We start from the raw sequence: 113032 nt of genomic DNA, 5'->3' as shown, positions 1-113032 counted from the left end.
GGTGGGGAGGGACTGTGAGACGGGCCGCCGTCCTGTGAGTGGCACCCGTCGGGGGCGCGGCCGGACCCTGGCTCAGGAGTCCTGGTCGAAGGGTCGTTCGAACCGCTCGTGCTGCTCCTGCCACTCGTGGCGTTCCCCGCGGGGGAGCGGCTCGGTGGACCCGGCCGACGGGCGCCGCGGGTCTGCCTTGGTGTCGGGCGCTCGGCGGTCGGACGGGACGGCGATGCCCACGCGTTCGCCCCACGCGTCGTAGCGGCGCTTGTAGCGACGGATGCGTCCGGCGAGCTTGTAGACGAGGAAGGCGCCGAGCACGAGGAAGACCAGGGCGATGGCCGCCGCCAGCCACGGGTGCGCGATGGCGAGGGCCGTGACGCCGGTGACCGTGACGTCCTCGGTGGTGCTCACGAGGACGTTGCTCGCGGGCTCGGGCGAGGTGTTGACGGCCGCGCGCAGGCCGGCCTTGATCCCGTGCGAGATGAGGGCCGTGACGCCGCCCGTCGCCGCGCCGACGGCGGCGTCGAGGCTGGCCGTGTCGTGGCCGATGAGGTAGCCGATCGTCGCGCCGACCGCCGGCCTGACGACGGTGTGCACGGAGTCCCAGACGGAGTCGACGTAGGGGATCTTGTCCGCGAGCATCTCGACGACGAAGAGGACTCCCGCCCCGATGAGCACGTCGGTGCGGGCCAGGGCGTTCGGGATCTGGCTCAGGTTGAAGATCTTGTCGGCCAGCCCGAGGACGAGCACGACGGCGTACGCGTTGATGCCGCTGCCCCACCCGGTGGTGAAGGCCATGGGGATGAGCTCGGCGCCCACGACACCCCTTCGGTCGTGCGCCGGTCACGATGGGCCGGTGCGGGTCTGGCCAGGCCGGTCGGCCGAGCCCAGGTCCAACGTCCCTGACGCTCCCGTATTCCCGTGGGCGACGCAACGGGGCGCGCTGGGCTGGCCGGTCGGGGGCAGCGGAACGGGCCCGATCCGTGAGCGGACAGGACCCCTGCGCCCCTCCGTTCGCGGACCGAGCCCGCGGCATCACTCTGCCGCTGGGGACGCGCACCGACCTGAGCCCGGGTACTCAGATCGGTCCGGACCGTGACGGAACGGGCACGTGCGCCGTGGCCGGCTGCAGCGGTTCCGGATCGCGTGGAGGTGACCCGCGGACCGCCTTGACAGGCTGTCGGCGGCAGGGGTTAGGCTTCGAGTATCGAACAGGTGTTCGAATCTCGTTCTTCCGGGTGAGTGCCGGGGAGAGGAGGTCCGGGCCGGTGTTCGAGCCAGTCAGTGGTCAGTCAGTGGTCAGTCAGTGGTCAGTCAGTGTCAGTCAGTTGTCAGTTCAAGTCGTCGGTTGGTGTCGGGCCGCTCGTGTGGGGCGCGGGTGGTCTGGGTCGTGATGTCCGGCCTCGACGTGTCCGAGGGAGACGTGTCGTGGTGCGCAGGTTCAGTGACGCCGTGCAGGTGAGAGTGCGCGAGCGGAAGCAGCAGGAGCAGTCCGTCGTGGGCCGGTCCGATGGCCGGGCCGATGGCCGGGTCGCGAGGTCGACCCGGCCGCCCGGGTCCTCGGGAGCCACCGGGTCCCCGGGGTCCCCGGGGTCCCCGGGGTCGGAGCCATCGGGATCGCCGGCGTCGCCGGGGGACGGGACCCCCGAGGCGCCACCCGAGGCGTTCATCTGGCGCGGTCGTCTCTACGTCGTGCGTGGCGTCCTCGCCCAGTGGCGCGAGCGGCGGGCCTGGTGGCACGACGCGCTCGAGGCCGACGAGGCGCAGGTGCGTCCCGGCGAGACGCTCGTCGCCGCGGCGAACGAGCAGCACGTCTGGCGCGTCGAGGCGAGTCCGGGGTGGTCGTTCACGCCCGGGGTCTACGACCTCGCCCACGACGAGTCCCCGCGCGGCGACCACTGGTCGCTCGTCCGGGTCGCCGACTGAGCCCATGAGACGAGAGAGGAGAGGAACCACCATGACCACCGCCCACGACCTGCGTCGCCCACCCATCTCCGTCGCCGTGCTCGACCTGCTCGAGCGGGGCCGGGCGACCCTCGAGAGCGCGTGCCGCACGAGCGACGCGTCCGAGCGCTACCGCGACGCCCACCTCGGGGCCCTGCGCGCCGCCGCGGCCCTCGTCGCCGCCCGCACCGTGCCGTCGCCCCGCTCGCGACCGCGCAGCGTCTGGCAGGTGCTGCCCGGGGTGGCCCCCGAGCTGGGGGAGTGGGCCGCCTTCTTCGCCGCCTGCTCGGCGCACCGGTCGGTCATCGACCGCGGGGGTCACATCAGCGCGCGCGAGTCCGACGACCTGCTGCGCCAGGCCGAGATGTTCCTCGAGATCGTCCAGGACCTCCTCGGCGTCCCCGCGACGATCCCGCTGCCGCAGTCGATCACCCCGGTCTCGAGGAGCCGGGCGAGCGGGGCGTGACGACCGGTATGACCACCATCACCAGGAGCCGCACCAGCAGCGGCACGGCCGACGGCACCGAGAGCTTCGTGCACCTGCACGTCGCGTCCGGCTACTCCATGCGCTACGGCACGGCCAAGCCGCACGAGCTCGTCGAGCGTGCCGCCGCGTTCGGGCAGCCCGCGCTCGCCCTGACCGACCGCGACGGGCTCTACGGCGCCGTGAAGTTCGTCCGTTCCTGCATGGAGCACGACGTCGCGCCGATCCTCGGCGTCGATCTCGCGCTCGGTCCCGACCAGCCCGAGCGGCGGGGCGGACGTCCGGTGCGCACCCCGGTCCGCGGCGGCGCCCTCGTCGACCCGCGGCTCCCGCGGGTCACGGTGCTGGCCCGGGGCAGCAGCACCGGTCTCGCCCCGGGCGCAGGGTGGGCGGCGCTGTGTCGCCTCGTCACCGCGACCCACCTGCGCGGCGAGCGCGGCAACCCCGTGACGACCACGGCCCTCGTCGCCGAGCACGCGCGCCGGCTGACCACCCCGCCCGTCCCGTCCGTCCCGCCCGTCCCGTCCGTGCCGTCCTCGGCGGAGGGCGACCGACCCGACCGACCCGACGGGCGACGCGGACCCGACGGACGAGGCGGACGGCATACGCCATCGGTGGCAGACGGCGGGCCCTCCCGCCTCGTCGTGCTCCTGGGGCCCGACTCCGACGTCGGTCGCGCGGTGCTCGCCAAGCGACGCGACCACGCCCGGGCGGCGCTCGAGCGCTGGGTCGCGCTGCTGCCGCGGGGCGCCGTCGTCGTCGAGGTCGTGTGCCACGGCGGACCCGAGCACCAGCCCGGCAGCCTCGGACAGGCCGGACGCATGCTCGCGCTCGCCCGCGAGGTCGGCGTGCCCAGCGTCATCACGGCCGCGGTGCGCCATGCCGACCCGCAGGACGCCGCCATCGTCGACGTCCTCGACGCCGCCCGCCGGCTCGTCGCGCTCGACGCGCGCCACCTCGACCGCGTCACGACCGCCGGGCACCTCTCGCCGACACCCCTCATGCACGCGCTCGCCCTCGATGTCGTCCAGGTCTCCGGCCCGGGGCTCGTCGGCGGCGGGTCCCTGGCCCGCGAGCAGGCACGTGAGCTGCTCGCCCGCACGACGGCGCTGGCCGCCGACTGCGTCCAGGACCCGCGGGCCGACCTCGGCATCGGCTCGGTCCACCTGCCCGAGCCCGGCGTCCTCGGCATCCGGCCCGGCACCAACCCGCACCGCGTCCTCGCGCGTCGGTGCCGCGAGTCCATCCCGACCCGCTACCCCGCCCGCACCGAGAGCGAGCTCGTCGCCGTCAGCGACCGGCTCGAGGACGAGCTCGGCGTCATCGAGACCCTCGGCTACGCGACGTACTTCCTCACCGTCGCCCAGGTCTGCGACCTCATCCGCGAGATGGGCGTGCGGGTCGCCGCCCGCGGGTCCGGGGCCGGGTCGCTCGTCAACTACCTCCTCGGCATCTCCGGCGTCGACCCGATGCGGCACGGGCTGCTCATGGAGCGCTTCTGCTCACCGCTGCGGGCCGAGCTGCCCGACATCGACATCGACGTCGAGTCGGCCCGGCGCACCGAGATCTACGAGCGCATCCTCGACCACTTCGGCGGCGAGCGGGTCACGTGCGTCTCGATGATGGACACCTACCGGGTGCGCCACGCGATCCGCGACGCCGGGGCCGCGCTCGGGCTCCCGCCGCCCGAGGTCGACGCCATGGCCAAGGCCTTCCCGCACATCGCCGCCCGCAACGTCCGCAACGCCCTGGCCGAGCTGCCCGAGCTGCGCGCGAGCGGCCTCGACGTGCCCCGCCTGCAGCTGATGTTCGACATCGTCGAGCGTCTCGACGGCCTGCCTCGGCACATCGCGCTGCACCCGTGCGGCGTCGTGCTCTCCGACTCGGTCCTGCTCGACCGCACACCCGTCGAGGCGAGCTGGCTCGGCTTCCCGATGAGCCAGTTCGACAAGGACGACGTCGAGGAGATGGGACTGCTCAAGCTCGACGTCCTCGGCATCCGGATGCAGTCCGCGATGGCCCATGCCGTCATGGAGGTCGAGCGCGTCGACGGCGACCACGTCGACCTCGACGACGAGTCGCAGGTGCCCTTCGACGACGAGCCGACCTTCGAGCTCGTCCGCTCGACGAAGACCCTCGGCTGCTTCCAGATCGAGAGCCCCGGACAGCGCGAGCTCATCGGCAAGTTCGGGCCACGCACCTTCGACGACCTCATCATCGACATCTCCCTCTTCCGCCCCGGCCCGGTCAAGAGCGACATGATCATCCCGTTCCTCAACGCGAGGCAGGGCTGGAAGGACCCGTCCTACCTCCACCCGTCGCTCGTCCCGGCGCTCGAGGAGACCGAGGGCGTCGTCGTCTTCCACGAGCAGGTGCTCATGATCGTCGCCGAGACCACCGGGGTGACCCTCGCCCAGGCCGACGAGGTGCGCCGCACGCTCGGCACGCCCGACGGGCAGAAGCGGATCGAGGCGTGGTGGCGACCCGCGGCCCGGGACCGCGGCTATGCGCCCGAGGTCGCCGACAAGATCTGGGAGGTCCTCAAGGCGTTCGCGTCGTTCGGCTTCTGCAAGGCGCACGCCGCGGCCTTCGCGCTGCCGACCTACCAGTCGGCCTGGCTCAAGACGCACCACCCCGCGGCCTTCCTCGCCGGGGTGCTCACCCACGACCCCGGCATGTACCCCAAGCGCCTCATCCTCGACGACGCCCGCACCTTCGGCATCGCGATCCTCGGGCTCGACGTCAACGTCTCGACCGGCGCCTACCGCTTCGAGCGCACCGACGACGGCGGCGAGGCCATCCGGCTCTCGCTCGCCGACGTCCACGGCATCAGCGAGGCCGAGGTGGCACAGATCGTCGCCGGTCAGCCCTACTCCAGCCTGTCCGACTTCTGGCAGCGCGCCCACGTGTCGCGGCCGGTCGCCGAGAAGCTCGTGCTCGCAGGAGGATTCGACTCGCTGCACGACATCGACCTCGGTGGTCCCTCCCGCCTCGACGAGAGCGGGTCCGGGGTCGTGGGCCGGGCGCGCGGCGGCCTCGGCCGTCGCGGTCGGGTCACCCGGCGCGACCTGCTGCTCCACGTCGCCGAGCTCGACCGCTGGTCCTCCTCGCAGCGGTCGTCGCGCCGGTCCTCCCGGCGGGTCTCGGCCGCGAGCCGGTCCTCGGGACCTGGCTCGTCACGGGGCCGGGTCACGTCCGTCTCCGCCACGGGAGACATCCGGGCGCTCGCGGCCGCCCAGTCGCAGGCCTCCGCCGGGGCGCCCGCGCAGATCGCGACCCAGCTGACGCTCGACCTCGGCGACACGCCACGGCTCTCCGCGACGAGCGGCCTTCCCGAGATGACCGGCCCGGAGCGCGTCCGGGCCGAGCTCGAGGTGCTCGGCCTCGACGCGAGCGGTCACGTCGTCGACTTCTACGGCCCGCTGCTCGACGCGCTCGGCGTGACCCGGGCGCGCGACCTGCTCTCCGGCCGCAGCGGCCGCGAGGTGCTCGTCGCCGGGGTCAAGGTCGCCACCCAGACCCCGCCGATCCGCACCGGACGCCGCGTCGTCTTCCTCACGCTCGACGACGGCACCGGCCCGGCCGACCTCACTTTCTTCGAGGACGTCCAGGGCCCGTATGCCGCCACCGTCTTCCACTCGTGGCTGCTGCTCTGCCGAGGGGTCGTGCGACGCACCGGCCCACGCGGCGTCTCCATCCGGGCCACCGGTGCGTGGGAGCTCTCGGCCCTGCAGGACGCGTGGACCTCCGGAGGCATCACCGCCGTCCGTGACGCGCTCGAGGCCGCAGACCGGTCGGCGTGGGAGCGCGCCACCGCGCTCGCCGGACCCGACGGGGCGAAGGCCGGAGTCGGTGAGGGGCCGGACGGCCGGCGGGTGCTCGTCCATGCCTCGGGCTTCAAGCAGTCGCCCTACGCCGACATCAAGCCGGCGGGTGACGACGTCCGGGGACCGCGCGGCACGAGCGGGCTCGTGCCCACCGAGACCGTGGGTGGCCCGCCACGCAAGCTGTGGCACGCGAGTCCGGGAAGCTCGGGGCACTAGGGTGATGACGCACACGAACCACACGCGGCACCACGCGTACCACGTTCCCAGACGGAGGATCCCGTGCCCGACGAGCAGCGCCCCCAGCGACGTGGAGGGGTCCGGCCGTCGGCCGTCGTCTCGGCCGTGGGTCGCATCGCCGACGAGTGCTCGCAGCGCCTCGGCCGTCCGCTCGAGGTCCTCGACCTCGGGGGCGGCACCGGCGGCGTCGCCGTCCCGCTCGCCGAGGCCGGTCACCGCGTCACCGTCGTCGACCCCAGTCCCGACGCGCTCGCATCGCTCGCCCGCCGGGCCCGCGAGGCCGGCATCGTCGACCGCATCACCGCGGTCCAGGGCGACGGCGACACCCTCGGCTCCGTCCTGGCCGGGCGTCACGTCGACCTCGCCTGCTGCCACGGCACGCTCGAGTTCGTCGACGACCCCGCGGCCACGCTCCACGCCATCGCGCAGGCGCTGGGCGAGGGCGGTGTCCTGTCACTGCTCGTCTCCGGCCGCCTGTCCGTCGTCTTCGCCAAGGCCATCGCCGGTGAGTTCGGTCAGGCCCGCGCCGCCCTCGTCGACCCGTCCGGTCGCTGGGGGAGCACCGATCCGCTGCCGCGCCGCTTCGACGTCGAGCAGCTCGAGACGCTCCTCGCCGACGCCGGCTTCACCGACGTCCGGGTGCGCGGCACCAACATCCTCGGCCACCTCGTCCCGGCCTCGCTCATCGACTCCGAGGCCGACCGTGTCGCCCTGGCCGAGCTCGACGAGCTGCTCGTCACCGGTCCGGGACGCGAGTTCCTCCGGACCCTCGGCAATGCCCTCCACGTCGTCGCGCGTCGCGACTGACCGCGCTGTCGTGAGCGCGTCGACCCGTCCGGCGGGCCGACGATGAGCCGCCGCCAGTTCACCGCGCCGACCCGAGCCGGCTCCGAGCCGCCCGACGACACCGGCTGCACCGTCCTGCACGTCGACATGGACGCCTTCTACGCGTCCGCCTCGCTCATCTCGCGTCCCGAGCTGCGGGGCCGACCCGTCATCATCGGCGGCGCGAGCGGGCGGTCCGTCGTGCTCTCGGCCACCTACGAGGCCCGAGCCTTCGGGGTCACCTCGGCCATGCCGATGGCCCGGGCCCAGCGGCTGTGCCCGCAGGCGGTCATCATCGAGCCCGACCACCGCCGCTACGCGGCCATCTCCGAGGCCGTCATGGCGACGTTCGCGACGATCACCGACAGCGTCGAGCCCCTCTCGCTCGACGAGGCCTTCCTCGACGTCTCCGGGGCCGTACGCCGCCTGGGCCGTCCGACGCAGATCGCCGAGCAGCTGCGTGACACGATCGCCGACGAGCAGGGCATCACCTGCTCGGTGGGGGTGGCCTCGACGAAGTTCGTCGCCAAGCTCGCCTCCAACCTCGCCAAGCCCGACGGGCTCATCGTCGTGCCGCGCGAGGAGGTCGTCTCGTTCCTGCACCAGCTGCCCGTCGGTGCGATCTGGGGTGTCGGCGACAAGACCGAGGAGCACCTGCACCGCCTCGGCCTGCGCACCGTCGCCGACCTCGCGCACACGCCCGTCGAGACCCTCCAGCGAGCCCTCGGCGACGTCGCCGGCCGCAGCCTGCACGACCTCGCGTGGGGTCGTGACCCCCGGTCCGTCGTGCCGGAGCGACGCGAGAAGTCGATCGGCGCCGACGAGACCTTCGCGCACGACATCGACGACCCCGTCCGCATCCACCGTGAGCTGCTGCGCCTCGCCGACCGCACCGCGGCCCGGGCCCGGTCCGCCGGGATGACGGGACGCACCGTGTCGATCAAGGTCCGCTTCGCCGACTTCACGACGATCACCCGCGCCAAGACCCTGCGCCACCACACCGACGTGTCCCGCGACATCTTCGCGACGGCACGCGAGCTCTACGACCGGCTCGGCCTCCAACGCGCCCGCATCCGGCTCGTCGGCGTCCGCCTCGAGGGACTCGTCCCGTCGGCCGTCGCCCCCATCCAGGCCACCCTCGACGAGCCCGAGCACGGGTGGCGCGAGGCCGACCGCGCGGTCGACCGGGCGAGCGCCAGATTCGGTGCCGGGTCGGTGCGTCCAGCATCACTGATGCCTGACCGACCCTCGGGTTCCCAACGCGGTCGGCGCGACCTATCCTGAGGGAAAGAAGTCCGCGTCGGCCGTTTCCGACATACGATTCGGGCACAGTCGATTTCGCACCAGGGAGGTGCCCGGTGGCACTCTCGGAACACGAGGAAGCACTCCTCCAGCAGATGGAGGAGGCCCTCTACGCCGAAGACCCTCGATTCGCGTCGCGGATCGAGAAGACGAAGTCACGCGGTCTCGGCCGTGGGCGCCTCGTCGCCGGCGTGGTCGCAGCTGTCGTCGGTCTCGCCCTCGTGGTCTTCTCGGCGATGAGCAGCAGCATCTGGCTCGGTGCGGTCGGGTTCGCCATCATGGTCGCGGGCATCGTCTACGCGATCACTCCGTCCAAGACCAAGCTCGCCGCCGTCGCCAGCGACGGCACCACCAAGCCGCGGGCCGGCAAGGCCAAGGCCGCCTCGGCCAAGCAGGCCAGCTTCATGGAACGCCTCGAGGAGCGGTGGGAGAAGCGGCGCCGCGACCAGTGGTGACGCGTCGCTGACCGGCTCCGGCCACCCGCACAGACAAGGACCCTGACGTATGCGTCCGGGTCCGTCGTCATGTCCGTGGCCCGTTCGGGCCCGTCACGGGGGCAGCGCGCCTGACCTCAGGGCGGCCTCAGGGCGGCCTCAGGGAGGTCCCAGCGAGAGGGCTCAGCGAGAGGGCTCAGGGGCGGGTGGCGTAGACCCCGAGAGCCCACGTCGCGATCATCGCGAACGCCGTCACGAGCTCGATGCCGATGTTGAGGGCCACCGCCCGCAGGGCCTGCGTCGTCGCGTGCCAGGCCGGGGCGTGGGCGCGGTGCTTGACCCGCTCGAGGACGTAGATCGTCAGGACGAAGCCCAGCGGCGCGCCCACGACGGGCACGACGAAGAACCCCACCACGGCGACGGCCAGCGCCACCGCGACGATGACCCCGTCGACGCCCGCGGTCTTCATCCGGCGCCCGGGGACGAGGTACTGCGCGACGAGGCCCACGGCATACAGCAGGGTCGAGATGCCGAGGACGAGCCAACCCGGCCCGTCCTGACGTTCGAACGCCCAGACGAGCGTCGCTCCCCACACCAGGAGCAGTCCAGGGAGCACCGGGACGACGATGCCGACGGTGCCCACGAGCATCGCGAGGAGAACGAGGACGTTCGTCGCAGTGATCACGGGGCAGCCGTCGGCGGCGTGCGGATCAGGATGGGGTCAGGAGGGGCCGGGTCGGAGATCGCCTCTGGACTCAGTGTTCGTCCACGGGAGAAGATCCCGGGACCTCGGTGAGTCGTTCCGTCTCGTCACGGATGTCGAGAGCCTTGTCCTTCAGCGCCGGGAGGTGCTCCCGTCCGTGGTGCGCGCAGAAGAGCAGCTCTCCGCCGGAAACGAGGCGGGCGCGGATGTAGGCCTGAGCCCCACATCGGTCGCAGCGGTCAGCAGCAGTCAGTTCGGGTGCCAGTGCTGTCGTCATCGTATTTCGCCTCTTTCCTCCCTCGGGGGTCCCCCGGAGGGAAACCCTGCCATGTACCTACGACGCCCGATCGGTCCATCGGGTGGACCTCTCGCGCCTCGTGGACGTTCCAACAGTGAATCACGTCGAAACCTTCCCGATGGTGAGGCTCGGTAACTGAGACGCCCGTCGGACCAACATCGTTACGTGTCAGTGATTCGCCGCGCCGCCCAGATACGGATTGGTGAGGTGCTCCCGGTGGGGCCCGCGGGGCTGTCGGGGAATCGTGTCCGGGTCGTCCGTGAGGTCGGTCGCCCGGGGCCCAGCGAGCCTCCCGGGAGCGGTCGGTGGCGGTGACTAGGCTTCCCCTGCCAGCCCTCCACAGCCCGACCGCTGGCCGCACACCGACGGAAAGAGAACGACACACCGTGGCCTCCGCCTCACGACCCGCTCCCTCCGGCAACGGCGACTACACCGCCCGCCACCTCCAGGTCCTCGAGGGCCTCGAGGCCGTGCGCAAGCGCCCCGGCATGTACATCGGCTCGACCGACCAGCGCGGCCTCATGCACTGCCTCTGGGAGATCATCGACAACGCGGTCGACGAGGCCCTGGCCGGCGTGTGCACCGACATCGAGGTCATCCTCAGCGGCGACGGGTCCATCGAGGTCCGCGACAACGGCCGAGGCATCCCCGTCGACATCGAGCCCCGCACGGGCCTGTCCGGCGTCGAGGTCGTCTTCACCAAGCTCCACGCGGGCGGCAAGTTCGGTGGCGCGTCGTATGCCGCAACCGGTGGCCTCCACGGCGTCGGCGCGTCCGTCGTCAACGCCCTGTCCGCGCGGCTCGACGTCGCGGTCGACCGTGGCGGCAAGACGTACGGCATGAGCTTCCGGCGCGGCGAGCCCGGCACCTTCGGTGACCGCACGGCGATCCACTCGCCCGACTCGGAGTTCACGCCCTACGAGAAGAAGAGCGCGCTGCCCGTCGTCGGCAAGGCCAAGCGGGGCGTCACCGGCTCGCGCGTGCGCTTCTGGCCCGACCGGCAGATCTTCCTCAAGGACGCCGAGCTCGACTACGACGCCATCCTCGGTCGTGCCCGCCAGACCTCCTTCCTCGTCCCCGGGCTGCGCCTCGTCATCCGCGACGAGCGGCGCCTCAAGGGCACGCCCGGCGAGGAGGGCCCCATCGAGGAGGTCTTCCAGCACGACGGCGGCATCGCGGACTTCGTCGAGTTCCTCGCGCCCGACACCCCGATCACCGACGTGTGGAAGCTCGAGGGCTCCGGCACCTTTACCGAGACCGTCCCGGTTCTCGACGTCAACGGGCACATGACGCCGACCGAGCTCGAGCGCGAGTGCGCCGTCGAGGTCGCCCTGCGTTGGGGCCAGGGCTACGACACGAGGGTCCAGTCCTTCGTCAACATCATCACGACGCCCAAGGGCGGCACGCACGTCACCGGCTTCGAGCAGTCCATCGTCAAGGTGTTCCGCAAGCAGCTCGAGGTCAACGCCCGGCGGCTCAAGGTCGGCAACGACAAGCCCGAGAAGGACGACATCCTCGCCGGCATGACGGCCGTCGTCACGGTGCGCCTCGCCGAGCCGCAGTTCGAGGGGCAGACCAAGGAGGTCCTCGGCACCAACGCCGTGCGCGCCATCGTGGCCAAGGTCGTCGAGAAGGAGCTGACCGACCGCCTCACGTCGACCAAGCGCGGCGACAAGGCGCAGGCCGCACTGCTGCTCGAGAAGGTCGTCTCCGAGATGAAGTCGCGCATCAGCGCGCGCCTGCACAAGGAGACCCAGCGTCGCAAGAACGCCCTCGAGAGCTCGACGCTGCCCTCGAAGCTGCGCGACTGCCGCACCACCGACGTCGAGCGCTCCGAGCTGTTCATCGTCGAGGGCGACTCGGCCATGGGCACCGCCAAGGAGGCCCGCAACTCCGAGTTCCAGGCGCTGCTGCCGATCCGCGGCAAGATCCTCAACGTCCAGAAGGCGTCGGTCTCCGACATGCTCAAGAACGCCGAGTGCGCCTCGATCATCCAGGTGATCGGTGCGGGCTCGGGCCGCAGCTTCGACCTCTCCGCCGCCCGCTACGGCAAGGTCATCATCATGACCGACGCCGACGTCGACGGGGCGCACATCCGCACGCTGCTGCTGACGCTCTTCTTCCGCTACATGCGTCCTCTCGTCGACGCCGGTCGCGTCTACGCCGCCATGCCGCCGCTGCACCGGCTCGAGGTCATCAACGCCGGCGCCAGGAAGAACGAGCTGATCTACACCTTCAACGAGCCGGAGATGCGCCGCACGCTCGCCCGCCTCGAGAAGTCGGGCAAGAGGATCAAGCAGCCGATGCAGCGCTACAAGGGCCTCGGTGAGATGGACGCCGACCAGCTCGCCGACACGACGATGGACCCACGTCACCGCACGCTGCGCAAGGTGACGATGCGCGACCTCGAGACCGCCGAGCGCGTCTTCGAGCTGCTCATGGGCAACGAGGTCGCCCCGCGCAAGGACTTCATCATCGAGTCCGCGGCCGAGGTCGACCGCGAGCGGATCGACGCCTGACGGGAGCGTTAAGGGCCCCCGGAGCGTCCGTGGGGTGACGGGACCACCGGCGCGGCACAGCCAGCCGTGCTTACGATGTGTCCCTGCCGGCGCGACTCCCTCCGCCGGTACGCGTCGAGAAGGGGAATCGATGGTGGGCAACGTCAACGCCGAGGAGTCGGTCGCCGACGGCCAGCAGGCCCAGGCCGACGGTGAGACCTTCACCGTCGCGCTCCCGGGCACGGCAGGCCACGCGCAGGACGGTCCGGTTGCACCCGCCCAGGACGGGCACGTGATGGGCGTCCCGAACGTCCCGGACGACGCGGCCGTCCCCGACGAGCCGGAGCAGCTCTCTGGCTCGCCCGCCGCCCCCGACGAGGACGTCGCCGTGGCCGGCATCGACACGGCTCCGGACCGCACCGCCCCGGCCCCGACGCGCTACCTCACCCCCGAGGAGCTGCACTGGGCCGGCGAGACCATCGAGGCCATCTCGACGGCGTTCGCCTCGAAGGTCGTCGGCCAGGCACGACTGCAGGAGACCCTCCTCATCGCGCTGCTGACCGGGGGCCACGTCCTCCTCGAGAGCGTCCCGGGACTGGCCAAGACGACGGCCGCACAGACGATCGCGCAGGCCGTCGGTGGCAAGTTCCATCGCATCCAGTGCACCCCGGACCTGCTGCCGAGCGACATCGTCGGCACGCAGGTCTACAACCAGCACTCCGGCACGTTCGAGACCCAGCTCGGCCCCGTCCACGCCAACTTCGTGCTCCTCGACGAGATCAACCGCAGCAGCGCCAAGACGCAGTCGGCGATGCTCGAGGCGATGCAGGAGCGCCAGACCTCGATCGGCGACAAGAGCTACGCCCTGCCCGACCCGTTCCTCGTCCTCGCGACCCAGAACCCCATCGAGCAGGAGGGCACCTACCCGCTGCCCGAGGCGCAGATGGACCGCTTCATGCTCAAGGACGTCCTCGACTACCCGTCACCGGCGGAGGAGGCCGAGGTGCTGCGGCGCATCGACTCCGGGATCTTCCTCACGGCGTCCGAGCCGGTCGTGTCCGTCGCCGACGTCAAGCGGCTGCAGGCGCTCGTCGGCCGGGTCTACATCGACCCGGCCATCGTCAACTACGTCGTCGGCATCGGCTACGTCACGCGGCACCCGCGCGACTACATCGAGCCGCGCCTCGCCGGCTACGTCGACTTCGGCGCGAGCCCGCGTGCGAGCATCGCCTTCACGAGCGCCGCGCGGGCCCGTGCCCTCGTCGACGGCCGCAACCACGTCGTCCCCGACGACGTCAAGGCACTGACGCACCGGGTGCTGCGGCACCGGGTGACGCTCGGCTTCGAGGCGGCGGCCGACGAGGTGGCCGTCGAGAGCATCATCGACGCGATGGTCAACGGGATCCGCACCCCCTGACCGGGGGAGCCGGACGAGAGACGCGACATGCCGACGACGCTGCTGACCAGGGTGAAGAGCAAGCTCTTCGTCCATGCGCGCCGCAAGTCCCGCAGCCTCCTCGAGGGCGAGTACGCCTCCGTCTTCCACGGCCGCAGCCTCGACTACGACGACCTGCGCGACTACGTCCCGGGTGACGAGGTGCGTGACATCGACTGGCGGGCCACCGCCCGCAGCCAGTCGCCGCTCGTCAAGCGCTACGTGGCGACGCGCAAGCAGAACGTCATGCTCGTCATCGACACCGGCCGCGGGATGGCGGCCTCGACCCGCAGCGGCGAACCGAAGAAGTCGGTCGCCATCGCGGCGGCGGGCCTCGTCGGCTACCTCGCGCAGCGCCACGGAGACCTCGTCGGGCTCGTCCGCGGCACCGCCGGCTCGACGGTGGCGCACGACCTGCGTGGCTCCGAGGCGCACCTCGAGCTGCTCCTGCGGGCCGTCGACGCCGCGACCGTCCTCGACGGCGACCAGAGCAACCTCGCGACGCAGCTGCGCTGGATCGTGCGCAACGTCCGGCGCCGGCTCGTGCTGCTCGTCGTCGCCGACGACAAGGAGCTCGACCCGGCCCTCGACGAGCTGCTGCGCCGGCTCCACGTGCAGCACGAGATCCTCTGGATCACCGTCGAGGACGCCGACCCCACGGCCATCGAGGGGGACCGGACGGCATACGACGTCGCCGACACGTACACCCTGCCGACGCTCGTGCGGCTCGACCCGCGGGTGCGCGCGGCGTATGCCGCGTCGGTCGCCGAGCGCGTGCTGCGCACCACCGAGCTGCTCGACCGCCGCGGGATCAACCACGCGCGTCTCGGCTCGTCCGACGAGGTCGTCGCCACGGTCTTCGCCCTGCTCGAGAGGCAGCGCCGTGCGCGCCGCTGACGCCCCGCCGCCGGGCTTCTACGCCCCCGACCCGTATGCCGCGACGTGGCTCTGGATCGGCATCGGCGCCCTCGCCCTCGTCGCCGCCTGGTACGCCTGGGTGTGGTGGTCGACCCGCGAGAAGAAGGTCGTCGTCCCGCCGCGCATCACGTCGGACCGGCTGACCCGCCTGCGTGCCGACTACACGCGGCAGATCGACCTCGTGCTCGACCGAGCGGCTGCCGGCGAGATCAGCCAGCGCCGGGCGCACCAGCAGCTCAGCGTGCTCGTGCGCCACTTCGTCCAGGAGGTGTCGGGGATCCACGCGCCGACGATGACGCTCACCGAGCTCAACGCGACGGGGTCCCGGCTGACGCCCGTCTCGGAGGTCGTCGGCTCGCTCTACCCGGGTGAGTTCGGGCCGCGTGAGACGGCGACCCTCGTCGGGGCCGGCAGCGTCGCCAAGCAGGTGGTGGCGCGATGGAGCTGAACGGGCTCGACCTCAAGTGGCCCGGGGTGCTCGGCCTCGGGACGCTGCTCGCGGCACTGCTCGCGTATGCCGTCTACCGCCTCATGTCCCGACGCCAGGCTCGCGCGTCGGCGGCGGTCGCCAACTCGACCGCGCTGACCGAGCTGCCGGAGTACCGCCGGGCGCTGCGCCTGCACCGGATCCGGATGGCGGTGCTCGCCTCGAGCGCCGTGCTCCTCGGTGGGGCAGCGCTCGTCGGCGCGGCCCGACCGCTCGACACCACCATCGACAAGCCGCAGACCCGCAGTCGCGACATCATGCTGTGCCTCGACATCTCCGGCTCGATGGCTGCCTACGACGCGACGCTCGTGTCGACGTTCAAGACGCTCGTGTCGAGCTTCCAGGGCGAGCGCATCGGCCTCGTCATCTTCAACTCCTCGGCCGCCACGGTCTTCCCGCTCACCGACGACTACGACTTCATCAACGGGGAGCTCGACTCGGCCGGCCGCGCGCTGACGGGCGACCCGGAGTACGACTCCTTCTTCGCCGGCACCTTCAACGGCCGCGGCACCTCCCTCATCGGTGACGGCCTCGCCACGTGCGTCTCGAGCTTCGACAAGGTCGACCTGCAGCGCGCCCGCTCGGTCGTCTTCGCCACCGACAACCACCTCGCCGGGCGGCCGATCATCGACGTCGACGAGGCGGGGGAGCTGGCCAAGGCCAAGGGCGTGCGCGTCTACGGGCTCAACCCGGAAGAGGACGGGGCCGACGATGAGGCGGTGGAGATGCGCGACATCGTCACCGGTACCGGCGGCCGCTACTTCGCGATGAGCGACCAGGCAGCCATCAAGGGCATCGTCGACGCGGTCCAGGCCCAGGAGGCGACGCTCATCGACGCGGCCTCCCGCGCCCTCTACTCCGACAACCCGACACTGCCGATCACGCTCGCCGGGATCGGGCTCATCGGCGTCATCGGTGCGAGCCGGAGGTGGGCGTCGTGACCCTCCTGCCCGTCGCCCCGTGGCCCGTGCTGCTCGTCCTCGTCGTCGGGGCGCTCGCCGCCGTGTGGTGGAACCCCTCGTCGCGGGCGGTGCCGGGGGAGTCGCGGGCGACGCACTGGCGCCTCACGGCTGCGGTCGTGCTCCTCGGGATCGCCGCGTTGCGCCCGGCGGTGCCGGGCGAGCAGGTCGACACCACGGCCGCCAACCTCAACGTCTACTTCGTCGTCGACACGACGAGCAGCATCATCGCCGAGGACTACGGCGACGGACGTCCGCGCATCGAGGGCGTCTCCTCGGACATCTCGGCCATCGCCGCGTCCCTGCCGGGCGCCCGCTACTCCGTCGTGACGTTCGACCAGGAGGCGCGGGTGCGCCTGCCCCTGACGACCGACACGACAGCCCTCGACGCCGCGGTCGAGACGTTGCTCCCCGAGTCCTACGAGGTCTCCAGGGGCACGTCGGTGAGCGAGGCCAACACCCGCCTCAAGACGCTGCTCCAGCAGGCCGACGCGCGCACCCCCGAACGCGGACGCGTCGTCTTCTACTTCGGCGACGGGGAGCAGACGGCGCAGGACCCTCCCGCGCCCTTCGACGTCGACAAGCGGCTCATCAACGGCGGAGCGGTCCTCGGGTACGGCACGACCGAGGGCGGCCGGATGAAGGCCACGCGGTCCCGCTTCGACACGACCCGCGACTACATCAAGGACCCCGCGACCGGTGAGGACGCCAGGTCGGTCGTCAGCGAGGACACCCTGCGCACGATCGGCGACCAGCTCGGCCTGACCTACCTGCACCGAGAGGCGGGCGACGCCATCGGCCCCGCCGTCGACGGCATCGACCTCGAGCGCTTCGGCACGAGCGAGCAGATCGAGAAGCAGAAGGTCATCGCCCGTCGCGAGCTCTACTGGCCGCTCCTGCTCGGAGTGGCCGGGATCGCCGCGTGGGAGGTCGGCGCCGGCATCACGGCGCTCGTCCAGACCCGCCGCCGGAGGGAGACCCGCCCATGACGCTCCTCGACGAGCGGCCCGCACGCGCGGACGACGTCCCCGACGAGGGCGTACGCCGCCGCTTCCGACTGCGCCGACGTGACCGTCGTCCCCTGCCGCCACACCTCCGCCGGCGCCGCAGGCGCCTGCTGCTCGCCTCCGCTCCCGTCGTCGTCCTGCTCGTCCTCGTGGCGATCAGGCTGGTCTCGCTCAACCTCGTGCACGCGCAGACGCTCGACGCCTACGAGGCCGGCGACAAGCCCCGCACGCAGACCTGGGGTGAGCGACAGGGATGGGTCAACGTCGTCGAGCAGTTCCGTTCGCCCTTCGCGATCGGTGACGCCCACGTCCTCTCGGGACACTTCGAGCTGGCCCGTCCGTGGTTCGAGCAGGCCTTCGAGCAGGTGCCCAAGGGCGGGATCGACGACTGCAAGGTGCGGGTCAACCTCGGCCTCACCTACGAGGCCCTCGGTGACGCGGCCAAGGCGCGCGAGCGCACCGACGAGTGGAAGCAGTACTACGACAAGGGCATCACCATCACGAAGGAGCGCCCACCGCTCTGCGAGGCTCCCGAAGGTGGCCAGACCGGGGAGCAGCTGCAGCAGGCGCAGCAGCGGATGGAGGAGAAGAACTCCGACGCGCCGCCCCAGGACCAGCAGCCGCCCGACAACCCCCAGCCGCAGCCCGGCCCGGGCCAGCAGCCCGCTCCCACGCCGGATCCCGGGAACACGCCGAGCCAGGAGGAGCAGGACTACCTCCAGGAGCAGCAGCGCCAGAACACCATCGAGCGCAACCAGCAACAGCAGCAGGGCAACGACGACACGGTGCCGGGCGACGGGTCGCAGACCGTGCCGAAGCCCTGGTGAGAGGGCCCGTCGAGGTGCCGGGCTAGAACCACGCCTCGAGGATCGTCGCCCGGTGCTCCATGACCTCGATCGCCTTCTTGCCGCACGACTCGGGTCGGGTGCGACCGACCGGCTCGCGCGTGACGCGCACGTGCCAGCGGCGCCCGTCGGCATGGGTGACGGTCACGTCCCAGCCGCCGTCGGCGGGCTCCGGGGCGTCGGCCCAGAGGGCGTCGAGGCGGGTCTCGCCGGTCTCGGCGCGGACGTGCGACTCGGCGCACTGCGAGGGACCGGTCACGCCGGAGCGGCCCCGGTCGTGGAGCGGGCCGAGCAGCTCGGCCGGCAGGTGCCCGGTCTCGCTCGCGCCGAGGAGCCACTCGCAGGCCCGCTCGTCGAGGCGCGCGAACGTCTGGCCCCAGGGCAGGAGGACGGCGGTCGGCGCGAACCGGTGACCGCCGGTGTGCGACACCTCCCACGCCCGACCGGGAGCGACCCGCGCGGCGTGCGCCGCGAGGGGACGTCCGCGGACGGCGCAGCAGACGTCACGGCGACCGTTGGTGCACACGAGCAGAGTCGGCTCAGCGTGTCGTGAGCCGAGGAGCGAGGCCTGCACCAGCGCGCGGCTGCCGCGGGCGAGGGCACCCCAGTCGAGGCCGAGCAGGTCGCCGAGCTCGTCGACCTCGGACGTGAGGAGCCAGGCGTCCTCGGGCCGCGCACCGGCGTGCGCGACGAACACGTGGCGTGGGCCGTCGTGCGCCGGGTGGCCTCCCGGGCGCCGAATGAGCATGAAACGCCCGCCTGCCCGGCTCGTGCGGCCCTCCAGCTCGGTCCCGAGCTCCCGGTCGAGGTGTGACTCGCGGGCCGCGTCGCGGCCCCACGGGCCGGACTGCTCGACGATGACGAAGAAGCGCGCCGTCGCCGCGGTGCCGTAGGCACTCGTGCCGTCGTGGTCCCACAGGACCGAGCACGCGTCGGACGCAGGAGTGCCGTAGCCCGTCGTCGCCGGGTGCTCGGCGTGCTCGGGCTCGACGGGCTCGACGGGCTCGGTGTGCTCGGGCCCTGTGGGCCCGGTGGGCTCGGTGTGCTCGGGCTTGGCGTGTTCCGGGTCGTCTCGTGGCGCGGGATCTCCTGAGACGGCGTCGACGACCGACGCCACCGTCGCGGATGCGGCAGCCGTGGCCGCCGCGGCGACGGCGGCAGCACGTCGGGCGGCCTTGCCACCTGGCGGCGTCACGCGTCGCCTCCGTCGGTCGGCGCGCTGTCACCGGTGCCGGCGTCCGGGGCGGCGTTGGCCCCCGGCTCCGGGTCCGTCGACTGGGTCGTGGCCGGTGGGGCCGCGACGTGCGCGATGACCGCGGTCGTCGGCACGCCGGAGCCGTCGCGGCGCCCGTCGGCGGTGGGCAGCTCGATCGCGACACCGTTCGCGGCGGCAGCGCGGGCCGGGGTGTTGCCGGCGAAGGCGAGCACGAGCGTGTCCTCGCCCTTGAGGAAGCGATGGCAGCGGACGCCGCCGGTCGCTCGCCCCTTCGCGGGGTACTCGGCGTACGGCGTCACCTTGAGCGACCCGCCCTCGGTGCCGGGCAGCGCACCCGACGAGCCGGACGACGTGACGACGACACCCTCGCGGGCCGGGTCGGCGACGCCGAAGAAGGCCACCCGGGCGCCGGCGGCGAGCTTGATGCCCGCCATGCCCCCGGCGCTGCGTCCCTGGGGCCGCACCGTCCGGGCCGGGAAGCGGAGCAGCTGGGCGTCGGTGGTGACGAAGACGAGGTCGAGGTCGTCACGGTCGGCGACACCGGCCCCGACGACGCGGTCGCCGTCCTTGAGGCTGATGACGTCCCAGTCGTTGCTCTTCGGGGCCTCGTTCGTCACACGCTTGACGACGCCGGCAGCGGTGCCGAGGGCGACGAAGGGAGCGTCGGCCCCGATGGGCACGATCGTCACGGGCTCCTCGCCCTTGCCGAGGTCGACGTAGGCGGCGAGCGGCGCACCCCCAGACAGCGTGGGGGCCCCGTTGGTCGGTGGGAGGGTCGGCAGGTCGAGCGCCGAGAGGCGCACCATGCGCCCGGCGCTCGTGACGAGACCGAACTCGCCTCGGGCGGTCGTGCGGACGGCGCCGACGACGACGTCGTGCTTGGCGCGCGAGCCCTCGGCGGTGACCGGTTCGGCCGTGCCGGTCCGTGCCAGCAGGCCGGTCGAGCTGAGGAGCACCCAGCACGGGTCGTCCGCGATCTCGAGCGGCGAGGCGGCCGTCGCCGTCGCGCTGGCGCCCGAGCTCTCGAGCAGCACCGTGCGGCGCGGGGTGCCGTGCGCCTTGGCGACGTCGGCGAGCTCGGTCGACACGAGCTTGAGGAGCAGCTTCTCGTTGTCGAGCAGGGCCCGCAGCTCCTCGATGGCGCGCTCGAGCTCGGTCTTCTCGTTCTCGAGCTCGATGCGCGAGAACTTCGTGAGGCGGCGCAGCTGGAGGTCGAGGATGTAGGTGGCCTGCAGGTCGGACAGGTCGAAGACGTCCATGAGCCGGGACTTGGCGGTGGCCGCGTCGTCGGAGCTGCGGATGACCTGGATGACCTCGTCGATGTCCATGATCGCGATGAGCAGGCCCTCGACGAGGTGCAGCCGCTCCTCGCGTTTGGCCAGGCGGTGGGCGGTGCGTCGGCGCACGACGTCGGTGCGGAAGTCGACGTAGACCTTGAGGAGGTCCTTCAGGCCCATGGTGCGCGGCTGGCCCTCGACGAGCGCCACGTTGTTGATGCCGAAGTTCTCCTCCATCGGCGTCAGCTTGTAGAGCTGCTCGAGGACGGCGTCGGGGTTGAAGCCGTTCTTGATCTCGATGACCAGACGCAGGCCGTTCTGGCGGTCGGAGAGGTCCTTGAGGTCGGCGATGCCCTGCAGCTTCTTGCCCTGGACGAGGTCCTTGACCTTGTCGATGACCTTCTCGGGCCCGACGAGGTAGGGCAGCTCGGTGACGACGATCCCCTTGCGCCGGGCCGTGATCGACTCGATGCGTGCCGTCGCCCGGGTGCGGAAGCTGCCACGCCCCGTGAGGTAGGCGTCGCGGATGCCCTCGAGCCCGACGATCTTGCCGCCGCACGGCAGGTCGGGCCCGGGGACGAACTTCATGAGGTCCTCGAGCGAGCACGTCGGGTTGGCGATGAGGTGCCGTGCGGCGCCGATCACCTCGACGAGGTTGTGCGGGGGCATGTTCGTGGCCATGCCGACCGCGATGCCGGCCGCGCCGTTGACGAGGAGGTTGGGGTAGGCCGCGGGCATGACCCCGGGCTGGAGCTGGGTGTCGTCGTAGTTCGGGACGAAGTCGACGGTGTCCTCGTCGAGCCCGGCCACCATGAGGAGCGCGGCGTTGGCCATGCGCGCCTCGGTGTAGCGGGCCGCCGCCGGCCCGTCGTCCAGCGAGCCGAAGTTGCCGTGCCCGTCGACGAGGGGGAGTCGCAGGGTGAAGGGCTGCGCCATGCGAACGAGGGCGTCGTAGATCGCCTGGTCGCCGTGCGGGTGGTACTTGCCCATCACCTCGCCGACGACGCGCTGGCTCTTGACGTGGCCGCGGTCGGGCCGCAGCCCGAGCTCGTTGGCGCCGTACAGGATCCGTCGCTGGACGGGCTTGAGCCCGTCCCGGGCGTCGGGCAGCGCCCGGCTGTAGATGACGCTGTAGGAGTACTCGAGGAAGGCGTTCTGCATCTCCTCCTCGACGTCGATGCCGACGATCTTCTCCTCGAAGTCCTCCGGTGGAGGCGGGGGGGTCTTTCCACGGGCCATGCCGGGTGGTGCTCCTTGCCGCTAGCGGGTGAACACCCCATCTTCGCGCAGGGTCATGACACGTCCTCACCTGCCACGCCGAAGCGGCCCCAGTGGGACACCTCGCGGCCGGTGCGCCGGTGCCGCCGCAGGCTCGGGCTCCGGGGGCCCGGGACGGCATACCCGATGGACACGACCCCGACGATGCTGCGGCTGGTGGGGATGCCGAACGCCTCGTGGACGGCGGCGTGGCGCTCCGGCGGCACCCCGAAGAAGAGGCTGCCGAGGCCCTCGTCGGTGGCGGTCAGCAGGATGAGGAGCGAGGCCATGCCCGTGTCGACGTCCCAGTAGGGCACCGGCCAGCGCGCCTCGTCACGGTCGGTCCAGCCCTTGTCGGGTGCCGCGTAGCGCTCGAGGTAGGCGTCCTTGTGCGAGAGGCACAGCACGAGCACCGGAGCGGCGCGTATGCCGTCCAGCCAGGGGTCGCTCGCAGCGCCGGGCTCCGTCGTGGCCGCCCAGAAGGCGTCGCGCTCGGGCGGGCTCGTCAGCACGACGAAGTCCCAGCCCTGGCTGAATCCGGCGCTGGGGGAGCGAACCGCGTTGTCGAGGCAGCGCTCCACGACCTCGCGCGGCACCTCCCGGTCGGGGTCGTAGCGGCGGACCATGCGTCGGGAGCGGACGACGTCGGTGAACTCCATGCGCCCACACTCCCATCTCCCGGGGTCGTGCAGCCCGACGTGACACGATGAGGGCATGGAGGGTGGCGAGCTCAGCGACGACACCGGCGCGATCGAGCGGGTCTCGGCGCAGGCCACGGGTGCCCCCGTCGAGTGGGAGGCGGACGTCGTGCTCCGGGACGGCACCGTGGCGCACATCCGGCCGATCACCCCAGACGACGCGGACGGCATACGCCACTTCCACAGCCTCCAGTCGGCGGAGTCGATCTACCTGCGCTTCTTCGCCCCGCTGCGCGAGCTGAGCGCCCGGGACCTCTACCGCTTCACGCACGTCGACCACCACGACCGGGTCGCCCTCGTCGCGACGCTCGACGGCGAGATCATCGGCATCGGCCGCTACGACCGCATCGACCCGACCTCGGCCGAGGTCGCCTTCAACATCTCGGACCACTTCCAGGGCAAGGGCATCGGCTCGGTCATGCTCGAGCACCTGGCCGCCATCGCGCAGGAGATGGGGATCAACCGGTTCGTGGCCGAGGTCCTGCCGCAGAACCGCAAGATGCTCACCGTCTTCAAGGAGGCGGGCTACGAGGTCACGCACCACATCGAGGACGGCGTCGTCGAGGTCTCCTTCGACATCTCGCCGACCGAGCAGAGCAAGGCCGTCCAGCTCTCGCGGGAGCACCGGGCCGAGTCCCGCAGCATGCACACGATCCTCTTCCCGGAGCGCGTCGCGATCATCGGCGCGAGCCGGCGGGAGGAGTCGATCGGCGCCCTCGTCATGCGCAACATCCTGGCCGCCGGCTACCAGGGCGAGCTCTACCCGATCCACCGGGTGGCCGACCGGATCCAGGGCCTCACCGCCTACCCGAGCATTTACGACGTGCCGGAGCCCGTGGACCTCGCCATCGTCGTCGTCCCGGCTGCGCAGGCCATCGAGGTCGTCAAGGACTGCGGCAAGGCCGGTGTCAAGGCGCTCCTGGTCCTCTCAGCCGGCTTCGCCGAGGCGGGCGAGGAGGGAGTTCGCCTGCAGGAGAAGCTGCGTCGTCGCGTGCGCCGCGCCGGGATGCGCATCGTCGGCCCGAACAGCTTCGGCCTCATCAACAACGACCCGTCGGTACGCCTCAACGCCACGCTCGCGTCCGTCATCCCCCAGTCCGGTCGCCTCGGTCTCTTCGCCCAGAGCGGTGCGCTCGGCGTCGCGGTGCTCGCCTCGGCGGCCCGGCGCGGCCTCGGCATCTCGGTGTTCGCGTCGGCCGGCAACCGCGTCGACGTCTCGGGCAACGACCTCATGCAGTACTGGATCGACGACCAGGAGACCGACACCGTCGGCCTCTACCTCGAGTCGATGGGGAACCCGCGCAAGTTCTCCCGCATCGCCCGGGCGCTCGCGGCGGTCAAGCCCGTCGTCGTCGTGAGCTCGGGGGTCTCGAGCTTCGCCGCCCCGCCCGGGCACCGCACCCGCGTCACCAACGTGCCCCCGCAGGCGTTCGACGCGCTGCTGCGCCAGGCCGGTGTCATCCGCGTGGAGAACGTCCACCAGCTCTTCGACGTCGCCCAGCTGACCCTGCACCAGCCGCTGCCGAAGGGTGACCGCGTCGCGATCGTCGGCAACTCCGACGCCCTGGGCGCCCTGAGTGCGAGTGCCTGCGTCAGCTGGGGCCTGCGGGTGACGCACGGCCCGGTCTCGCTGCCGCCGCAGGCGTCGGCCGAGGAGTTCGCCGCCGCGCTCGACGCCGCCTTTGCCGATCCCGAGGTCGACAGCGTCGTCGCCGCCTTCATCCCGCCGCTCGTGACGCAGGACGAAGAGGTGCACATGGCGGTCCGCACCATCGTTGCCGACCACGAGAAGCCGTGCGTCGCAACGTTCCTCGGCATGCGCGGAGTCGGTGACGGGCTCTCCTACGATCAGCACGGCATCCGGCGGTCGGTGCCGGCGTACTCCATGCCCGAGGACGGCATCCGGGCGCTCAACGCCGTGACGCGCTACGCCCTCTGGCGCCAGCGCGACCGCGGCACCCAGGTCGCGCCGGTCGGCATCGACCGGCTCCGCGCCGAGGCGCTCCTCGACGGCTACCTCGCGGACAGCCCCGACGGGCGCGCGCTGACGCGCGAGGAGGCGCGCGAGCTGCTCGGGGCCTACGGCATACGCGGCTGGCCCGCTGTGGAGGTCGCGGGCGTCGACGCCGCCGTGGCTGCCGCCGAGGAGCTGACCTACCCCGTCATCCTCAAGTCGACCTCGCCGGTCGTGCGCCACCAGCCCGGCCTCGTCGGGGTGCGCGGCGACCTCGTCGACGCCGAGGCCGTCCGCGACGCGTACACGTCCCTGACCCAGCGGCTCGGGCCCCTGGGAGCCGACCGGTTCGTCGTGCAGCGCATGGCCGTCCCCGGCGTCTCGTGCGTCATCCGCGCGAGCGAGGACCCGCTCTTCGGTCCGGTCGTCAGCTTCTCCGTCGCCGGGCCTCCCACCGAGCTGCTCGGCGACGTCGCGCACCGCATCCCGCCGCTGACCGACGTCGATGTCACCGACCTCATCGACAGCGTCAAGGCCGCGCCCCTGCTCAGCGGGCACCGGGGTGCGGCACCGGTGCACCGCGCGGCGCTCGCCGACCTCATCGCGCGGCTGTCGGTGCTCGCGGACGACCACCCCGAGCTGTCCTCGGTCGAGCTCAACCCCGTCAACGCCTGGACCGGCGGGGTCGACGTGCTCGGCGCCGAGGTCGTCGTGCGACCCGCCCTCGTGCGCAAGGACCCCGGGCGCCGACGCATGACCTGACGCCGCACGGTGTGGACCGCTGGGAGGGGTCATTCTCTCGCTGGTGCAAGGATGGGGGCATGCGACGCGTCACCACGGGCACCGGTCGGGCCCTTCCCGAAGACCTCACCGAGGCGATCACCCGAGCCGGCTACTACCCCTCGCTCGTCTGCGACGTCGTCGAGTCGGCGATCGCCGACGACGAGGTCGTCTCGCACCTCGTGCACCAGGAGACGACCTTCGACCACGAGACGGTGCGCCGTCACGTCACCGTGCTCGTCGTCACGCCGCAGCGGCTCGTCATCGCTCACGCCGACGACCACGCCGAGTCTGAGGACAAGCTGATGGCGACGGCCACGACCGAGACGGTGCCGCTCGCCGCCGTGCGCGGCGTCATGCTGACCCATGTCGTGGCGCAGCCCGACACGTTCACGCCGGGCACCCACGGCCGTGACCTGACCCTGACGCTCGGCTGGGGCGCCGTGAGCCGGCTCGACATGATCCCCGCCGCCTGCGGCGACCCCGACTGCACCGCCGACCACGGCTTCGAGGGGACCATCGCCTCCGACGACATCTCGCTGCGCATCAGCTCGGCGGCCGACGGCGAGGACGCCGTGGGCCGCGCGATGAGCTTCGCCCGGGTGCTCTCCGCGAGCATCGGCGGCGGCACGGCGCACTGACGCGCGCGCCGTGGCCGACGACGTGACCACCCACGCCGCCACGCCGACCGACTGGTCGGCGGGCACCCTGGCATCGGTGCTCCCGTCGGTCGCCGACCGTCTCGGGGTGCCGCGGTATGCCGGCCGCGACGTCTTCGACCTGCCCGCGGTGCCGCGCACCGTCGTCGTGCTCGTCGACGGGCTCGGTCACGACCTGCTGCGCCAGCGCAGCGGCCACGCGCCCTTCCTGCGCAGCCAGCTCGGCACCGCCCACCGGGTGCCGTGCGGCTTCCCGACCACGACGGCGACGTCGATGGGGACCTTCGGCACGGGCCTGCCGCCGGGCTCCCACGGTCTGGTGGGCATGCAGGTGCTCGACCCCGCCACCGACCGGCTGCTCAACGAGCTGTCCTGGGAGGACGGTCCCGACCCTCGGGCCTGGCAGCCGAACGAGACGGTCTTCGAGGCCGCCGAGAACGCCGGCGTCTCGGTGACCATGGTGGGTCCGCACTACTTCGACGGCTCGGGCCTGACCACCGCCGCCCTGCGCGGCGGTCGCTTCCGGGCCGGGCGCACGCTCGACGACCGCGTGTCCGCCACGGCCTCCGCGGTGCGGGCGACGCCGCGTGCCCTCGTCTACCTCTACTGGGGCGAGGTCGACAAGATCGGCCACGTGCACGGCTGTCAGTCGTGGCAGTGGGGCGACGAGGTCGAGTCGGTCGACGCCGCGCTCCGGCAGCTCGCCGCGCGCGTCCCGGACGACACGTCGATCGTCGTCACGGCCGACCACGGCATGGTCGACGTCCCCTTCCACGACCGCATCGACCTCGTGCACGAGCCGGAGCTCATGGCTGGCGTGCGCCATCTCGGCGGTGAGCCGCGCAACCTCCAACTCTACGCCGAGGCCGGCGCCACCGATGACGTCGCGGCTGCGTGGGCGGCCCGGCTCGGTGACCGGGCGCGCATCCTCACCCGTGAGCGCGCCGTCGACGAGGGCTGGTTCGGCCCCGTGCGCGCGGGTGTCGAGGGCCGGATCGGCGACCTCCTCGTCGTCACGGAGGGCTCCTTCGCCGTCGTGCACTCCGGCCTGATGCGGCGGGAGGTGGTCGCGCTGCTCGGTCTGCACGGCTCGACGAGCGACGCGGAACTCGCCGTGCCGGTGGTCGTGGTGCCACCCCGCCGGGGCGCCTAGGGTGGTGCCTCGTGGCTGAGCTCGTCTTCTTCTCCGGGACCATGGACTGCGGCAAGTCGACCCTCGCCCTCCAGATGGACCACAACCACGGCGCGCGGGGCCGTGTCGGGCTCATCTTCACCAAGATGGACCGCGCCGGCGCCAACGTCCTCAGCTCGCGGCTCGGCCTGTCGACGGGTGCCCTCGAGGTCCGCGACGACCTCGACTTCTGGGAGGCGATCGTCGACCGGGCCACGGCGGGCACCCGCATCGACTACCTCATCTGCGACGAGGCTCAGTTCTACACCAGTGACCAGGTCGAGCAGCTCGCGCGGATCGTCGACGAGATGGACGTCGACGTCTTCGCCTTCGGCATCACGGCCGACTTCCGCACCGAGCTCTTCCCCGGCAGCAAGCGGCTCATCGAGCTCGCCGACAAGGTGCAGGTGCTCCAGGTCGAGGCGCTGTGCTGGTGCGGCCGTCGCGCGACGACCAACGCCCGCGTCATGGACGGCGTCATGGTCGTCGAGGGAGAGCAGGTCGTCGTCGGCGACACGAAGCCCGGCACGACCGGGCTCGTCGAGTACGAGGTGCTCTGCCGCCGGCACTACATGCGCCGGATGACCTCGCACGCGGCCCGGGCCGCCGCGATCTCGCCCGAGGTGCTGCCCTTCGACCTCGACGTCTGCCCGCTGCCGCCGCTGCCCATCACGCAGGCCGACTGAGCGCCACGTCCCCAGCCGAGGGCGTATGCCGTCCGGCGAGCTCTCGGGCCCGCCCACCCGGGTGCCGCGGCCCCCGACTGGTCGGTGCCAGGGCCGGGTGGGGGACGGTGCGTGTCGTGGCCCCGAATGGTTGCGGGGGAGGCGCTGGGTGGCCGTCAGTCGTTCTTGCGGCCGAACATGATGTCGTCCCAGCTCGGCACGCTCGGCCGTCCGGACTTGCGCGCCGGTGGAGCCGGGCGGGGGACCGGCTTGGCCTCCGGCGCGGCTGCCCGCTGCTCGACGACGTCGTAGCCGTCGTCGTCGGGCTCACCGGACTCGTCGCGATCTTCGGCTGCGGGGGAGGACTCGCCCTTCCCGGCGGGGACGCGTGACAGTCGCCGGGAGTCCTCGCGGCGGTGCACGGCCGGCCGCAGCGGCTCCTCGACGGGCTCCGACGGCGACCGGTCCGTCGGGTCGTCGGCGACGTCAGGGGCGTCGTCGAGGTCTACACCCTGACGGCGGTGCTGATCGAGCTCGGCCGCCGACTCGCTGACGGCCTCGGCCGCCGGCTCGGGCTCGCCAGCAGACTCACGCTCGGGCTTGCGGATCAGGTCAGCGGGGTCGGAATCGGGTGCAGGCTCCGCCGGGTCCGGACCCGGGTCCGGGGCGGCGGTCGACTGCTGCTCCGGCGCCTGTCGCACGGGCTGGGTGGGCTCGGTGCGCCGTGCCTTGCGGCGGGCGGCGTCGACCCCGACGCGCTGCTCGACGGAGCCGGTCTTGACGACCTCGGGGTCGTCCTCGGGGTGCGTGTGCGCCGGCGGCGGCAGCTCGTCGCGTGGGTCGCCGGCGAGCTCCTGCAGCGGCAGGGCCTCCTCGGGCGCCTCGTCGAGACCGGGGACCTCGGTGGACTTGGGACGGCGGCGACGACCGCGCTGGGCGCTTCGTTCGCGCATGGCGGCCATGAGGTCGACGGTCTCGCCCTCGCGGCGGCGCATCGTGGCCGCGCCGACCCCACCCTCGGCCTCGACGTCGTAGACGCGGCTCGGACGGTTGGAGGCGCTGAGGTGCGGGGCCGGGATCGGGCCGGGAGCCTGCTGGTCCTCGTCCTCGCTGAGCCAGCGGGCCTCGTCGTCGACGGCCGAGATGGTGCGGGCGAGCGGGTCGTACTGCCAGGCGGCCTCGCGCTCGCGACCGCCGGCGGTGAAGAGCAGCAGGACGGTCCAGGCGCCCTTGTCGGTGCGACGGGAGTCCCAGCGCGCTGTCACGGAGTCGATCTCGCGGGTGCGCAGGCGCTCGGTGACCCGCGCGTCGAGGGTGGGAGCCGCGCCGTGGGATCCGCCGCGCGGGCGCAGCCGGACCTGGCGGGCGAGGCCGGCGACGTGCTCGCGCTCGGCGAGGATCGGACCCTCGTAGCGGTGGACCTTCTCGACGGTCCAGCCGGCGCGCTCGGCGACCTCCTCGGCCGTCATGCCCGCCCGGATCATCGCCTGGACGTCCTTGGGCCGCAGGCCGCCCGAGATCTCGATCTGGAGCTGGCCGAGCCGCGGCCGATCGCGCCGCACCGCAGCGCGGAGCGAGTCGTCGAGCGGGACGGAGAAGCGGTTGCCCTCGTCGTCGGCCAGCAGCAGGTGCAATCCGTCCTCGTGGACGCCGACGAGCCTGAGGTGCTGCATGGGTGGGTCTCCCGGTACCGAGTCTGCGTGGTCCTGCCGTGAAGGGTGCGCCGGTCGCTGGTGCCGGCCGGTGCGCCGTGCTGTCGAGCATGCCACCGGCCCGGGTGGCACCAAAGCGACCACGCCGCACGGGTACCGTTTGCTCTGGCATGCCTACCTCTTTCGCGTCCGCGCAGCTCGCCCTCGACCTCGTCGGCGTGTTCGTCTTCGCGCTCTCCGGTGGCCTCGTGGCCGTCAAGAAGCGCTTCGACCTCTTCGGGGTGCTCGTGCTGGCCTGCGCTGCGGCCCTCGGCGGCGGCATCGTGCGCGACCTGCTCATCGGCGACATCCCGCCGGTCGGCATCAGCGACTGGCGGCTGCTGACCGCCGCGGCGCTCGGCGGCCTCGTCACGTTCCTCTTCCACCCGGGCGTCGAGCGCATCACCCGCTTCGTCCGCGTGCTCGACGCCGCCGGCCTCGGCGCCTTCGCCGTCGCGGGCAGCCTCAAGGCCGTGACGACGCTCGGGGTCTCGCCCATCGCGGCCGTCCTCGTGGGCGTCATCACGGCGGTCGGGGGCGGGGTCGTGCGCGACCTGCTGGCGGGACAGGTGCCCGAGGTGCTGCGCCGCGAGCTGTATGCCGTCCCGGCCATGCTCGGCTCGATCCTCGTCGTCGTGGCCGCCCAGCTCGGGTCGCTCCAGGACTGGGTGCTCTGGACCGCCGCGGGTCTGGTCTTCGCCCTCCGGATGCTCGCCGTCCGCCTCGACCTCAACGCCCCGACCCCGTTGCGCTCCAACCCGACCTGACGACGGCGCACCACGGCCCTGGCCCCTCGAAACCCTGCTCACCCACCGATGGCGGAGACATGACACCAGACGCAGCACCGACGCCCGACCAGCCCCAGCCCTCGCCGCTCGAACCGTACGACGCCGTGATCCTGCTCGGCTTCGGCGGTCCCGAGGGCCCCGACGAGGTCATGCCCTTCCTGCGGCGCGTCACCGCCGGCCGGGGCATCCCGGACGAACGTCTCGAGGCCGTCGGCGAGCACTACCACCACTTCGGTGGCCGCAGCCCGATCAACGACCAGAACCGGGCGCTCATCGCGGCCCTGCGCGCCGAGCTCGACGGGCGCGGCATCAGCACACCGATCGTCTGGGGCAACCGCAACAGCGAGCCGTTCATCGACGACGCCCTGCGCGAGAGCCACGCGGCCGGGCACCGACGCGTCGTCGCCCTGACGACGAGCGCGTACTCGTGCTACTCCTCCTGTCGCCAGTACCGCGAGAACCTCGCCGACGCCGCCGCCACGGTGGCCGAGGACGGCATCGAGCTGCAGATCGACAAGGTGTCGCAGTACGCCCGGCGCCCCGGGTTCGCCGCGGCCAACGCCGGCGAGCTCGTCCGGTCCCTGCGGGCGCTCGACGGCGCGCCGGACGCGGAGATCGCGCTGCTCTTCGTCACGCACTCGATCCCCGACGCCATGGACGACACGTCCGGTCCCGGCGACGGGGAGGGCAACCTCTACCAGCGCCAGCACCTGGCGCTCGCGTCGCAGCTCACCGAGGAGGCCAACCGCGTCCTCGGCCGCGACCTCACGGGTGAGCTCGTCTTCTGCTCGCGCTCGGGCCCGCCCACCCAGCCGTGGCTCGAGCCCGACGTCAACGACCGGATGCGCGAGCTCGCGGCGGCCGGGATCCGCACCGTCGTCACCGCTCCGATCGGCTTCGTCAGCGACCACATGGAGGTCGTCTACGACCTCGACACCGAGGCGCAGGAGACGGCCGACGAGCTGGGCCTGACCCACGTGCGCGTCCCGACGGTCGGCACGGACGAGGTCTTCGTCCGAGACCTCGTCGACGCCCTGCTGGAGCGCGCGGCGGAGGCCCGCGGCGAGGACGTGCCGCAGTTCGAGGGTCGGATGCCCTCGGTGTGCGCACCCGGCTGCTGTCCCAACCTGCGCCAGGCCCGCCCGGCCCTCTGCGGCAGCGACTGAGGACGCCGCGATGACGACCGAACGCCCTGTTCCCGCTCTCCCCGACGGTGTCACGGTCCAGGAGCTCGAGCGGCTCTGCGTCGAGCTCGCGGTGGAGGCCGCCCGCTTCATCCGTGACGAGCGCCCGCCCCGGATGGGCGTCGCCGCGACGAAGTCGACCGAGACCGATGTCGTGACCGTCATGGACCGGCGGTCCGAAGAGCTGCTCCACCGGCTCATCCAGGCGGCCCGCCCCGACGACGGCATCCTCGGCGAGGAGGGGGCCGACGTCACCGGCACCTCCGGCCTGACGTGGGTCGTCGACCCCATCGACGGCACCGTCAACTACCTCTACGAGATCCCTGCGTATGCCGTGTCCGTGGCCGTCGTCGTCGGGGACGCGCACTCCCAGGGCGGGTGGACCCCCGTCGCGGGTGCGGTCGCCGACCCGTGCCGGCGCCTCGTGCACCACGCCGGCCGGGGCACCGGAGCCCGGACGAGCCCGGAGGACCCGACCGAGGACGTCGCGTCGAAGCAGCTGTCGGTCTCGGACGAGGACCGTCTCGCCCGCACCCTGCTCGCGACCGGCTTCGGCTACGCCCCCGAGGTGCGCGCCCGACAGGCGGAGGCGCTCCTGGGGGTCCTGCCCCTCGTCCGTGACATCCGACGCATCGGGAGTGCCGCCCTCGACCTCGTCCGCGTGGCCGAGGGCTCCGTCGACGCCTACGCCGAGACCGGCCTCAACGCCTGGGACCTCGCCGCGGGCTGGCTCGTCGTCGAGGAGGCGGGAGGCGTCGTCATCGGCGCGGGGGAGGAGCCCGGGTCGGCACCCGGCACGGCCCTCACCGTCGCCGCGGGACCCGCCCTCGTCGAGCAGGTGCGCGCGCTCTTCGTCGCGCCGCAGGGCGCAACCGGCTGACCGTCACGCCGCTCGCTCGAGGACGCAGGACGAACGCCCCACCGGCCGAGCCGGGTGGGGCGCCTGTCGTCGTGCGGGAGCGGACGGCATACGTCCGCGGTCGTGCGTCGGGTGACGCTGCTCAGGCCGCCTGGAACGGCTCGAGCTCGGGGACGCGGACGCCGTTCTCCGTGGCGAGGCGGGCGAAGGACTCCAGCTCGCCGGTGTGCACCTGCACGCGGTAGTCGTCACCCGCCTGTCGTGCCTCGGCGAGGTCGCCCAGCGCGTCGTTGACACGTTGCCTGATCTGGTCGACGAACTCGGTCATGGGTGCCACCTCCGGGCCTGGGTTGTCGATCGGTCGAGTCCGGAGACCCTACCGCGCCGTAGGACCCCCAATGTGCACCCGTGGAGGTCGGCGGATGGCAAAGCGCAGGTGAACTGTTCGTCCGAAAAGGGCAGGTGTGAGTGGTGCGGGCGGGGGCGCGTCTCAGGCCTTGGCTCGGGCAACGTGACAACGCGGTGGGGATCGGGCACCATACGCGCACGCGGACATGTTTCGTCGCTGTTGACAACGTCGTTGACCGCGCGGGTTCTCCGGGAACAAGCACGGGCCCACGAGCGTTCTCCGCGTCACAGACCGCAAGGCGCAGCACGAGTAGAAGTGAGACAACGAGATGGCAACCGATTACGACGCGCCACGCAAGACTGACGACGATCTGAGCGAAGACTCCATCGAGGAGCTGAAGTCCCGTCGGGTCGACAAGACGTCGTCCAGCGTGGACGTCGACGAGACCGAGCAGGCCGAGGGCTTCGAGCTCCCGGGTGCCGACCTCTCCGGTGAGGAGCTGTCGGTGCGCGTCCTGCCCAAGCAGGCCGACGAGTTCACCTGTGGACGGTGTTTCCTCGTCCACCACCGCAGCCAGCTCGCCAAGGAGAGCAACGGCATGATGATCTGCACGGAGTGCGCAGCCTGAGCGCATTCCCCACCGGGCAGCAGCATGGCCAGGAGCAAGTAGGGTCGGTCCTCGTGACCGACCCTTGTGCTGTCCCGGTCCGGAGGCTCGACCCCGACCTGGCCCTGCCCCGCTACGCGCACCCCGGGGACGCCGGCGCCGACCTCTGCTCGCGCGTCGACCTGACCATCGAGCCGGGGGAGCGTGTCCTCGTGCCGACGGGTGTGGCCCTCGCTCTGCCCGCTGGTCACGCGGGCTTCGTGCACCCGCGCTCCGGCCTCGCGGCACGTCACGGCATCTCCATCGTCAACGCCCCCGGGACCGTCGACGAGGGCTACCGGGGCGAGATCCTCGTCAACCTCGTCAACCTCGACCCACGCGAGCCGTTCACGGTCCGCAGGGGCGACCGGATTGCCCAGCTCGTGGTGCAGCGGGTCGAGCGCGTGCACTTCGTCGAGGTGGATTCGCTCGACGACACCAGTCGGGGGGACACTGGACACGGATCCACCGGTGGGTTCGCCACCGGCGGCGCCGCCCCGCCGACACCGGGGGAGACGCCCACCGGGGCGTGATCATCGGATACGGTTCGCCGGGCGCTGCGTCAGCGCCGCGACGACCACGGGCGGGCATCGTGCCCACCGTGCAGCAGGACTCAAAGGACGGAATGACGTGGGACTCTTCAGCCGGGGCAAGTCGAAGGACCGCCCGGACACCGATGCCGTGGACCTTCCCGACGACCTCGAGCAGGATGAGCTCGGTGACGGCGGCGTCGACGGCGACGTCGACGGTGACGGCGCCCCTGCGGCCACGTCCCGACCGCTCGACCGCAGCGAGGTCGAGGACGACTCCGACTACCTCAACCTCGGCGCCATCTGGCTGCGCGGGCAGCAGGGCATGGAGCTGCGCCTCGAGGTCAACGAGCAGGAGCAGCAGATCACGGGTGTGACCGCCGTCATCGGCGAGTCGGCCGTGCAGCTGCAGGCCTTCGCCGCTCCGCGCACCGAAGGTGTCTGGATCGACATCCGCAACGAGATCGCCGCGAGCATCGTCGACGCCGGCGGCACCGCCGAGGTCCTCACCGGCGAGTTCGGCGAGGAGCTGCTGACCCGGATGCCGCAGGCCGGCCCCGACGGCCGGACGGTCTTCATGCCGGCCCGCTTCGTCGGTGTCGACGGCCCGCGCTGGTTCCTCCGCGCCGTGGTCTCCGGCCGGGCCGCGATCGAGCCCGCCGCCGCCGAGGCGGTGCACGACGTCATCCGGACGACGGTCATCGACCGTGGCGAGGAGGCCATGCCTCCCCGCGAGCTGCTGCCGCTGCGCCTCCCCGACGCCGACGGCGCCGCCCAGGCCGGTGAGCCGGACGACGCCGCCGAGCAGGGCGGTCCCGACCTCAAGCCGTTCGAGCGTGGACCCGAGATCACCGAGGTCCGTTGATGTCCGGCCCGTGTCCCGCACCGCGTCCGAGCCGGACGCGCCCGTGAGCACGGGCCAGCCCGGCGCCCTGCGTCGCCTCACCGACCGCCTGACCCGCTCGTCGCACGAGATCGAGGCGGCCGAGCTGCGCCGTGAGTCCTCGGACCTCGACGGCGTCGTGCACATCGGCGACGCGCCCCAGCGCGTCAGGGTCACCGTGTGCGGCGAGGTGCGGTCCGTCACCCTGCGGCCGCGCGAGGAGACCCCGGCGCTCGACGTCGAGGTCTGGGACGGCACCGAGTCGCTCCACCTCGTGTGGCTCGGTCGTCGGCGCATCGCCGGCATCGTGCCCGGGGTCAAGATCCAGGCCACGGGCCGCATCACCACCCGCCGGAAGGTCAAGACGATGTTCAACCCGGCCTACGAGCTCATCGGCCGGGCGGGGCAGGCGCATGGCTGACGCCGAGGGCACGGCCGTGGGACCGGGCGGAGAGCGCACCGGGGAGGGCGACGGGGTCGTCCGCTCCGAGGCCGACCTGCGCCGCTACGACACCGTCGAGGAGCTGCTCCGCGACAAGCTGTCCGAGGCGCTGGGCGGCTGGCGCGGCGCCGTCGAGTCGGCTGTGCCGACCCTCGCCTTCGCCCTCGTGTGGGCGCGCACCGAGAACCTCCGCACGTCCCTCGTGGTCGCCGGCGTCCTCGTGGGCGTCCTCCTGCTCGTGCGCCTCGCCCAGCGCCAGGACCCTCGCTTCATCGCGTATGCCGCTGCGGGCGTGGGGATCTCGGCCTTCTTCGCGCTGCGGTCGGGTCGGGCGGAGGACGCGTTCCTGCCGGGCATGCTGCAGAACGCCGGGCTGCTCGTGCTGCTGCTCGTGACGAACCTGACGCGGTGGCCGCTCTTCGGCTTCGTCGTCGGGGTCGCCGAGCCCGAGGCGTTCGCCGAGAACCCCACGTGGTGGCGGCGGCACCCCGGCATCGTCACGGTCGCGGCGCGGCTCGCGTGGGTCCTCATCGCCCTCAACGTCGTCCGGCTCTCGATCATGGTGCCGCTCTACCTTGCCGAGCAGGTCGCCGCTCTGGGCGTGGCCAAGGTGGTGCTCGGCTGGCCGGCGTACCTGCTCGCCATCACGGCGATGGGCGCCATCCTGCTCCGCGGGCGCACGCCGATCGACCCCTCGCGGGTCCCCTGACGCCCGGCCCGGCGACGTCGAGGTCAGTCCTCGAGGTGGGTGTGGTGCCGCTCGCCCGGTGCGACGAGATCCTGGAGGCGGTCCTCCTGCTCCGTCGTCGTGATGAAGAGCAGCTCGTCGCCGGCCTCGATCGCGTCGTCGGGGGTGGGAGCGAGCGGACGCTCCTCGCGGATGATCGCGACGAGCACCGTGTCGGTCGGCCAGTCGACGTCGCCCACGCGGCGCCCGGCGAACGGGCTGCCCTCCGGGAGGGTGATCTCGACCATCGAGGCCCGGCCCTGCTGGAACTCGAAGATGCGCACGAGGTCGCCGATGCTCACGGCCTCCTCGATGAGCGCCGTCATGAGCCGTGGCGTCGACACCGCGACGTCGACGCCCCACGACTCGTCGAACATCCACTCGTTCTTCGGGTTGTTGACGCGGGCGACGGTGCGCGGGACCCCGAACTCGGTCTTGGCGAGGAGTGAGAGCACGAGGTTGGCCTTGTCGTCACCGGTGGCGGCGACGCACACGTCCGACTCCTCGAGCCGGGCCTCCTCGAGGGCGGCGAGCTCGCACGCGTCGGCGAGCAGCCACGACGCCTCGGGCACCCGTGAGGCCTGCACGTCGTCGGCGTCCTTGTCGATGAGCAGGACCTGGTGCCCGTTGCCGAGCAGCTCACGGGCGATGGAGCGGCCGACGCTTCCGGCTCCGGCGATGACGACGCGCATGGGGGTTTCTTCTCCTGTGCCGGGTCAGTGGGCGGCCGGGGCCTGGTCGCAGAGCCGCTCGACGCGAGCGAGGTCGTCGCGCGGGACGGTGAGGTGCACGAGGTCGCCCTGCTGGACGACCATGTCGGGCCGGGGGAGCGTGCCCTCGCCGAGCCGGGTGACGTAGGCGACGCGGGCGCCGGTCTGCTCCTCGAGATCGGTGAGGTGCCGGCCGACCCAGCCCTCGGCGAGGGGGACCTCGGCGATGACGATCTTGCCGCTCGGGTCGGTCAGCTCGGGCACGGCGCCCTGCGGCAGCAGCCGCTGGATCATCTGGTCGGCCGTCCAGCGCACCGTCGCGACGGTCGGGATGCCGAGGCGCTGGTAGACCATGGCGCGCTGCGGGTCGTAGATGCGGGCGGCGACGTGCTCGACCCCGAACGTCTCGCGCGCCACGCGGGCCGCGAGGATGTTGGAGTTGTCGCCGCTGCTGACGGCCGCGAAGGCGTAGGCGTCACGGATGCCGGCGGCGATGAGGGTGTCGCGGTCGAACCCGATGCCCGTGACGGTCTGGCCCTCGAAGGAGGTGCCCAGCCGGCGGAACGCGGAGGCGTCCGCGTCGATGATGGCGACGTCGTGGCCGTTGCGGCCCAGGGTGCGGGCGAGGGTCGACCCGACGCGGCCGCATCCCATGATGACGAAGTGCACGGACGCGACGCTACACCGTGGGGACGTCGCCCACCCCGCAGGCCGCGCAGGCCGGACGCCGAGCGAAACGGGCAGGACGGCATACGTTCTCGGGACGGTGTCCGCGCCGTCCGGAGTGGGTCAGTGCGAGGGGACGATCCGTCATACAGTTGCGTCGTGCCCGGTACCGGTTCGCTGTTCAAGCGCCTCCTCCTCGGTCGCGCGATGCGCAGCGACAAGCTCGGGGAGACCCTGCTGCCCAAGCGCCTCGCGCTGCCGATCTTCGCGAGCGACGCCCTGTCGTCCGTGGCCTACGCGCCCGACGAGATCCTGCTCATGCTCGGGCTCGCCGGCGGCACGTTCGTCGCGACGCACAGCTGGCAGGTCACCATCGCGGTCGTCCTCGTCATGGTCGTCGTGGTGGCGTCGTACCGCCAGAACGTCCACGCCTACCCCTCGGGCGGCGGCGACTACGAGGTCGCGACCGTCAACCTCGGTCCGCGGGCCGGCCTCACCGTCGCGAGCGCCCTGCTCGTCGACTACGTCCTGACCGTCGCGGTGTCGATCTCGTCCGGCGTGCAGAACGCTGCCACGGTGCTCGGTTTCGTCCGCGGCCACGAGGTCATCGTCGCGGTGGCCCTCATCGTCTTCCTCACCGCCATGAACCTGCGCGGCGTCCGGGAGTCGGGCAAGGCGTTCGCCGTGCCCGTCTACGCCTTCATGCTCGCCATCATCGGGATGGGCGTCTACGGCTTCATCCAGCACTTCACGGGCAACCTGACGCCGGCCGAGAGCGCAGGCCTGACGCTCAAGCCCGAGGAGGGCCAGGGCCTCACCGGACTCGCTGCCGCCTTCCTGCTCCTGCGGGCGTTCTCGTCCGGCTGCGCGGCCCTGACCGGCGTCGAGGCCATCAGCAACGGCGTCCCGGCCTTCAAGAAGCCCAAGAGCACGAACGCCGCGACGACCCTGCTCCTGATGGGCACCCTGTCGGTCGTCATGCTCGGCTCGATCATCGCCCTGAGCCAGTGGACCGGCGTCAAGATCGCCGACGACCCGGGCGCCCAGCTGCTGCGCGACGGACAGCCGGTCGGTGACTCGTACATCCAGCACACGGCCATCGGCCAGCTCGCCGAGTCGGTGTTCGCGGACTTCCCGATCGGCGTCGTCTTCGTCTCGATCGTCACCGGCCTGATCCTCGTCCTCGCCGCCAACACGGCGTTCAACGGCTTCCCGGTGCTCGGCTCGATCCTCGCCCGCGACGGCTACCTGCCCCGGCAGATGCACACCCGCGGTGACCGGCTCGCCTTCAGCAACGGCATCCTCATCCTCGCCGGGGCGGCCATCGTCCTCGTCATCGTGTTCAAGGCCGAGGTCACCGCGCTGATCCAGCTCTACATCGTCGGGGTGTTCGTCTCCTTCACCACCTCGCAGATCGGCATGGTGCGGCACTGGACGCGCCACCTGCGCCTCGAGCGCAACGCCAAGGAACGGTCGCGCATGCAGCGGTCGCGCATCATCAACGCGGTGGGTGCGGCGATGTCGGCGACGGTGCTCATCGTCGTCCTCCTGACGAAGTTCCAGGCCGGGGCGAAGTACGCCATCCTCGCGATGGTCGTCCTCTTCGCCCTCATGCTCGGGATCAAGAAGCACTACAACCGCGTGCGTGACGAGCTCGCCATCGACTGGGACGTCGAGCGGCCCATGCTGCCGAGCCACGTGCACGCCATCGTCTGCATCTCCAAGGTGCACAAGCCGACGATGCGGGCGCTGGCGTACGCCCGGGCGAGCCGGCCGTCCTACCTCGAGGCCGTGACGGTCGACGTCGATCCCGACGAGACGCAGGCACTGCTCGACGAGTGGGACAAGCGCGAGATCCCGGTACCGCTCAAGGTGCTGTCCTCGCCGTACCGCCAGATCACGAAGCCGATCCTCGACTACGTCCGGTCGATCCGCAGCGGCAACCCGCGCGACATCGTCACGGTCTACCTCCCCGAGTACGTCCTCGGGAAGTGGTGGGAGCAGGTGCTGCACAACCAGAGCGCGCTGCGTCTCAAGGCCCGGCTGCTCTTCACCCCCGGTGTCATGGTCGTCAGCGTCCCGTGGCAGCTCCAGTCGTCCGAGGGCGCCGAGCGCGACTGGATCGACGAGCCGCCGATCAGCGGGTCCGTGCGCGGTGGAGCGCTGTGAGCGGCCGCCAGAACCGCGAGCGCGCCGCAGGGGGTGAGTCGCTCGTGGGACGGGAGTGGACCGTCGAAGTCGGGCCCGTCGCCCACGGTGGTCACTGCGTGGCCCGGCACGAGGGACAGGTCATCTTCGTCCGCCACACGCTGCCCGGCGAGCGCGTCGTCGCACGCGTCACCGAGGGGCGCGTCGGTGACAGCTTCGTGCGTGCCGACGCCGTGGAGGTGCTCGAGGCCGCGCCCGGTCGCGTGCCCGCGCCGTGCCCGTATGCCGCCCCCGGGCTCTGCGGTGGATGCGACTTCCAGCACGCCTCCCTGGACACGCAGCGTGCGCTCAAGGGCGCCGTCGTGCGTGAGCAGTTCGCGCGGGTGGCAGGACTCGACGTCGACGTCGTCGTCCAGCCGGTGCCGGGCGACGAGGGAGGGCTGCGCTGGCGCACCCGGGTCGAGTTCGCCGTGGACGGTGCCGGGCGCGCGGGTCTGCGCGGTCACCGGTCGAGCCACATCGTGCCCGTCGAGGACTGCCTCATCGCCACCCGAGGGGTCATCGACTCCGGCGTGCTCGACACCGAGTGGCCCGACCTCGAGTCGGTCGACGTCATCGACGCCGTGCACCCCGACGAGCCGGTGCTCGTCCCGCTGCCCGCGCCGGAGGGTGGCGGCAGCGGCGGTGGGCTCGTCGGCGAGCTGGCCCGCGACGGCGACTGGGAGGGCGAGTACGTCGTCTCCGCGAGGGGCTTCTGGCAGGTGCACCCGGGCGCGGCCACGACGTTCCTGTCCCGTGTGTCGACGCTGCTCGGCGCCGAGCCGGGGGACCGCGTCCTCGACCTCTACGCCGGGTCGGGCCTCTTCACGATGCGCCTCGGCGAGCTCGTCGCGCCCGACGGTGTCGTCCTCGGTGTCGAGGGGAACCGTCGCGCGGTCGAGAACGGCGAGTCCAACACCGAGCACCTCGAGAACGTCGAGTGGCGGGCCACCCGCGTCGACCGTGAGCTGCGGTCGCTCGTGGACCAGGACGTGACTGCCGACCTCGTGGTGCTCGACCCGCCCCGCACGGGGGCCGGCAAGGACGTCATGGGGCTGCTCGCTCGGATGGGGCCGCGCCGCGTCGTCTACGTCGCGTGCGACCCCGCGGCCCTGGCCCGAGACGTCAAGGCCGCCGGGACGCACGGCTACGACCTCGTCGCCCTCGAGGCCTGGGACGCCTTCCCGATGACGCACCACGTCGAGTGCATCGCTGTGCTGGAGCCCCGTGACGGGTCCGCCAGCGCCTGAGCACACGTGGCCGAGAGCCCACTCGGCGCGCGGGGCATGGCGTGGGTGCGGGCGCATGGCCGGGGGCGGCGCGCTGTCGGTGGCTCGTACTAGTGTTCGATCATGGAGTCGAGGAGTGCCGTGGGGAGCAGCGAGGTCGCTGCCGGGGGCGTGCTCGCCTTCGTCACCCAGGTCCCCCCTGACGTCTTCGACGCGCTGCCGCCGGTCGCGCAGGCAGCCGTGGTGTGTCGCGTGGTGCCGGAGCGGTTGCGCAGTCTCGACACGGCCGGCGCCGAGGCGGTCCTCGCCGTCACACAGCGCGCGATGAACGTCCTCGGCGCCGTCCAGGATCTCGCGCTGGCCGCCTGCGTCCGCCGTCAGGAGCTCGACCTCGCCGACCTCGACGGGGACTGGTCCGACGGTTCCGAGTACCGCCCGTCGTCGGTGAAGATCGTGGCCTCGAGCGTCGCGCCCATCCTGCGCTCGACCCCACGTGGCGCCGAGTCGCGGGTCGCCGACGCGCTCTGCCTCGTCGAGGACCTCCCGCGCACCCTCGCCGCCGCGCTGGACGGGCACCTCAGCCAGCGGCAGACCGCCGTCGTGGTGGACCAGGCGGGCCTCGTCGCGGTCGATGCCCGTCCGATCTTCGAGGCCGTCGTCATGGAGGGAGGCGGGGCGGAGTCGCTGACACCGGCTCGGCTCCGTCGGCAGTGCGAGCGTGCCGCCATGGCGACCGATCCGTCCTCGGTTCAGTGCCGATCGGAGCACGCCCTCCGTGACCGCTTCGTGCGGGTGGAGCCGGGTCTCGATCCCGGCACGACATGGTGGAAGGCCTCGCTGCCGGCGCGGGACTCGATGCAGGCGTGGGGTGCCGTCGACGAGCTGGCGCACGAGTACGTGCGCGCCGACCCTGCCCGGTCGATCGACCAGGCTCGCGCTGACGCCTTCCTCGATCTCCTCCTCGGCAGCGCCCAGGTGTCCACCACCGTCGAGCTGGTCGTGCCCACCTTCGTCGGTCCCGCGTCGGACGACCGGCGTGGCGTCGCGCTCCGTGGCCCGGACGAGGCGGCGGCAGTGCCCTCCGCCATCCCGGGGGCCGACGTGCGACCCAGCGCCCCGTCCCGCCGACCACGTCCGGGAGATGGGCCGAGCCGGTCGTCATCCGTCGATGTCGGGGCGTTCGACCTGGCACACATCACCGGTCCGCGCCTCGCACCGGAGCATGCGATCGGGTCAGAGCTCTTCGGGCTCGGGTGTGCGCCGCGTGCCGGATGCGACGCCGACCCGGCAGCCGCCGGGGCGTGGCTCGCGCACCAGGCAGCAGTGCCCGTCAAGGTGACAGGAGCGGTCGAGGACGCGGCGAGCCCCCAGCGTCTCCCGGGCGAACGATGGCGACCACCGAAGCTCGGTGTCCGACATCCACGGTTCGGCTGGATGCTCGCACCCGTGCTGGCAAAGGTGCTGTCAGACCCCGATGTCGTGCTGCGCGTGAGCCGAGCCGACGCGCTGACCGGTGTCACTGCGGCGCGCGATCCCGCTACCTACCGGCCCAACGCCGCTCTGGCGCAACGTGTTCGGGACCGCGATCGGACGTGTCGCTTCCCGGGGTGCGGCGTCGCTGCGCGCCGGTGCGACCTCGACCACGTGGTGCGCTTCCCCGACGGCTCGACCACCGAGTGCAACCTCGTCTGCTTGTGCCGCACCCACCACGGCTTCAAGCACCACGCCGGATGGACGTTGACGATGGACGCCGACGGCACGTGCACGTGGACCGCACCCACGGGGCGCTGCTACGTGACCCGTCCGGCTGACGTGAGACTCGACGCTGCCTAGGTCGCGACCGTCAGCGATCGGCGAGCACGGAGATCACGACGCCAAGGGCCCGTGCACCTGTGGGCTTCCCTCGCGCCCGCCGGAGCACTCACGCGCCGGCAGTTTCGGCCAGCACGTGGCTGACGGAGCACCTGAGGGACCTGACGACCAGAGCAGGTGGCCGTCGCGAGAGCATGGGGCCATGTCGTTCAGCTACCCCGTGGCCGTGAAGTTCTCCGAGATCGATCTCGCCGGCGTCGTCTTCAACTCGCACTACCTGACGTGGTGCGAGGACGCGAAGATGGCCTTCCTCGACCACCTCGGCTACGGGCCCTACCGCTTCGCCGACGAGCACCGGCTCGCCCTCGTCCGGCACGCGGAGATCGACTGGACCGCGAGCCTCAAGCCTCTCGACCACGCCGACATCCGTGTCGTCGTCGACCGGATCGGCACGTCGTCGTTCACGCTGCGGCACGAGATCTGGCGACGGGGCGAGCAGCCCCTGCTCACGGCCACGTGCGTCATCACCTACGTCTGGTTCGACACCGAGGCCGGCGCCAAGGCCGAGCTCGACCCCCACTTCCGTGAGGCGCTGACGGGCGAGGGCGCCGGCGACGGTCCCGCCTGAAGGCCTTCTGGCGCGGGCCCTGCGGTGCTAGCGTCGAAAGACGTGCTCGGCATCGGGTGGAGGCGACATGGATGCGTTCATGAGGTTCGACGGCATCGAGGGCAGCAGCCAAAGCAAGGACCACAAGGGCGCGATCGACGTGGTCTCGTGGAACTGGGGCGTGACGACCCCGACGAACGGCTCGGGCAGCGGCGGCGCGGCCGGCCGGCCCCGTGCCCACGAGTTCCGGATCGTCCACCGCTACGACCTCGCCTCGCCCCATCTGGCGTCCTTCGCAGCGACGGGCAAGCACCTCAAGGACGCGACGCTCAACGTCGCCCATCCCGGCGCGCACAAGGACTTCCTCACGGTGACGATGAAGGACCTCGTCGTGACCGAGGTGCTCGTCTCCGGTGAGGAGGACGACGTCGACGAGGAGGTGGCCCTCCAGCCTGCGTGGATCCGCTTCGACTATGCCGAGCCCGGTCCCGGCGGCGGCGCGAGCGGCCGAACGTCCAGCGTCACGTGGGACATCCGATCCAACAAGATGGGCTGACCAGCGGCCCGGGTGGCGACGGGCACCGCGTCGGACCGGACGACGCGCTCGAACGGGCGCTGGCGCGGCTGCGCGCCGGTGACGGGCCGGGAGCCGAGGAGGCGCTCGCCGGTGTGACGGGGGCGCACGACGACGTCCGCGTCCTGCACCTGCGAGCCGTCGCGGCACACCTGTGTCGAGACGACTCCGCCGCTGAACGGCTCATGTCCGAGGCGCTCTCGGCGGTCACGGACCCGATGGTGCTCGCGAGCCTGCACAACGACCTCGGCAACATGCGCCTGGAGGTGGGGGACCCGGCGGGCGCGGTCACGTCGTACGAGGCCAGTCTCGCGGTCCACCCGACCGATGCCCCGACGTGGGCCAACCTCGCCACCGCACTGCGGCTCGCCGACGACCCGGCCGGTGCCGGGGACGCGGGCCTCCGGACCCTGGAGCTCGAGCCGCAGAGCTGGCGCGGGCGGGGCGCCGTGACCGCTGCCGTGCTGGCCCTGACGGCGCGTGACCGTGAGGCCGAGGCCCTCGACCTCGTGCGGCGGTGGGTGCGGCTCGACCCCGACGACCCGGGTGCCCGGCACCGTCTGGCCGCCCTGGGCGGGCTGCCTGCCCCGGACCGCGCGCCGGACGACTACGTCGAGTCGCTCTTCGACGCCACCGCCGACGCGTTCGACCCGCACCTCGCGGGTCTCGGCTACCGGGCGCCGGAGCTCGTCGTGGACCGGGTCGCCGAGCTCCTCGGCGAACCCGTGGCTGACCTCGACGTGGCCGACCTCGGCTGCGGCACGGGTCTCGTCGGCGCGCTCGTGCGTTCCTGGGCGCGCACCCTCGCCGGCTGCGACCTGTCGCTGAACATGCTCCGGCACGCGCAGGTGCGCGGCTGCTACGACGTCCTGCAGCGCAGCGAGCTCAGCGCGTTCCTCCGCGCCCAGCCCACGGCATACGACCTCCTCGTCTGCGCGGACACGCTCTGCTACCTCGGCGACCTCGGCGCGACGACGGCGGCGGCAGCGCGGGCGCTGCGGCCGGGCGGCACCCTCGTCGGGACCGTCGAGCGGCTCGTCGACCCGGTGGGGGACTGGCGGCTGACGCCGTCGGGACGCTACGCGCACGGCGAGGGGTACCTGCGGTCCGTCAGCGCCGCCGCGGGTTTGGCCGACGTGGAGGTGACCCGTGTCCACCTCCGCCTCGAGGGCGGCGTCCCGGTCGAGGGACTGCTCTGGTCGGCACGCCGACCCGGGCCCGGGCAGCGGTCCGACCAGCGGTCGGGCGGGTACGCGACAGGGGCGCGACAGGGGGCGACAACGACGCGAGCGGAGGGAAGGATGGACGGGTAGGGGTGGACTGACAAGGACGGACGCGTGTGGTTAGATATATCTTGACGTCAAGATAAATCGAGCACCGTGACATCAGAGTTGCTGGAAGGAGCCCGTCGTGGGCAGTGTTGACAGCTTCAAGGCCAAGGGGACCCTAGAGGTCGGTGGCCAGTCCTACGAGATCTACCGCCTCGCAGGGGTGAAGGGGCAGGAGACCCTGCCGTACAGCCTCAAGGTCCTCCTCGAGAACCTCCTGCGCACCGAGGACGGCGCGAACATCACCGCCGACCACATCAACGCGGTCGGCTCGTGGGACGAGAACGCCGAGCCCGACACCGAGATCCAGTTCACGCCCGCGCGCGTGATCATGCAGGACTTCACCGGTGTGCCCTGTGTCGTCGACCTCGCGACGATGCGTGAGGCTGTCGCCACCCTCGGCGGCGACGCGGCCAAGATCAACCCGCTCGCGCCGGCCGAGCTCGTCATCGACCACTCCGTCATCATCGACGTCTTCGGCCGCGCCGACGCCTTCGAGCGCAACGTCGAGATCGAGTACCAGCGCAACCGCGAGCGCTACCAGTTCCTGCGCTGGGGCCAGACCGCGTTCGACGACTTCAAGGTCGTCCCTCCGGGCACCGGCATCGTCCACCAGGTCAACATCGAGCACCTCGCCCGCACCGTCATGGTCCGCGAGATCGACGGTGAGCGCGTCGCCTACCCCGACACCTGCGTCGGCACCGACTCGCACACGACGATGGTCAACGGCCTCGGCGTGCTCGGCTGGGGCGTCGGCGGCATCGAGGCCGAGGCGGCCATGCTCGGCCAGCCCGTCTCGATGCTCATCCCGCGCGTCGTCGGCTTCAAGCTGAGCGGCTCGATCCCCGTCGCCGCCACCGCCACCGACGTCGTCCTCACGATCACCGAGATGCTCCGCAAGCACGGCGTCGTCGGCAAGTTCGTCGAGTTCTACGGCGAGGGCGTCTCGCAGGTCCCGCTCGCCAACCGCGCCACCATCGGCAACATGAGCCCCGAGTTCGGCTCGACCTGCGCGATCTTCCCGATCGACGAGGTCACCCTCGACTACCTGCGCCTCACCGGCCGCTCCGACGAGAGCGTCGCGCTCGTCGAGGCGTACGCCAAGGAGCAGGGCATGTGGCTCAAGGCCGGTCCCGACCAGCCGGAGGCCCGCTACAGCGAGTACCTCGAGCTCGACCTCTCGACCGTCGTCCCGTCGATCGCCGGCCCCAAGCGTCCCCAGGACCGCATCGCGCTGACCGACGCCAAGGACGCCTTCCGCAAGGTGCTCCCGACCTACGTCGCGCACGAGGAGGGTGACGCGGGTGCAGCCTCGTCCTTCCCGGCGAGCGACCCGACCCCGCAGGGCACCGTCGAGGGCACGAACGGCGGCGACCGCCCGGCCGACTCCGGTGGCGTGAGCGGCCGCCCCTCGAAGAAGGTGTCGGTCACCGACGCCGAGGGCCGCGAGTTCGAGATCGACCACGGCATCGTCTCGATCGCCTCGATCACGAGCTGCACCAACACGTCCAACCCGTCGGTGATGATGGCGGCCGCGATGCTCGCCAAGAACGCCGTCGAGAAGGGCCTCTCGGTCGCGCCGTGGGTCAAGACGTCGATGGCACCGGGCTCGAAGGTCGTCACGGGCTACTACGACAAGGCCGGCATGTGGCCCTACCTCGAGAAGCTCGGCTTCCACCTCGTCGGCTACGGCTGCACGACGTGCATCGGCAACTCGGGCCCGCTCAACGAGGAGATCTCCAAGGCGATCAACGACAACGACCTCGCCGTCACGTCGGTCCTCTCGGGCAACCGCAACTTCGAGGGGCGCATCAACCCCGACGTGAAGATGAACTACCTCGCGAGCCCGCCGCTCGTCATCGCCTACGCCCTCGCCGGCACGATGGACTTCGACTTCGCGTCGCAGCCGCTCGGCCAGGACGAGGACGGCAAGGACGTCTTCCTCGAGGAGATCTGGCCGGCTCCCGCCGACGTCGAGCGCACCATCGCGAGCTCGATCAGCCAGGAGATGTTCACCGAGGACTACGCCGACGTCTTCGCGGGCGACGAGCGCTGGCAGTCGCTGCCGACCCCCGAGGGCGACACGTTCGCCTGGGACGCCGAGTCGACCTACGTCCGCAAGCCCCCGTACTTCGACGGCATGTCGATGGAGACGACGCCCGTCAGCGACATCGAGGGCGCCCGCGTCCTCGCCAAGCTGGGCGACTCCGTCACGACCGACCACATCAGCCCCGCCGGCGCCATCAAGAACGACAGCCCTGCCGGCAGGTACCTCGCCGAGCACGGCATCGAGCGCAAGGACTTCAACTCCTACGGCTCGCGCCGCGGCAACCACGAGGTCATGATCCGTGGCACGTTCGCCAACATCCGCCTGAAGAACCTCCTCCTCGACGGCGTCGAGGGCGGCTTCACCCGTGACTTCACCAAGGGCGGCGAGCAGACGACGATCTACGACGCCGCGCAGAGCTACGCCGAGGCCGGCACGCCGCTCGTCATCCTGTCGGGCAAGGAGTACGGCTCGGGCAGCTCGCGTGACTGGGCGGCCAAGGGCACGAGCCTGCTCGGCGTCAAGGCCGTCATCGCCGAGAGCTACGAGCGCATCCACCGCTCCAACCTCATCGGCATGGGCGTCATCCCGCTGCAGTACCCGGCCGGCCAGAACGCCGACTCGCTCGGCCTCGACGGCACCGAGACCTTCTCGGTCACCGGCATCACGGCGCTCAACGAGGGCACGACGCCCAAGACGGTCAAGGTCGTCGCCACCAAGGAGTCGGGCGAGACGGTCGAGTTCGACGCCGTCGTGCGCATCGACACCCCCGGTGAGGCCGACTACTACCGCAACGGCGGCATCCTCCAGTACGTCCTGAGGTCGCTCGTCAACAGCTGACCCGCAGCACGGCCCAGCAAGACGGGCCCGTATGCCGTACGCCACGGCATACGGGCCCGTCGCCGTGTGCGCGGGGCTGGGGACCCGGCCGGACGGCATACGCCCTCGGATGGCATGCTCGTCGCGTGAGCGAGCGACACGCTGTCCTGACCGTGTGGGAGACCGGCCTCGACTGGTCCCCGGCGCCTGATGTCGACGACGTGGACGTCCACGTCGACGGCGCCGAGCCGGTGACCTACCGCACGCGGTTCTGGGAGTCGTCGGTCGTCGAGTCGCCCTTCGCCGCAACGGAGCTCATCCCTTCGTGGAACGCCCGCACGCCGGCGGGCACCTGGCTCCACGTCGAGGGTCGCGTGGGCGACGCCGCCGGCTGGACGCCGTGGTTCACCTTCGCGCGGTGGGCCGAGGACGACCCGGCGGGGGAGTCGCCGATCACGCGGACCACGGTGCCCGGGCAGACCTTCGAGGCCGGGAGCGTCTCGACGGACACGTGGCTGTCGGCGCCCGGGCGGGGCGTCGACCGGTGGCAGCTGCGCCTCACGGCCCATGCGATCCCCGATGGCGACGTCGGCTGGCCGACCGTGACGCTCGTCGCCGGCGCGGCCTCACGCTTCGACATCACGCCCGACGAGCCCACGAGCCGGCCCGGCGTGGGATGCGCGCACGAGGTGGCGGTCCCACCCCACTCGCAGCGGCTGCACGTCGGCTCGTTCCCCGAGTGGGACAACGGCGGCCAGTCGTGGTGCTCACCGACGTCGACGACGATGCTCCTCGAGCACTGGGGGCGTGCGCCGGGACGCGACGAGACGTCGTGGGTCGGCCACGACACCGACCCCGAGGTCGTGCACGGCGTGCGACGCGTCTACGACCGCGCCTACGGCGGGGCGGGCAACTGGGCCTTCAACACGGCCTACGCCGGGGCGCGGGGTCTGCGTGCCTACGTGACACGCCTGCGCGACCTGACCGAGGCCGAGGCGTTCGTGGCGGCCGGCATCCCGCTCGTCGTGTCGGTGACCTTCCGTGAGGACGAGCTCGACGGGGCCGGCTACGAGACGAACGGTCACCTGCTGATGGTCGTCGGCTTCACGGCCGAGGGCGACGTCGTGTCCAACGACCCCAACTCGCACCGCATCGCGAGCAACGAGCAGGTGCGCACCGTGTACCGGCGCGACCAGTTCGAGCGGGTCTGGCTCGGTCCCAACGGGGGTCTGGCCTACGTCATGCACCCGCGCGAGGTCGCGCTGCCGTCACCGCCTGCCGAGCCGAACTGGCGCTGACCCGTCAATTTCCTCCGCGACGCGTCCTCATCGCGAGAATTTACGACGGGAAGCCCCCACGGGGCGAGGACCGGGTGTTGACTGGCCGCGCGATCCCCCTCCGGAAGGTGTGCCCATGCCCAGTCGCTCCACCGTCTCAGCCGTTCCGTTCCAGCCCAGCCGCCGCTCGCTGCTCGCCAGCGCCGCCGCCGGTGCCGCCCTCGTCGGCGTCTCCGCCACGCCGCGGGCCCGCGCCGCCGAGGCGAAGAAGGGCGCTGCCGAGCGACACGTCCACTACGCCTCGTGGTCCGGTGCCGACCTCGTCTTCGGACCGTTCGACCGGACCCTCGACTACACCGACCCCCACGCCACGGACGGCACGCCCGTCACCTACGAGGTCGCGACGTGGACCTCTCCCGTCGTCGCGCCCGGCTTCGGCCTGACCGAGCTCGTCGCCTCGTGGAACGCCGCGACGCCCGGGGACTCGTGGGTCGAGGTGCTGGTCCGTGGCACGAGCGCCGGCACGACGACCAAGGACTACGTGCTCGGGCGCTGGGCGGCCAAGGACCCCGCTGACGGTGGCGGCATCCACCGGACCTCCGTCGCCGGCCAGGGTGACACCGTGGCGACCGTCTACACCGACACCCTCGCCACGCGCAGCGGCTTCACCCTGACGGACTGGCAGCTCGAGGTCCGCCTCATGCGTCCCCAGGGCACCACGGACACGCCGAGCGTGTCGGTCGTCGGGGCCATGGCGTCCGCGCTCCCCGACACGAAGAAGGTGCCGCGCAGCCCCAACGGGCCCGCCTGCGGCACGATCCTCGACGTCCCCACCTACTCGCAGGAGGTGCACATCGGGCACTACCCGCAGTGGGACAACGGTGGCGAGGCCTGGTGCTCGCCGACGTCGACGTCGATGGTCGTCGCCTACTGGGGAGCCGGTCCCTCGACTGCCGAGACCGCGTGGGTCGACCCGCCGGTCGACGCCCAGGTCGACTTCACGGCCCGCAACGTCTTCGACTACACCTACGACGGCGCCGGCAACTGGCCCTTCAACACCGCGTACGCCGCCACCCGGGGAGACCTCCACGGCTTCGTCACGCGCCTGCGCACCCTCACCGAGGCGGAGGCCTTCATCGCCGCCGGCATCCCGCTCGTCGTGTCGGTGTCGTTCAAGAAGGGCGAGCTCGAGGGCGCCGGCTACGGCACCAACGGCCACCTCATGGTCGTCGTGGGCTTCACCGAGTCCGGTGACGTCGTGTGCAACGACCCGGCCTCGCACCTCGTCGCGAGCAACGACCAGGTGCGCGTCGTCTACGACCGCGAGCAGTTCGAGAACGTCTGGGCGCCGCACAGCGGGGGCATCGTCTACGTCATCCGGCCCGCGGGCCGGCCGCTGCCACCGGCCCCGGCGCACGAGCCCAACTGGTGACCTGAGCCCGAACGGACGCCCCGCCGCACGCTCGTCACCGACCGAGGCCGGACCTCGGGTCGCGGTCGGTGATGCAGTAGTGGGCGCCGGTCGGGTCGCGCAGCGTGGTCCAGCCGCCGCCGTGGTCGGCGACGACCGTCGCGCCGAGTCCGACGTGTCGGGAGACCTCGGTGGGACGGTCGTCGCAGGCCAGGTCGAGGTGCCCGGTGACCGGCCCGTGGGCCGGCTCGACGAGGCGTTGCAGCAGCAGCCGCACGGGGATCCCGTCGGGGCGCACGAGGTGGTGGAACTCGGGGCGGCTCACCGACCTGCGCAGCGGCCAGCCGGTCAGCTCGGACCAGAACGTGCACTCGGCCTCGTAGGCCGCGGGCGGGATGTCGAGGCACACCTGGTCGACGACGCTCTCGTGCTCCTGGGGCCACCGGGTCGGCCAGGGACGCTGGGCGAGCGGCTCGTGGACGAAGCAGAAGACGAAGCCGCCGGGGGAGCGCAGCACGACGTAGCCGTGCTCCGAGCGGTGGACGACCTCGGCACCGTGGGCCTCGGCCCGCGCCGAGGACTGCTCCGGCGACGTGACGTGCAGGTCGAGGTGGACGCCGGGGGCGGTGTCACCGCCGTCGGCGTCCGTGCGCTGGATCTTGAGGTACGGGTCACCGACCGGAGGTAGCAGCGTCGTGAACTCCGCGTCGTCCCCGCGAGGCGGCGACACGGCATACCCCGTCACTGCAGACCAGAAGTGGGTGCCCGCCGCGTGGACGTCGGGCGGGAGGTCGAGGAAGGCCGTGACCCAGCTGACCGTCGTCATGGTCCGAGACTAGGCGAGGCAGACTGTGAGCATGCCGACTCCGACACCCTCCGAGTCTCGGGGGCACACCCCACCGGGGTGGCCGCCGGGCGTCCCGCCGGCGCACACCCCCGGCTGGGAGGACCGCGCCGTGCTGTGGCTGCTCGACCAGTGCCCACCGGACTACCGGGCGTATGCCGGGTGGCGGCGTCACCCGATCGCGCTCGCCTGGCTGGCCGGTCGGCACCTCGACGGGCAGGTGGTGGCCATGCGCGACGCGTGGCGCGAGGCTCGCGTCGCCATCGGGCCGCACGTGCCGGCCGACGCCCTCACCGAGATCCTCGGGCAGATCGAGGCCGAGGGGATCCGGCTGCTCGCCGCCTCGCGCTCGGCGCGGCTGCTGCACGAGGCTTTGCAGGGCAAGGTCTTCGCGCCCCGCCTCTGACGGGCGTCGGGGCGACCGTGTGGAGGTCGTGTGACGAGACCGACAGGGCCTCGTGCGCACGGTTGGGAGCCGCCGGACGTTGACCCGTAGACTCGATCGACCCACCCCAGGGGATCGAGACACCACCGAGAGGACGAGGCAGCGTGGCCCTGCTGGAGACGATCACGAGCCCCGCGGCGCTCAAGGCGCTGCCGGCGACCCAGCTGCCGGCGCTGGCGGAGGAGATCCGCACCTTCCTCGTCACCGAGGTCTCCAAGACCGGTGGACACCTCGGCCCCAACCTCGGGGTCGTCGAGCTGACGATCGCGCTGCACCGGGTCTTCGACTCCCCGCGCGACACCCTCGTCTTCGACACGGGCCACCAGTCCTACGTGCACAAGCTGCTGACGGGGCGTCACGACTTCAGCAAGCTGAAGAAGCAGGGCGGACTCTCGGGCTACCCGAGCCGCGCCGAGTCCGAGCACGACGTCGTCGAGAACTCGCACGCCTCGACCGCGCTCTCGTGGGCCGACGGCATCGCCAAGGGCCGCCGACTGTCGGGGGAGGCCGACCGGCACACCGTCGCCGTCATCGGTGACGGCGCGCTGACCGGCGGCATGGCGTGGGAGGCGATCAACAACATCGCCGTCGACAAGACGCTCCCGCTCGTCATCGTCGTCAACGACAACGAGCGCTCCTACGCCCCGACCATCGGCGGCCTCGCCGACCACCTCGCGACGCTGCGCACGACGCGCGGCTACGAGCGCTTCCTCGACTGGGGCAAGCGCTCGCTCGCCAAGACGCCCGTCGTCGGTGGCGCGATGTTCGAGACGCTGCACGGCGTCAAGAAGGGCATCAAGGACATCGTCGCGCCGCAGGGGATGTTCGAGGACCTCGGCCTCAAGTACATCGGTCCCGTCGACGGCCACGACGAGCAGGCGCTCGAGCGGGCGCTGGGCAAGGCCAAGGACTTCGGCGGCCCCGTCATCGTCCACGTCATCACCCAGAAGGGCCGCGGCTACCAGCCCGCCATCGACGACGAGGCCGACCAGTTCCACGGCGTCGGCAAGTTCAACCCCGAGACCGGGCTGCCGTTCGAGGTGTCCGGGCGCATCTGGACCGACGAGTTCAACGAGGAGATGGTGGCCATCGGGCGCGACCGTCCCGATGTCGTCGCCCTCACCGCCGCCATGCTCATCCCGGTCGGCCTCGACGGCTTCGCCGCCGCCTACCCCGACCGCGTCTTCGACGTCGGCATCGCCGAGCAGCACGCCGTCACGATGGCCTCCGGGCTCGCGTATGCCGGCCTGCACCCGGTCGTCGCCGTCTACGCGACCTTCCTCAACCGGGCCTTCGACCAGCTCCTCATGGACTGCGCGCTCCACCGGGCCGGCATCACCCTCATCCTCGACCGGGCCGGCGTCACGGGCAGCGACGGCGCCTCGCACAACGGCATGTGGGACATGACGCTCACCTCGATCGTGCCCGGCCTGCGCCTGGCCGCGCCCCGCGACGGCGAGCAGGTCAAGCTCCAACTGCGCGAGGCCGTCGACGTGTCCGACGGGCCGACCGTCATCCGCTTCCCCAAGGGCGACGTCGGTGACCCGCTGACCGCGGTGCGCTCGATCGGTGACGTCGACGTGCTCTTCGAGAACGCCGGCGACGAGGTCGACCTGCTCGTCGTCGGCGTCGGTGCCTTCGCCGGGATGGCCATCGAGGCGGGCGAGAAGATCGCCGCCCACGGACGCACCGTCCGCGTCGTCGACCCGAGGTGGGTGCTGCCCGTGAGCGACGACGTCGTCGCGCTCGCCCGCCGGGCGAATGCCGTGGCCGTCGTCGAGGACAACCTCGTCAGCGGCGGCGTCGGTGCGGCTGTCACGCTCGCGCTCCGCGAGGCGGACGTCGACGTGCCCGTGCACACCTACGGCATCCCCAAGCGTTTCCTCGACCACGCGTCGCGCGGGCAGATCCTCGAGGAGCTCGGCCTGACCGCCGACCAGGTCGTCGTCGACCTCGAGCCGAGGCTCTGACATGCAGCTCCGGGACGCAGCCGACGTGACCACCGCCCCCATCGCCGCCCTCGGACTCGTCGGTGGCTACGTCGTGGCCCGCGAGAGCGGCATCCGGCCCCTGGGTGGGGTCGTGCTCGGTGCGGCCGGCCTCTACGCCGGCCGCAGCTGGGTCGCCAAGGCCGGAGGAGCGGGCGCCGCGGGTCTCGCGGCGGTCTACCTTGGTGGTTTCGGCGCCTCGCACGTGCTCGCGAAGAAGATCGGCGCCTGGCCGTCGGTCCTCACCGTGGCCGCCGTCAGTGCTGCAGCGTCCTGGGTCGTCGCCGACCGCCGTCGCTGACGGCCCGACACCCGGGGCCGCCGACGAACGACCGTTGGTCGACTGCGCCGCGCGACACGCCGCACGACACGCCGCGACGTGGCTGCCACTGCGACCAACGGTCGTCGGTGTGCGCCGGTGTCGCGTCGCCGGGAGCTGCCTCAGAACTCGCTGCGCACTCGGCTGCGCTCGTCGACGACCCGGCGCTCGTCGTAGATGTGGCCCGCGCGCGCGGAGGCCCGCCACGGCCGAGCGAGGTCGAGGGCGCCGCGCAGCGCCGGGTCCCGGCGATCCAGCGCCGTGACGACCAGCCCCGGCTCGCTGCCCACGTCTCGGCGAACAGGTCGGAGAGGTTGATCTCGATGCAGATCGCCAGGCCGAAGCGGAAGCCGGTCAACGGGTGGGCAGAGCCGAGCACCACCCAGATCCCGAGCTCGCCGTCGAGTGCGGCGACGTCCTCGAGCTCTCGGCGGACCAGCGCCCAGTCGACGGTGTCCCACGAGGACACGTCCTCCACCGCGTACCCCGACAGGAAGCCCTCGGGGAAGTGGGCGAGCCGCGCACCCGCGGCCGCGGCCTCCCGGAGCATGCGGCGCACCTCGGCACCGTTCGCCCGGGGATCGGACGACGAGGTGGGCTGGCAGGTGGCGATGGCAAGACTCATTCGCGCATCCTGTCAGGTCCGGCTCTCGCCCCGGTGGGTGGCGGCGAGACACATGCCCGGACCGTGTTTGTGGTCTCCGGTCCCACCGCGGGCCGTTCGAGGCTGAACTACTTTCGCCGAAACGGTTGGGCGCAACGGATCTCGTTGCAGCAAAGGCGCGAGCGCCCGCCAGAGGTGGAGGACATCGGTGTCCAAGCGGTGGAGTCTCGCGCTCGCGAGCGCCATGATCACGCTGTCGGTCGCAGCCTGCGGCTCTCCCGGCCAGCCGGGTGCGCCGGCTGCCGACAACGGCACCGGGGCTGCCTCGGGCGGTGCCGGCGCCCCGTACAAGGTGGGACTCGTCTACTCGAAGTCGGGCCCGCTGGCCAGCTACGGCGAGCAGTACCGCCAGGGCCTCACGGCCGGCATCGACTACGCCACCAAGGGCACCGGTGCGGTCGCGGGCCACACGATCCAGATCACCGAGCAGGACGATGCCGGTGACCCGGCCAAGGCCGTGGCGTCGGCGACCGATCTCATCGGGCAGGGCAACACGATCATCGCGGGATCGACCTCGAGCGGCGTGGCCCTGCAGGTCGCACCGCTGGCCAAGGACAACAAGGTGCTCTTCATCTCGGGGCCGGCCGCCGCCGACGCCGTGACCGGCGCCAACCGCTACACCTTCCGGTCGGGTCGCCAGACCTACCAGGACGTCGCGACCGCGGGCACCATCCTCGGCGACGTCAAGGGCAAGAAGGTGACGGTGCTCGCCCAGGACAGCGCCTTCGGCAAGGCCAACATCGCCGCCGTCACGGCCATCCTCGGCGCCAAGGGCGCGACGGTGAGCGCCGTCGAGGTCCCCTCGGCCGCGACCGACCTGACCCCGTTCGCGACGAAGGTCAAGGGCGCCGCCCCCGACCTGCTCTTCGTGGCCTGGGCCGGTGCCAACGCGACAGCGATGTGGACCACCCTCGGCCAGCAGGGCGTCTTCGACTCCACGAAGGTCGTCACCGGGCTCGACATCAAGGCCACCCACGCGCTCTTCGGCGAGGTCGCGACGAAGATCAACTTCCTCTCGCACTTCTTCGAGGGCGCCGCGGACAACGCGGCCTACCAGGCACTCGACGCGGGCCTGAAGAAGCAGGGCGCGAGCGTCGACCTCTTCACCACCGACGGCTTCGTCGCGGGCCAGATGATCGTCCACGCGCTGGAGGCCGGTGGTGACGACGTCGAGAAGATGGTGACCTCCCTCGAGGGCTGGACGTTCGACGGGCCCAAGGGCTCGCTCGAGATCCGCGCGGAGGACCACGCGCTCCTGCAGCCGATGTTCACGGCGACCCTGAAGAAGGACGGCAGCAACGTCGTGCCGCAGCTCGTCGACACGCTCGACGCGGCCACCGTCGCACCACCCGTCACCCCCTTCAAGTGATCGGACACCCCCCGTCGTGATCAGCGCAGAGGCCGTCGGCTGGAAGGTCGGTGGCGCCCAGATCCTCGACGACGTCTCCCTGACCGTTGGGGCCGGTGAGCTGCTCGGCATCATCGGCCCCAACGGCGCGGGCAAGTCGTCGCTCGTCAACATCCTCAGCGGGGTGACCAAGCCGTCCGCCGGCCGGATCACGCTGCAGGACAAGGACGTCACCGGGGCGAGCGCCACGCGGCGCGCGCGCCTGGGGCTGGCGCGCTCCTTCCAGACGTCGGCGCTCTTCGACGGCCTGACGGCAGGGGAGAACGTCCGTCTCGCCATCCAGGCCTCTGGCTCGGCGGCGTTCTCACCCTTCCGCGCCGCCGGGTCGGCGTCGTCAGGAGCCATCGAGACCCTCCTCACCCGGGTGCGTATGCCGGGTCGCGCGCCCACGCTCGCCCGTGACCTCTCGCACGGCGACCGTCGCAAGCTCGAGCTCGCGATGGCGCTCGCCTCCGAGCCCGCGGTGCTCCTCCTCGACGAGCCGATGGCGGGGGTGTCCGCCGAGGACGTCGACGGCCTGAGCGAGATCATCGGCGAGGTCCGCGACTCGGGAGTCGCCGTCGCGATGGTCGAGCACCACATGCACGTCGTGCTCGGACTCGCCGACCGCGTCGCCGTCCTGCACCACGGGCAGCTGCTCGCCGTCGGCGCCCCGACCGCGGTGACCGCCGACGAGCGTGTCCAGCAGGCCTATCTGGGAGAAGCGCTGTGACCGAACGCAACCCGTCCGCACCCGAGTCGTCGCCGCCAGCTCCCGTGCTGACGCTCGAGGACGTCCACGTCCGCTACGGCGGGTCCCACATCCTCCAGGGCGTGTCGTTCGACGTGCCCGACACCGGTGTCACGGCGCTGCTCGGCCGCAACGGCGTGGGCAAGACGACGACCCTGAGGTCGATCATCGGACTCGCCCCGCGCAGCGGCCGGATCCTGCTCGAGGGCAGGGAGATCCAGGGCCAGACCACGGCCCGCATCGTCCGTGGCGGCATCGGCTACGTCCCCGAGGACCGGGAGGTCTTCGGCGGCCTCACCGTCGAGGAGAACCTGCGCCTCGTCGACCCCGACCGTGGCGTGGACGCGCCCGTCGTGGCCCGGCTCTTCCCGGACCTCGTGACCCGGCGTGGCCAGCGTGCCGGCACGCTCTCGGGTGGTCAGCAGCAGATGGTGTCCTTGGCACGGGTGCTGCTCCGCGAGAACGCCCTCCTGCTCGTCGACGAACCCACGAAGGGGCTCGCTCCCAAGCTCGTCACCGAGGTGGCGGACGTGCTCGCCGAGGTGGCCAGAACCACCCCGATCCTGCTCGTCGAGCAGAACCTCCCGCTCGTGCGCCGCATCGCAGACCGGGTCGTCGTCCTGGACGCCGGGTCAGTCGTGCACCGCGGTGCCGCCGCCGACCTCGTCGCGGACGCGGACCTGACGCGCGAGCTGCTCGGGGTCTCGATGCGACGGGAGGGCGCGGCATGAGCGACCTCGTCCTGCTCCTCGTCACGGGCCTCGGCCTCGGCGCGCTCTACTTCATCGCCGCGAGCGGGCTCAGCCTCATCTACGGGCTCATGGGCGTGCTCAACTTCGCCCACGGCGTCTTCATGACGGCCGGGGCGTACGCCGCGTGGCTGACCATGGGTGCCCTGCCGGCCGCGTGGCCCGTGGCCGCCCGCCTCGGGGTCGGCATCCTTGGGGCGGTGGCCGTCGGAGTCGTGGTCGGGCTCGTCGTCGAGGTCGTGCTCATCCGGCCCCTCTACCGCCACCACATCCAGCAGGTCCTCGTCACGGTCGGCCTCTCGCTGGCGGGCGTGGCTGCTGCACAGGGGATCTGGGGTGCCGACCCTCGTCCGGTCGACAAGCCGCTGTGGATGAGCGGGACGACCGACGTCCTCGGCGCGCGGCTGCCCAACGACCGCTTCGTCTACGTGCTCGTCGCCCTCGCGCTCTTCGCCGGGCTGCTCGCGCTGCTCCACCTGACCCGCCTCGGCCTCGTGATCCGGGCCGGCGTCGAGAACCGGACGATGGTCGAGGCGCTCGGCATCAACGTGCAGCGGACCTTCACCACCGTCTTCGCCCTCGGCGGCGCCGCGGCAGGTCTCGCCGGGGTGCTCTACTCGCAGTACGCCGGGGCCGTCTCACCCGCGCAGGGCGGCTCGCTGCTCATCTTCGCCTTCATCGTCGTCGTCATCGGCGGCATGGGGTCGCTCACGGGCACCGCGGTCGCAGCCGTCGTCGTCGGGCTCGTCCAGCAGCTCGCCAACTACTACGCGGCGAGCGGGGTCGGCGACCTGTCGGTCGTGCTGCTCCTCGCGCTCGTGCTCCTGCTGCGACCGACCTCCCTGAAGGGAGCGACGGCATGACGTCGCCCACGGACCACCTGACGCACCAGCACCCGCCCTCGGTGTCACCGGACGGCGAGGACGAGGCGACGGGGACGCCGCCCTCGGCGTCGCGAGAGGGGCGCCACGTCGCGCGCCGCCTGCTGCGGGCACTGCCCGTCGTCCTCGGCCTGGCCGTGCTCGGCTACCTGCCCTACCTCCCGGTCGAGCTGCCGGGCATCCTGCCGGGGCGGGTCAACGGGCCCGGCGCGATGCAGCTGCTCGCGACCTGCCTCGTCGTCGGGGGCATCGCCCTGAGCTATGACGTCCTCTTCGGCCGCACGGGGCTGCTCAGCTTCGGGCACGCCCTCTTCGTCGCGTCCGGCAGCTACCTGCTGACGGTCTCGCTCTCGACGTGGGCTCTGCCGCTGCCGGTCGCGGTGCTCGTCGCGCTGGCCCTGTCCACCCTGCTCGCCCTCGTCGTGGGTGGCATCGCCCTGCGCGTCGGCGGTATCGCGTTCGCCATGGTGACCCTGGCGTTCGCCCAGGCCGCCTCGATCATCGTCATGCGCAACCCGGGCGGTGTGACCGGCGGCGAGGAGGGACGTCCGCTCGACCGCGACGCCGTGCCGGACCTGCTCGTCGGCGTGGCCAACGCGCCCTACCGGTACTGGTTGGCGCTGGGCTTCGTCGTCGTGGCCTGGGTCGTCGTGACGCTCCTCGTGCGGTCGCGAGCCGGGCACGCGATGGCGGCCGTGCGCGAGAACGAGCAGCGTGCGTCCGTCATCGGCTTCGGGACCTACCGCGTCAAGCTCCTCGCCATCGTCGTCGGCTCGTTCCTCGGCGCCCTCGGTGGGGTCGTCCACGCCCTCGTGCTCGGCGGCTCGAACCCGTACCTGACCACGTCGGAGTTCACCCTCTCGCTCCTCGTCATGGTCGTCCTCGGCGGCGCCGGCAGCCGCTGGGGTGCCCTCCTCGGCGGCGTGCTCTACACCTACGCCGACGCCCGGCTCGTCGAGGTGAGCAACGCCGCGTTCCTGCAGGACCTGCCCGTCGTCGTCCGCCAGGTGCTGTCGCAGCCCCTCTTCATCCTCGGCGTCTTCTTCGTCGTCGTGGTCTACTTCGCTCCGTCGGGCCTCACCGGGCTCGGCGGCAGACTGATCAGGAGGTCAGGGTCCAGATGAGCACCACACCGTCCGCGTTCGTCATCGAGCTGCCCGAGGGCAGCCTCGCCATCCACGACCTCAGCCTCGGCACCCCTCCTCCCGAGGCGCCCGTCGTGCTCGCCGTCCACGGCATCACCGCCAACGGCCTGTCGTGGCGCCGGGTCGCCGACGAGGTCGGCCGGCGCCACGGGCCCGGCGGTGTCCGCTTCCTGGCGCCGGACCTGCGCGGACGCGGTGACAGCCGGTCGGCCCCCGGACCCTACGGTCTCGGCACGCACGTGGACGACCTCACCTCCATCGCCACCGTGTTCGGCTCGGCCCCGGTGCTCGTCGGCCACTCCATGGGCGCCTTCGTCGCGGCCCTCGCCGCAGCCCGGCACCCCGAGCGGTTCCCGGCGGCCGTGCTCGTCGACGGCGGCCTCGCCTTCCCGGTGCCCGACGACCTCGACGTCGACGCCGCCCTCCAGTCGGTGATCGGGCCGGCCATGGACCGGTTGACGATGCGCTTCGCCGACCCCACGGCATACCTCGACTTCTGGTCGGGGCACCCCGCCCTCGGGCCGGTGCTGCACGGGCCGGGTGGCGACGCCGCCCGGGCCTACATCGAGCACGACCTCGTGCAGGACCCCGCGGACGGGCAGTGGCGCAGCACGTGCGTGCTCGAGGCCGTGCGCGCCGACGGCGCCGACGTCATGGCCGACCGGGAGACGCACGCGGGTCTCGCGACCGCGGTCGGGCAGGGTGTCCGGGCCGAGCTCGTGTGGGCCGAGCGGGGGCTGCTCGACGAGCCCCAGGGGCTCTACGACGAGTCACGGCTGGCGGCCCTGCAGCTGCCGGACGGTGTGCGGACGACCCGTGTCGATGCCAACCACTACGACGTCATCCTCGGCGACCGCGGCGTCGCGGCGGTCGCCGACGCCGTCGACCGTCTCCTCGTCGGCTGACCGCGAGAGCCGGGAGTTTCACCGTCTGCGGGTGATGTCCCGACCCCGCGCGGCGGCTGATCCTGCCGTCATGACCGGGACCCACGTCAACGCAGACACCTTCGCCCGCGCGGAGACCGACCGGATGTTCACCGCGCTCGCGAGGGACGCCGGTGGCGTCAACCGCCTCAACCACTCACGGGTGCCCACGCCGCTCGGTCACCAGCCGGTGATCCGGATGAACCGGGACACGCTCTACAGCTCGGCCATCGTCGATATCACCGGCGGCGCCGTCCTGACGCTCCCCGACGCCGGCGACCGCTACCTCTCGGCGATGGTCGTCGACCGCGACCACTACGTCGATGCCGTGTTCCACGACCCGGGCCCGCACGAGCTCACGACGGACCGGTTCGACACCGACTTCGTGTGCGTCGCGATCCGGACGCTCGTCGACCCGGCCGACCCCGCCGACGTCGCCGCGGTCAACGCCGTCCAGGACGCCATCGACCTCTCCGCCCGCTCGGCGCGCCCGTTCACGGCGCCGGACCACGACCAGGACTCCCTGGACCGGACGCGGTCGGCGCTGCTGGAGCTGGCCAAGGGCTACCCGGGGTTCGACCGCGCGTTCGGCGCACGGCAGGACGTCGACCCGGTGCGCCACCTCATCGGCACCGCTGCCGGCTGGGGTGGTCTCCCGTCCGAGGAGGCGACCTACGTCAACGTCGACCCCGGACTGCCCGTGGGGGAGTACCGGCTGACGGTGCGCGACGTCCCCGTGGACGGCTTCTGGTCCGTCAGCGTCTACAACGGCGACGGCTACTTCGACGACGACGGAAGCCGCGTCAGCCTCAACAACCTGACGGCAGAGCGAGATCCGGACGGCTCCGTGACAGTGCACCTCGGCGGGTGTGGCGACGGCCGACCCAACTGCCTCGGCATCAAGGAGGGGTGGAACTACCTCGTGCGCCTCTACCGCCCGCGGGCCGAGGTCCTCGACGGCACGTGGACGTTCCCGGAGGTCTTACCGGTCCGGTGACCCGTCCCGTCGACCCTTCTGCCGACCGGACCGCTGACGGACCGCTGACGGACCGCTGACGGACGCTGACGGACGCTGACGGACCGCCGACGGGGACGGCGGCGGTCAGGCCGGGGCCTGCAACGACCGCAGGCGCAGCGCGATCTGCAGCTCGAGCGCGTGGTCGGGGTGCTGCCACGACTCCCCGAGCAGGGCCGCGATGCGTTCGAGCCGCTGCGAGACGGTGTTGACGTGCACGTGGAGCGTGCCCGCAGCGTGCCGTGGGCTGCCGCCCGCGGCGAAGTATGCCGCCAACGTCCCGACGAGGTCGGTGCCGCGCCGGTCGTCGTAGTCGAGGACGGGCCCGAGCAGCTTGCGGACGTACTCGTCGACGTCGGGTGCGGAGCCCACGATGAGCCCGGCGAAGCCGAGCTGCGTCGCTGCGGCGCCCTTGCCCCGGTGGCCGAGGGCGATGAGCGCGCCCACGGTGCGATGGCCCTCCTCGTGCGCCTCGCTGATCCCGTCGACGTCGGTGACGGGACCGACGCCGGCCACGGTGACGCACGTGCGCTTGCCGATGCGGGCGGCCACGGCGCGGGCCAGACCGTCCGGGTCGGTGCCTGGCACGAGAGCGATGACGTCGCCGTCGTGAGAGCCGACGAGCGAGGCCTCGCCGGTCGCGGCGCTGGCGGAGATGAGCAGGGCCCGGTGTCCGGTCGGCTCGTCGCCGCGGAGCACGAGCAGGCAGAAGGGCCGCTGCGGGTCGAAGCCCACGGCGCGCGACAGCGCGAGGCGCTCCTCGCGGGAACCGCGCGCGCTGACGAGGTCGCTGACGAGCCGGTTGCGGGCTGACTGCCGGGCGTCGGCAGCCTGGCGTTCGAAGAGCAGGACGAGAGCCGTGACGACGCCGGCACGCTCGACGGTGCGCTGGTCCGAGTCGCTGAGCGTCAGGCCCCCGACGTAGATCGTGCCGAGCCGCTCGCGAGCCGCGGTGACGGCGACGGCGTACACGCCGTCCCGCTCGACGAGTCGACCGGCGGCGAGGCCGGGGAGGGCGTTGAGCGCGGCGAACGGGTCACCTCCCGCGGGTTCGTGCTCGGGCGCCGGGCCGGAGGAGCTGTGGCGGTGGCCGTTCTCGTCGACGAGCACGGCCCACCCGCCGAGCAGCTCGGCGAGGGCGTGCGTGATGTCGTCCACGCCACCGCCGCCGAGCACGAGGGAGGCGAAGCGGTCGTGGGCGGCTGCTGCCTTCTCGACGCCCTCGGCATACTGCCGGACCGTCTCGTGGGCGTCCGACAGCGCGGCCAGGGCGTTCTCGGCATCGGCGAGGGCGCGCGTCTGCACGAGGGTCACCGCGGCCAGGGTGGCGAGGTTGCCGAGGAGGCCGACCTCCTCGCGCGTGAACGGGCGTGAGGACCGGTTGGCGGCGAAGAGCACGCCGACGAAGTGCTTCTCGACGATGAGCGGCGTGCCGCAGATCGCGATGATGCCCTCCTCGCCCACGGCGCCGTCGATGGCGTTCGTGTGGCGGAAGCGCTCGTCGGCCCAGTAGTCGGCGGTCCAGTAGGGCTTGTGCGTCGAGGCGACGAGACCTCCGAGGCCGGCGCCGAGGGCGAGACGTACGGACTGGAACGCCGCCGAGACGGACCCGTCGGTGGCCCGCATGAACGTGTCGCCGGCCTCGGGGTCGTAGAGCGTGAGGTAGGCGAGGTCGGTGCCGACGAGACGGCGGGCGCGGCGGACGATCGCGTCGAGCACGGAGCCGGGGTCGCTCTCGGTCGCGAGCTCACGGGCCGTGTCGAGCAGGGCGGCGAGGCCGGCCTCGCGGTGCTGGTGCACCTCGCGGGCGCTCGTGATGCGCAGCGCCAGGTCCCGGGCCTCCGCCGGCGCGTCGGCTGCCGCGATCTCGCCGACCGGGGCGTCCGCGGCCAGCAGCTCGAGCAGGTGGATGACCTGCTCGGCCGTCGACGTCTCGCTACGGGTGGCCACGGGCAGATCCTAGGCGGGTCGGGACGGGGTGGGCGGGGAGGCGTCGTCAGTGGGCGGTCCAGCCGCCGTCCATCGAGAAGGACGTGCCGCTGATCGAGCCGGAGGCCGGTCCGCAGAGGAAGAGCGTCAGTGCGGCGACCTCGTCGGGCTCGACGAGTCGCTTGACGGCCACGGGCTCGAGCATGATGCGTTCGACGACCTCGGACTCGGGGATGCCGTGGGTGCGGGCCTGGTCGGCGATCTGCTTCTCCACGAGGGGGGTGCGGACGTAGGCCGGGTTGATGCACGTCGACGTGACGCCGTGCGCGGCACCCTCGAGGGCGACGACCTTCGAGAGGCCCTCGAGCCCGTGCTTGGCCGTGACGTAGGCCGCCTTGAAGGCGCTGGCGCGCAGGCCGTGGACGCTCGAGATGTTGACGACCCGGCCCCACCCGCGGTCGTACATGTGGGGGAGGCTCTGCCGGATCAGCCGGAAGGGCGAGGTGAGCATGAGGTCGAGGATGAAGTCGAAGCGGTCGAGCGGGAAGTCCTCGATGGGGCTCACGTGCTGGATGCCGGCGTTGTTGACGAGGATGTCGACCTCGGTCGGCAGGTCGGCGAGCGCGTCGAGGTCCGCGAGGTCCGCCGCGATGGTCGCGACGCCCGACCCCTCGGCGAGGGCGGCGAGGCCCGCCTCGTCCCGGTCGACGGCGTGCACCTTGGCGCCGGCGGCCGCGAGAGCCCGGGCGACGCTCGCCCCGATGCCGCTGGCGGCGCCGGTGACGAGGGCCGTGCGCCCGGTCAGGTCGATGGGTTCGTTGACCGCCAGGGAGCCGCGCTGGAGGCGGTCCGGGGCGTCGTCGCGTGCGTCGTTGCGGGCGTCGGCCATGCGGGAAGACTAGGTAGGGGCGTCCGGGCCACCTGTGTGGTGGACGAACACAAAACGTCCCAACCCATGTGGAGACGCGTCACGTCCCGAGTACGGCCGGACGGGTCGAGACGGGCCGGGACCTTCGGCTCTGGCGGCGGCGGTGCCGACGCGCGGACGCTGAAGAGGTGCAGACCGTGGCCAGGACGAACCGGGGATCGGTCCGCGGCGCCGTCACCGACGGGATCCACACCTTCCTCGGCATTCCGTATGCCGCCCCGCCCGTGGGTGCCGACCGGCTGAGACCACCGCGACCCCATGCGTCGTGGGACGGCGTGCGCGACGCGACCCGCCCCGGAGCGGAGCCACCGCAGGTCGCGCCCCCGCGCACCGGCGGCCCCGTCGCCGGAGCCGCGGAGGACTGGGACCAGATCGGCGAGGCGTTCGGGGCGGTCGTGCGCGGGGACCCGTCGACCGAATGCCTCAACCTCAACATCTGGACGCCGGATCCGGGGGCAGCGGGTCTGCCGGTGATGGTGTGGATCCAGGGCGGGATGTTCGAGCTGAGCTCGACCGCGGCGTACGACGGGACCGCCTTCGCCCGGGACGGCGTCGTCTGCGTCGTCCTCGACTGGCGGCCCGGGGCCGAGGGATTCCTCTACCTCGACGACGAGATCGCCGACCTCGGCCTCCTCGACCAGGTGGCGGCTCTCGAGTGGGTCCGTGACAACGTCGCCGCCTTCGGGGGCGACCCGGGCAACGTCACCGTGTTCGGGGAGTCGGCCGGCGCGATGAGCATCGGCTGCCTGCTCGCCATGCCGCGTGCTGCCGGCCTGTTCCGCCGGGCGATCCTGCAGAGCGGCGCCGGGCACCACGTGAGCGAGCCCGAGGACGCCCTGCGCATCGCCCACGACCTCGCCCACCGGCTCGGCGTCCCTCCCGTCCGGGACGCGATTGCCGGGGCCGGCGTCGCGCGGCTGCTGGCAGCGCAAGCCGAGCAGAAGCAGGACCTGCTCGCCCACCCGGACCCGGAGCGCTGGGGCCCGGCGCTGGTGACGAGCACGATGCCGTGGCAGCCCGTCGTCGACGGAGTGGTGCTCCCTGCACCACCGATCGACCTGATCGCCGCGGGCTCGGCTCGCGACGTCGACGTCGTCGTCGGCACCAACACCGAGGACTGGCGGCTCTGGCTCCTGGTGAGCGGCGCATTCGCCGGGATCACGGACGAGGTGCTGACCGGCGTCGTGCGCGCCCACGGGTACCAGTGTCTCGAGGCGTATGGACTCGAGGCGCAGGCCGCGCTGCGGGCCTACCGGGAGCGCTACCCGCATGCAGTCCCGGGTGACCTGCTGGCTGCGGTCCAGACCGACTGGTGGATGCGGATCCCCGCCATCCGGCTCGCCGACGCGCACGTCCGACGCGCCCGCGTCGGAACCGGCACGTACATGTACGAGTTCGCCTGGGCGGCGCCGGGACTCGGAGCGGTCCACGCGCTCGAGGTCCCCTTCGTCTTCGACACGGCGCGGCCGGACGCGCCGCTCTTCGGACCGCTGCTCGGACCGAACCCGCCGCAGGAGCTGGCGCGGACGATGCACTCGGCGTGGATCTCGTTCGCGACGACCGGTGACCCGGGCTGGCCCGCCTACGAACGCGAGGGACGCGCCACGATGCGGTTCGACACCACGTCGTCGGTCGTGCACGACCCCCGGACCTGGGAGCGTGCCTTCTGGGAGGACCTCCGGTGACCGCGGGCCGAGGCCCCGACCCGGGCTACGTGGTCGAGCGGGTCCCTCGTGACCGCCGCCCGGTGCTCGACCGGTTGGCGGGAGCCGGCCGACGGTTCCAGGTGCACGCGCTCGTCGAGCTCGACGTGAGCGAAGCCCGAGCCAGGATCCGCACGGCGCCGGAGCCGGTGACCTGGACCGCCTTCGTCGTCGCCAGCGTGGCCCGGGCCGTGGCGGCGCACCCGGAGCTCAACGCCCGGTTGTCGGGCAGCCGGGTCATCACCTTCGACCGCGTCGACATCGGCGCAACGGTGGAGCGGTCGGGGGAGGGCCGGCCCGTGCTCGACATCGTGGTCGTGCGGGGCGCGGACCGGCTGGACTGCGGCGAGATCACGCGGATGCTGCACGAGGCCAAGACGGGACCGGCCCTGGAGCATCCAGCGCGAGGACTCGTCGCCCTGGTGGTGCGCCTGCCCGGTCCGCTCCGGCGCACGGCGGTCCGGCTGGTGGCGAGGCGGCCGGCCGTGTCGGCCACCTTCGGCCCGGCGGTCGGAGTGACGTCGATCGGGATGTTCACCCACGGGTGGGGTTGGGCGATCCCGTTGGCACCGCTCACCATCATCGCCACGGTCGGCGCCGTGGTCGAGAGGCCCGTCGTCGTCGACGGCGTCGTCGTGGCCAGACCCATGCTGCCGCTCACCCTGAGCTTCGACCACGCGGTGGTCGACGGTGCGCCCGCGGCCCGGTTCGTCGAGACGTTGCGTGACCTGGTCGAGACGGCGGCCGCCCTGCACGAGCCGGCCGCCGGCCCCTCCTGGGACCCGGGTCAGATGTCGCGGAAGACCTCGATCGTCGCGCCGAGGGCGTTGAGGCGCTCGGCGAGGTCCTCGTAGCCGCGGTTGATGACGTAGACGTTGCGCAGCACCGACGTGCCCGGTGCGGCGAGCATCGCGAGGAGCACGACGACGCCGGGACGCAGGGCCGGCGGGCACACGACCTCGGCCGCGCGCCAGCGGGTCGGGCCCTCGACGATGACACGGTGCGGGTCGAGCAGCTGCACCTTGGCGCCGACCTTCGTCAGCTCGGTGAGGTAGATCGCGCGGTTCTCGTAGACCCAGTCGTGGATCATCGTGCTGCCCTCGGCGACGGCGCCGATGAGCGCGAAGAACGGCAGGTTGTCGATGTTGAGGCCCGGGAAGGGCATCGGGTGGATCTTGTCGATCGGTGCATGGAGCGGACCGGGGATCGTCGTGAGGTCGACGAGGCGCGTCTTGCCGTTGGCCGAGGTGTACTCCGGCGTGAGGTCGTACTTCATCCCCATGCCGTCGAGGGTGGCGAGCTCGATCTCGATGAACTCGATCGGCACCCGGCGGATCGTGATGGAGCTGTCGGTGACGACGGCGGCGGCGATGAGGCTCATCGCCTCGATGGGGTCCTCGCTGGGGGAGTACTCGACGTCGACGTCGATCTCGGCGACGCCGTGGACCGTCAGGGTCGTCGTGCCGATGCCGTCGATGCGGACACCGAGCTTCTCGAGGAAGAAGCAGAGGTCCTGGACCATGTAGTTGGGGCTCGCGTTGCGGATCACCGTGGTGCCCGGGTGGCGCGCGGCGGCCATGAGGACGTTCTCCGTCACGGTGTCGCCGCGCTCGGTGAGCACGATGGCCCGCTCCGGTCCGACGGAGCGGTCGGACCGCGCCTCGTAGAAGCCGTGGGTCGCGGTGACCTCGAGACCGAACGACCGCAGCGCGGCCATGTGGGGCTCTACGGTGCGCGTGCCGAGGTCGCAGCCACCGGCGTACGGCAGCTGGAAGGACTCGTGCTCGTGGAGCAGCGGGCCGAGGAACATGATGACGGTGCGCGTGCGGCGTGCGGCCGCGACGTCGATGTCGTCGAGGTTGAGCACGGCCGGCGGGATGATCTCGAGGTCGCTGCTGTTGGGCAGCCACCGGGTCTTCACGCCGATGGAGGCGAGCACCTCGAGGATGCGGTTGACCTCCTCGATGCGGGCCAGGTTGCGCAGGGTGGTGCGTCCGCGGTTGAGCAGGGCGGCGCAGAGGAGGGCGACGGCGGCGTTCTTGGACGTCTTGACGTCGATCGAGCCGGTGAGCTTCTGTCCGCCGACGATGCGCAGGTGCTGCGGTCCGGAGTGCCCGAGCGAGACGAACTCCGAGTCGAGCGCGTCGCCGATCTTGGCGAGCATGTCGAGGCTGAGGTTCTGCTTGCCCTGCTCGATGCGGGTCACGGCGCCCTGGGAGGTCCCAAGGAGCTCTGCGAGGTCCGACTGGGTCATCCCCTTGTGGCGTCGCGCGTCGCGGATGAGTCCGCCGATCCGGGTCAGGTAGGTCTGAGGCACGACGACGAGGCTAACTCATATATGAGTTACGGCAAATCCCGTCACGTCGAAAGGCCACGAACCGGGAGCGCTGCTCGACGCGAGCGCCCGCTGAGCCCGGTTCGTGGCCTTTCGACGGTGGGAGGTGGATCGGTCAGGCAGGGGTCCTGGCGTTGGCCACGCCGTCGGGCAGGAAGCGCGATCCGGTGACGGCCTCTGCCACGCCGGTCCGGTCGAGGAGCGGCGTGATGCCACCGTTCCAGAACTGGAAGCCCGCGCCGGTGATCATCGCGAGGTCGATGTCCATCGGCGCCTGCGCGACACCCTCGTCGAGCATGCGTCGCGCCTCGTCGGCCAGGACCGTGAGCACGCGCTGGCGCACCTGGGGGAGGTCGAGGACGACCGGCTCGGCCGGCTTCTCGATGAGCTCGGCGACCTCGGGGTCGAGGACCGGGCGACCCGAGCTGAGGTCGTAGAAGCCGCGCTTGCCGGCCGCGACGATCCGCTGCAGCGTCGGGGACGCGTAGAAGCGGTCGGGGAAGGCGCGCACGAGCGTCTCGCCGTTGTGCAGTGCGATGGCCGGCCCCACGAGCCCGATGAGGACGAACGGCGGCATCGGGGCGAGACCAGCGAAGGCGCGGTCGACGACCTCGATCGGCGTGCCCTCGTCGAGGATCTTCGCGGCCTCGCCCATGAACCGCCCGAGCAGTCGGTTGACGATGAACGACGGCCGGTCCGCGGCCAGGATGCAGGTCTTCTTGAGCGCCTTGCCGACGGCGAATGCCGTTGCGAGAGTGGGGTCGTCGGTGCGCTCGCCCGGGATGATCTCGAGCAGGGGCATGACCGCCACCGGGTTGAAGAAGTGGAAGCCGACGACCCGCTCCGGGTGCTCGAGCGTCCCGGCCATCTCGGCGATCGACAGGCTCGAGGTGTTCGTCGCGAGCACGCACTCGGCCGAGACGACGGCCTCGACCTCGGCGAAGACCTGCTGCTTGACCGACATCTCCTCGAAGACCGCCTCGATGACGAAGTCGGCGTCGGCGAAGCCGTCCTTGCTCGTCGACCCGCTGACGAGCGCCTTGTAGCGGTTCAGCCTGTCGGGGTTCAGCCGACCCTTGCCGGCGAGCTTGTCGAGCTCGGCGTGGACGTAGCCGACGCCCTTGGCGACGCGGTCGTCGTCGATGTCGGTGAGCACGACCGGCACCTGGAGGCGCTGGATGAAGAGCAGCGCGAGCTGGCTGGCCATGAGGCCGGCGCCGACGATGCCGACCTTCGTGACCGTGCGTGCGAGCGCCTTGTCCGGGGCTCCGGCGGGACGCTTGGCGCGCTTCTGCACGAGGTCGAAGGCGTAGAGCCCGGCGCGCAGCTCGTCGCTCATGAGCAGGTCGGCGAGCACCTCGTCCTCGGCGGCGAAGCCCTCCTCGCGCGTCGCGGTGCGAGCGGCGGCGAGCAGGTCGAGGGCGGCATACGGGCTCGTGGCCTGGCGGCCCGTCTTGACGTCGGCGAGGCCCTTGGCCTTGGCGATGGCGGCGCTCCACGCCGCCTCGTCGCGATCGACCTCGGGGCGCTCGACGGTCACCTCACCGGACAGCACGCGGGCCGCCCAGGCGATCGACTCCTCGATGAAGTCCGCAGGCTCGAGCAGCGCGTCGGCCATCCCGAGCCTGTAGGCGTCGACGCCCTTGAGCATGCGGTTCTGGCTCAGCGGGTTGTCGATGACGACGGTGATCGCCTTCTCGATGCCGACGAGGTTGGGCAGCATCCAGCAGCCGCCCCAGCCGGGCACGAGGCCGAGGAAGACCTCGGGCAGGGCGACGGCCGGGACGCCCGCGCTCATCGTGCGGTAGGTCGCCGACAGCGCCAGCTCGACACCGCCGCCCATGGCGGCGCCGTTGACGAAGGCGAAGGTCGGGACCGGCAGGTCGGAGAAGGCTGCGTATGCCGCGTGGCCGGCCCGGGCGATCTCGAGCGCCTGGTCGCGCGACCCGATGAACGGCACGCCGGTGAGGTCGGCGCCGACGGCGAAGATGAACGGCTTGCCGGTGACGGCGACGGCGACGATCTCGCCCGCCTCGGCGCGCTCACGCAGGCGCTCGACGGTGGCCGCGAGACCGGCGATCGACTGCGGGCCGAAGGTGTTGGGCTTGGTGTGGTCGAAGCCGTTGTCGAGGGTGATGAGCGCGAGGGTGCCGCCGCCACCCGGGAGGGCGATGTCGTGCACGGGGGTTCGCGTCACGACCTCGGAGGCGAAGTCGCTTGCGGCCGTGGGCTTCTCTGTGGTGGTGGCGCTCACTTGGCCATCTCCTCTGCGGTCGTGCTGGTCGTCGAGGACTCGTAGGCCTCGTGGTGCGGGTTCTCCCAGATGACGGCGCCGCCCATGCCGATGCCGATGCACATGGCAGTCAGGCCGTAGCGGACCTCCGGGTGCTCCTCGAACTGGCGCGAGAGCTGGGTCATGAGGCGCACGCCGGAGCTCGCCAGCGGGTGCCCGGTGGCGATGGCACCGCCGTACTCGTTGACGCGCGGGTCGTCGTCGGCGATGCCGAAGTGGTCGAGGAAGGCGAGCACCTGGACGGCGAACGCCTCGTTGAGCTCGAAGAGGCCGATGTCGCCGATGGTGAGGCGCGCCTTGGCGAGGGCCTTCTCCGTGGCCGGCACGGGCCCGACGCCCATGACCTCGGGCTCGACGCCGACGAAGGAGAACGACACGAGGCGCATCCGCACCGGCAGGCCGAGCTCGGTCGCAGCCGTCTCGGAGGCGAGCAGGCACGCGGTCGCGCCGTCGTTGAGGCCGGCGGCGTTGCCCGCGGTGACGTTGCCGTGCGCACGGAAGGGCGTCTTGAGCTGGCCGAGGTCGTCGACGGTCGTGCCGGGACGCGGCGGCTCGTCGGCGGTCGCGAGACCCCAGCCCTGCTCGACGTGACGGGTGGCGACGGTGACGAGATCGCGCTGGATCTTGCCGTCGGCGTACGCCTGGGCGAGCTTGTCCTGGCTGCCGACGGCGAAGGCGTCGGACCGCTGCTTCGTCAGCTGCGGGAAGCGGTCGTGGAGGTTCTCGGCGGTCTTGCCCATGACGAGCGCGTCGGGGTCGACGATCTTCTCGGAGACGATGCGCGGGTTGGGGTCGACGCCCTCACCCATGGGGTGGCGGCCCATGTGCTCGACGCCGCCGGCGATGGCGATGTCGTAGGCGCCGAAGGCGATCGAGCTCGCCGTGTTGGTCACGGCGGTCATCGCGCCGGCGCACATCCGGTCGACGGAGTAGCCGGGCGTCGTGTTGGGCAGGCCCGAGAGAAGCGCCGCGGTGCGGCCGAGGGTGAGGCCCTGGTCGCCGATCTGGGTGGTCGCGGCGATGGCGACCTCCTCGACCTTGTCCTTGGGCAGGTTCGGGTTGCGGTGGAGCAGCTCACGGATGCACCGGATGACGAGGTCGTCGGCGCGGGTCTGGGCGTACATGCCCTTGTCTCCGGCCTTGCCGAACGGCGTCCGGACGCCGTCGACGAAGACGACCTCATTGAGTGCGCGGGGCACGGTGCCTCCCAGTGGATCGAGGGTGATCGCGGTGGATCGGGGTCGGTGGGCCGGCGATGACGCCGGCGTCGGGCCGCGGGGGAGCGCGACCTCCTCGATACTACTTCTCGGTAACTTCGGGGCCAACGGGCCCACGGGTGACCATCCTCACCACGGCTCGCGAGGGAGGGACACGCCTCAGGCGGGCGGGTTCTCGCTGCAGGCGAGGGAGATCAGGGGCGCGGTGATCGTCGTCTGCCAGCGCCGGGCCCCCATGGCGGAGAGGGCCTCGGCGACCTCGGAGGTCGACGGCGCGGCCGGTCCCTCCCACAGGAAGCGCCGCAGCAGGTCGGGGGTCAGGAGGTTCTCGACCGGGACGGCCAGCTCCTCGGAGATCGCACCGAGCAGCTCCCGGGCGCGGGCCAGGCGGGCCGCGGCGACGGGGTCGCGGTCGGCCCACGCCTTGGGCGGCGGCGGGCCGCTCGGCGGGAGGGCCAGGACGGGCAGCTCGTCGTCGGGGAGGGCGAGGGCGCGCGCGACGACCTCGATGATCGCCTCCTGGTGGCGGCGCACCGAGCGGGCCAGCCGCGGCTCGGCGGAGCCCACGGTGCGTGGCGGCTTCGTCGCCCGCTGGTTGGCGATGGCGATCTCGCTGATCGCGGCGTCCGGCAGGACCCGTCCGGGGGAGGTGTCGCGCTGCTGGGCCACGGCGTCGCGCCAGAGCCACAGCTCACGCACGATGGCCAGACCCCGACGGCCGCGCACCTTGTGCATCCCCGACGTGCGACGCCACGGGTCGACGCGCGGCTCGGGACCGGTGAAGTCGAGCAGGTGCGTGAACTCCTCGGCGGCCCAGGCCGCCTTGCCCTGCGACGCGAGCTCGGCGGCCACCGCGTCACGCAGGTCGACGAGCACCTCGACGTCGAGAGCGGCATACCGCAGCCACGGCTCGGGAAGGGGGCGCACCGACCAGTCGACGGCCGAGTGCTCCTTGGCCAGCTGCAGGCCGAGGTAGTGCTCGACCATGGCGCCGAGCCCGACGCGGGGCAGACCGGCGAGACGGCCGCCGAGCTCGGTGTCGAAGAGCGACTGGGGGCGGAGCCCGACCTCGGCCAGGCACGGGAGGTCCTGGGTGGCCGCGTGCAGGATCCACTCGGCGTCGCCGATGGCCTCACCGACGGGGGAGAGGTCGGGGCAGGCGATGGGGTCGATGAGCCAGGACCCGGAGCCCTCGCGGCGGACCTGCACGAGGTAGGCGCGCTGGCCGTAGCGGTAGCCCGACGCGCGCTCGGCGTCGATGCCGACGGGGCCGGTGCCGTTGCCGATGGCCTCGGCGGCGCGCATCAGGGCGCGCTCGTCGACGACGACGTCGGGCACCCCGTCCCGCGGGTGGGTCAGCGGGACGAGCTCAGCGGCGGCGTCGGGTGCGAGGTCGGCGGCCTGGTCGTCGCCGAGGTCGTCGGCGGGCTCGTTCGGCTCCGCCGTCACCGTCGCTGCCCCGGGAGGGGGACGACGCCGTCGGGCAGCGGCGGGATGCCGGCGATGGTGCAGAGCATGTCGGCCCACGCGCGCAGGTGGTCGGTGGCGTCGCCGCCGACCGGGGTCCAGGAGGCGCGGATCTCCATCTCGACACTCGCCTCGCGGTCGGCGAGACCCGCGAAGCTCTCACTGACCACACGGGTCACCGTGCCGGCCTCGGCCGTCCAGCCGAGGTTGCGGTTGGCGAGCGAGTCGGTGAGCCACGACCACCCGACGGCCCCGAGCATCGGGTCGCCGGCGAGCTCGGGCTCGAGCTCGGCCCGCGCGAACGTGACGATGCGCCACTGGCCGTCCCACGTGTCGGGGGCTGCCGGATCGTGCAGGAGGACGAACCGTCCGGTCGCGAGGTCGTCGTCGGGGTCGGCGACGTCGATGACGTCAGCGGTCAGGGCTGCGGCGTACGGCGCGATGCGCGTCGGCGCCGGCACCTCGGTCAGCCGCACCTCGGAACGCAGACGGACGTCTCGCAGGGCGCTGAGCGTCCTGGCGAAGACCGCGCCGTGGTTGCCCGGCAACGTTCGCGTGTGCACCAGATGAGGGTATGCCGGAGTCGGGCGATCTGTCCTCAGGGCGCGCCGGACGCGCGTGGCGCAGGGGCACGTGCCCGCCGTGGCAGGATTGACCGGTGCCGACCACAGCCCCGCCAGACACCCGCCAGAGCGACCTCGTCCGCGCTGCGCGCCGCGAGTCGGTGACCCGGACCCCGGTGTGGTTCATGCGCCAGGCGGGGCGTTCGCTGCCCGAGTACCGCGCCGTCCGCGAGGGCATCCCGATGCTCGAGTCGTGCATGCGCCCCGACCTCGTCACGGAGATCACGCTCCAGCCCGTGCGCCGCCACGGCGTCGACGCGGCCATCTTCTTCAGCGACATCGTCGTGCCCCTCAAGGCCATCGGGGTCGACCTCGACATCGTGCCCGGCGTGGGCCCGGTCGTGGCCCACCCGATCCGCACGGCCGCCGACCTCGACCAGCTCGTCCCGCTGACGCCCGAGCACGTCCCCTTCATCACCGAGGCCGTGGGCCTGCTCGTCCGTGAGCTCGGTGACGTCCCGCTCATCGGCTTCGCCGGAGCGCCCTTCACGCTCGCGTCCTACCTCGTCGAGGGCGGCCCCTCCAAGAACCACGAGAAGACCAAGGCCCTCATGCACGGCGACCCCGAGCTGTGGGACGCCCTGTGCGCGAGGCTCGCGCAGATCTCGGGCGAGTTCCTCCGCGTGCAGGCGCAGGCCGGCGCCAGCGCCGTCCAGCTCTTCGACTCGTGGGCCGGTGCCCTGTCGAAGGCCGACTACGCCGCGCGCGCCATGCCCCACTCGTCGGTCGCGCTCGCCGCCGTCGCCGACCTCGACGTGCCCCGCATCCACTTCGGCGTCGGCACGGGTGAGCTGCTCGGCCTCATGGGTGAGGCGGGCGCCGAGGTGGTCGGCGTCGACTACCGCGTGTCGCTCACCGACGCCGTGGACCGCCTCGGGCCGACGTATGCCGTCCAGGGCAACCTCGACCCGGCCCTGCTCTTCGCGCCGTGGGACGCCCTCGAGCGCCGCGTCCGGGAGATCGTCGAGGAGGGGCGCCACGCCCCGGGCCACATCTTCAACCTCGGCCACGGCGTGCTGCCCACTGTGGACCCCGACGTGCTGACCCGGGTCACGGCACTCGTCCACGAGTGCTCGAGCCGCCCATGACGACGGCGGCACCGTCGGTCGCTCGCTCCAGCCTCACCATGCTCGGTGGGTCTGTGGCATCGCGCGTGCTCGGGGTCGTGCGCAACGGCCTCATCACCGCGATCATCGGTGCGAAGCTCGCCGGTGACGCCTTCTCCCTGGCCAACACGCTGCCCAACGTGCTCTACGTGCTCGCGGCCGGCGGCATCCTCAACGCGGTCCTCATCCCGTCGCTCGCCCGGGCGATGAAGCTCGAGGACGGCGGCCAGGAGTTCACCGACCGCGTCATCACGGTGGCGCTCACGGCGATGGCGGTCATCACGGTCGTCGTCATGGCCGCCGCCGGGGGGTTCGTCTGGCTGCTCGCCCGCAGCTCGTCGCCGGACTTCAAGGACCTCGCGCTCGCGTTCTCGCTCATCTGCCTGCCGCAGATCTTCTTCTACGGGCTCTTCGCCCTGCTCGGGCAGATCCTCAACGCACGCGGGCAGTTCGCCGCCTTCGCATGGGCCCCCTTCATCGCCAACGTCGTGGCCGTCACCGGGCTGGTGCTCTTCCTCTTCGTCTTCCCGAAGGACGCACCGCGCGGAGCCCCCGGGCGCGACCAACCGCGGGACCCGTCCGAGTGGACCGGGCCGATGATCTGGCTCTTCGCCGGCTCGGCCACGTTGTCCGTGATCGTCCAGGCCCTGTCCCTCGTCCCTGCCCTGCGGCGGACGGGGTTCCACTACCGCCCCCGCTGGGGCCTGCGCGGGGTCGGCCTCGGGGGCGTCAGCCGTCTCGCCCTCTGGGCCTTCGGCGGGCTGGCGGTGTCGCAGATCGGCTTCTTCATCAGCCAGGGCGTCCTCAACAACGCGACGGCCTCCGCCACGGCGCTCGGTCTCGAGGACGCGGTACGAGGCCCGGCGGCATACGCCATCGCGTTCACGCTCTTCATGCTGCCGCACGCATTCATCACGGTCTCGATCATCACCGCGCTCTTCCCGCGCTTCTCGGCCGCCGCGGCCTCCGGGGACAAGGAGAGCCTGCGCCGTGACTTCCGCACCGGCCTGACGATGCCGCTCGTGGCCAACGTGCCGATCATGGTCGCGGTCATCGTGCTCGCGGAGCCGATCGTCGCGCTGCTCAACCCCGGCATCGAGCCGCGCTCGGTCGAGGTCTCCGCCAGCGTCCTCATCATCATGATCCTGGGGCTCGTGCCCTTCGGCCTCGACCTGCTCTGCTACCGCATGTTCTTCGCCCTCGAGGACGGCAAGCCGACCGTCGTCATGCAGGTGCTCCTGACCGGCATCAGCGCGCTCGCCGGCGTCGTGACGCTCTTCATCAACCCGGTCTGGGCCATCGGGGTCATGGCGATGGGCCAGACGGTGGGCAACGTCGTCAGCTCCATGGTCGGCCTCTTCCTGCTGCGTCGGCGCATCGGGAGGCTCGGCCTCGGGGAGGGGCTCGTCACGGCGTCGCGCGTCGGCCTCGCCGCCGCCGTCGCCGGCGTCGTCGCCTGGGGTGTCACCCAGGTGCTCGACCCCATCACCGGGGCCGCGGTCGAGGGGACGACGTCGGCCCTCAAGCGGATGTTCGCCAGTGCCATCGAGATCGGTCTCGTCGGTCTCGTCTTCGGCGTCATCTACCTCGGCATCGCCCACGCCATGCACGTGCGCGAGGTGCGCCAGGTCGGCGACATGGTCCGCCGGCGGCTCGGTCGCTGACCGAGCCACCGACGGCCCCTGCGCCGTTCTCGTCGCCCTGCGTCAGTCCTCCGTCGCCGACGGGGAGGCAGATGCCGGTACCGGGGCTGCTGCCGGCTGCGGTGCCGGTGTGGGTCCGGCGCCGCTGCCGGTACCGGCACCACCGTTGGAGTGGGAGGTCACTGACGGCGTACCGGCAGCACGGCGACGCCACAGGCGCAGGGCGACCAGGGTGAGCGGCACGAGGAGGACGAGCCAGGGCAGGAGCGCCGCGAGGCCGGTGAGGATGACGGTGAGCGAGCCGACGAGGCTGTCCCACGCGGTGCGCAGCCCCCCGGTGAGGCCGCTCTCGGTCTGCACGGGCGTCGTCGCGTCGGTCCAGAGCGTCACCGTGACGTCGCTCGTCGTCGTCATCGCGTCGAGCTGGGCCAGACGTTGCGTCAGCGAGTCGAGCTCGGCCTGACGGCGGGTCAGCTCGCTCTCGAGCAGGATGACCTGCTGGAGGTCCGTCGTCTTCGTGAGCAGGGCACGCACACGCGTGATCCCGTCCTGCATGGGCTCGATGCGCGCCTTGGTGTCGACGTAGGTGTCGGTGACGTCCTGGGACTGCGACGAGCGGTAGGACACCGTCCCGATCTTGGACAGCTGCGTCAGCACGTCGTCGAGGGTCTTGGCCGGGACGCTGAGCACCATCCGGGCCTCGTCGACGCCGACGGTCGGCAGCGACGATCCCGACTCGAGGCGGGGGTCGACCCCGCCCGGTCCGGTCGGACCGCCGGTCGGGTCGACCGAGGTCACGACGTTCTCCGACGTCACCTGGCCCCCGGCGTCCGTCGCGATGACGCGGGCTCGGGCCGCCGATCCCGTCAGGTCGGTGACCTTGATCCCGAGCCACGCGGACCGCGCGATCTTCGGCTCGATGACGGCGACCGACCCCGCGACGCCGGTGCCGAGCGAGCCCGTGTCGGCGGCGGGCGACTTGGCGCCTGCCGTGGCGTCGGGCTGCGGCGCGAGGTCCTGCCCGACCACGCCGTTGCCGGTCACGTCACTGCGGCTCGCCTCTCCGGCCGATGCCGCGGACGAGGAGGAGCCTGAGGACGAGGCGCCCTGGAGAGCCTTGAGGCCCAGCGGGATCGACAGCGCGAGCACCGCGACGACCCCGGCGACCACGGCGAGGAGACGTCGCCGTGCGGGAGGGAGCGAGGCGAGACGCGGCAGGTGTGGCGTGGCGGTCATGGCGAGCCTTTCGACGGGTCGCCTCCCGTGCCGTACCTGACGGTGGAGCTGTGGTGCGCACGGTGTGTGTGGCGACGTCCCTTGTCACCAGAGACACGCAGGTGGACCCGATCGTTGCGGTGCCGCGCGGGGCGGTCGCGGCGGTGGGTCAGCCGTGCTCGTGGACGCGGCCGCGGCGGGTCCGGCGCACGCGGCGCACGACGAGCCAGCCGACGAGGACGACCACGGCCGTCCCGACGACCCAGTCGAGCACCGAGGAGTACCGGTCGACGAGCTCGTAGCGCGAGCCGAGCACCCAGCCGAGGCCGATGAGCAGGCCGTTCCACAGGGCACTTCCCGCGACGGTGAAGACCGTGAACCGCGCCAGCGGCATGTGGACGGCGCCGGCGGGGAGGGAGACGAGGCTCCGGACTCCGGGGACGAGCCGGCCGAAGAAGATCGACCGGCGCCCGTGGTCGGTGAACCAGTCCGTCGCCCGCTCGAAGTCGTGCCGGTCGACGAGCGGGAGCCGGGCCATGACGTCGATCGCTCGCTCCTGGCCCAGGCGGTCGGCCAGCAGGTAGAGGGTCAGGGCGCCGAGGTAGGAGCCGAGGGTGCTCGTCACGAGGAGCAGCCCCAGGCTGAGCTGGCCCTGCCGCGCGATGAAGCCGGAGAGCGGCAGCACGACCTCGCTCGGGATGGGAGGGACCACCGTCTCGAGGAACGTCAGGGCTCCGACACCCCACTCGCCGAGCGCCTGGATGACGCGGTAGGCGGCACCGACGAGTCCGGAGAGGTCCGCGGGCTGGGCGACAGGCTGGGCGACGGGCAGCGCGGGCGTGCTCATGCGCCCAACATTCCCTCATCGGCCGGGCCTCGGACAAACCGCCGGAGCCGGGATGGAAGAGTGGCGCCATGGGCAGGACGGTCGCGGTCATCGGTGGTGGCATCAGCGGACTGGCGGCCGCCTGGGAGCTCGGTCGCTCCGGCGTCGACGTCTCCGTCACGGTCCTCGAGGGCTCTGACCGGGTGGGCGGGAAGCTGCGGCTCGAGGAGGTCGGCGGGGTGCGCATCGACGTCGGCGCCGAGTCGGTGCTGGCGCGTCGCCCCGAGGCGCTCACGCTCGTCGAGGAGCTCGGCGTCGCGGCCCTCACGACGCACCCCGGACCCGCCGGCGCCTCGATCGTCTCGCGCGGGCGCCGCTGGCCGATGCCCCGCGGCACGGTGATGGGGGTGCCGGCCGACCCGGAGTCGGTGCGCGGGCTGCTCACCGACGACGAGGTGGAGCGTCTGGCGCACGAGCGCGTCGAGGGCCCCGTCGTCGGTGACCTCTCGGTGGGTGACCTCGTGGACGCCCGGCTGGGGCGTGCCGTCACGGACCGCCTCGTCGAGCCCCTGCTCGCCGGCGTCTACGCCGGGCACGCCCGCGAGATCTCCGCCGAGCAGGCCGTCCCGGTCCTCGCGGCCGCAGCGCACGACGGCCGACCGCTGCTCGACGTGGCCCGTGCCGCAGCCGAGTCGGCAGCGAGCGGACCGATGGCCGGTCGCCCCGTCTTCGCCTCCCTCGTCGGCGGCCTCGGGACGCTGCCCGAGGCCCTCGAGCGCGAGCTCGTCGCCGCTGGTGTCCTGGTGCGACGGGGTGCGGTGGTGCGCGGGGTTCGTCGCGACGGCGACGCCTGGGTCGTGTCGACCGGTCCCACGACCGACGTCGTTGAGCAACGTTTCGACGCCGTCGTGCTCGCCGTCCCCGCGGCTCCGGCCTCGCGACTGCTGCGTGACGTCGCCCCCGCGGCCGCCGCGGCGCTCGCGACCGTCGAGTACGCGTCCATGGCCATCGTGACGTTCGCCCTCGACGGTGCCGCACCGGACGTCCTCGACGGCAGCGGCTTCCTCGTCCCGCCCACGGAGTCGCTGACGATCAAGGCGTCGACGTTCAGCTCGGTCAAGTGGCCCTGGCTCGCAGCCGCCCACCCGGGCCGGACGTTCCTGCGGGCCTCCGTCGGCCGTCACCGCGAGGAGGCCTCGCTCCAGCGCTCCGACGACCAGCTCGTCGCCGTGGCCCTCGCCGACCTGCGCACGGTGCTCGGGCACGGGGTGCCCGACCCCGTCGACGCGCACGTCCAGCGCTGGGGCGGGGGACTGCCGCAGTATGCCGTCGGGCACCGTTCGCGACTGGCGCCCACCCGCGTGCTGCCGCCCGGGCTCGCGCTGTGCGGGGCGGCATACGACGGCGTGGGCATCCCGGCGTGCATCGCGTCCGGCCGCGCTGCCGCGCGGTCGGTCCTGACCCGCTGACGAGGGGCTCCGAGCCGCTTGGGATGATGGGGCCATGAGCGAGCGCCTGACCCCGGCCGAGATGCGGGAGATCAACGACACCATCCGCTACTGCATGTGGTCGGTGTTCAGCACCGTCACGCCGGTCGGCGACGACCGCGACGCGGTCACGGCGGACCTCGAGGCGTTCCTCGACGAGATCGCCGGCGAGGGTGTCGTGGTCCGTGGCATCTACGACGTCGCAGGCCTGCGCGGCGACGCCGACTTCATGGTGTGGTGGCACGCCGAGACGATCGAGCAGCTCCAGTCGGCCTACCACCGACTCCTGCGCACCGAGCTCGGCTCGCACCTCGAGCCGGTCTGGAGCAACGCGGCGCTGCACCGCCCCGCGGAGTTCAACAAGAGCCACGTCCCGGCCTTCATGGCCGACGAGGTCGCGCGGAAGTACGTCTGCGTCTACCCGTTCGTCCGCTCCTACGAGTGGTACCTCCTCGAGGACGCCGAGCGCCGCGACCTGCTCCGCGAGCACGGCCAGATGGCGCGTGACTTCCCCGACGTGCGGGCCAACACCATCGCCTCCTTCGCCCTCGGCGACTACGAGTGGCTGCTCGCCTTCGAGGCAGACGAGCTCCACCGGATCGTCGACCTCATGCGCGAGCTGCGCGCGTCCCGCGCCCGGATGCACGTGCGCGAGGAGATCCCGTTCTTCACCGGGCCGAAGGTCGAGCCGGCCCAGCTCGTCGCCAACCTGCGCTGAGCGCCCGCGACCCACGCGCGCGCCGCTGAGCCCCACCTGCACGTGCAGGCGGGGCTCAGTCGTCGATCGCCTTGGCGATCGCCACGATGACGGGAATGAGCAGGACGACGAGCCACGACTCGGTGCGCAGGAACGCGGCGAGCGCGATGAAGGGGGCGAGGCTCACGAGCACGCGCGCCACCCTGCTCCGTGGCCCCTGGCGGGGCGCCGACGGACGCGAGACGGCGCCGCCCCGCGCGGGCTCGAGCCGCGGACGTGGCTCGGGCAGGTCGACGAAGAGCTCGGTCAGGTCCCGCCGGACGACGGCGTCGGTCGCCCGGCCGCGCCGGTCCTCGTACTCGTTCGCGTCGAGGCGTCCCGCGGCGTGGTGCTTGGCGAGCGCGGCGAGCGCCTCGTCGCGCTCGGCACTGCCGATGCGGATGTCGCCGTCGTCGACCATGGGACGAATCTAGGCGAGGAGTCCGGGCGACCGCAGCCCGTCGGCGGTCGGCCGGTCAGGCCTGCGCAGACGGTCCCTCGTCGGGCTGCAGGCGCAGCGAGATCGAGTTGATGCAGTAGCGCTGGTCGGTCGGGGTGTCGTAGCCCTCGCCCTCGAAGACGTGCCCGAGGTGCGAGCCGCAGCTGGCGCACCGGACCTCGACGCGCTTCATGCCGAAGGCGCGGTCCTCGATGTACTCGACCGTGTCACCGGCGAGCGGGGAGTAGAACGACGGCCAGCCGCAGTGCGACTCGAACTTCGTGTCGCTGCGGAAGAGCTCGCTGCCGCAGGCCCGGCAGGAGTAGACGCCCTGCGTCCTGGTGTCGGTGTACTCGCCGCGGAACGCGGGCTCGGTGCCGGCCTGTCGCAGGACCTTGTACTCGGCGGGCGTCAGGGCTGCGCGCCACTCCTCGTCGGTGCGCTGGACGGCATACGGCTTGTCGGAGGTGTTCTCGTGGCTCATGTCCAGACCAACGCCACGTCACCCGGGTTTGTGCCCGCCCGGCGACGACGTGGTCCTTACGAGGTCTTACGGGCCGGGTGCGGACGCGCCACGAGGGCCCCGGTGGGTGGCCGGGGCCCTCGTGCTGCTCGGCCCGGGGTGGTCGGGGCCGCGCAGGACCTTCATCGACGCGCTGGCGTCACTTCTTGTTCGGCGGGACGGTGCAGGTGGCCGTCGCCGTGTTGCCCGCGGCGTCCGTGGCCGTCAGGAGCAGGTCACCCTGGACGGTGACGTGCCAGTCGACCATGCCCTCGAAGGGGACGGACGACGGCGTCGCACCGAGCGCCTGCGTCATCTTGATGTACGTGCCGGGGTCGTAGGGACCGAAGGAGGCCCCCGTGACGGTGTCGGAGACCGTCACCGTCGTGCCCGGCAGGTTGTCGTCGGCGACGAGCTGGTAGAAGCCGGCCTTCTTGTAGCCGGGCGGCGTCACACCGTCCGGGTTGACGCCGGGGCCGCACGAGACGGTCGGCGGCGTGACGTCGTTGACCTTGATGCTCACGGTCTGGACGAACTCCGGCCCGGCCTCGGCACCGTTGACGAGGAAGGTCGTCGTGCAGGTCAGCGTCGACCCCTGCGGGGCGTCGGTGGCGACCGTGATGGCCTCGTCGAGCACGACGTCGCTGCCGCTCGTCACGGTCTGGGGCAGGGCCGGGGTGAACCCGATCGACAGGCCGGCGTCGCAGTCGACGTTCGCCGTGACCTCGGCGGGCAGGTTGCCCAGACCGGCGAGGATGGTGCTCGCGACGTTGCCCGGCGTCACGCTCGGGAAGAACGCGCCCGACGTGGCGTCGGCGATGCGCTGGGCCTGGCCGGTCGCGTTGAGGCCGTCGGCCCCACCGGACTCGACGTTGATGGCGATGACCTGGGCGCCGACCCCCGTGAGGGATGCCGTCGCGTCGGCCTCGCTGTGCCCGCCGCTCGGGTCGTGACCGCTCGCGTCGCCGAACCAGACGACGATGCGCGAGGAGTCGGGTCGGTAGGCGATGGCGCCGCCCCCGGACCCGACCTGCCACAGGGCGTTGAGCTGGCCCTCGGGGGTGTCGCCGCCCCCGGACGCGGACAGGCTGTCGATCGCGGCCTGGGCGGTGGCCTGGCTGCCCGTCAGGCCGGTCTCGACCTGGAAGAACTCCGCCCCGTCACCCTCGTCCTTGTAGGACGCGATGGCGAACTGGGCCTGCGGCTGGGCTCCCTGGACCGTGGTGACGATCGAGCCCATCTCGGACTTCACGTTGTCGATCGCCGGCCCCATGCTGCCGGTCTCGTCGACGACGAGGACGATGTCGGGCTTGGGCGGGATCTCCGGCGTGCTGATGGTCTTGGTGACGTGGACGGTGTCGCCCGGGTCGACGGACGCGTCGTAGGTGGCCGGGCTGACGCCGGCTCCCATCGCGAGGGCCGGCGTGGCGACGAGCGCCCCGGCCGCCGCGATGCTGAGTGCGCCGCGGCGCAAGGTGGTGAACACGGATGTCCCCTTTCGTGGGACGAGACGGTGAGAAGCGGCGCGTGGACCTCGTCCTCGCACCCCGAGACGGCGAGGTGGTGACCGCGACCCCGAACGGGCGCCTCCTCGACCGCGACCGGCCCACGGGTGGGCCGGGGAACGATCAGGGGGTGCGGCACGCCGCCCGTGGGTCCCCGAGGCTCCCGAAGGACGGTGCGCCGGACGCCCGATTTGATACGCCTGTCCTGATCCGTGTGCGCCCGGCGGCACGCCCTCCCACGGCATGCGCCGGTCGTTTGCGACGATGGCCCCGTGCAGGTGCGCCGTCTCGTCTCGCGTCCGGTGCTCGTGGCCGCGGCCGCCGGCACGGGATCGGTGCTCGGCGCGGCCGGCGGTTCGGTGGCGGCCGCCGCGTACTTCGCACGACGCGTCATCACGCCCGACGAGCTGCAGCCGGACGACGTCGAGATCCTGCGCCACGACGCCGACACGGTCACCTTCGGCGTCACCCCCGAGACCGTCGTGCCGGGCCGCTACGGCGTCTGGCTCGACGGGGGAGCGGGCCATGCGCGGGTCGGTGAGATCGTCGACGCGGACCCCACGTCGGTGACGCGACGGCTCGTGGCGGTGGACCGGGGAGCCATCGAGACCGCGACCGCCCGCTGGAACCAGTACTACTTCTGGGACCGCCCCTCGGTGAGCCTGGGCCTGCCCGACGAGGACGTCAGCATCCTGTCCGACGTGGGCCCGCTGCCGGGCTGGGTGGTGCGCCGTAAGGACGGCACGACCGGGGCCGACTGGGCCGTGCTCGTGCACGGCCGCGGTGCGCGCAAGGAGGAGACGCTCCGGGCCGTGCCGGTACTGCGCGAGGCCGGGTGGACGAGCCTCGTCGCCGCCTACCGCAACGACCGCGACGCCCCGCGTGGCCCGGACGGGCGCTACAACCTCGGGCTGTCGGAGTGGCGCGACGTCGAGGCGGCCATGGGGTATGCCGTGTCGCACGGTGCCCGGCGCATCCTCCTTCTCGGGTGGTCGATGGGCGGCGCCATCGTGCTCCAGGCCCTCGACCGGTCACCACTGTCGGACTACGTCGTCGGGGTGGCGCTCGACTCCCCGGTCATCGACTGGGGAGTCGTGCTGCGCCACCACGGGCGGCTGCACCGCGTGCCCGGACCGCTCGTGCGGGTGGCCACCGACCTCATGGGCTCCCGTCGCACACGTCGGCTCGTCGGGGTGCACGAACCGATCGACGTGGCCCGCACCGACTGGGTCGCGCGCGCCGGCGAGCTGCGGCACCCCATGCTCGTCATCGCCTCGGACGGCGACGACTTCGTGCCGATCGGGCCCGCGGTGGCCCTCGCAGGGCGGCGGCCCGACCTCGTGCGCCTCGAGCGGTGGGACACCGCGCGGCACTGCCGCGAGTGGAACTACGACCAGGACCGCTGGGAGCGCGTCCTGCGCGAGTTCGTGGGCGTGTTCGCCGAGGGCCGCTGAGCGCTCGTCGTAGGGCGTCAGACGCCGCCGAGCGCCGTCGTGCGGCCTGGTGCGGCGTCGTGCGCCTTCGTCACCGCCTGACGAACCAGCGTCCCATCAGCGTCGCGTCCTGCTCGACGAGCACCTCGAGGTCGAGGTCGGCGGGCGTGCCCTCGGGGCCGACCGGGCGCGGGTGCTGGCCGCCGACGACCTGCGGGGCGATGGTGAAGCAGAGCTCGTCGAGCCGACCCGCCGCGAGGAAGGACCCGAGCAGGCTCGGCCCACCCTCGGTGAGGACGTGGTCCCAGCCGCGAACGTGCAGCGCCTCGACGAGGGCCGCGACGTCGACCACGTCGTCGCCGCAGACGAGGACGTGGTCCTCACCGAGGTCACGCCTGGCCGAGTCGAGTCCGGCGGCCGAGGCCGGGACGGCCATCAGTGCCCGGCCGTCCCGGCATCCGCTCAGCGTCGGGGGGACGTGCCCCTGGTTGCTCACGGCGACGAGGGGCAGGGCGTCCGGGAGGCCGCGGTCGCGTCGCAGGTCGACGAGCGGATCGGCCACGGACAGAGGCGGATAGCCCTCGGCGCGGATCGTTCCTGCACCGACGACCACGACGTGGCTCAGGGCTCGCAGCACCTCGAAGACGACGTGGTCGGCGTCGTTGTTGATCGAGCCGGAGCGTCCGTCCGCGCCGGTGGCGGAGCCGTCGAGGCTGGTCACCATGTTGCACCGCACCCACCGGTCCCGGGGCGGTGCATAGGCGCTGAAGAGCCCGGTCGGGTCGAGGTCGGAGTGGGCGGGCAGGCCGGAGCGACCGGGCACGAGCAGGCGCATGGGGCCAGTATCGACGACGGCCCGGGACGCCGCGCGGATCGGTGACCTCACATCCCGTCGCACCGGTCTCCGGTCGGGCAGGATGACGCCATGGGCAAGGGCGCGAAGGGCAAGGGCAAGAAGTCCGGGAAGTCGTCGGGCAAGGAGGGCAGGATCTCGAGCAAGAAGGCGGCCAAGGAGCTGGAGGCCCAGGTCGCCGAGGACGAGGTCATCGCGGCGCACGAGGAGGCGGCCGTCGAGGAGATCAAGGACGTCGCCAACGCGCTGAAGGTCGGGAAGGGCTTCGTGCTCGCCGACGTCGACACGTCCGGCACCCCGGGTTTCACGGGCGACAAGATCGCGGGCAAGGCGGCGCTCAAGGCCTGTGAGGCCGAGCTGTCCGACCTGCTCGAGCGGCTCTTCGCCGCTTCGACGGCCGGCTCGAGGCAGTCGCTCCTGCTCGTCGTGCAGGGCATGGACACCTCGGGCAAGGGCGGCATCATGCGCCACGTCATCTCCGTCAACCCCCAGGGCGTCAAGGCGACCGGCTTCAAGGCGCCGACGAAGGAGGAGCTCGCGCACGACTTCCTCTGGCGCATCGACAAGGCCCTGCCCGGCGCCGGCCAGCTCGGGGTCTTCGACCGCTCGCACTACGAGGACGTCCTCGTCGTGCGGGTCCACGAGCTGGTGCCCGAGGCCGTGTGGTCCAAGCGCTACGCCCAGATCAACGCCTTCGAGCGCAGGGTGATCGCGGCCGGCACGACCGTCATCAAGGTGATGACCCACATCTCCAAGGACGAGCAGAAGGCGCGGCTCATGGAGCGCCTCGACCGCCCCGACAAGCACTACAAGTACAACCCCGGCGACGTCGACGAGCGCAGCCACTGGGGCGCCTACATGGAGGCCTACCAGGCCGTCCTCGACAAGACCTCGACGGTCGGTGCGCCGTGGCACGTCGTGCCGTCAGACCGCAAGTGGTACGCCCGACTCGCGGTGCAGCAGCTCATCCTCGAGGCCCTGCGGGGGATGAACCTCCAGTGGCCGCCGGCCGACTTCGACGTCGAGGCAGAGAAGAAGCGCCTGTCGGCGAGCTGACGCGCTCGGCGCCGCAGGGGGCGCAGACCCGAGGACGTATGCCGCCCAACGGGTCTCGCGTGGTGCCGCGGTTCGCCTCTCGGTGCGTCAGCCGGCTCGGTCGATGACGGTCGCCGCCGCCCCGGCGAGGTCGACGTCGAGGGAGCCGAACGAGTGTCCGCGACGGCCCGCGATCCGACTGGCCACGAAGGCATCGGCGACGGGGCCGGGGGAGTGCTGGACAAGCAGGCTGGCCTGGAGGGCGAGCGCCAGCCGCTCGACGACGACACGCGCGCCGAAGGACGCCTCGGCGGACGAGGGGTCGAGCGAGCGCGCCTGTGCGAGTGACGAGTCCACGTGCGCGTCGAGCTCGGCGCTGCGGCCGCGGACCTCGTGCAGCTCCTTCGTCAGCGCCTCCAGGGTGGTCGGCTCGCGGGTCACGGCACGCATGACGTCGAGGGCGTTGACGTTGCCCGAGCCCTCCCAGATCGAGTTGAGCGGCGCCTCGCGGTAGAGGCGCGCGAGGCCGTTCTCCTCGACGTAGCCGTTGCCGCCGAGGCACTCGAGCGCCTCGGCCACCATGGGGGCTGTCCGCTTGCACACCCAGAACTTGCCGAGGGCCACACCGAGCCGGGCCAGCTCGCTCTCCCCGGTGTCGACGGCGTGGGCGAGCCGCAGACCGAGCACGGTCGCCGCCTCGGCCTCGAGGGCGAGGTCGGCCAGCACGTTGCGCATCAGCGGCTGGTCGACGAGGAGCGCGCCGAACGCGGTCCGGTGACGGGCGTGGTGCACCGCTCGGGCCACGGCGTCACGCATCGTCGCCGTCGAGCCGAGGATGCAGTCGAGGCGGGTCGCGCCGACCATGTCGATGATGGTGCGGACCCCACGACCCTCGTCGCCGAGCCGGCTGCCCCACGTGCCGTGGAGCTCCACCTCGCTCGAGGCGTTGGAGTGGTTGCCGAGCTTGTCCTTGAGGCGCTGGAGGGCGAAGGGGTTGCGTGTGCCGTCGTCGAGCCCACGCGGCACGACGAAGCAGGTCAGGCCGTCCGGCGCCTGGGCGAGCACGAGGAAGACGTCGCTCATCGGCGCCGAGCAGAACCACTTGTGGCCCGTCAGTCGGTAGGTCTCGCCCGGCAGGGCCCCGCCGGGGGAGGCGATTGCCCGGGTCGTGTTGGCGCGCACGTCCGAGCCGCCCTGCTTCTCCGTCATGCCCATCCCGGCGATCGCCCCGGCCTTCTGCGACACGGGCCGGATGCCGAACTCGTAGTCGCGGCTCGCGAGGGCCGGGAGCCAGTGGGCACCCAGGGTCGGGTCGTGTCGCAGGGCCGACCCCGCGGCATACGTCATCGAGACGGGGCAGCCGTGCCCGGCCTCGACGCGTGACCACAGGACGAATCCGGCCGCGCGGCGCACGTGGGCGCCCGAACCGGCGGGCGACGTCCACGGTTCGGCCGTGAGGCCGGCCCCGACGGCCCGGGTCATGAGCCAGTGCCACGACGGGTGGAAGTCGACCTCGTCGACGCGGTGGCCGCGCGCGTCGTGGGTGCGCAGGACCGGCGGGTTCGTGTCGGCGAGGCGGCCGTGCTCCTGCGCCTCCGGGGTGCCGGCGAGGGACCCGAGCGGGGCGAGGTCCGAGACGGCCGCGGGGCCTGCCCAGCGCTCCACCGCCTCCCGCAGCGCGACGTCGTCGGAGAGGAAGTCGCCGCCGACGAACGGGGGCACCTGGTTGGTCACCTCGTGTGTGCTCACCCCGCCGAGACTAGGCGCCGAGCGGGTGGCCCTGCCCGCCGGGCGCGTGTCGTGCCGGTCACGCGTGCCGCGGTTGGTCGTGGCCCCGTTAGCCTCGGAGACGATGAGCGTGCGGACGAGGATGCGGGCAGTGCTGGAGCGAGTGCCGTGGGGCGTCCCGCTCGCGCGGCTGACCCTGGAGACGATCCGGGTGTGCCTGCGCTACCGCGTCACCGGCCTCGCGGCCGAAGGCGCCTTCTTCATGCTGCTCAGCCTGCCGCCGCTCGTCCTCGGGCTCTTCGGTGGGCTCGGCTTCGTCGGCGGCTGGATCGGCGCCGACACGATCAACAGCATCGTGTCGGCCATCGAGGTCTACGCCTCGCGCTTCCTGTCCGAGTCGAGCATCAACGAGCTGCTCCTGCCGACCATCGACGACGTGCTCAAGGGCGGCCGTGTCGACATCATCTCCGTCGGCTTCATCCTGTCGCTCTGGTCGGGGTCGCGAGCCCTCAACGTCTTCGTCGACACCGTCTCGATCATGTACGGGCAGAAGGACGCTCGCGGTATCGTCCACATGCGCGCCTTCAGCCTGCTGCTCTACACGCTCGGCATCCTCTCGGCGATCATCGTGCTGCCGCTCATGCTCCTCGGGCCGGGTCTGCTCGCCTCGTGGCTGCCCGACGCGGCGGCGACCGTGACCAAGGCGCTCTTCTGGCCGACGCTCATCGTCTTCAGCGTGCTTCTTCTCGCGTCGATGTACCACGTGTCGACCCCGCGACGGAGCCCCTGGCGGCGCAACGTGCCGGGCGCCCTGCTGGCGATGGCGATCTGGCTCGGCGCGTCCTACGTCGTGCGGATCTCGCTCGAGGTCTCCATGGGCGGCTCCTCGATCTACGGCCCGCTGAGCACGCCGATCGTCCTGCTCATCTGGCTGTACGCGCTGGCCGTGGCCATCCTCATCGGCGCGGGCCTCAACGCCGCGGTCCGCACCCTGTGGCCCGTCGACCTGCACGAGGGCGCGGACGTGCGGCTGGTCAACTGGGCGATGGAGGGTGCCGGTGGGCTCATCGCCCGTGCGGAGCCCGAGACCAGCGACGGTGGACCGGGGTCGGACACGGACCCGCCGGCGACGTTCGACGGCGTCGACGTACCAGCCGCCGACGCCGGCGCGCACGCGCGTCGAGGGCGCGACCAGCAGTACGAGAGCACCGACCACGGGCCGATCAAGACGGCGATCCAACGCAGCGTCGGGGAGGGGGCGAGGGAGGTCGAAACGACCTCTGAGCAGGCCTCCGGAGAGGCCTCCGACCCGACCTCTGACGAGGCCGCGCGGCGGCGCTGAGGTGCCGGCACGGGGCCGACGACAGCCGGTTTTGTATCTCGTGGATCGATCGGCTAATGTCTACCAAGCACCGAGCGGGGAGGTTACACCGCTGGTGTTCCCGCGGACGTAGCTCAGTTGGTAGAGCGCAACCTTGCCAAGGTTGAGGTCGCCGGTTCGAGCCCGGTCGTCCGCTCGGAGGCAAAGATCCACTTGCCTTCCACGGTGGAGTGGCCGAGAGGCGAGGCAGCGGCCTGCAAAGCCGCGTACACGGGTTCAAATCCCGTCTCCACCTCGGTGAGACACCACGCAGTACCAGCAACACCCAAGGGCGATTGGCGCAGCGGTAGCGCGCTTCCTTGACACGGAAGAGGTCACTGGTTCAAACCCAGTATCGCCCACCAGCACGAGACAGCCCCTGACCAGCGGAGACGCGGGTCAGGGGCTGTTCTGTCATGTGGCCACGGGCGCGCACGAGCCGTCATCGCGTCGTGGCGGATCGCCGCCAACGGCCCAGGTCTGCTCGGTCGCCCTCTGCCGGAGGTGGGCCGTGTCCGCAGCCCTCGTCCGAATCCGGGGGTGCCGACGACCCCACCGTGCTCAGAGGGGCGGATATCGGGCGTCGCCCGCCTCGGAGTCCTCGGACAGGTCGTGCGGATGTGGTGGCGCGGCGGCCGGGTCGAGCGGAGGTCGCCGTGGTCCTTCTCGAGCCCGATGACGTCCTCGATCGCGATCACGCGGTCGTGCCGTTGCCAGATGCGCACCAGGCGGCGCATGTGCAGGTTCGCCAGGTTCTTGGCGACCTCCTTGGGCACGACGACGCTGCGGTGGTAGCCGAGGTTGCCGTCGGCGTCAGCCGAGACGAACCGCTCCAGGCTGAGTCCGCTGGACGGGCTGGTGTCGCCGACGACGGTCATCGACACGTCGATGGGTCCGTAGCCGGGAGCACCGCTCGCCGATGCCATCAGCGGCGCCGTCGGCGCCCCGCCGCGGTCGTCACGGAGGCCATCGGGCCGGCGACGTCCGCCACATCACCGCGAGCTCGGAACGGATCGCCAGGGAGCTCGGATGGCGCGCTCAGATCGGTCTCGCGGAGGGAATGAGGGAGTTCGCGGTCGCTCCGCTGAGGACACCTGTCAGCGGACCGATCACGTCGTGACTGTCTTCCCCGGTAGAGGTCCATCCGATGGTCCACGCGATGGCTGGCGTCGTGGCTCCAACGCAAGGCCCTGGCTCGACCCGACCGAGGGCCGCCGCCTGCTGTTGTGGAGTGGTTGTGCGGGACGGCGACCACACTGGTCAGCCGCCGTCCCGCGCCCTCCCCATCGCGTCTGCGCCCGGGTGTCCCAAGAGACGTCACTGCTCGGGTGGAGCGCTCACGCACTCAGGCTCGAGTATCACGTCGTCACCTGCTACATCCACGCCTGTCGGGTTCTGTTACGCCGAGGCGCAGGGGCGGCACGTCGCTCGCAGAGTCGGGGCAGGAGTCCGGCGCCAGACCAGCTGGCAGGTGATCAGGGCAGCGGGCCCTTGGGCCCGTGGTCCTTCTGGAACTGCACGGCCTGCTCGACACGGTCCTCCGCGTCCTCCTGACGCGAGTCCGCGAGATCGGCGTCGGTGGACCCCGAAACCGCCGAGGTGACCTTGTCGGTCGCCGTCCGGGCGGCATCGGCCACCTTGTCCGCCACGACCGGGGCCTGCTCGCGCACGAGCTGGGCACCCTGGTGCGCCTTCGCCTGCACACGAGGGTCGTCCTTCAGCTGTCCGATGGCGCGCATGAACTGCTCGTAGGGCTCCCGACCGGCCCGCGAGCCGAGCAGGAATCCGACCGCGCCGGCGGTGACGATGAGCAGTCTCTTCATGAGGGGCCTCCGTGTCTCAGGGTCGGCTGCCCTGGTCCGGCGCCGACGATCTCCCTCAGCCATACCCACCAGCACCCCGTTCAGCATCAACGCCAGGACGCGTCGACACCGACCGTCGGCCAGAGCGGGCGTGGGGCCTGGGGCGCGAAGGTCACACCTCGGGCAGGGCCCCCGTCTCCAGGAGGTCGGCCGCCACCTGCACGAGCTTGCGGTTGGTGTGCTGGCTCGCTTCGCGGAGCATCTGGAAGGCGTCGGCGGGCAGGATGCGGTGCCGCTCGACGAGAATGCCGATCGCGGCGCCGATGGTCCGGCTGTGCTCCAGGGCCGACTGCAGCTGGACGGAACGGTCGTCGCTGCGGGCCGCCTCGACCGCGATGGCGGCGTGCTCGGCGACGAGAGCCGCCCTCGCGACCGACCCCTCGTCGAACGAGCGGGGCCGGGCGCTGTAGAGGGTGAGCACGCCGACGGTGGCGCCGTTGAAGCGCAGTGGGACCGACAGCACCGCGCGGATGGGTGTGCGTGCGACGATCTGCGTGGCGTATGCCGTGAACCTGCACTCGTGCGCGAGGTCGTCGCACCGCACGACCTCTCCGGCCTCGAAGGCGGCGAGACCGGGACTGTGCCCCGCCTCGGCCGCGACCTCGGCCACCGTCTCCATGAGCGCCTCGTCCGTCGAGTCGGCCAGTCGGGCCCGTGTGCGCGTGAAGTGCTCCGCCACGGCGACCGCGGCCCAGTCGCAGGGCACGAGGTCGACCGAACCCGCGGCGATCTCGTGCAGGGTGGGTAGTACTCCGGGTGTCTCGGCCAGGGTTCGGGCCAGGCTCGTGAGGACGGTTGCGGCGCCCAGACCGGACGTGGCGCCCACCGTGGTGTCGGGGCGGTTCGTGGTCATAGGTGCATGATGGCACTGCGCCGGCCCGCAGGGGGAGGTCACAGACCCCCCGGCCGAGGTCGCCATGCGGCGGCGTGTCTCAACCCGTGAGCGAACCCTGGGCGGTCAGGGCCCCGAGGTAGTCGGCGAAGCCACCGGGCGTGCGTCCCCGGGTGCGTCCCGAGGTGCGCACGTGCACGGACGAGGTGGCCAGACAGCTGGCGCCGGAGGCCCGGACGCGTTCGACGAGGCCCACGTCCTCATGGACCGCGAGCGGCTCGAAGCCCCCGGTCGCCCGGTAGGTCGAGAGCCGGAGGCCGAGGTTGGCCCCGTGGACGTGTGGGTGACCGTCGCGCAGCTGGTGCAGGGCGTGCCATCGGGCAAGGGCGTCGGGGCCGAGCTCGTCGTCGGGCTGCACGGTGCCGGTGACCAGGTCGAGTCCGGTGTCGGCGAGCATGACCTGGCGCACGAGCCAGTCGGTCGGTACCGCGCAGTCCGCATCCGTGCCGGCCAGCCAGTGAAGACCGGTGTCCGGTTCCGCGACGTGGGCCGTGGCGACGGCGACGCCGTGGGCACGAGCCGCACCCACGCACCGGCGGTCGACCTCGACGACGGTGACGTCGCGGTGCCGTGCGGCGACCTCGCGCGAGCGGTCGACGCAGCCGTCGAGCACGAGGACGACGCGTGCCCGGACGTCGGGCCGGGACCGGTGCAGCTCGGCGACGGCGTCGTCGAGGGAGCCGAGTGCACGGGGCAACAGCGCCTCCTCGTCGTTGGCCGGGACGACGACGTGCACGTGGGTCAACGGACGGGGGAGACGAGCCGTCACGGCGACTCCGCCCGGTGCGCCGAGGACGTCGACAGCACGTCGAGCCGGAAGTCGCCCTCGACGTGGGTGGCCACGACGGGCAGGGCGGACGTGCCGGTCCACAGCTCGTGGACCCGAGGGCCGTCGAGCGGCCAGCCCCGAACCGGGTGTCGCCAGTGGCACAGCACGACCGCGCCGTCGTCCGTGAGGGAGGCGTCGACGCGCGTGACGAGCCGCCGCAGTCGCGCGGGGCTGAGGAAGTATCCGACCTCCGAGACGACGACGAGGTCGAAGGGTGCGTCGGGCCAGTCGTCGGGGACGCTGCCGTGCAGGACCTCCACGTTGCCGAGCCCCTGCAGCGAGGACCGCGCGGTCTCGACAGCCGCTTCGCTCTCGTCGACGACGACGAGTCGGTCACACCGTGTCGCGAGGTCCTCCGCCAGGGCCCCGACGGACCCGCCGACCTCCAGCGCGCAGCCGTACCGCTCGTGAGGGAGGGCCGCCAGGGTGACCGCCCGCTTGCGCTGCTCGTACCAGCTCGTCCGGACCTGCCACGGGTCGCTGGACGAGGCGTGGAGCTCGTCGAGGCTGTCGTCGGCAGGCACGTCCAGCCGGAGGAAGACCTCGAAGGAGCGCGCGAAGTGGGCGAGCATGTCCCCGTGGAGCACGGCCTCGTCGCCGGGCTGCTCGGAGACCGGAGCGACCTGCGTGCGGTGCAGCGCCACGGCCTCCTGCTTCACGGCCAGCACGTCGGGGTCGAGCGCGAGCGCGTGGAGGTCGGCCCACGGGGCCTGCTCCGGCTCGCACCAGTGCCACAGCCACACGGGGTACTCCCACAGCTCCGCGTCCGTACGCCGGCACGCCACGCCCGCAGCACGACCGGCCGCGTCGTGGTCGGCGTGGCCGTCGTGCCGCCACGGCGCGACGACGACGGTGTCGGCGCCGCGCTCCCCGACGACGTCGACGAGGCCCGTGACGGTCTCGTCGGCGTGGACGGCGACGTGGCCGTCGGGGAGACCGAGCCGCTCGATCGTCGCGGACGGTGCGAGTCGGGCCAGCGCCGCGCGGGACTCCTCGACCCTGAGTCCGGCAAGGTCGTGGCTCGACAGGGTGGGGGAGCCGGGATGCGACGCCTCGCCGTCGGTGAGCAGCACGACCGTCACCTCGAGCCCGGCTCGGGCGGCGAGAGCGATGAGTCCGCCGGCGGCGAGCGTCTCGTCGTCGGGGTGGGCGGCGACGACGACGAGTCGACGGCGCCCCGAGAGGAGCGCGTCCGCCGACCTGAGGTCGCCCCACTCGGGTCGCTCGCTCCACTCGGTCTCTGGCGTGCCCGACTCGGTATGCGTGAAGGGCCGCGCGCCGGTCACCACGGTCCGCCGTCGGTGTCGCCGTGGGTGCCGCCGTGGGTGTCGCCCCCGACGTCCTGGACGTGACGGGCGAGGACGTGGCGACCCAGGGCGGCCTCGTCGCGTTCCGCGTGCTCCTGGCGCAGGTAGAGCTGCAGGTCGGCGACCCGCGCGGCGTGGTCGTCCTCGAGCGCCAGGGGTGCCGGTCCGGTCGCATGGGCGACGCGCTCGAGGACGGACTCGGCGACCCGGGACACGACGTGCCGCACGCGCAGGGCGAGCAGTGCGCCGTCCTCACCCGCCGCCCGGCCGTCGTCGACTCGGGAAGCCGCGTCGGCGAGACAGGTCCGGGCTGCCCAGAGCCCGGCGTCGACGGCCCCCACATGCATCTGCGCGATCTGGTCGGGCTCGCGTCCCCGGCGCAGCAGTCGGCGGGCCACTCCCACCGCGCCGCCGTACCAGACGGCCGCCACCCCCATGCCGCCCCAGGCGAACCCGGGGCGCTCGAGGTACCAGCCCGTCGGTCCGACCGGGACCGCCTCGGCGCCGTCGAAGTCGACAGGACCGCTGGGCACGGCGGTCAGACCCCGGGCGAACCACGCCGAGGGCTGGACGGTCACGTGGTTCGACGGGCCCAGCCGGACGGCATACAACCGTCTGGTGGTGTCGCTGTCCCAGGCGGTGACGAGGGCGTGTGAGAGTGACCCGGCCAGCGAGCACCACGGCTTGGTCCCGTGCAGCCGGACGGCGCCGGCGGCGTCGCTGGAGCTGTCGCGGGCCTCGAGCCGGACACCGGGGCCCTCGGCGGCGAAGACCCCCCACGACGCACCGTCGGGGGCGGCCGAGGTGACGGCGTGCCCGGCCGAGCGGGCTTCTGTGAGGATCGCCAGCGCGTCGAGGTGCGGCTCGATCGTGCGGGCCGCCATCAGGTCGACCGCCGCGACGGACGCCAGCGACTCCCACAGGGTGCGGGTCGAGCCCGAGCCGGGCACCGGGAAGGCGTCGGGCAGGGCCCGGACGAGCTCCGTCGTCGCCACCGGGTCGCGCCCCTCACGGAGGCGACCACGGAGGTCGTCGACGAGGTCATCGAGGCGCGACGGCGACGTCACACCGTCCCCGAGGCGCACGGCCCCGGTCACAGGAGGGGTCCCGGCGTGGCGGAAGGGTGTACGTGGTGGCTCACTGGCTGCACATACCCGCTCGTCCACGAGACCAGGGATGTGCGACTGAGCCCGCCCGGGGTGGGTACGCCGTGACCAGCGGCGTCGCTCCTCCGATCCTCCCCTGTGGTCCGGGGGGCGGCGCCGTCGGGGGTGCGGGGTGCGTTCTCACCGGGGACGGGTACCCGCCGGCGTGAACCCGGACGCGTCCGCGGGCCCTGAGCGGGTACGGCACAGTCTCACCGGCAACGCGCCGCACGGCGCACGACGACCAGGACTCAGCATGACGGCATACAGCACCATCATCCGCGCCACCCACGTCGTCACGAACGCAGCGTGGTTCGGCGGCTCCCTGGCTGGGGCCGTCGCACTCGACCCGGCTTCCCGCAGGGCTGACGTCGTCCGCCAGCGTGCCCAGGGCGCCGACGAGGGGTGGCGGCGGTGGGGGCCGGTGCAGGGCGCCGCCATCGGTCTGCACCTGCTGAGCGGGATCGCCATCCTCGCCGACAACCGACACCGCGTCGTCGCGCACCCCCCGACGGCGGTCGCCGTCGTCCTCAAGACCGCGCTGACGGGGACCGCCATCCTCGTCAGTGCCGAGGCCTACCGATCCGGCGCCGAGCTCGAGGAGGCGCTCGAGGGCTCCGAGACGGATCCGGCTGCGCAGGACCGGGCGCGCAGGCTCGCCAGACGGATGGGGTGGCTGCAGTGGGCCACGCCGGCGGCCACGGCAGTCCTCCTGGCGCTCGACGCCTATCTCGGCGAGCAGCAGCGCGGCGTGGCCGGTCTGCTCGACCGACCGTCCTCAGCAGGGCGCGCGTCCTGAGCCGCGCGTTCGCCTTCGCGTGCGAGCCCCTCTGCTGACAGGGTGCAGCGCAGGCAGTCTGTCCGACCACCGGTGAGTACGCGGGCTCGGTCGTCGGAGTGTTTTGCGATCGCGGCCACGGGTACCTGTCGGTCATGCAGAGCCGTCTCACGCCCTCCGGCCCCCAGAGTCCCCGACGACGCGTTTCGGGCGAGCCGCGATGCTGAACGGAGCGCGCGGGCCCGGTCGTCTGCCGACGATGGACACGCTCGTCCTGGTCCGCCACGGCGAAAGCGTCGGCAACGTCGCGGATGCCCGAGCCCGCAGTGCCGGCGCGGGCCGCCTCGACCTCGACACCCGCGACCCCGACACCCCCCTGTCCGAGCGGGGGGAGCGGCAGGCGACGGTGCTGGCCCAGCACGTCGCGACAGCCGAGGCGCGCGGCCCCGACGTCGTGCTCAGCTCGCCGTACCTGCGGGCGGCGAGCACGGCACGCGTCGTCGCGGCGGCGGTCGGGCTGGAGCCCGTCTGGGACGAGCGGCTGCGGGAGCGTGACCTCGGCGTCTTCGACGGACTGACCGGTTCGGGGATCCGGGCGAGCCACCCCGAAGAGGCCGAGCGGAGGTCTCGCCTGGGGAAGTTCTACTACCGTCCGCCCGGCGGGGAGAGCTGGACCGACGTCGCGCTGAGGGTGCGCCATCTGCTCCTCGACCTCGCGCTGACGCACGGGGGTCGCAGCGTCTGGGTCTTCACCCACCAGGCCGTGATCATGAGCTTCCGGCTCGTGCTCGAGGGTCTCGACGAGACGACCCTGCTCGACCTGGACCGGACCCAGCCGCTCGCCAACTGCTCACTGACGCGCTATCGAGGCACCCCGGGCGGAGCATTGGCCCTCGAGTCCTTCGCCGACACCGGTCATCTGGAGGAGGCTTCCGTCGAGAAGACCCACGAGGCATCGGCGACCGAACCCGTGGCTCCGCGCGAGGGGAGGACGTCACGGTGACCGAGGAGTGTCCTGTGCACGTGGACGACGGCCTCCTGCGGGGGTGGCGACTGCCGGAGCCCCGAGGCGACAAGTCCGACCGTGGCACGGTGCTCGTCGTGGGCGGGTCCCGGCAGACGCCGGGGGCGGTCCTCCTCGCGGCCGAGGCTGCGCTGCGCGTGGGGGCCGGCAAGGTGCAGGTGGCCACGGCCGCCGACACCGCTGCAGCCGTGGGTACCGCGCTGCCCGAGGCGTTCGTCGAGGGACTGCCCGTCCTGCATGAAGGCGATCTGGCCGTCGCGGGTGCCGACCGAGTGCTCGAGCTCGCCTCCGGCGCAGACGTGGTCCTCTTCGGTCCAGGCCTCGGTCACCCACAGAGCGCGAATCTCCTTGCTGCGCAGATCGTTCCGCACCTCGACTCTCAGCTGGTGCTTGATGCCCTGGGGACGGCGTATCTCACGGGTCGTCTCGACGGAGTACGCCATCTGGCCGGGCGGGTCCTGCTCACCCCCAACGTGACGGAGCTGGCAGCGCTCCTGGAGATGGAGGAGGACGACGTCTCGGAGGACGAGCTCGGCGCGGTCCGCACGGTCGCTGACACCACCGACGTCGTCGTCCTCGGCGGGGGAGAGGTCTCGTACGTCGTCCGTGCGCACGCCGAGTCGTGGTCCTGCGACTCCGGGCCCTCCGCTCTCGCGACGGCCGGGTCGGGAGACGTCAAGGCCGGCGCGGCTGCCGGGCTGCTCGCCCGGGGAGCCGCACCCGAGCAGGCGGCGGTCTGGACCGCCTGGCTGCACGCCCGCGCGGGGGAGGTCCTGCAGGACCTGCAGCCCGGGTTCCTCGCCCGAGACGTCGTCCGCGCCGTGCCGAGGGTGCTCCACCGCTTCGAGTCCGCCTAGCGCCTGGAGGCCGACCGAGTCGTGCCGGCTCGCTCGCTGTCACGAACACAGGTGGTATGCCGTGTGGCCCGCTCCCGCTGCTACGGGTGGCCGTGGGGAGTGACGTCCAGTGCCCCGGTGTCGATGACGTCGAGGGCGACGTCATGCAGCTTGCGGTTGGTGTTCTGGCTGGCGATGCGCAGCAGGGCGAACGCCTGGTCACGGGTGAGCTTGTGCTGCGCGACGAGGACGCCCACGGCGGTGCCGATGTCGCGGTTGGAGCTCACGGCGCGTTCGAGGTTGTCGACCCGGTCGCGCAGGTGGGCGGCCTGGACGGCCTGTGCGGCGTGCGTCGTGAGCAGCAGACCCTCGGAGAGGTCGTCGTCGTCGAACGAGCCGGGCTCCTCCGCGTAGAAGTTGAGACCTGCCACGAGGTCGGTCCACTCGAGGTTCATCCTGAAGGACAGCATGCTCCGCAGACCCAGCTCCGACGCCACTCGGCGACCGTACTCCGGCCACCGCTCGTCGGACGCCAGGTCCTTCGGTTGGTAGATGGTGTGCTCGACGATGGCGTCGACGCACGGTCCGGACCCGAGCTCGTACTGCATCGCGTCCGCCCGCCGGGCCACGTCGTCCGACGCTGCAGCGGTGACGAAGCGGTTGTGGCTCAGGGTCGTGATGCTCGCGGCTCGCGCCCGCGGCACCCGCTCGACGGCAAGACGCGTCACGGCGCCGAAGGCATTCCTCGCGTCGCCTCGGCCGATGTCTCGGCCGAGGCGGTCGAAGTCCTCGGCCATGCCGCGCAGGCGGTCGGGGACGCTGACGTCGCTGGTCGTGTCAGTCATCGGGTGTGCTCCCGTCGGTCCCGAAGCGTGTGTGGCGCCGTCGAGAGGGGTCGAGGGCGGCGACGTCGTCTTCCGAGTCACCGTCGGGTGGTCGTCATCATCGTGGAGCCCTTCCTGCCGGCTCGGGTGTTCCGTACCCATCTGCACGCCGCCCACGTCCATGGCCCTCGACGAACCCGAGGTCGCTGCGTGTTTGGCCCCGGCCCGTCCGGGCACGTGGGGGTTGGGCGGCGGGAGGCCGCTCGGTCCGTCCAGGGTGGGCGGCCGCACCAGGACGTCGATGGAGAGACGGTGGAACCGATACCCGAGACCCACGAAGCGCTCGTCGAGCTCGAGCGCTACGGCGACATGGACCTGCGCAAGGACCTGGAAGAGCTCACCGCCACGGCCCGCGCGAGCGTGCCCGGACTCGTGGGCGTGAGCCTGGCCCTGCTGACGGACGACCTCGTCCTGACCTACGTCTCCTCCGACTACCGCATCGCCGCACTCGACGGAGTGCAGTACGTGGACGACGGTCCGTGTGTCGAGGCGATCCGCGAGGACAACATCGTCCTCACTGACACGGCCGGACTCCTTGATGAGTCGACGTGGCTGCTCTTCGCCCAGGCGACGGCCGCCGCGGGGATCCGGAGCACGCTGTCCTTGCCCTTCCGGCGCAGCGGCGTCGTGACCGGGGGAGTCAACCTCTACGGATCCGAACCCGAGACCTTCCACGGCAAGACCGAGGTGCTGGCCGAGCTCTTCGGTGCCTGGGCGCCGGGGGCCGTCACCAATGCTGACCTCTCGTTCGAGTCTCGTCTGGAAGCCGTCAAGAGCCCTGAGCGTCTACGGGGACAGGCCTTCGTCGACCACGCCGTGGGGCTGCTCATGAGCGCTCGAGGTCTGAGTCCGGACGATGCCGAGAGACGGCTCCAGGCCGCCGCGGCCCGCGCAGGCGTGGCGGTGTTCGTCCTGGCGCGCACGCTGGTGGAGGTCTTGTCGGACGAGGAATGACGGCCGTCTGACGTCGTCGCGCGTCATCGCCCGCTCGCCCCTCCGACTCAGGCATCGCGTGTTGGGTAAGGGACCGCCGAAGGGCCAACGGTCCTGACCCGCTCGCCGCTCGCCGACGGCCTGTTGACGAGGAGACGCCTGTGACGACCGAGGACCGCATTGGCGACGTCTGGGGTGACCGGACGCCCTACTCGCGCGGTGGCGCCTGGCCGGTCAGGGTCGACGCGCACCTCGCGTCAGGAGTCGCCCCCGCCGACGTCGACCGCTGGGTGCAGACGGCATCGACGCTGCACTCCAACGGGGACGCCTTCGACGTCGCCGTCCGCGACGGTCGGATGGTCGGCGTCCGCGGCCGCGCGGACGACCGTGTCAACCGGGGACGGCTGGGTCCCAAGGACCTCTACGGCTGGCAGGCGATCCAGTCAGCGGATCGGCTCACGCGTCCTCTGGTCCGGCGCGACGGCCGACTCGTCGAATGCTCGTGGGACGAGGCGATGGACGCCGTCGTCGCTCGGACGCAGCAGCTCCTCGACGAACAGGGACCGAGCGCCATCGGCTTCTACACGACCGGACAGCTCTTCCTCGAGGAGTACTACACGCTGGCGCTCGTTGCCCACGGTGGCATCCGCACCAACCACGTCGACGGCAACACGCGCCTCTGCACCGCAACGGCGGCCGAGGCCCTCAAGGAGACCTTCGGCAGCGACGGGCAGCCGGGCTCCTACACGGACGTCGACCACGCGGACGTCATCGCCCTCTTCGGCCACAACGTCGCCGAGACCCAGACCGTGCTGTGGATGCGGATCCTCGACCGGCTGGCCGGCGACGACCCGCCCGCGGTGATCTGTGTCGACCCGCGACCGACTCCCGTCGCAGGGGCCGCGACCGTCCATCTCGCTCCACGCCCGGGCACCAACGTCGCCCTCATGAACGCCCTGCTCCACCAGGTCATCGCCGATGGCCACGTCGACGATGAATGGCTGAGCGCCCACACCGTCGGCTACGCCGATCTCGAGATGACCGTCGCCCGCTACACGCCGGAGGTCGTCAGCACGATCTGCGACGTGCCAGCGGCGGACATCCGGGCCGCCGCCCGTCTCGTCGGAGAGGCCCGGGCGCTGCTCTCCACCGTGCTCCAGGGCTTTTACCAGTCGCACCAAGCGACCGCCGCCGCGGTGCAGGTCAACAACCTGCACCTGCTGCGCGGCATGATCGGGCGGCCCGGCTGCGGCATCCTGCAGATGAACGGGCAGCCCACGGCACAGAACACGCGCGAGTGCGGCGCCGACGGCGACATGGCGGGCTTCCGCAACTGGGGCAACCAGGCCCACCTCGAGGACCTCGCGCGGGTCTGGAACGTCGAGGCCAAGCAGATCCCGCACGCGACGCCACCCACCCACGCGATGCAGATCATGCGCTACGTCGAGGACGGCTCCATCCGGTTGCTCTGGGTGTCGGGGACCAACCCCGTGGTCTCGATGCCGGAGCTGGCCCGCATGCGCTCCATCCTCTCCCAGGAGCGGCTGTTCCTCGTCGTCCAGGACATCTTCCTCACGGAGACCGCGCAGCTCGCCGACGTGGTCCTGCCGGCCGCAGCGTGGGGCGAGAAGACCGGCGCCTTCACGAACGCCGACCGCACCGTGCACCTGTCGGACAAGGCCGTCGACCCACCGGGAGAGGCGCGGTCCGACCTCGACATCTTCGTCGACTTCGCGCGCCGGATGGGCCTGAAGGACAAGGACGGCCAGCCGCTCGTCACGTGGTCGACGCCTGAGGAGGCGTTCGACGCCTGGCGCGAGTGCAGCCGTGGACGGCCCTGCGACTACAGCGGCTTGAGCTACGAGAAGCTGCGTGGAGGCAGCGGCATCCAGTGGCCCTGCACTGACGAGGCGCCGGACGGGACGGAACGGTTGTATGCCGGAGGCGCCTTCTGGGCGTCGCCGGACGACTGTGAGACCTACGGCCGCGATCTCGAGACCGGGGCGCCCGTCGAGGAGCAGGAGTACCGCGCGCTCAATCCGTTCGGTCGGGCGGTCGTCAAGGCCTCCGACTACCGGCCGCCGCACGAGATGCCCGACGAGCAGCACCCGCTCCAGCTCATCACCGGGCGGACGGTCTACCACTTCCACACCCGGACGCGCACCGGGCGCGTGCCCGAGCTGCAGGCCGCGGCGCCCGATGTCTGGGTCGAGGTGTCGGCCTCCGACGCCGAGACGTACGGGCTTCGCGAGGGCGACCTGGCGGAGGTCGCGACGCCGCGGGGCGAGGTGCACGCACGGGTGCGCGTGAGCGGCATACGCCCCGGGGTGGTGTTCCTGCCGTTCCACTACGGCTACTGGGACACGGCGGAGGGGTGGCGACCCGAGGAGCACGGGCGCGCCGCCAACGAGCTGACGGCGACGGACTGGGACCCCGCGTCGAAGCAGCCCATCTTCAAGACCGCCGCCTGCGCCGTGCGCAAGGTTGCTGACGGCGACGGCACGCCGTCGCCGGCCCCGGACAACACGGCTTCAGCGCCGGTGCAGGCGGACGCGACCGAAGGAGCGCAGCGATGAGGATCGGAACCGTCCTGCGGGACCTCCATCACGACGAGAACGAGCTCGCACGGACCCTTCTCAGGCTGTCCGACGAGCACCGCGCCGATCACGAGGTGCACCGCATGGGCCGACACCTCGCGGAGTGGTCAACCCGCCACGTGCGCGAGATCGCCTCCATGGCAACCGCTTTCGGCGAGGACCTCGACCCGGTGCCTGACGGGACGCCGACGCTCGTCGACGACGCACGGCAGTGGATGTCCGAGCGCCGAGGACGTTCCACCGAGACAGAGCTCGCGATGGTCCGCGATCTGCGCGACGTCTACCTCCGCGCCTCCGGGGTGCTGACCGACTGGGAGATGGTGGGGCAGGCCGCGCAGGCCATCGTCCATGACGAGCTGCTGGAGCTCGCGACGCGATGCCAGTCGGAGACGAAACGCCAAGCCACCTGGGCGAATGCCAAGATCAAGGAGTCCTCGACCCAGGCGCTGGTCGTATGAGCACGAGCACCTCGACATCTCACGGCGTCGACACGGACCGCGTCGAGACACGTGTCGTGGTGCGACCGATCGGCAACCCCCTTCCGCTCGGGTTCCTCGCGCTCATGGTCGGCACAACGTCAACGGCGATGCTGCAGCTCGGCGTCCTCGCGCCCGCTCAGGGGCACGTCGTCGCGCTCTCGCTGCTCGTGCTCACCACGCCGCTCCAGACCATCGTCTGCGTCCTGGGCTTCATGGCGCGAGACCCGGTCGCAGGCACGGGCATGGGGATCCTCGCGGGGACCTGGGCGACTGTGGGACTCACGACGCTCGGCTCTGCCCGGCACCACGTCTCCTGCGCTCGGCGTGCTGCTCCTGTGCTCGGCCGTGGCGATGGTCGTCCCCACCGCAGCTGCGACGGGCAAGCTCGCCGCCATGGCCGTCATGGGCCTCAGCGCCGTGCGCTTCGCCATGACCGGCGTCGGGCAGCTGACCGGCTCAGCATCGTGGCTCACCGCCGCGGGCTGGGTCGGTCTGGCGCTCGCCCTGGTCGCGGGGTATGCCGCCATCGCCTTCGAGCTCGAGGACGTGCGGCACACGACGGTGATGCCTCTCGGGCGACGTGGGGCCGGAGCAGACACCATGACGGCCACGCGGCGCGATGAGCTCGCCTCGCTCAGCCATGAAGCCGGCGTCCGCAAACAGCTGTGAGGTGGCCGACGGGAGACAGGGTGCCGACCTGGGACGTCTAGTGACGCCCCAGCGTCTCCTCGCGACGTGGGGAGTCGGCGGGCGTGGCCTGTTCCCCGGGGCCGAGCTCGTCCTGTGGCTCCGGCTGGCCTTCTGGGCCCGCATCCCGTCGGCTGCGCAGCTCGGCCAGTAGGGAGCGTTCACGTCGACGCAGGGCGGCCTCACGACTGACTTGCCCGGGAAGGGGGTGGGGCCCCACATGATGGGCCTGCTCGCGCAGCCGGTCCTCGACGCGAGTGAGCTCGGCGAGCAGCTCCCGGATGCTGAGCTCGGTGACGGGGCGGTGCTCTTCAGCGATCACGAGGCTGAAATACCCGATCTCATCGACGCCAAACGGGCTCTGGCTCGGCACAGGTGGGACTCAGGGCCCCGCTGTCCGACAGAACTTCAGGCGGAATGGCCGCAGGTCGCGCACGTGCAGTCGTCGCACGGGCACGAGTCACACGTGCAGCCCTCCGGGCAGTTGTCGCAGTCACAGGGACTCTCCGGACCGCTCTCCACCGGTACCGGGGGAATCTGGCCGCTCATGGACACTCCTTCACTGGTGTTCGCCGACGCTCGCTCTGGCAGTTCAGGAGATGACGGCGTCGACGGCCTTCTTCATGGCGCTGGGCTGCTCGGGTCGGCGCGGCGCCTTCTTCCTGGCCGCGAGCAGCTCCTCGCCGAGCTCCTGGAGCTGCTTGCGACCGAGTCCGTCGCGGACCTTGGGGAACCAGTCCTGCTCCTCCTCGGCCATGTGGTGCTCGACGTTCTCGATGAGCACGGTGGTCTTGGCGTCGAAGCGCTCGTCGGTGGCGTCCATCGCGGCGAGCTCCATGGCGAGCACGTCGGCGACGTGGTGCTCCTCGTAGGACTCGAGCACGTCGTCCTCGAGGTCGGGCAGCAGGGCCCGCACGCGGGGGTACATGACCTCGTTCTCGATGTAGGTGTGCACGGTCAGCAGCTCGAGGATCGTGTCGACGATCTTCTGCTTCTGGACCGGGGTCTGGTCGGGCTTGCGGAAGGTGCGGAACTGCTCGCGCACGTCCTTGTGGTCCTGCTTGAGCATGACGATGGCATCGGTGGACACGGGCACTCCTTCGAGCAGCGGAGACGGGCGGCGACGGCCACGACGCCGTCCAGCCGTCCCGTACCCACAGGAGATTCGGCCAACCAGACCGGGGCTGGCTGCCCCACCTCTGGTCCTCCCGTCGGCGATCGCGGGGGCTGGGAGAACGCTGACAACGTGGCGTGTGTGGGGCTCTTGCACCTTCCGAGACCGTAGGGTCGCGCCATGACTCGTCGTCGAGTGCTTCCTGCGTTCGTGGTGTGCGCCTGCTGGGCTCTGGTTGGCTGCTCGGGCGATGCCTCGCCCGGGGCGACAGCAGCCGGCGAGACCGCCACGATGTTCAGCGCAGCCGTCGGGGCACAGCCCGACACGGCCTGTGACCTCCTGGCTCCGGAGACCCGTCAGGAGCTCGAGGACGCCTCCGGTCCGTGTGCCCAAGGCATCGCCGACGCCGACTTGCCCGACGCCGGGCGGGTGCTCACGGTGGAGGTGTACGGCCAGGACGCCATGGTCCGGCTGGAGCACGACACGGTGTTCCTGGCGCTCTTCGGCGCCGGCTGGCGTGTCACTGCTGCCGGCTGCACGCCCCAGGAACAGGACCGCCCCTTCTCCTGTGACCTGAAGGGAGCCTGATCATGCGCGTCGCCTTCGTGGGCATCCTGCTGTTCATCGCCTTCGTGCTGGCCGCCTGCATCTTCGTCGGGATGGTGCAGCGATGAGGCGCGTTCGTGAGCAGGGACTGACCTTGGCGTTCACGGGCCTGCTGGTGGTGGCTCTCGTCGGGCAGGCGCTGACAGGTCTGGCGTCCTACAACCGGCAGGCGGCCGACGCCGGATTGCCGTCGATGGGGCTGCTCCGGTACGTGACGTCCTCGCAGTTCGCGGTCGACGTGGCCGAGAACTGGCAGTCCGAGTACCTGCAGTTCCTCCTGTTCATCCTGCTCACCGTCTGGCTGGCCCAGAAGGGGTCCCCCGAGTCGAAGCCGCTGGTATCGCTGGGCCGCGAGTCCGACAAGGACCAGAAGGTCGGCCGTTACGCCCAGGAGGACTCGCCGGCGTGGGCGAAGGTGGGCGGGTGGCGCCTGCGACTGTTCTCGCGATCGCTCGGCCTGACCATGGCGGCCATCTTCCTGCTCTCCTGGCTGGCGCAGTTCATCGCCGGACGTGCGGCGTACAACGCCGACCAGATCCAGGACCTCAAGGCGCCCCTCGACTGGACCGAGTACGCGGCCGCCCCTGACTTCTGGAACCGCACCTTCCAGAACTGGCAGTCCGAGTTCCTGGCCGTCGCGAGCATGGTGGTGCTGAGCATCTACCTCCGGGAAAGGGGTTCACCCGAGTCCAAGCCCGTCGGGCAGTCGCACTCCTCAACCGGTGTCGAAGGCTGAGCCGAGATCGGCAACAGCGGTAGACGGTGCTGATACATACCCGGTCCCGGCAACACTCGATCGGCCGAACGAATCGGCTTGAGTTGCAGAGGGTTTGGGTATTTCACCTGTGCAACAACCGCGTGTGTGGAGGCTCGAGAAGCTGGCCGTTCCCGCCGCGCGGCCAGCGAAGGGAAACACCCCATGACCGAACGACCGTATGACACGCCCACACCAGTCGAGGTCGCCGGGAGCTCCACTCCGGTCTCCAGCGCCGCACGCACCACCCCGGACGTGGTGACGCCTCAGGGCGGCACGGACAGCACGGACAGCACCAACAGCACGAACAGCACGAACAGCACGAAGGCGGTCGTCGGCGACGAGGCCAAGTCCGTCGCCTCCGACGCGGCCCAGAGCGGGCGCCAGGTGGCCGAGACGGCTGCGACCGGCGTCAAGGACGTCACGTCCGAGGTCACCACGCAGCTGCGTCAGCTCTTCGAGCAGGTCCGCTCCGAGCTGGACGGGCAGGCCTCGTCCCAGGGCGAGCGCGCGGCGAGCGGGCTCCGCTCGATCGCCGACGAGCTGAGGCAGATGGCATCGAGCACCGAGACGAAGGGCATCGCGGGAGAGGTCGCCGAGCAGGCGTCCGACCGTGCCCGGTCCGCGGCGGACTGGCTGTCCGAGCGTCAGCCCGGCGAGATGGTCGACGAGCTGCGCTCGTTCGCCCGACGTCGCCCCGGCACCTTCCTGCTCGGCGCTGCCGTGCTCGGCGTCGTTGCTGGAAGGATGACGCGCGGACTCGCCGCGGGCTCAGGCACATCCGACGCCGGACGGCCCGGGCCTGTCCCCACCGCGACGGACGTCCGATCGGGCTCGGGCGTCGGGGCGATGATGCCGACCGCTCCCGCGGGGACAGCCTCCGAGGACGCGCCGTACTCCGTCGGGGTCCGTGACAGCGAGACCCATGCCGTCACGGCGCCGTACGGCACGGCTCAGGCCGACGCTGTCGACCTGAGCGCCGAGGGCCACGGCGGAGCTCGCTGATGAGCACCTGGCCCGACGCGCCTGGCGCGCACGCACCCGAAACGCCGGGCGCCCACGCACCCGACGCGACGGCATACGCGGACACCCTCAGTGCCAGCGAGGCAGCCCACGACAAGGCCGAGCGCGCATCGCTCGGCGAGCTCGTCGGGGACATCAGCGAAGGGCTATCGACCTTGCTGCGTCAGGAGGTCGAGCTCGCCAAGGCGGAGGCCCGCGAGTCCGCGACACGGGCGGGCAAGGCCGCCGGACAGTTCGGCGCAGCCGCCCTCGCGGGGTGGATGACGCTGCTGTTCCTCTCCCTCGGCGTCTGGGAGTGGCTCTCCAACGCCATGGACAGCAGAGGGTGGGCGGCGATCGTCGTCATGGCCGTGTGGGGGATCGCCGCCGCGGTCCTCGCGATGCTCGGCCGACGAACAACGAGACAGATCCAGGGAATGCCGCGCACGACGGAGACCGCCAAGCGGGTCCCGGGTGCGCTGATGGGAAATGAGGACGCGCGATGACCATGAACGATCCGACCGTGAACACAGCCACCGACACGACGTCGAACGACCCGGACGTGATCCGCGCCAACATCGAGCGGACCCGCGAGGGGCTGAGCCGCGACGTCAACGCGTTGGGCGAGTCGGTGAGCCCCAGCCATGTGGCGCACCGTCAGGCCGCCAAGGTCAAGGACCGTGCGGCCTCCGTCCGTGACCACGTCATGGGCACCGCCTCCGATGCCGGCGACAAGACCACGCAGATCGCCCACGGGGCCGGGGACTCCGCCGCCCAGGCTGGTGACTCGCTCAAGCGCCGGGCCCGCGGAAACCCCCTGGCTGCAGGGATGATCGCGCTCGGCGCCGGATGGCTCCTCGGGTCGCTTCTGCCGGCCTCGGAGAAGGAACGCGAGGTCTCGCAGGACCTCAAGGACCGGGCCGCCCCCATCCTCGACGAGGTGCAGAGCGTGGCCAAGGACGTGGCGAGCGAGTCCGCCGACCACCTCAAGCAGCCCGCCCAGGAGGCCGCGCAGGCCGTCACCGAGACGGCCCGCAGCGCTGCCGCCGACGTGAAGCAGGAGGGACAGCAGGCGGTCGGCGACGTGCGCAGCAGTGCGGCGGACTCCGCCGACGCCGTGCGGGACCGCACTCAGGACTGAGCACGATCGCACGAGCTCGAAGGACCGGTGGCATGAGCCGCCGGTCCTTCGGCTGGGCCCGTCCCCAGCGAGCCGGGTCACTCCTCGGGTGTCAGGCCGCCTCCTCGGAGCTCCTCGTACGGGCACTCGAGTGGTCTACCGTCGTCAGGAGCCGAGTCTGACGAGAGGACGGCCGAGGAATGAGCGCCGCGCCGAAAGCCGACAAGAGTCGTGAAGGACGCTTCTCTGCGCAGGAGCGAGCCGCGATGAAGGATCGCGCGGCGGAGCTGAAGGCCGAGGGCCGCCGCGCCAGCGCCGAGGACAAGGCGGCGGCCGATGCAGCGGCTGCCTTGGCGAAGATCGCCGAGATGCCGCAGCCCGACCGCGCCACGGCTGAGCGTCTCCATGCGATCGTGACCGAGGCCGCGCCAGAGCTGCTGCCGAAGCCCTACTACGGACAGCCGGGCTGGGCGAGAGCCGGAGGAAAGGTCATCGTCTTCTTCCGGAGCGGCCTCATGGACAAGGCGCGCTACTCGACACTGGGATTCAGCGTCCACGCCACGCTCGATGAAGAGGGCGGGCTCTGGCCGACGTCGTACGCCGTGGAAGAGCTGAGCGACGAGAGTGCGAAGACCATCGCGACGCTCGTCGAGAGGGCCGTGCGGACGTGAGCTGACTGCTCGCACCGTCGTCGACCTCGGGCGTCGCGTCGGGCGTGCCTGCGTCGGCGGCAAGGCTGGACAAGATGGTTCGCGCAGGTCGTTGAAACCTGTAGACATGGCTTTCATGTCCGCTGACGAATCCTGGTCGTCCGACCCGAGGCTGGACCCCTATCGCGATGCCGTCTGGGAGCTGCGGATCGAGGGTCGAGCCCAGGCACACCTCCTCACCCGCGTGACCTACGACCGTTCCTCCCCGTTCCGTGGCGACGTCGAGGAACGGATGTCGTGCAAGGTGTGCTGGCTCGATGGTCGACAGGACCGGCCGGAGGAGGACTACGGGCCCGAGTGGTTCACCGTGGCCGAGCTGGAGCGGGGCCGGTTCGAGAGCGGGAGCCGCCCCGGTCTCGTCTTCGACGCCGGCCGGGTGACGGGCGGCCGACGTGACGAGGTGTGGCAGCGGTTCGGTCCGCCGTGACACTGACCACCCGAGGCGCCGTGACCGCTACATCCCGGTCTGGGCGTCGAGGCGCCCGGACCTGACGGCGGCGACGAGCGCCTCGTAGTCGCGCTCGTTCTGGTCGGCGTAGGAGGACGAGAAGTCGGCGATCGCCCGGTCGAAGGTGTCGCTCGTGCCGAGGTAGGAGGCGATGGCGATGCGGTCACCCGAGCGCGCGTGCGCGCGGGCCAGGGTGGCCCCACAGATGCGGGCGTAGGCGCCCATGACGCTGGAGGGCATGGTCTCGACGTCGGCCGAGCCCTTCCAGTCGCGCAGCTGACGCAGGTAGAAGTCGCGCACCTGACCGTCGAGCCCGGTGACGCGCTGCCACCCGAGGAAGATGTCACTGGACGCCTGCATGAGCCGCTGTCCCGCGACGACGCGCTGGCCGTGGTTGAGGTACCGGCTGCGACCGACGAACCTCTCGAGGACGGACTCCTCGGCCTCCTTGGCCTGGAGGAAGAGCGGGTCCTGTCCGTCCCTGCCGAGCAGGAGGATGATCCAGGCCCGGGTGCCGACGCTCCCGACCCCGACGACCTTGCGGGCGGCGTGGACGTAGTGGAAGGACTCGAGCAGCTCGCGCCGGTCCGTCTCGAGGGTGCGCCGGTAGGACCGGATCAGGCTGCGGAGCTGGCTCTCGATGTCGTCGCGACTCGAGTCGGCCGGGGCCAGGTCCTCGATCGGCACGACCAGGGGGGCGTCGGAGATGATGCGACGCTCGCCGTCGACGTCATGGGTCAGCTTGGTGAAGGCCTGCATGCTGTCGCGGGTGCGGGCCTTGGCGACGTTGGCCTCCGCCTTGGCCTTCTGCTTCTTCGTGACGCTGGACTTGAGGACCTCGAACAGCTTCTCGACCTCGATGCGGGCGTACCAGACGTCGAGGTTGCGGGCCTCGGCGAACTGCTGCATCCGACTCCGGTACTCCGCGACGCAGGACCTGACGACCATCCTCCGGTCCGCGGACGAGAACCCTCTGTCGCGGCCGGCGATCTCGAAGCTCGCCGCGAGACGCTTGACGTCCCACTCCCAGGGCCCGGGGAGCGTCTCGTCGAAGTCGTTCATGTCGAAGAGGAGCCGGCGCTCGGGTGAGGCGAAGACGCCGAAGTTCGACAGGTGCGCGTCGCCGCAGATCTGTGAGGTGAATCCCGAGCGCGGGGTGGCGGCGAGGTCGCTGGCCATGATGAGGGCCGCGCCGCGGTAGAACGTGAACGGTGAGACGAGCATGCGTCCGTATCGCAGGGGCACGAGCTCGGGCACCCTGCTCGTCGCCTGCACCTCGAGCAGCGTGATCGGGTCGGGCCGGTTCGTCGTCGGCTCCCACGAGCCGTGGCTGCTCCTCGGCGTCTCGTTGCGGGCGCCCTTGCCCCTCGCCACCCGCTCGTCCGGGCTCAGGTGGGTCACCTTCCCGGCGGTCCCCGGCTCGCGCGCCCCCGACGTCGTCGCTGACTGGCTGTCGCTGCTCACGGTCTCTCCTTCAGGCGCGTCGTGACGGAGCGCGAGGTGCGCCCTCCTCGACGCTGGCACCGCACGCCCGGCCGCGCATCACCTCGTCAGGGCGATGTCCCGGCGGAGCGTGCCTTGCGCATCCGGGCCCGGGCGTCGATCCTTGGCGCGTGGACGGCGCCGAGGGTCGGACGAGCCCGAACGCGGCGACCGTCGACGTGTGGGTGCGCGAGACGACGACCCACGGGTTCCCGGGCACCTCCGCACCTGCCGACGCAGGCCTCGACGAGCACGAGCGAGAGCGGTGGGTGCGCTTCGCGGACCGCCGCGACGCCGCGGCATACCTCGTGCTCCACGCGCTCGCGCGTCGGGAGGTCGGCCGGCTCGTGGGCCGGCCACCCGAGTCGCTGCGCTTCGACCGCACGTGCCCCGACTGCGGCCGGCAGCACGGTGTCCCACGCCTGCTCGACGATCCCGGGATCCACCTGTCGCTCAGTCGCACCCGCGACCTCGTCGCGCTCGCGCTCAGCCGGTCGGGACCGGTCGGCGTCGACATCGAGGTCGTCGACGCCGTGCAGTTCCGCGGCTACGCGGACGTGGCGCTGCACGCCGACGAGCGGGGCCACGGCTCGAGGGGACTCCCGGACGCGGCGGCGTGGGTGCGCAAGGAGGCCGCCCTCAAGGCGCTCGGCGTGGGCCTGCGCGTCGACCCGACGACCTTCGTGACGCCCGTGCCAGGCGTCCCGACCGACGTCGTCCCCGGTATGCCGTCGGTGACGGTCGTCGACGTCGACGTCGACGTCGACGTGCCGAGGGCGTATGCCGCCGCCGTCGCACTCGAGTCCGCCGCGGGAGCGCTGGTGGTACGCGCCCACTGAACCGTCAGGCGCCCCCGACGAAGCGGGGCAGGGGAGTGGCCCACAGCCACCGCTCGAGCAGCTCGCGTGCACGTCGCGCGCCGGCGTCACCGTCCACGGGGGTCGTCTCCCGCACGAACGTCTCGACGTGGGTGACGAACTCCTCGGTCGTCACGGACCCGTGCCGGTGGGACGCGACCCAATCGCGCACGAGGTCGAAGAAGGTCACGTCGCCGAGCTGCACCCGCAGGGCGTGCAGGGTCAGGGCGCCCCGCTTGTAGACGCGGTCGTCGAACATGAGGTCGGGCCCGGGATCGGCGATCACGACGTCCTGGGCCAGGTGCGAGAGCCTGGACCAGTGGGTCGCGGCGTTGACCCGGACCGGGACGCCGTCGGCGTGCTCGGCCCAGAGCCACTCCGCGTAGCACGCGAAGCCCTCGTTGAGCCAGATGTCGGACCACGTCGACGGGGTCAGGCTGTTGCCGAACCACTGGTGGGCGAGCTCGTGCGCGACGAGCCGCTCGTGGCGGCGACGCCCGTCGAGCCAGTTCGGCCCGAACGTCGCCATGGCCTGCGCCTCGAGCGGGATCTCGAGGTCGTCGGCGGTGACG

105 protein-coding genes and 3 tRNA genes (1 of these 108 cut by a window edge) are annotated in these 113032 nt (G+C 72.0%); 72 read left to right on the top strand and 36 right to left on the bottom strand.

What is annotated here, in order from left to right; all coding sequences use genetic code 11:
- Positions 1 to 72: 72 nt before the first annotated feature.
- Positions 73 to 813 carry a DUF4126 domain-containing protein gene (locus ACSSS0_RS01060; RefSeq protein WP_487229723.1) on the bottom strand — a complete coding sequence of 247 codons (741 nt, stop codon included), beginning with the start codon at positions 811 to 813 and terminating at the stop codon, positions 73 to 75.
- Positions 814 to 1236: 423 nt separating this feature from the next.
- Here ACSSS0_RS01060 and ACSSS0_RS01055 point away from each other — a divergent pair, with 423 nt between their 5' ends.
- From ACSSS0_RS01055 to ACSSS0_RS01030, 6 genes are all read left to right on the top strand, one after another.
- Positions 1237 to 1920: a DUF6504 family protein gene (locus ACSSS0_RS01055; protein WP_487229722.1), complete on the top strand. Its 684-nt coding sequence runs from the start codon at positions 1237 to 1239 to the stop codon at positions 1918 to 1920.
- Between the two features lie 31 nt (positions 1921 to 1951).
- Positions 1952 to 2404 (top strand): SAV_6107 family HEPN domain-containing protein, encoded by a 453-nt coding sequence (locus ACSSS0_RS01050; RefSeq protein ID WP_435985785.1) that lies wholly within the window; start codon positions 1952 to 1954, stop codon positions 2402 to 2404.
- An 8-nt stretch (positions 2405 to 2412) separates the two neighbouring features.
- Positions 2413 to 6465, top strand: coding sequence for a DNA polymerase III subunit alpha (locus tag ACSSS0_RS01045; protein ID WP_487229721.1), 4053 nt, complete (start codon positions 2413 to 2415; stop codon positions 6463 to 6465).
- 63 nt (positions 6466 to 6528) lie between these two features.
- Positions 6529 to 7293 (top strand): class I SAM-dependent methyltransferase, encoded by a 765-nt coding sequence (locus ACSSS0_RS01040; RefSeq protein ID WP_487229720.1) that lies wholly within the window; start codon positions 6529 to 6531, stop codon positions 7291 to 7293.
- A gap of 42 nt (positions 7294 to 7335) precedes the next feature.
- Complete coding sequence (gene dinB / locus ACSSS0_RS01035; RefSeq protein WP_256792064.1) at positions 7336 to 8595, top strand: DNA polymerase IV; 1260 nt, start codon at positions 7336 to 7338, stop codon at positions 8593 to 8595.
- Positions 8596 to 8669: 74 nt separating this feature from the next.
- A complete protein-coding gene (locus tag ACSSS0_RS01030) occupies positions 8670 to 9068 on the top strand; it encodes a DUF3040 domain-containing protein (protein ID WP_435985788.1) in 399 nt (132 codons plus the stop codon).
- Between the two features lie 175 nt (positions 9069 to 9243).
- On the opposite strand, the gene ACSSS0_RS01025 is transcribed toward ACSSS0_RS01030, so the two are convergent.
- Positions 9244 to 9732, bottom strand: a complete 489-nt coding sequence (locus tag ACSSS0_RS01025; protein WP_435985789.1) for a DUF456 domain-containing protein — start codon at positions 9730 to 9732, stop codon at positions 9244 to 9246.
- A gap of 70 nt (positions 9733 to 9802) precedes the next feature.
- On the bottom strand, positions 9803 to 10027 hold the full coding sequence (locus ACSSS0_RS01020) for a DUF7455 domain-containing protein (protein ID WP_435985790.1): 225 nt from the start codon (positions 10025 to 10027) through the stop codon (positions 9803 to 9805).
- A gap of 407 nt (positions 10028 to 10434) precedes the next feature.
- Here ACSSS0_RS01020 and ACSSS0_RS01015 point away from each other — a divergent pair, with 407 nt between their 5' ends.
- The 7 genes from ACSSS0_RS01015 (at position 10435) to ACSSS0_RS00985 (ending at position 18179) form a co-directional block, all read left to right on the top strand.
- Positions 10435 to 12567 carry a DNA gyrase/topoisomerase IV subunit B gene (locus ACSSS0_RS01015; protein ID WP_487229719.1) on the top strand — a complete coding sequence of 711 codons (2133 nt, stop codon included), beginning with the start codon at positions 10435 to 10437 and terminating at the stop codon, positions 12565 to 12567.
- A 274-nt stretch (positions 12568 to 12841) separates the two neighbouring features.
- Positions 12842 to 13963, top strand: coding sequence for an AAA family ATPase (locus ACSSS0_RS01010; protein ID WP_487231171.1), 1122 nt, complete (start codon positions 12842 to 12844; stop codon positions 13961 to 13963).
- Between the two features lie 27 nt (positions 13964 to 13990).
- The gene (locus tag ACSSS0_RS01005) at positions 13991 to 14878 is read left to right on the top strand and encodes a DUF58 domain-containing protein (protein WP_435985792.1); all 888 of its coding nucleotides are present in this window, start codon (positions 13991 to 13993) and stop codon (positions 14876 to 14878) included.
- A complete protein-coding gene (locus ACSSS0_RS01000; RefSeq protein ID WP_487229718.1) occupies positions 14865 to 15347 on the top strand; it encodes a hypothetical protein in 483 nt (160 codons plus the stop codon). The genes ACSSS0_RS01005 and ACSSS0_RS01000 overlap by 14 nt, the downstream gene beginning before the upstream one ends.
- Positions 15338 to 16327 (top strand): VWA domain-containing protein, encoded by a 990-nt coding sequence (locus tag ACSSS0_RS00995; RefSeq protein WP_487229717.1) that lies wholly within the window; start codon positions 15338 to 15340, stop codon positions 16325 to 16327. The genes ACSSS0_RS01000 and ACSSS0_RS00995 overlap by 10 nt, the downstream gene beginning before the upstream one ends.
- Positions 16324 to 17334 carry a vWA domain-containing protein gene (locus ACSSS0_RS00990; RefSeq protein WP_435985795.1) on the top strand — a complete coding sequence of 337 codons (1011 nt, stop codon included), beginning with the start codon at positions 16324 to 16326 and terminating at the stop codon, positions 17332 to 17334. The genes ACSSS0_RS00995 and ACSSS0_RS00990 overlap by 4 nt, the downstream gene beginning before the upstream one ends.
- Positions 17331 to 18179: a tetratricopeptide repeat protein gene (locus ACSSS0_RS00985; protein WP_487229716.1), complete on the top strand. Its 849-nt coding sequence runs from the start codon at positions 17331 to 17333 to the stop codon at positions 18177 to 18179. The genes ACSSS0_RS00990 and ACSSS0_RS00985 overlap by 4 nt, the downstream gene beginning before the upstream one ends.
- Before the next feature lie 22 nt (positions 18180 to 18201).
- Here the strand turns inward: ACSSS0_RS00985 and ACSSS0_RS00980 are convergent, their stop codons facing one another.
- Genes ACSSS0_RS00980 through ACSSS0_RS00970 form a run of 3 tightly spaced genes read right to left on the bottom strand, consistent with a single transcriptional unit; the run spans position 18202 to position 22606 of the window.
- Positions 18202 to 19392 carry a ferredoxin family protein gene (locus ACSSS0_RS00980; RefSeq protein WP_487229715.1) on the bottom strand — a complete coding sequence of 397 codons (1191 nt, stop codon included), beginning with the start codon at positions 19390 to 19392 and terminating at the stop codon, positions 18202 to 18204.
- Entirely contained in the window at positions 19389 to 21929 is a 2541-nt protein-coding gene (locus ACSSS0_RS00975; protein ID WP_487229714.1) for a DNA gyrase/topoisomerase IV subunit A, read from the bottom strand. The genes ACSSS0_RS00980 and ACSSS0_RS00975 overlap by 4 nt, the downstream gene beginning before the upstream one ends.
- A 53-nt stretch (positions 21930 to 21982) precedes the next feature.
- Positions 21983 to 22606, bottom strand: coding sequence for a nitroreductase family protein (locus tag ACSSS0_RS00970; protein WP_487229713.1), 624 nt, complete (start codon positions 22604 to 22606; stop codon positions 21983 to 21985).
- Between the two features lie 55 nt (positions 22607 to 22661).
- Between ACSSS0_RS00970 and ACSSS0_RS00965 the strand changes: the two genes are divergently transcribed.
- From ACSSS0_RS00965 to ACSSS0_RS00950, 4 genes are read left to right on the top strand one after another with little or no spacing between them, the layout of a single operon-like run.
- Positions 22662 to 25361 (top strand): bifunctional acetate--CoA ligase family protein/GNAT family N-acetyltransferase, encoded by a 2700-nt coding sequence (locus ACSSS0_RS00965; RefSeq protein ID WP_487229712.1) that lies wholly within the window; start codon positions 22662 to 22664, stop codon positions 25359 to 25361.
- 59 nt (positions 25362 to 25420) lie between these two features.
- Positions 25421 to 26020 (top strand): DUF5998 family protein, encoded by a 600-nt coding sequence (locus ACSSS0_RS00960; protein WP_435985801.1) that lies wholly within the window; start codon positions 25421 to 25423, stop codon positions 26018 to 26020.
- 10 nt (positions 26021 to 26030) lie between these two features.
- Complete coding sequence (locus ACSSS0_RS00955) at positions 26031 to 27191, top strand: alkaline phosphatase family protein (protein WP_487229711.1); 1161 nt, start codon at positions 26031 to 26033, stop codon at positions 27189 to 27191.
- An 11-nt stretch (positions 27192 to 27202) separates the two neighbouring features.
- Entirely contained in the window at positions 27203 to 27895 is a 693-nt protein-coding gene (locus ACSSS0_RS00950) for a thymidine kinase (RefSeq protein ID WP_435985803.1), read from the top strand.
- A 155-nt stretch (positions 27896 to 28050) separates the two neighbouring features.
- Here the strand turns inward: ACSSS0_RS00950 and sepH are convergent, their stop codons facing one another.
- The gene (gene sepH / locus ACSSS0_RS00945; RefSeq protein ID WP_487229710.1) at positions 28051 to 29547 is read right to left on the bottom strand and encodes a septation protein SepH; all 1497 of its coding nucleotides are present in this window, start codon (positions 29545 to 29547) and stop codon (positions 28051 to 28053) included.
- 149 nt (positions 29548 to 29696) lie between these two features.
- On the opposite strand from sepH, the gene ACSSS0_RS00940 reads away from it, so the two are divergent.
- Genes ACSSS0_RS00940 through ACSSS0_RS00930 form a run of 3 tightly spaced genes read left to right on the top strand, consistent with a single transcriptional unit; the run spans position 29697 to position 32417 of the window.
- The gene (locus tag ACSSS0_RS00940; RefSeq protein ID WP_487229709.1) at positions 29697 to 30332 is read left to right on the top strand and encodes a trimeric intracellular cation channel family protein; all 636 of its coding nucleotides are present in this window, start codon (positions 29697 to 29699) and stop codon (positions 30330 to 30332) included.
- Between the two features lie 59 nt (positions 30333 to 30391).
- A complete protein-coding gene (locus ACSSS0_RS00935) occupies positions 30392 to 31519 on the top strand; it encodes a ferrochelatase (protein ID WP_487229708.1) in 1128 nt (375 codons plus the stop codon).
- Between the two features lie 10 nt (positions 31520 to 31529).
- On the top strand, positions 31530 to 32417 hold the full coding sequence (locus tag ACSSS0_RS00930) for an inositol monophosphatase family protein (RefSeq protein WP_487229707.1): 888 nt from the start codon (positions 31530 to 31532) through the stop codon (positions 32415 to 32417).
- Between the two features lie 121 nt (positions 32418 to 32538).
- Here ACSSS0_RS00930 and ACSSS0_RS00925 read toward each other — a convergent pair whose 3' ends face one another.
- Positions 32539 to 32724 (bottom strand): hypothetical protein, encoded by a 186-nt coding sequence (locus ACSSS0_RS00925; RefSeq protein ID WP_435985808.1) that lies wholly within the window; start codon positions 32722 to 32724, stop codon positions 32539 to 32541.
- Positions 32725 to 33073: 349 nt separating this feature from the next.
- Here ACSSS0_RS00925 and ACSSS0_RS00920 point away from each other — a divergent pair, with 349 nt between their 5' ends.
- From ACSSS0_RS00920 to ACSSS0_RS00900, 5 genes are all read left to right on the top strand, one after another.
- Positions 33074 to 33373, top strand: a complete 300-nt coding sequence (locus tag ACSSS0_RS00920) for a DUF4193 domain-containing protein (protein WP_020145516.1) — start codon at positions 33074 to 33076, stop codon at positions 33371 to 33373.
- Positions 33374 to 33426: 53 nt separating this feature from the next.
- A complete protein-coding gene (gene dut / locus ACSSS0_RS00915; protein ID WP_435985809.1) occupies positions 33427 to 33924 on the top strand; it encodes a dUTP diphosphatase in 498 nt (165 codons plus the stop codon).
- A gap of 97 nt (positions 33925 to 34021) precedes the next feature.
- Positions 34022 to 34786 (top strand): DUF3710 domain-containing protein, encoded by a 765-nt coding sequence (locus ACSSS0_RS00910; RefSeq protein ID WP_487229706.1) that lies wholly within the window; start codon positions 34022 to 34024, stop codon positions 34784 to 34786.
- 10 nt (positions 34787 to 34796) lie between these two features.
- Complete coding sequence (locus ACSSS0_RS00905) at positions 34797 to 35225, top strand: OB-fold nucleic acid binding domain-containing protein (RefSeq protein ID WP_435985811.1); 429 nt, start codon at positions 34797 to 34799, stop codon at positions 35223 to 35225.
- A complete protein-coding gene (locus ACSSS0_RS00900) occupies positions 35218 to 35955 on the top strand; it encodes a DUF3159 domain-containing protein (RefSeq protein ID WP_487229705.1) in 738 nt (245 codons plus the stop codon). Before ACSSS0_RS00905 ends, ACSSS0_RS00900 begins: the two co-directional genes overlap by 8 nt.
- A 23-nt stretch (positions 35956 to 35978) precedes the next feature.
- Here the strand turns inward: ACSSS0_RS00900 and ACSSS0_RS00895 are convergent, their stop codons facing one another.
- Together ACSSS0_RS00895 and ACSSS0_RS00890 are read right to left on the bottom strand one after the other, a co-directional pair.
- Positions 35979 to 36665, bottom strand: a complete 687-nt coding sequence (locus tag ACSSS0_RS00895) for a potassium channel family protein (RefSeq protein ID WP_435985813.1) — start codon at positions 36663 to 36665, stop codon at positions 35979 to 35981.
- Between the two features lie 24 nt (positions 36666 to 36689).
- Entirely contained in the window at positions 36690 to 37352 is a 663-nt protein-coding gene (locus tag ACSSS0_RS00890) for a potassium channel family protein (RefSeq protein ID WP_435985814.1), read from the bottom strand.
- A 204-nt stretch (positions 37353 to 37556) separates the two neighbouring features.
- Here ACSSS0_RS00890 and ACSSS0_RS00885 point away from each other — a divergent pair, with 204 nt between their 5' ends.
- The 9 genes from ACSSS0_RS00885 to ACSSS0_RS00845 all read left to right on the top strand — a co-directional run bounded on the left by ACSSS0_RS00885 (position 37557) and on the right by ACSSS0_RS00845 (position 50661).
- Positions 37557 to 39518, top strand: a complete 1962-nt coding sequence (locus ACSSS0_RS00885) for an APC family permease (RefSeq protein ID WP_435987842.1) — start codon at positions 37557 to 37559, stop codon at positions 39516 to 39518.
- On the top strand, positions 39515 to 40786 hold the full coding sequence (locus ACSSS0_RS00880) for a class I SAM-dependent RNA methyltransferase (protein WP_487229704.1): 1272 nt from the start codon (positions 39515 to 39517) through the stop codon (positions 40784 to 40786). The genes ACSSS0_RS00885 and ACSSS0_RS00880 overlap by 4 nt, the downstream gene beginning before the upstream one ends.
- 102 nt (positions 40787 to 40888) lie before the next feature.
- A complete protein-coding gene (locus ACSSS0_RS00875) occupies positions 40889 to 42598 on the top strand; it encodes an HNH endonuclease signature motif containing protein (protein WP_487229703.1) in 1710 nt (569 codons plus the stop codon).
- A 181-nt stretch (positions 42599 to 42779) separates the two neighbouring features.
- Positions 42780 to 43205: an acyl-CoA thioesterase gene (locus ACSSS0_RS00870; RefSeq protein ID WP_435985818.1), complete on the top strand. Its 426-nt coding sequence runs from the start codon at positions 42780 to 42782 to the stop codon at positions 43203 to 43205.
- A gap of 79 nt (positions 43206 to 43284) precedes the next feature.
- The gene (locus ACSSS0_RS00865; protein WP_435985819.1) at positions 43285 to 43740 is read left to right on the top strand and encodes an Hcp family type VI secretion system effector; all 456 of its coding nucleotides are present in this window, start codon (positions 43285 to 43287) and stop codon (positions 43738 to 43740) included.
- Positions 43710 to 45071 carry a class I SAM-dependent DNA methyltransferase gene (locus ACSSS0_RS00860; protein ID WP_487229702.1) on the top strand — a complete coding sequence of 454 codons (1362 nt, stop codon included), beginning with the start codon at positions 43710 to 43712 and terminating at the stop codon, positions 45069 to 45071. The genes ACSSS0_RS00865 and ACSSS0_RS00860 overlap by 31 nt, the downstream gene beginning before the upstream one ends.
- Before the next feature lie 97 nt (positions 45072 to 45168).
- Complete coding sequence (gene acnA / locus ACSSS0_RS00855) at positions 45169 to 47973, top strand: aconitate hydratase AcnA (protein WP_435985821.1); 2805 nt, start codon at positions 45169 to 45171, stop codon at positions 47971 to 47973.
- Between the two features lie 125 nt (positions 47974 to 48098).
- Positions 48099 to 49250, top strand: a complete 1152-nt coding sequence (locus tag ACSSS0_RS00850) for a peptidase C39 family protein (RefSeq protein ID WP_487229701.1) — start codon at positions 48099 to 48101, stop codon at positions 49248 to 49250.
- 115 nt (positions 49251 to 49365) lie between these two features.
- The gene (locus tag ACSSS0_RS00845) at positions 49366 to 50661 is read left to right on the top strand and encodes a peptidase C39 family protein (protein WP_487229700.1); all 1296 of its coding nucleotides are present in this window, start codon (positions 49366 to 49368) and stop codon (positions 50659 to 50661) included.
- Between the two features lie 34 nt (positions 50662 to 50695).
- Here ACSSS0_RS00845 and ACSSS0_RS00840 read toward each other — a convergent pair whose 3' ends face one another.
- Positions 50696 to 51466, bottom strand: coding sequence for a VOC family protein (locus tag ACSSS0_RS00840; RefSeq protein ID WP_487229699.1), 771 nt, complete (start codon positions 51464 to 51466; stop codon positions 50696 to 50698).
- 31 nt (positions 51467 to 51497) lie between these two features.
- Here ACSSS0_RS00840 and ACSSS0_RS00835 point away from each other — a divergent pair, with 31 nt between their 5' ends.
- The 3 genes from ACSSS0_RS00835 to ACSSS0_RS00825 all read left to right on the top strand — a co-directional run bounded on the left by ACSSS0_RS00835 (position 51498) and on the right by ACSSS0_RS00825 (position 54218).
- A complete protein-coding gene (locus tag ACSSS0_RS00835) occupies positions 51498 to 51890 on the top strand; it encodes a hypothetical protein (RefSeq protein ID WP_435985825.1) in 393 nt (130 codons plus the stop codon).
- Positions 51891 to 52033: 143 nt separating this feature from the next.
- The gene (dxs, locus tag ACSSS0_RS00830; protein ID WP_487229698.1) at positions 52034 to 53899 is read left to right on the top strand and encodes a 1-deoxy-D-xylulose-5-phosphate synthase; all 1866 of its coding nucleotides are present in this window, start codon (positions 52034 to 52036) and stop codon (positions 53897 to 53899) included.
- 1 nt (position 53900) lies between these two features.
- Positions 53901 to 54218, top strand: a complete 318-nt coding sequence (locus ACSSS0_RS00825; RefSeq protein ID WP_487229697.1) for a hypothetical protein — start codon at positions 53901 to 53903, stop codon at positions 54216 to 54218.
- On the opposite strand, the gene ACSSS0_RS00820 is transcribed toward ACSSS0_RS00825, so the two are convergent.
- Positions 54175 to 54861, bottom strand: a complete 687-nt coding sequence (locus tag ACSSS0_RS00820) for a nitrilase-related carbon-nitrogen hydrolase (RefSeq protein WP_487229696.1) — start codon at positions 54859 to 54861, stop codon at positions 54175 to 54177. The two genes, ACSSS0_RS00825 and ACSSS0_RS00820, sit on opposite strands and share 44 nt — an antisense overlap.
- 187 nt (positions 54862 to 55048) lie before the next feature.
- On the opposite strand from ACSSS0_RS00820, the gene ACSSS0_RS00815 reads away from it, so the two are divergent.
- From ACSSS0_RS00815 to ACSSS0_RS00785, 7 genes are all read left to right on the top strand, one after another.
- Positions 55049 to 56269 (top strand): substrate-binding domain-containing protein, encoded by a 1221-nt coding sequence (locus ACSSS0_RS00815; RefSeq protein WP_435985829.1) that lies wholly within the window; start codon positions 55049 to 55051, stop codon positions 56267 to 56269.
- 16 nt (positions 56270 to 56285) lie between these two features.
- Positions 56286 to 57020 (top strand): ABC transporter ATP-binding protein, encoded by a 735-nt coding sequence (locus ACSSS0_RS00810; RefSeq protein WP_487229695.1) that lies wholly within the window; start codon positions 56286 to 56288, stop codon positions 57018 to 57020.
- On the top strand, positions 57017 to 57769 hold the full coding sequence (locus ACSSS0_RS00805) for an ABC transporter ATP-binding protein (RefSeq protein ID WP_487229694.1): 753 nt from the start codon (positions 57017 to 57019) through the stop codon (positions 57767 to 57769). The genes ACSSS0_RS00810 and ACSSS0_RS00805 overlap by 4 nt, the downstream gene beginning before the upstream one ends.
- A complete protein-coding gene (locus ACSSS0_RS00800; RefSeq protein WP_487229693.1) occupies positions 57766 to 58650 on the top strand; it encodes a branched-chain amino acid ABC transporter permease in 885 nt (294 codons plus the stop codon). Before ACSSS0_RS00805 ends, ACSSS0_RS00800 begins: the two co-directional genes overlap by 4 nt.
- Positions 58647 to 59792, top strand: a complete 1146-nt coding sequence (locus tag ACSSS0_RS00795) for a branched-chain amino acid ABC transporter permease (protein ID WP_487229692.1) — start codon at positions 58647 to 58649, stop codon at positions 59790 to 59792. The genes ACSSS0_RS00800 and ACSSS0_RS00795 overlap by 4 nt, the downstream gene beginning before the upstream one ends.
- Positions 59789 to 60718 (top strand): alpha/beta fold hydrolase, encoded by a 930-nt coding sequence (locus tag ACSSS0_RS00790; RefSeq protein ID WP_487229691.1) that lies wholly within the window; start codon positions 59789 to 59791, stop codon positions 60716 to 60718. Before ACSSS0_RS00795 ends, ACSSS0_RS00790 begins: the two co-directional genes overlap by 4 nt.
- 70 nt (positions 60719 to 60788) lie before the next feature.
- Positions 60789 to 61733 (top strand): DUF1254 domain-containing protein, encoded by a 945-nt coding sequence (locus ACSSS0_RS00785; protein ID WP_487229690.1) that lies wholly within the window; start codon positions 60789 to 60791, stop codon positions 61731 to 61733.
- Between the two features lie 105 nt (positions 61734 to 61838).
- Here the strand turns inward: ACSSS0_RS00785 and ACSSS0_RS00780 are convergent, their stop codons facing one another.
- Both ACSSS0_RS00780 and ACSSS0_RS00775 read right to left on the bottom strand, forming a co-directional pair.
- Positions 61839 to 63701 carry a helix-turn-helix domain-containing protein gene (locus tag ACSSS0_RS00780; RefSeq protein ID WP_487229689.1) on the bottom strand — a complete coding sequence of 621 codons (1863 nt, stop codon included), beginning with the start codon at positions 63699 to 63701 and terminating at the stop codon, positions 61839 to 61841.
- A gap of 46 nt (positions 63702 to 63747) precedes the next feature.
- Positions 63748 to 64569 carry a 3-hydroxybutyrate dehydrogenase gene (locus ACSSS0_RS00775; RefSeq protein ID WP_487229688.1) on the bottom strand — a complete coding sequence of 274 codons (822 nt, stop codon included), beginning with the start codon at positions 64567 to 64569 and terminating at the stop codon, positions 63748 to 63750.
- A gap of 176 nt (positions 64570 to 64745) precedes the next feature.
- On the opposite strand from ACSSS0_RS00775, the gene ACSSS0_RS00770 reads away from it, so the two are divergent.
- Positions 64746 to 66293, top strand: coding sequence for a carboxylesterase/lipase family protein (locus tag ACSSS0_RS00770; protein ID WP_487229687.1), 1548 nt, complete (start codon positions 64746 to 64748; stop codon positions 66291 to 66293).
- Positions 66290 to 67165 (top strand): 2-oxo acid dehydrogenase subunit E2, encoded by an 876-nt coding sequence (locus ACSSS0_RS00765; RefSeq protein WP_487229686.1) that lies wholly within the window; start codon positions 66290 to 66292, stop codon positions 67163 to 67165. Before ACSSS0_RS00770 ends, ACSSS0_RS00765 begins: the two co-directional genes overlap by 4 nt.
- On the opposite strand, the gene ACSSS0_RS00760 is transcribed toward ACSSS0_RS00765, so the two are convergent.
- The 5 genes from ACSSS0_RS00760 to ACSSS0_RS00740 all read right to left on the bottom strand — a co-directional run bounded on the left by ACSSS0_RS00760 (position 67099) and on the right by ACSSS0_RS00740 (position 74186).
- Positions 67099 to 68628 (bottom strand): helix-turn-helix domain-containing protein, encoded by a 1530-nt coding sequence (locus ACSSS0_RS00760; protein WP_487229685.1) that lies wholly within the window; start codon positions 68626 to 68628, stop codon positions 67099 to 67101. The genes ACSSS0_RS00765 and ACSSS0_RS00760 overlap by 67 nt on opposite strands.
- A gap of 133 nt (positions 68629 to 68761) precedes the next feature.
- Complete coding sequence (locus tag ACSSS0_RS00755) at positions 68762 to 70900, bottom strand: 3-hydroxyacyl-CoA dehydrogenase NAD-binding domain-containing protein (RefSeq protein WP_487229684.1); 2139 nt, start codon at positions 70898 to 70900, stop codon at positions 68762 to 68764.
- A complete protein-coding gene (locus ACSSS0_RS00750) occupies positions 70897 to 72138 on the bottom strand; it encodes a thiolase family protein (protein WP_487229683.1) in 1242 nt (413 codons plus the stop codon). Before ACSSS0_RS00750 ends, ACSSS0_RS00755 begins: the two co-directional genes overlap by 4 nt.
- A gap of 177 nt (positions 72139 to 72315) precedes the next feature.
- Complete coding sequence (locus tag ACSSS0_RS00745; protein ID WP_435985843.1) at positions 72316 to 73605, bottom strand: HRDC domain-containing protein; 1290 nt, start codon at positions 73603 to 73605, stop codon at positions 72316 to 72318.
- Positions 73602 to 74186: a DUF3000 domain-containing protein gene (locus tag ACSSS0_RS00740; RefSeq protein ID WP_020145570.1), complete on the bottom strand. Its 585-nt coding sequence runs from the start codon at positions 74184 to 74186 to the stop codon at positions 73602 to 73604. Before ACSSS0_RS00740 ends, ACSSS0_RS00745 begins: the two co-directional genes overlap by 4 nt.
- A gap of 95 nt (positions 74187 to 74281) precedes the next feature.
- Between ACSSS0_RS00740 and hemE the strand changes: the two genes are divergently transcribed.
- On the top strand, positions 74282 to 75334 hold the full coding sequence (gene hemE, locus ACSSS0_RS00735) for a uroporphyrinogen decarboxylase (RefSeq protein ID WP_435985844.1): 1053 nt from the start codon (positions 74282 to 74284) through the stop codon (positions 75332 to 75334).
- Positions 75331 to 77016, top strand: coding sequence for a murein biosynthesis integral membrane protein MurJ (gene murJ / locus ACSSS0_RS00730; RefSeq protein WP_487229682.1), 1686 nt, complete (start codon positions 75331 to 75333; stop codon positions 77014 to 77016). Before hemE ends, murJ begins: the two co-directional genes overlap by 4 nt.
- A 42-nt stretch (positions 77017 to 77058) precedes the next feature.
- Here murJ and ACSSS0_RS00725 read toward each other — a convergent pair whose 3' ends face one another.
- Together ACSSS0_RS00725 and ACSSS0_RS00720 are read right to left on the bottom strand one after the other, a co-directional pair.
- Positions 77059 to 78231 carry a DUF4349 domain-containing protein gene (locus ACSSS0_RS00725; protein ID WP_487229681.1) on the bottom strand — a complete coding sequence of 391 codons (1173 nt, stop codon included), beginning with the start codon at positions 78229 to 78231 and terminating at the stop codon, positions 77059 to 77061.
- Positions 78232 to 78379: 148 nt separating this feature from the next.
- A complete protein-coding gene (locus tag ACSSS0_RS00720) occupies positions 78380 to 79057 on the bottom strand; it encodes a DedA family protein (protein ID WP_435985847.1) in 678 nt (225 codons plus the stop codon).
- Positions 79058 to 79125: 68 nt separating this feature from the next.
- Between ACSSS0_RS00720 and hemG the strand changes: the two genes are divergently transcribed.
- Together hemG and hemQ are read left to right on the top strand one after the other, a co-directional pair.
- The gene (gene hemG, locus ACSSS0_RS00715) at positions 79126 to 80505 is read left to right on the top strand and encodes a protoporphyrinogen oxidase (protein WP_487229680.1); all 1380 of its coding nucleotides are present in this window, start codon (positions 79126 to 79128) and stop codon (positions 80503 to 80505) included.
- 34 nt (positions 80506 to 80539) lie between these two features.
- Positions 80540 to 81241 (top strand): hydrogen peroxide-dependent heme synthase, encoded by a 702-nt coding sequence (hemQ, locus tag ACSSS0_RS00710; protein WP_435985849.1) that lies wholly within the window; start codon positions 80540 to 80542, stop codon positions 81239 to 81241.
- Positions 81242 to 81296: 55 nt separating this feature from the next.
- Here hemQ and ACSSS0_RS00705 read toward each other — a convergent pair whose 3' ends face one another.
- From ACSSS0_RS00705 to ACSSS0_RS00695, 3 genes are all read right to left on the bottom strand, one after another.
- Positions 81297 to 81680: a DUF1707 SHOCT-like domain-containing protein gene (locus tag ACSSS0_RS00705; RefSeq protein WP_487229679.1), complete on the bottom strand. Its 384-nt coding sequence runs from the start codon at positions 81678 to 81680 to the stop codon at positions 81297 to 81299.
- 55 nt (positions 81681 to 81735) lie between these two features.
- Positions 81736 to 82182 (bottom strand): peptide-methionine (R)-S-oxide reductase MsrB, encoded by a 447-nt coding sequence (gene msrB, locus ACSSS0_RS00700; RefSeq protein WP_487229678.1) that lies wholly within the window; start codon positions 82180 to 82182, stop codon positions 81736 to 81738.
- A 178-nt stretch (positions 82183 to 82360) separates the two neighbouring features.
- Positions 82361 to 83686, bottom strand: coding sequence for a vWA domain-containing protein (locus ACSSS0_RS00695; protein WP_487229677.1), 1326 nt, complete (start codon positions 83684 to 83686; stop codon positions 82361 to 82363).
- A 291-nt stretch (positions 83687 to 83977) separates the two neighbouring features.
- Between ACSSS0_RS00695 and ACSSS0_RS00690 the strand changes: the two genes are divergently transcribed.
- A complete protein-coding gene (locus tag ACSSS0_RS00690) occupies positions 83978 to 85159 on the top strand; it encodes an alpha/beta hydrolase family protein (RefSeq protein WP_487229676.1) in 1182 nt (393 codons plus the stop codon).
- A 70-nt stretch (positions 85160 to 85229) separates the two neighbouring features.
- Here the strand turns inward: ACSSS0_RS00690 and ACSSS0_RS00685 are convergent, their stop codons facing one another.
- Positions 85230 to 85973: a dihydrofolate reductase family protein gene (locus tag ACSSS0_RS00685; RefSeq protein ID WP_487229675.1), complete on the bottom strand. Its 744-nt coding sequence runs from the start codon at positions 85971 to 85973 to the stop codon at positions 85230 to 85232.
- A gap of 90 nt (positions 85974 to 86063) precedes the next feature.
- Here ACSSS0_RS00685 and ACSSS0_RS00680 point away from each other — a divergent pair, with 90 nt between their 5' ends.
- The gene (locus ACSSS0_RS00680) at positions 86064 to 87047 is read left to right on the top strand and encodes a polyphosphate kinase 2 family protein (protein ID WP_435985855.1); all 984 of its coding nucleotides are present in this window, start codon (positions 86064 to 86066) and stop codon (positions 87045 to 87047) included.
- An 87-nt stretch (positions 87048 to 87134) separates the two neighbouring features.
- Here ACSSS0_RS00680 and ACSSS0_RS00675 read toward each other — a convergent pair whose 3' ends face one another.
- Positions 87135 to 88775 (bottom strand): acyl-CoA dehydrogenase family protein, encoded by a 1641-nt coding sequence (locus tag ACSSS0_RS00675; RefSeq protein WP_487229674.1) that lies wholly within the window; start codon positions 88773 to 88775, stop codon positions 87135 to 87137.
- A 121-nt stretch (positions 88776 to 88896) separates the two neighbouring features.
- Here ACSSS0_RS00675 and ACSSS0_RS00670 point away from each other — a divergent pair, with 121 nt between their 5' ends.
- From ACSSS0_RS00670 to ACSSS0_RS00655, 4 genes are all read left to right on the top strand, one after another.
- A complete protein-coding gene (locus ACSSS0_RS00670) occupies positions 88897 to 90096 on the top strand; it encodes a YihY/virulence factor BrkB family protein (RefSeq protein ID WP_487231170.1) in 1200 nt (399 codons plus the stop codon).
- A 102-nt stretch (positions 90097 to 90198) separates the two neighbouring features.
- A tRNA-Gly gene (locus ACSSS0_RS00665) sits at positions 90199 to 90271 on the top strand.
- Positions 90272 to 90299: 28 nt separating this feature from the next.
- Positions 90300 to 90370, top strand: a tRNA-Cys gene (locus ACSSS0_RS00660).
- Positions 90371 to 90404: 34 nt separating this feature from the next.
- A tRNA-Val gene (locus ACSSS0_RS00655) sits at positions 90405 to 90479 on the top strand.
- Here ACSSS0_RS00655 and ACSSS0_RS00650 read toward each other — a convergent pair.
- The 6 genes from ACSSS0_RS00650 to ACSSS0_RS00625 all read right to left on the bottom strand — a co-directional run bounded on the left by ACSSS0_RS00650 (position 90450) and on the right by ACSSS0_RS00625 (position 96071).
- Positions 90450 to 91040 (bottom strand): hypothetical protein, encoded by a 591-nt coding sequence (locus ACSSS0_RS00650; RefSeq protein ID WP_487229673.1) that lies wholly within the window; start codon positions 91038 to 91040, stop codon positions 90450 to 90452. The genes ACSSS0_RS00655 and ACSSS0_RS00650 overlap by 30 nt on opposite strands.
- Positions 91041 to 91589: 549 nt before the next feature.
- Entirely contained in the window at positions 91590 to 91937 is a 348-nt protein-coding gene (locus ACSSS0_RS00645; protein WP_487229672.1) for a YtxH domain-containing protein, read from the bottom strand.
- A gap of 151 nt (positions 91938 to 92088) precedes the next feature.
- A complete protein-coding gene (locus tag ACSSS0_RS00640; RefSeq protein ID WP_487229671.1) occupies positions 92089 to 92829 on the bottom strand; it encodes a GAF and ANTAR domain-containing protein in 741 nt (246 codons plus the stop codon).
- 79 nt (positions 92830 to 92908) lie between these two features.
- Positions 92909 to 93637: a glycosyltransferase family 2 protein gene (locus ACSSS0_RS00635; protein ID WP_487229670.1), complete on the bottom strand. Its 729-nt coding sequence runs from the start codon at positions 93635 to 93637 to the stop codon at positions 92909 to 92911.
- The gene (locus ACSSS0_RS00630) at positions 93634 to 94986 is read right to left on the bottom strand and encodes a PIG-L family deacetylase (RefSeq protein ID WP_487229669.1); all 1353 of its coding nucleotides are present in this window, start codon (positions 94984 to 94986) and stop codon (positions 93634 to 93636) included. Before ACSSS0_RS00630 ends, ACSSS0_RS00635 begins: the two co-directional genes overlap by 4 nt.
- Positions 94980 to 96071 carry an acyl-CoA dehydrogenase gene (locus ACSSS0_RS00625; protein WP_487229668.1) on the bottom strand — a complete coding sequence of 364 codons (1092 nt, stop codon included), beginning with the start codon at positions 96069 to 96071 and terminating at the stop codon, positions 94980 to 94982. The genes ACSSS0_RS00630 and ACSSS0_RS00625 overlap by 7 nt, the downstream gene beginning before the upstream one ends.
- 334 nt (positions 96072 to 96405) lie before the next feature.
- On the opposite strand from ACSSS0_RS00625, the gene ACSSS0_RS00620 reads away from it, so the two are divergent.
- From ACSSS0_RS00620 to ACSSS0_RS00610, 3 genes are all read left to right on the top strand, one after another.
- Positions 96406 to 96948, top strand: coding sequence for a hypothetical protein (locus tag ACSSS0_RS00620; protein ID WP_487229667.1), 543 nt, complete (start codon positions 96406 to 96408; stop codon positions 96946 to 96948).
- Between the two features lie 238 nt (positions 96949 to 97186).
- Positions 97187 to 97930 carry a histidine phosphatase family protein gene (locus ACSSS0_RS00615; RefSeq protein WP_487229666.1) on the top strand — a complete coding sequence of 248 codons (744 nt, stop codon included), beginning with the start codon at positions 97187 to 97189 and terminating at the stop codon, positions 97928 to 97930.
- A gap of 20 nt (positions 97931 to 97950) precedes the next feature.
- The gene (locus ACSSS0_RS00610; RefSeq protein WP_487229665.1) at positions 97951 to 98808 is read left to right on the top strand and encodes an NAD(P)H-hydrate dehydratase; all 858 of its coding nucleotides are present in this window, start codon (positions 97951 to 97953) and stop codon (positions 98806 to 98808) included.
- Positions 98809 to 98888: 80 nt separating this feature from the next.
- Here the strand turns inward: ACSSS0_RS00610 and ACSSS0_RS00605 are convergent, their stop codons facing one another.
- Positions 98889 to 99632 (bottom strand): GAF and ANTAR domain-containing protein, encoded by a 744-nt coding sequence (locus ACSSS0_RS00605; protein ID WP_487229664.1) that lies wholly within the window; start codon positions 99630 to 99632, stop codon positions 98889 to 98891.
- Positions 99633 to 99719: 87 nt separating this feature from the next.
- On the opposite strand from ACSSS0_RS00605, the gene ACSSS0_RS00600 reads away from it, so the two are divergent.
- The 5 genes from ACSSS0_RS00600 to ACSSS0_RS00580 all read left to right on the top strand — a co-directional run bounded on the left by ACSSS0_RS00600 (position 99720) and on the right by ACSSS0_RS00580 (position 104521).
- Positions 99720 to 100625: an ANTAR domain-containing protein gene (locus tag ACSSS0_RS00600; protein ID WP_487229663.1), complete on the top strand. Its 906-nt coding sequence runs from the start codon at positions 99720 to 99722 to the stop codon at positions 100623 to 100625.
- Between the two features lie 140 nt (positions 100626 to 100765).
- Complete coding sequence (locus tag ACSSS0_RS00595) at positions 100766 to 103180, top strand: molybdopterin oxidoreductase family protein (RefSeq protein WP_487229662.1); 2415 nt, start codon at positions 100766 to 100768, stop codon at positions 103178 to 103180.
- A gap of 104 nt (positions 103181 to 103284) precedes the next feature.
- Positions 103285 to 103659 (top strand): hypothetical protein, encoded by a 375-nt coding sequence (locus tag ACSSS0_RS00590; RefSeq protein WP_487229661.1) that lies wholly within the window; start codon positions 103285 to 103287, stop codon positions 103657 to 103659.
- 345 nt (positions 103660 to 104004) lie between these two features.
- On the top strand, positions 104005 to 104349 hold the full coding sequence (locus tag ACSSS0_RS00585; RefSeq protein ID WP_487229660.1) for a hypothetical protein: 345 nt from the start codon (positions 104005 to 104007) through the stop codon (positions 104347 to 104349).
- Between the two features lie 40 nt (positions 104350 to 104389).
- On the top strand, positions 104390 to 104521 hold the full coding sequence (locus ACSSS0_RS00580; RefSeq protein ID WP_487229659.1) for a hypothetical protein: 132 nt from the start codon (positions 104390 to 104392) through the stop codon (positions 104519 to 104521).
- Positions 104522 to 104959: 438 nt separating this feature from the next.
- Here the strand turns inward: ACSSS0_RS00580 and ACSSS0_RS00575 are convergent, their stop codons facing one another.
- A complete protein-coding gene (locus tag ACSSS0_RS00575; protein WP_487229658.1) occupies positions 104960 to 105457 on the bottom strand; it encodes a hemerythrin domain-containing protein in 498 nt (165 codons plus the stop codon).
- 315 nt (positions 105458 to 105772) lie between these two features.
- Here ACSSS0_RS00575 and ACSSS0_RS00570 point away from each other — a divergent pair, with 315 nt between their 5' ends.
- From ACSSS0_RS00570 to ACSSS0_RS00540, 7 genes are all read left to right on the top strand, one after another.
- Positions 105773 to 106069 carry a hypothetical protein gene (locus ACSSS0_RS00570; RefSeq protein WP_487229657.1) on the top strand — a complete coding sequence of 99 codons (297 nt, stop codon included), beginning with the start codon at positions 105773 to 105775 and terminating at the stop codon, positions 106067 to 106069.
- Between the two features lie 82 nt (positions 106070 to 106151).
- Complete coding sequence (locus ACSSS0_RS00565) at positions 106152 to 106823, top strand: DUF6766 family protein (RefSeq protein WP_487229656.1); 672 nt, start codon at positions 106152 to 106154, stop codon at positions 106821 to 106823.
- A 183-nt stretch (positions 106824 to 107006) separates the two neighbouring features.
- Positions 107007 to 107846: a hypothetical protein gene (locus tag ACSSS0_RS00560; RefSeq protein WP_487229655.1), complete on the top strand. Its 840-nt coding sequence runs from the start codon at positions 107007 to 107009 to the stop codon at positions 107844 to 107846.
- Positions 107846 to 108349, top strand: a complete 504-nt coding sequence (locus ACSSS0_RS00555; RefSeq protein WP_487229654.1) for a phage holin family protein — start codon at positions 107846 to 107848, stop codon at positions 108347 to 108349. Before ACSSS0_RS00560 ends, ACSSS0_RS00555 begins: the two co-directional genes overlap by 1 nt.
- 17 nt (positions 108350 to 108366) lie before the next feature.
- Positions 108367 to 108984, top strand: a complete 618-nt coding sequence (locus tag ACSSS0_RS00550) for a DUF3618 domain-containing protein (protein WP_487229653.1) — start codon at positions 108367 to 108369, stop codon at positions 108982 to 108984.
- Positions 108985 to 109163: 179 nt separating this feature from the next.
- A complete protein-coding gene (locus ACSSS0_RS00545; protein WP_487229652.1) occupies positions 109164 to 109634 on the top strand; it encodes a DUF1801 domain-containing protein in 471 nt (156 codons plus the stop codon).
- 115 nt (positions 109635 to 109749) lie between these two features.
- Positions 109750 to 110100, top strand: a complete 351-nt coding sequence (locus ACSSS0_RS00540) for a hypothetical protein (RefSeq protein ID WP_487229651.1) — start codon at positions 109750 to 109752, stop codon at positions 110098 to 110100.
- Positions 110101 to 110127: 27 nt separating this feature from the next.
- On the opposite strand, the gene ACSSS0_RS00535 is transcribed toward ACSSS0_RS00540, so the two are convergent.
- Positions 110128 to 111585, bottom strand: a complete 1458-nt coding sequence (locus tag ACSSS0_RS00535) for a DUF2252 domain-containing protein (RefSeq protein ID WP_487229650.1) — start codon at positions 111583 to 111585, stop codon at positions 110128 to 110130.
- Between the two features lie 149 nt (positions 111586 to 111734).
- On the opposite strand from ACSSS0_RS00535, the gene ACSSS0_RS00530 reads away from it, so the two are divergent.
- Positions 111735 to 112442: a 4'-phosphopantetheinyl transferase family protein gene (locus tag ACSSS0_RS00530; protein WP_487229649.1), complete on the top strand. Its 708-nt coding sequence runs from the start codon at positions 111735 to 111737 to the stop codon at positions 112440 to 112442.
- A gap of 4 nt (positions 112443 to 112446) precedes the next feature.
- Here ACSSS0_RS00530 and ACSSS0_RS00525 read toward each other — a convergent pair whose 3' ends face one another.
- Positions 112447 to 113032, bottom strand: the 3' portion of a protein-coding gene (locus ACSSS0_RS00525; protein ID WP_487229648.1) for a M1 family metallopeptidase. The gene runs 776 nt beyond the window's last position; only the last 586 of its 1362 coding nucleotides appear in the window; the start codon falls outside the window, past its right edge; the stop codon is at positions 112447 to 112449.

The organism is Terrabacter sp. R4-6 (assembly GCF_057529065.1).
This window is presented reverse-complemented; position numbering and strand designations above follow the sequence as displayed.

What these genes read in the sequence shown, in the direction of transcription:
- ACSSS0_RS00685 (WP_487229675.1), bottom strand. Translation starts at nt 85,973, where the DNA reads ATGCGCCTGCTCGTGCCCGGTCGCTCCGGCCTGCCCGCCCACTCCGAC.
- ACSSS0_RS00590 (WP_487229661.1), top strand. Translation starts at nt 103,285, where the DNA reads ATGGGCCGACACCTCGCGGAGTGGTCAACCCGCCACGTGCGCGAGATC.
- ACSSS0_RS00620 (WP_487229667.1), top strand. Translation starts at nt 96,406, where the DNA reads ATGACGGCATACAGCACCATCATCCGCGCCACCCACGTCGTCACGAAC.
- ACSSS0_RS00985 (WP_487229716.1), top strand. Translation starts at nt 17,331, where the DNA reads ATGACGCTCCTCGACGAGCGGCCCGCACGCGCGGACGACGTCCCCGAC.
- ACSSS0_RS00560 (WP_487229655.1), top strand. Translation starts at nt 107,007, where the DNA reads ATGACCGAACGACCGTATGACACGCCCACACCAGTCGAGGTCGCCGGG.
- ACSSS0_RS01050 (WP_435985785.1), top strand. Translation starts at nt 1,952, where the DNA reads ATGACCACCGCCCACGACCTGCGTCGCCCACCCATCTCCGTCGCCGTG.
- ACSSS0_RS01020 (WP_435985790.1), bottom strand. Translation starts at nt 10,027, where the DNA reads ATGACGACAGCACTGGCACCCGAACTGACTGCTGCTGACCGCTGCGAC.
- ACSSS0_RS00825 (WP_487229697.1), top strand. Translation starts at nt 53,901, where the DNA reads ATGCAGCTCCGGGACGCAGCCGACGTGACCACCGCCCCCATCGCCGCC.
- ACSSS0_RS00800 (WP_487229693.1), top strand. Translation starts at nt 57,766, where the DNA reads ATGAGCGACCTCGTCCTGCTCCTCGTCACGGGCCTCGGCCTCGGCGCG.
- ACSSS0_RS00775 (WP_487229688.1), bottom strand. Translation starts at nt 64,569, where the DNA reads ATGGCCGACGCCCGCAACGACGCACGCGACGACGCCCCGGACCGCCTC.
- sepH (WP_487229710.1), bottom strand. Translation starts at nt 29,547, where the DNA reads ATGCAGCACCTCAGGCTCGTCGGCGTCCACGAGGACGGATTGCACCTG.
- ACSSS0_RS00995 (WP_487229717.1), top strand. Translation starts at nt 15,338, where the DNA reads ATGGAGCTGAACGGGCTCGACCTCAAGTGGCCCGGGGTGCTCGGCCTC.
- ACSSS0_RS01045 (WP_487229721.1), top strand. Translation starts at nt 2,413, where the DNA reads ATGACCACCATCACCAGGAGCCGCACCAGCAGCGGCACGGCCGACGGC.
- hemQ (WP_435985849.1), top strand. Translation starts at nt 80,540, where the DNA reads ATGAGCGAGCGCCTGACCCCGGCCGAGATGCGGGAGATCAACGACACC.
- ACSSS0_RS00835 (WP_435985825.1), top strand. Translation starts at nt 51,498, where the DNA reads ATGCCGACTCCGACACCCTCCGAGTCTCGGGGGCACACCCCACCGGGG.
- ACSSS0_RS00875 (WP_487229703.1), top strand. Translation starts at nt 40,889, where the DNA reads ATGGAGTCGAGGAGTGCCGTGGGGAGCAGCGAGGTCGCTGCCGGGGGC.
- ACSSS0_RS00845 (WP_487229700.1), top strand. Translation starts at nt 49,366, where the DNA reads ATGCCCAGTCGCTCCACCGTCTCAGCCGTTCCGTTCCAGCCCAGCCGC.
- ACSSS0_RS00795 (WP_487229692.1), top strand. Translation starts at nt 58,647, where the DNA reads ATGACGTCGCCCACGGACCACCTGACGCACCAGCACCCGCCCTCGGTG.
- ACSSS0_RS00565 (WP_487229656.1), top strand. Translation starts at nt 106,152, where the DNA reads ATGAGGCGCGTTCGTGAGCAGGGACTGACCTTGGCGTTCACGGGCCTG.
- ACSSS0_RS00925 (WP_435985808.1), bottom strand. Translation starts at nt 32,724, where the DNA reads ATGACCGAGTTCGTCGACCAGATCAGGCAACGTGTCAACGACGCGCTG.
- ACSSS0_RS00545 (WP_487229652.1), top strand. Translation starts at nt 109,164, where the DNA reads ATGAGCGCCGCGCCGAAAGCCGACAAGAGTCGTGAAGGACGCTTCTCT.
- ACSSS0_RS00615 (WP_487229666.1), top strand. Translation starts at nt 97,187, where the DNA reads ATGGACACGCTCGTCCTGGTCCGCCACGGCGAAAGCGTCGGCAACGTC.
- ACSSS0_RS00650 (WP_487229673.1), bottom strand. Translation starts at nt 91,040, where the DNA reads ATGGCATCGGCGAGCGGTGCTCCCGGCTACGGACCCATCGACGTGTCG.
- ACSSS0_RS00540 (WP_487229651.1), top strand. Translation starts at nt 109,750, where the DNA reads ATGTCCGCTGACGAATCCTGGTCGTCCGACCCGAGGCTGGACCCCTAT.
- ACSSS0_RS00920 (WP_020145516.1), top strand. Translation starts at nt 33,074, where the DNA reads ATGGCAACCGATTACGACGCGCCACGCAAGACTGACGACGATCTGAGC.
- ACSSS0_RS00705 (WP_487229679.1), bottom strand. Translation starts at nt 81,680, where the DNA reads ATGGTCGACGACGGCGACATCCGCATCGGCAGTGCCGAGCGCGACGAG.
- ACSSS0_RS00975 (WP_487229714.1), bottom strand. Translation starts at nt 21,929, where the DNA reads ATGGCCCGTGGAAAGACCCCCCCGCCTCCACCGGAGGACTTCGAGGAG.
- ACSSS0_RS00870 (WP_435985818.1), top strand. Translation starts at nt 42,780, where the DNA reads ATGTCGTTCAGCTACCCCGTGGCCGTGAAGTTCTCCGAGATCGATCTC.
- ACSSS0_RS01005 (WP_435985792.1), top strand. Translation starts at nt 13,991, where the DNA reads ATGCCGACGACGCTGCTGACCAGGGTGAAGAGCAAGCTCTTCGTCCAT.
- hemG (WP_487229680.1), top strand. Translation starts at nt 79,126, where the DNA reads ATGGGCAGGACGGTCGCGGTCATCGGTGGTGGCATCAGCGGACTGGCG.
- ACSSS0_RS00640 (WP_487229671.1), bottom strand. Translation starts at nt 92,829, where the DNA reads ATGACCACGAACCGCCCCGACACCACGGTGGGCGCCACGTCCGGTCTG.
- ACSSS0_RS00570 (WP_487229657.1), top strand. Translation starts at nt 105,773, where the DNA reads ATGTTCAGCGCAGCCGTCGGGGCACAGCCCGACACGGCCTGTGACCTC.
- ACSSS0_RS00790 (WP_487229691.1), top strand. Translation starts at nt 59,789, where the DNA reads ATGAGCACCACACCGTCCGCGTTCGTCATCGAGCTGCCCGAGGGCAGC.
- ACSSS0_RS00865 (WP_435985819.1), top strand. Translation starts at nt 43,285, where the DNA reads ATGAGGTTCGACGGCATCGAGGGCAGCAGCCAAAGCAAGGACCACAAG.
- ACSSS0_RS00720 (WP_435985847.1), bottom strand. Translation starts at nt 79,057, where the DNA reads ATGAGCACGCCCGCGCTGCCCGTCGCCCAGCCTGTCGCCCAGCCCGCG.
- dinB (WP_256792064.1), top strand. Translation starts at nt 7,336, where the DNA reads ATGAGCCGCCGCCAGTTCACCGCGCCGACCCGAGCCGGCTCCGAGCCG.
- ACSSS0_RS00970 (WP_487229713.1), bottom strand. Translation starts at nt 22,606, where the DNA reads ATGGAGTTCACCGACGTCGTCCGCTCCCGACGCATGGTCCGCCGCTAC.
- murJ (WP_487229682.1), top strand. Translation starts at nt 75,331, where the DNA reads ATGACGACGGCGGCACCGTCGGTCGCTCGCTCCAGCCTCACCATGCTC.
- ACSSS0_RS01010 (WP_487231171.1), top strand. Translation starts at nt 12,842, where the DNA reads ATGGGCGTCCCGAACGTCCCGGACGACGCGGCCGTCCCCGACGAGCCG.
- ACSSS0_RS00965 (WP_487229712.1), top strand. Translation starts at nt 22,662, where the DNA reads ATGGAGGGTGGCGAGCTCAGCGACGACACCGGCGCGATCGAGCGGGTC.
- ACSSS0_RS00820 (WP_487229696.1), bottom strand. Translation starts at nt 54,861, where the DNA reads ATGAGTCTTGCCATCGCCACCTGCCAGCCCACCTCGTCGTCCGATCCC.
- ACSSS0_RS00960 (WP_435985801.1), top strand. Translation starts at nt 25,421, where the DNA reads ATGCGACGCGTCACCACGGGCACCGGTCGGGCCCTTCCCGAAGACCTC.
- msrB (WP_487229678.1), bottom strand. Translation starts at nt 82,182, where the DNA reads ATGAGCCACGAGAACACCTCCGACAAGCCGTATGCCGTCCAGCGCACC.
- ACSSS0_RS00940 (WP_487229709.1), top strand. Translation starts at nt 29,697, where the DNA reads ATGCCTACCTCTTTCGCGTCCGCGCAGCTCGCCCTCGACCTCGTCGGC.
- ACSSS0_RS00725 (WP_487229681.1), bottom strand. Translation starts at nt 78,231, where the DNA reads ATGACCGCCACGCCACACCTGCCGCGTCTCGCCTCGCTCCCTCCCGCA.
- ACSSS0_RS00785 (WP_487229690.1), top strand. Translation starts at nt 60,789, where the DNA reads ATGACCGGGACCCACGTCAACGCAGACACCTTCGCCCGCGCGGAGACC.
- ACSSS0_RS00885 (WP_435987842.1), top strand. Translation starts at nt 37,557, where the DNA reads ATGCGCAGCGACAAGCTCGGGGAGACCCTGCTGCCCAAGCGCCTCGCG.
- ACSSS0_RS00555 (WP_487229654.1), top strand. Translation starts at nt 107,846, where the DNA reads ATGAGCACCTGGCCCGACGCGCCTGGCGCGCACGCACCCGAAACGCCG.
- ACSSS0_RS00840 (WP_487229699.1), bottom strand. Translation starts at nt 51,466, where the DNA reads ATGACGACGGTCAGCTGGGTCACGGCCTTCCTCGACCTCCCGCCCGAC.
- ACSSS0_RS00670 (WP_487231170.1), top strand. Translation starts at nt 88,897, where the DNA reads ATGCGGGCAGTGCTGGAGCGAGTGCCGTGGGGCGTCCCGCTCGCGCGG.
- ACSSS0_RS00900 (WP_487229705.1), top strand. Translation starts at nt 35,218, where the DNA reads ATGGCTGACGCCGAGGGCACGGCCGTGGGACCGGGCGGAGAGCGCACC.
- ACSSS0_RS00930 (WP_487229707.1), top strand. Translation starts at nt 31,530, where the DNA reads ATGACGACCGAACGCCCTGTTCCCGCTCTCCCCGACGGTGTCACGGTC.
- ACSSS0_RS00605 (WP_487229664.1), bottom strand. Translation starts at nt 99,632, where the DNA reads ATGACTGACACGACCAGCGACGTCAGCGTCCCCGACCGCCTGCGCGGC.
- ACSSS0_RS00645 (WP_487229672.1), bottom strand. Translation starts at nt 91,937, where the DNA reads ATGAAGAGACTGCTCATCGTCACCGCCGGCGCGGTCGGATTCCTGCTC.
- ACSSS0_RS00935 (WP_487229708.1), top strand. Translation starts at nt 30,392, where the DNA reads ATGACACCAGACGCAGCACCGACGCCCGACCAGCCCCAGCCCTCGCCG.
- ACSSS0_RS00895 (WP_435985813.1), bottom strand. Translation starts at nt 36,665, where the DNA reads ATGCGCGTCGTCATCGCCGGAGCCGGAAGCGTCGGCCGCTCCATCGCC.
- ACSSS0_RS00680 (WP_435985855.1), top strand. Translation starts at nt 86,064, where the DNA reads ATGGGCAAGGGCGCGAAGGGCAAGGGCAAGAAGTCCGGGAAGTCGTCG.